The organism is Streptomyces sp. NPDC031466, from assembly GCF_055581265.1.
Genome location: NZ_JBVIJT010000001.1, coordinates 115,343 through 230,685 on the forward strand (window position 1 = coordinate 115,343; position 115,343 = coordinate 230,685).

The 115,343-nt window shown below is 72.5% G+C and carries 75 protein-coding genes and 3 pseudogenes (2 of these 78 running past the window's edge); 48 read left to right on the forward strand and 30 right to left on the reverse strand.

The features are described 5' to 3' along the window. Together ACZ5GP_RS00365 and ACZ5GP_RS00370 are read right to left on the reverse strand one after the other, a co-directional pair. Positions 1 to 6,949 carry the 5' portion of an SDR family NAD(P)-dependent oxidoreductase gene (locus ACZ5GP_RS00365; RefSeq protein WP_468748612.1) on the reverse strand. Its footprint begins 2,351 nt before the window's first position, so the window shows 6,949 of its 9,300 coding nt (coding positions 1-6,949); the start codon lies at positions 6,947 to 6,949; the stop codon falls past the left edge of the window. Beyond that, the gene (locus tag ACZ5GP_RS00370; RefSeq protein WP_468748613.1) at positions 6,946 to 30,171 is read right to left on the reverse strand and encodes an amino acid adenylation domain-containing protein; all 23,226 of its coding nucleotides are present in this window, start codon (positions 30,169 to 30,171) and stop codon (positions 6,946 to 6,948) included. The genes ACZ5GP_RS00365 and ACZ5GP_RS00370 overlap by 4 nt, the downstream gene beginning before the upstream one ends. A gap of 1,093 nt (positions 30,172 to 31,264) precedes the next feature. Here ACZ5GP_RS00370 and ACZ5GP_RS00375 point away from each other — a divergent pair. From ACZ5GP_RS00375 to ACZ5GP_RS00400, 6 genes are read left to right on the forward strand one after another with little or no spacing between them, the layout of a single operon-like run. Next, positions 31,265 to 32,143, forward strand: coding sequence for a 3-hydroxyacyl-CoA dehydrogenase family protein (locus ACZ5GP_RS00375; RefSeq protein WP_468748614.1), 879 nt, complete (start codon positions 31,265 to 31,267; stop codon positions 32,141 to 32,143). After that, positions 32,143 to 32,808 carry an O-methyltransferase gene (locus ACZ5GP_RS00380; RefSeq protein WP_358585794.1) on the forward strand — a complete coding sequence of 222 codons (666 nt, stop codon included), beginning with the start codon at positions 32,143 to 32,145 and terminating at the stop codon, positions 32,806 to 32,808. The genes ACZ5GP_RS00375 and ACZ5GP_RS00380 overlap by 1 nt, the downstream gene beginning before the upstream one ends. Before the next feature lie 14 nt (positions 32,809 to 32,822). After that, positions 32,823 to 33,104 carry an acyl carrier protein gene (locus ACZ5GP_RS00385; RefSeq protein WP_468748615.1) on the forward strand — a complete coding sequence of 94 codons (282 nt, stop codon included), beginning with the start codon at positions 32,823 to 32,825 and terminating at the stop codon, positions 33,102 to 33,104. Next, entirely contained in the window at positions 33,097 to 34,197 is a 1,101-nt protein-coding gene (locus ACZ5GP_RS00390) for an acyl-CoA dehydrogenase family protein (protein WP_468748616.1), read from the forward strand. The genes ACZ5GP_RS00385 and ACZ5GP_RS00390 overlap by 8 nt, the downstream gene beginning before the upstream one ends. Next, a complete protein-coding gene (locus ACZ5GP_RS00395) occupies positions 34,194 to 35,171 on the forward strand; it encodes a 3-oxoacyl-[acyl-carrier-protein] synthase III C-terminal domain-containing protein (protein WP_468748617.1) in 978 nt (325 codons plus the stop codon). Before ACZ5GP_RS00390 ends, ACZ5GP_RS00395 begins: the two co-directional genes overlap by 4 nt. A gap of 5 nt (positions 35,172 to 35,176) precedes the next feature. Continuing rightward, positions 35,177 to 36,295: an HAD-IIIC family phosphatase gene (locus ACZ5GP_RS00400; RefSeq protein WP_468748618.1), complete on the forward strand. Its 1,119-nt coding sequence runs from the start codon at positions 35,177 to 35,179 to the stop codon at positions 36,293 to 36,295. Positions 36,296 to 36,350: 55 nt separating this feature from the next. On the opposite strand, the gene ACZ5GP_RS00405 is transcribed toward ACZ5GP_RS00400, so the two are convergent. Continuing rightward, a complete protein-coding gene (locus ACZ5GP_RS00405) occupies positions 36,351 to 36,956 on the reverse strand; it encodes a dihydrofolate reductase family protein (RefSeq protein WP_468748619.1) in 606 nt (201 codons plus the stop codon). Between the two features lie 178 nt (positions 36,957 to 37,134). Here ACZ5GP_RS00405 and ACZ5GP_RS00410 point away from each other — a divergent pair, with 178 nt between their 5' ends. Then, positions 37,135 to 37,332, forward strand: a complete 198-nt coding sequence (locus ACZ5GP_RS00410; RefSeq protein ID WP_468748620.1) for a hypothetical protein — start codon at positions 37,135 to 37,137, stop codon at positions 37,330 to 37,332. Positions 37,333 to 37,349: 17 nt separating this feature from the next. Here the strand turns inward: ACZ5GP_RS00410 and ACZ5GP_RS00415 are convergent, their stop codons facing one another. Continuing rightward, the gene (locus ACZ5GP_RS00415; protein WP_468748621.1) at positions 37,350 to 37,484 is read right to left on the reverse strand and encodes a hypothetical protein; all 135 of its coding nucleotides are present in this window, start codon (positions 37,482 to 37,484) and stop codon (positions 37,350 to 37,352) included. 166 nt (positions 37,485 to 37,650) lie between these two features. Between ACZ5GP_RS00415 and ACZ5GP_RS00420 the strand changes: the two genes are divergently transcribed. Continuing rightward, positions 37,651 to 38,748 (forward strand): hypothetical protein, encoded by a 1,098-nt coding sequence (locus tag ACZ5GP_RS00420; protein WP_468748622.1) that lies wholly within the window; start codon positions 37,651 to 37,653, stop codon positions 38,746 to 38,748. Between the two features lie 6 nt (positions 38,749 to 38,754). Here the strand turns inward: ACZ5GP_RS00420 and ACZ5GP_RS00425 are convergent, their stop codons facing one another. Both ACZ5GP_RS00425 and ACZ5GP_RS00430 read right to left on the reverse strand, forming a co-directional pair. Then, the gene (locus ACZ5GP_RS00425) at positions 38,755 to 38,877 is read right to left on the reverse strand and encodes a hypothetical protein (protein ID WP_468748623.1); all 123 of its coding nucleotides are present in this window, start codon (positions 38,875 to 38,877) and stop codon (positions 38,755 to 38,757) included. 226 nt (positions 38,878 to 39,103) lie between these two features. After that, the gene (locus ACZ5GP_RS00430; RefSeq protein ID WP_468748624.1) at positions 39,104 to 39,841 is read right to left on the reverse strand and encodes a TetR/AcrR family transcriptional regulator C-terminal domain-containing protein; all 738 of its coding nucleotides are present in this window, start codon (positions 39,839 to 39,841) and stop codon (positions 39,104 to 39,106) included. A 214-nt stretch (positions 39,842 to 40,055) separates the two neighbouring features. Here ACZ5GP_RS00430 and ACZ5GP_RS00435 point away from each other — a divergent pair, with 214 nt between their 5' ends. After that, on the forward strand, positions 40,056 to 41,507 hold the full coding sequence (locus ACZ5GP_RS00435; protein WP_468748625.1) for a serine hydrolase domain-containing protein: 1,452 nt from the start codon (positions 40,056 to 40,058) through the stop codon (positions 41,505 to 41,507). 43 nt (positions 41,508 to 41,550) lie between these two features. On the opposite strand, the gene tpg is transcribed toward ACZ5GP_RS00435, so the two are convergent. After that, complete coding sequence (tpg, locus tag ACZ5GP_RS00440) at positions 41,551 to 42,108, reverse strand: telomere-protecting terminal protein Tpg (protein WP_468748626.1); 558 nt, start codon at positions 42,106 to 42,108, stop codon at positions 41,551 to 41,553. Between the two features lie 6 nt (positions 42,109 to 42,114). Next, positions 42,115 to 44,346 (reverse strand): telomere-associated protein Tap, encoded by a 2,232-nt coding sequence (gene tap / locus ACZ5GP_RS00445; protein WP_468748627.1) that lies wholly within the window; start codon positions 44,344 to 44,346, stop codon positions 42,115 to 42,117. 674 nt (positions 44,347 to 45,020) lie between these two features. Here tap and ACZ5GP_RS00450 point away from each other — a divergent pair. After that, entirely contained in the window at positions 45,021 to 48,197 is a 3,177-nt protein-coding gene (locus ACZ5GP_RS00450) for an RHS repeat-associated core domain-containing protein (RefSeq protein WP_468749061.1), read from the forward strand. A gap of 615 nt (positions 48,198 to 48,812) precedes the next feature. On the opposite strand, the gene ACZ5GP_RS00455 is transcribed toward ACZ5GP_RS00450, so the two are convergent. The 5 genes from ACZ5GP_RS00455 to ACZ5GP_RS00475 all read right to left on the reverse strand — a co-directional run bounded on the left by ACZ5GP_RS00455 (position 48,813) and on the right by ACZ5GP_RS00475 (position 54,858). Next, a complete protein-coding gene (locus ACZ5GP_RS00455) occupies positions 48,813 to 50,054 on the reverse strand; it encodes a glycosyltransferase (protein WP_468748628.1) in 1,242 nt (413 codons plus the stop codon). Between the two features lie 46 nt (positions 50,055 to 50,100). Beyond that, entirely contained in the window at positions 50,101 to 51,309 is a 1,209-nt protein-coding gene (locus ACZ5GP_RS00460) for a PucR-like N-terminal domain-containing protein (protein WP_468748629.1), read from the reverse strand. Between the two features lie 213 nt (positions 51,310 to 51,522). Then, entirely contained in the window at positions 51,523 to 52,470 is a 948-nt protein-coding gene (locus tag ACZ5GP_RS00465) for a hypothetical protein (RefSeq protein ID WP_468749062.1), read from the reverse strand. A 65-nt stretch (positions 52,471 to 52,535) separates the two neighbouring features. Next, a complete protein-coding gene (locus ACZ5GP_RS00470) occupies positions 52,536 to 54,125 on the reverse strand; it encodes a DUF6801 domain-containing protein (RefSeq protein WP_468748630.1) in 1,590 nt (529 codons plus the stop codon). 100 nt (positions 54,126 to 54,225) lie between these two features. Then, positions 54,226 to 54,858 (reverse strand): hypothetical protein, encoded by a 633-nt coding sequence (locus ACZ5GP_RS00475; RefSeq protein WP_468748631.1) that lies wholly within the window; start codon positions 54,856 to 54,858, stop codon positions 54,226 to 54,228. A gap of 558 nt (positions 54,859 to 55,416) precedes the next feature. On the opposite strand from ACZ5GP_RS00475, the gene ACZ5GP_RS00480 reads away from it, so the two are divergent. The 14 genes from ACZ5GP_RS00480 to ACZ5GP_RS00545 all read left to right on the forward strand — a co-directional run bounded on the left by ACZ5GP_RS00480 (position 55,417) and on the right by ACZ5GP_RS00545 (position 69,011). After that, positions 55,417 to 56,487 carry an ABC transporter ATP-binding protein gene (locus tag ACZ5GP_RS00480; RefSeq protein ID WP_468748632.1) on the forward strand — a complete coding sequence of 357 codons (1,071 nt, stop codon included), beginning with the start codon at positions 55,417 to 55,419 and terminating at the stop codon, positions 56,485 to 56,487. After that, positions 56,484 to 57,248 (forward strand): MlaE family ABC transporter permease, encoded by a 765-nt coding sequence (locus ACZ5GP_RS00485; RefSeq protein WP_468748633.1) that lies wholly within the window; start codon positions 56,484 to 56,486, stop codon positions 57,246 to 57,248. Before ACZ5GP_RS00480 ends, ACZ5GP_RS00485 begins: the two co-directional genes overlap by 4 nt. A 5-nt stretch (positions 57,249 to 57,253) precedes the next feature. After that, on the forward strand, positions 57,254 to 58,060 hold the full coding sequence (locus ACZ5GP_RS00490) for an MlaE family ABC transporter permease (protein WP_468748634.1): 807 nt from the start codon (positions 57,254 to 57,256) through the stop codon (positions 58,058 to 58,060). 1 nt (position 58,061) lies between these two features. Continuing rightward, a complete protein-coding gene (locus ACZ5GP_RS00495; protein WP_468748635.1) occupies positions 58,062 to 59,315 on the forward strand; it encodes an MCE family protein in 1,254 nt (417 codons plus the stop codon). Beyond that, positions 59,312 to 60,358, forward strand: coding sequence for an MCE family protein (locus ACZ5GP_RS00500; protein WP_468748636.1), 1,047 nt, complete (start codon positions 59,312 to 59,314; stop codon positions 60,356 to 60,358). Before ACZ5GP_RS00495 ends, ACZ5GP_RS00500 begins: the two co-directional genes overlap by 4 nt. Then, positions 60,355 to 61,458 carry an MCE family protein gene (locus ACZ5GP_RS00505; RefSeq protein ID WP_468748637.1) on the forward strand — a complete coding sequence of 368 codons (1,104 nt, stop codon included), beginning with the start codon at positions 60,355 to 60,357 and terminating at the stop codon, positions 61,456 to 61,458. The genes ACZ5GP_RS00500 and ACZ5GP_RS00505 overlap by 4 nt, the downstream gene beginning before the upstream one ends. After that, positions 61,455 to 62,564: an MCE family protein gene (locus ACZ5GP_RS00510; RefSeq protein WP_468748638.1), complete on the forward strand. Its 1,110-nt coding sequence runs from the start codon at positions 61,455 to 61,457 to the stop codon at positions 62,562 to 62,564. The genes ACZ5GP_RS00505 and ACZ5GP_RS00510 overlap by 4 nt, the downstream gene beginning before the upstream one ends. Before the next feature lie 119 nt (positions 62,565 to 62,683). After that, the gene (locus ACZ5GP_RS00515) at positions 62,684 to 63,880 is read left to right on the forward strand and encodes an MCE family protein (protein ID WP_468749063.1); all 1,197 of its coding nucleotides are present in this window, start codon (positions 62,684 to 62,686) and stop codon (positions 63,878 to 63,880) included. Then, the gene (locus tag ACZ5GP_RS00520; protein ID WP_468748639.1) at positions 63,877 to 65,172 is read left to right on the forward strand and encodes an MCE family protein; all 1,296 of its coding nucleotides are present in this window, start codon (positions 63,877 to 63,879) and stop codon (positions 65,170 to 65,172) included. The genes ACZ5GP_RS00515 and ACZ5GP_RS00520 overlap by 4 nt, the downstream gene beginning before the upstream one ends. After that, positions 65,169 to 65,687 carry a hypothetical protein gene (locus tag ACZ5GP_RS00525; RefSeq protein ID WP_468748640.1) on the forward strand — a complete coding sequence of 173 codons (519 nt, stop codon included), beginning with the start codon at positions 65,169 to 65,171 and terminating at the stop codon, positions 65,685 to 65,687. The genes ACZ5GP_RS00520 and ACZ5GP_RS00525 overlap by 4 nt, the downstream gene beginning before the upstream one ends. Further along, positions 65,684 to 66,388 (forward strand): hypothetical protein, encoded by a 705-nt coding sequence (locus ACZ5GP_RS00530; protein ID WP_468748641.1) that lies wholly within the window; start codon positions 65,684 to 65,686, stop codon positions 66,386 to 66,388. Before ACZ5GP_RS00525 ends, ACZ5GP_RS00530 begins: the two co-directional genes overlap by 4 nt. Positions 66,389 to 66,414: 26 nt before the next feature. Beyond that, positions 66,415 to 66,963, forward strand: a complete 549-nt coding sequence (locus ACZ5GP_RS00535) for a hypothetical protein (RefSeq protein ID WP_468748642.1) — start codon at positions 66,415 to 66,417, stop codon at positions 66,961 to 66,963. A 25-nt stretch (positions 66,964 to 66,988) separates the two neighbouring features. Beyond that, on the forward strand, positions 66,989 to 67,741 hold the full coding sequence (locus ACZ5GP_RS00540) for a hypothetical protein (protein WP_468748643.1): 753 nt from the start codon (positions 66,989 to 66,991) through the stop codon (positions 67,739 to 67,741). Positions 67,742 to 67,778: 37 nt separating this feature from the next. Next, complete coding sequence (locus ACZ5GP_RS00545) at positions 67,779 to 69,011, forward strand: lytic transglycosylase domain-containing protein (protein ID WP_468748644.1); 1,233 nt, start codon at positions 67,779 to 67,781, stop codon at positions 69,009 to 69,011. Between the two features lie 69 nt (positions 69,012 to 69,080). On the opposite strand, the gene ACZ5GP_RS00550 is transcribed toward ACZ5GP_RS00545, so the two are convergent. The 4 genes and pseudogenes from ACZ5GP_RS00550 to ACZ5GP_RS00565 all read right to left on the reverse strand — a co-directional run bounded on the left by ACZ5GP_RS00550 (position 69,081) and on the right by ACZ5GP_RS00565 (position 74,288). Beyond that, positions 69,081 to 69,884 (reverse strand): phosphatidate cytidylyltransferase, encoded by an 804-nt coding sequence (locus ACZ5GP_RS00550; protein ID WP_468748645.1) that lies wholly within the window; start codon positions 69,882 to 69,884, stop codon positions 69,081 to 69,083. After that, a pseudogene (locus ACZ5GP_RS00555) lies at positions 69,881 to 71,643 on the reverse strand (aminotransferase class I/II-fold pyridoxal phosphate-dependent enzyme). The gene ACZ5GP_RS00550 and the pseudogene ACZ5GP_RS00555 overlap by 4 nt, the downstream one beginning before the upstream one ends. Positions 71,644 to 71,775: 132 nt before the next feature. Next, complete coding sequence (locus ACZ5GP_RS00560; protein ID WP_468748646.1) at positions 71,776 to 73,167, reverse strand: uracil-xanthine permease family protein; 1,392 nt, start codon at positions 73,165 to 73,167, stop codon at positions 71,776 to 71,778. Beyond that, positions 73,164 to 74,288 (reverse strand): arylsulfotransferase family protein, encoded by a 1,125-nt coding sequence (locus ACZ5GP_RS00565; protein WP_468748647.1) that lies wholly within the window; start codon positions 74,286 to 74,288, stop codon positions 73,164 to 73,166. Before ACZ5GP_RS00565 ends, ACZ5GP_RS00560 begins: the two co-directional genes overlap by 4 nt. Before the next feature lie 183 nt (positions 74,289 to 74,471). Here ACZ5GP_RS00565 and ACZ5GP_RS00570 point away from each other — a divergent pair, with 183 nt between their 5' ends. The 3 genes from ACZ5GP_RS00570 (at position 74,472) to ACZ5GP_RS00580 (ending at position 77,875) form a co-directional block, all read left to right on the forward strand. Then, entirely contained in the window at positions 74,472 to 75,026 is a 555-nt protein-coding gene (locus tag ACZ5GP_RS00570; protein ID WP_468748648.1) for a helix-turn-helix domain-containing protein, read from the forward strand. Positions 75,027 to 75,307: 281 nt separating this feature from the next. Continuing rightward, a complete protein-coding gene (locus ACZ5GP_RS00575) occupies positions 75,308 to 77,527 on the forward strand; it encodes an acetoacetate decarboxylase family protein (protein ID WP_468748649.1) in 2,220 nt (739 codons plus the stop codon). A 51-nt stretch (positions 77,528 to 77,578) separates the two neighbouring features. Beyond that, a complete protein-coding gene (locus ACZ5GP_RS00580) occupies positions 77,579 to 77,875 on the forward strand; it encodes a hypothetical protein (protein WP_468748650.1) in 297 nt (98 codons plus the stop codon). A gap of 59 nt (positions 77,876 to 77,934) precedes the next feature. On the opposite strand, the gene ACZ5GP_RS00585 is transcribed toward ACZ5GP_RS00580, so the two are convergent. Both ACZ5GP_RS00585 and ACZ5GP_RS00590 read right to left on the reverse strand, forming a co-directional pair. After that, a complete protein-coding gene (locus tag ACZ5GP_RS00585; protein WP_468748651.1) occupies positions 77,935 to 79,170 on the reverse strand; it encodes a beta-ketoacyl-[acyl-carrier-protein] synthase family protein in 1,236 nt (411 codons plus the stop codon). 207 nt (positions 79,171 to 79,377) lie between these two features. Beyond that, on the reverse strand, positions 79,378 to 80,325 hold the full coding sequence (locus ACZ5GP_RS00590; RefSeq protein ID WP_468748652.1) for an acyl-CoA desaturase: 948 nt from the start codon (positions 80,323 to 80,325) through the stop codon (positions 79,378 to 79,380). Positions 80,326 to 80,627: 302 nt separating this feature from the next. Here ACZ5GP_RS00590 and ACZ5GP_RS00595 point away from each other — a divergent pair, with 302 nt between their 5' ends. Then, positions 80,628 to 81,935 (forward strand): cytochrome P450, encoded by a 1,308-nt coding sequence (locus ACZ5GP_RS00595; protein ID WP_468748653.1) that lies wholly within the window; start codon positions 80,628 to 80,630, stop codon positions 81,933 to 81,935. Positions 81,936 to 81,979: 44 nt separating this feature from the next. Further along, positions 81,980 to 83,584, forward strand: a complete 1,605-nt coding sequence (locus ACZ5GP_RS00600; protein WP_468748654.1) for a peroxidase family protein — start codon at positions 81,980 to 81,982, stop codon at positions 83,582 to 83,584. 135 nt (positions 83,585 to 83,719) lie between these two features. On the opposite strand, the gene ACZ5GP_RS00605 is transcribed toward ACZ5GP_RS00600, so the two are convergent. From ACZ5GP_RS00605 to ACZ5GP_RS00615, 3 genes are all read right to left on the reverse strand, one after another. Continuing rightward, a complete protein-coding gene (locus tag ACZ5GP_RS00605; RefSeq protein ID WP_468748655.1) occupies positions 83,720 to 84,643 on the reverse strand; it encodes an APH(6)-I family aminoglycoside O-phosphotransferase in 924 nt (307 codons plus the stop codon). 117 nt (positions 84,644 to 84,760) lie between these two features. Next, positions 84,761 to 85,300, reverse strand: a complete 540-nt coding sequence (locus ACZ5GP_RS00610) for a hypothetical protein (RefSeq protein WP_468748656.1) — start codon at positions 85,298 to 85,300, stop codon at positions 84,761 to 84,763. Positions 85,301 to 85,844: 544 nt separating this feature from the next. After that, on the reverse strand, positions 85,845 to 86,768 hold the full coding sequence (locus ACZ5GP_RS00615) for a LysR family transcriptional regulator (RefSeq protein ID WP_468748657.1): 924 nt from the start codon (positions 86,766 to 86,768) through the stop codon (positions 85,845 to 85,847). A gap of 130 nt (positions 86,769 to 86,898) precedes the next feature. On the opposite strand from ACZ5GP_RS00615, the gene ACZ5GP_RS00620 reads away from it, so the two are divergent. From ACZ5GP_RS00620 to ACZ5GP_RS00640, 5 genes are all read left to right on the forward strand, one after another. Continuing rightward, positions 86,899 to 87,789, forward strand: a complete 891-nt coding sequence (locus tag ACZ5GP_RS00620; protein ID WP_468748658.1) for a 3-hydroxyacyl-CoA dehydrogenase NAD-binding domain-containing protein — start codon at positions 86,899 to 86,901, stop codon at positions 87,787 to 87,789. A gap of 53 nt (positions 87,790 to 87,842) precedes the next feature. Further along, on the forward strand, positions 87,843 to 88,790 hold the full coding sequence (locus ACZ5GP_RS00625; protein ID WP_468748659.1) for a hypothetical protein: 948 nt from the start codon (positions 87,843 to 87,845) through the stop codon (positions 88,788 to 88,790). A gap of 94 nt (positions 88,791 to 88,884) precedes the next feature. Next, positions 88,885 to 89,532, forward strand: a complete 648-nt coding sequence (locus ACZ5GP_RS00630) for a hypothetical protein (RefSeq protein WP_468748660.1) — start codon at positions 88,885 to 88,887, stop codon at positions 89,530 to 89,532. A gap of 184 nt (positions 89,533 to 89,716) precedes the next feature. Further along, positions 89,717 to 90,487, forward strand: a complete 771-nt coding sequence (locus ACZ5GP_RS00635) for an SDR family oxidoreductase (protein WP_468748661.1) — start codon at positions 89,717 to 89,719, stop codon at positions 90,485 to 90,487. 255 nt (positions 90,488 to 90,742) lie between these two features. Then, positions 90,743 to 91,576, forward strand: a complete 834-nt coding sequence (locus ACZ5GP_RS00640) for an SAM-dependent methyltransferase (RefSeq protein WP_468748662.1) — start codon at positions 90,743 to 90,745, stop codon at positions 91,574 to 91,576. Positions 91,577 to 91,643: 67 nt separating this feature from the next. On the opposite strand, the gene ACZ5GP_RS00645 is transcribed toward ACZ5GP_RS00640, so the two are convergent. Further along, positions 91,644 to 92,558, reverse strand: a complete 915-nt coding sequence (locus ACZ5GP_RS00645; RefSeq protein WP_468748663.1) for a helix-turn-helix domain-containing protein — start codon at positions 92,556 to 92,558, stop codon at positions 91,644 to 91,646. A 90-nt stretch (positions 92,559 to 92,648) separates the two neighbouring features. Continuing rightward, entirely contained in the window at positions 92,649 to 92,891 is a 243-nt protein-coding gene (locus tag ACZ5GP_RS00650) for a DUF397 domain-containing protein (protein ID WP_468748664.1), read from the reverse strand. A gap of 194 nt (positions 92,892 to 93,085) precedes the next feature. Between ACZ5GP_RS00650 and ACZ5GP_RS00655 the strand changes: the two genes are divergently transcribed. Then, on the forward strand, positions 93,086 to 93,484 hold the full coding sequence (locus ACZ5GP_RS00655) for a DUF6415 family natural product biosynthesis protein (RefSeq protein WP_468748665.1): 399 nt from the start codon (positions 93,086 to 93,088) through the stop codon (positions 93,482 to 93,484). A gap of 299 nt (positions 93,485 to 93,783) precedes the next feature. Here the strand turns inward: ACZ5GP_RS00655 and ACZ5GP_RS00660 are convergent, their stop codons facing one another. Beyond that, positions 93,784 to 96,933, reverse strand: a complete 3,150-nt coding sequence (locus tag ACZ5GP_RS00660) for an amidohydrolase family protein (protein ID WP_468748666.1) — start codon at positions 96,931 to 96,933, stop codon at positions 93,784 to 93,786. A 480-nt stretch (positions 96,934 to 97,413) separates the two neighbouring features. On the opposite strand from ACZ5GP_RS00660, the gene ACZ5GP_RS00665 reads away from it, so the two are divergent. The 8 genes from ACZ5GP_RS00665 to ACZ5GP_RS00700 all read left to right on the forward strand — a co-directional run bounded on the left by ACZ5GP_RS00665 (position 97,414) and on the right by ACZ5GP_RS00700 (position 106,683). Continuing rightward, positions 97,414 to 99,303 carry an FAD/NAD(P)-binding protein gene (locus ACZ5GP_RS00665; protein WP_468748667.1) on the forward strand — a complete coding sequence of 630 codons (1,890 nt, stop codon included), beginning with the start codon at positions 97,414 to 97,416 and terminating at the stop codon, positions 99,301 to 99,303. Then, positions 99,294 to 100,007: a class I SAM-dependent methyltransferase gene (locus ACZ5GP_RS00670; RefSeq protein WP_468748668.1), complete on the forward strand. Its 714-nt coding sequence runs from the start codon at positions 99,294 to 99,296 to the stop codon at positions 100,005 to 100,007. The genes ACZ5GP_RS00665 and ACZ5GP_RS00670 overlap by 10 nt, the downstream gene beginning before the upstream one ends. Positions 100,008 to 100,011: 4 nt before the next feature. After that, entirely contained in the window at positions 100,012 to 101,496 is a 1,485-nt protein-coding gene (locus ACZ5GP_RS00675; RefSeq protein WP_468748669.1) for a lyase family protein, read from the forward strand. Positions 101,497 to 101,524: 28 nt separating this feature from the next. After that, positions 101,525 to 102,454, forward strand: coding sequence for a GHMP family kinase ATP-binding protein (locus ACZ5GP_RS00680; RefSeq protein ID WP_468748670.1), 930 nt, complete (start codon positions 101,525 to 101,527; stop codon positions 102,452 to 102,454). Further along, complete coding sequence (locus tag ACZ5GP_RS00685) at positions 102,444 to 104,744, forward strand: pyridoxal-phosphate dependent enzyme (RefSeq protein ID WP_468748671.1); 2,301 nt, start codon at positions 102,444 to 102,446, stop codon at positions 104,742 to 104,744. The genes ACZ5GP_RS00680 and ACZ5GP_RS00685 overlap by 11 nt, the downstream gene beginning before the upstream one ends. Further along, positions 104,744 to 105,508 carry an AzlC family ABC transporter permease gene (locus ACZ5GP_RS00690; protein WP_468748672.1) on the forward strand — a complete coding sequence of 255 codons (765 nt, stop codon included), beginning with the start codon at positions 104,744 to 104,746 and terminating at the stop codon, positions 105,506 to 105,508. Before ACZ5GP_RS00685 ends, ACZ5GP_RS00690 begins: the two co-directional genes overlap by 1 nt. After that, positions 105,508 to 105,807, forward strand: coding sequence for an AzlD domain-containing protein (locus tag ACZ5GP_RS00695; protein ID WP_468748673.1), 300 nt, complete (start codon positions 105,508 to 105,510; stop codon positions 105,805 to 105,807). Before ACZ5GP_RS00690 ends, ACZ5GP_RS00695 begins: the two co-directional genes overlap by 1 nt. Positions 105,808 to 105,939: 132 nt before the next feature. After that, complete coding sequence (locus ACZ5GP_RS00700; protein WP_358578380.1) at positions 105,940 to 106,683, forward strand: alanyl-tRNA editing protein; 744 nt, start codon at positions 105,940 to 105,942, stop codon at positions 106,681 to 106,683. A 95-nt stretch (positions 106,684 to 106,778) separates the two neighbouring features. Here ACZ5GP_RS00700 and ACZ5GP_RS00705 read toward each other — a convergent pair whose 3' ends face one another. Further along, complete coding sequence (locus ACZ5GP_RS00705) at positions 106,779 to 108,329, reverse strand: peptide ligase PGM1-related protein (protein ID WP_468748674.1); 1,551 nt, start codon at positions 108,327 to 108,329, stop codon at positions 106,779 to 106,781. 296 nt (positions 108,330 to 108,625) lie between these two features. Next, on the reverse strand, positions 108,626 to 109,591 hold the full coding sequence (locus ACZ5GP_RS00710) for an Lrp/AsnC family transcriptional regulator (protein WP_468748675.1): 966 nt from the start codon (positions 109,589 to 109,591) through the stop codon (positions 108,626 to 108,628). Between the two features lie 85 nt (positions 109,592 to 109,676). Here ACZ5GP_RS00710 and ACZ5GP_RS00715 point away from each other — a divergent pair, with 85 nt between their 5' ends. The 4 genes and pseudogenes from ACZ5GP_RS00715 to ACZ5GP_RS00730 form a co-directional block, all read left to right on the forward strand. Continuing rightward, a complete protein-coding gene (locus ACZ5GP_RS00715) occupies positions 109,677 to 110,552 on the forward strand; it encodes a VOC family protein (protein ID WP_468748676.1) in 876 nt (291 codons plus the stop codon). Positions 110,553 to 110,792: 240 nt separating this feature from the next. After that, positions 110,793 to 111,215: a DoxX family protein gene (locus tag ACZ5GP_RS00720; protein WP_468748677.1), complete on the forward strand. Its 423-nt coding sequence runs from the start codon at positions 110,793 to 110,795 to the stop codon at positions 111,213 to 111,215. A 170-nt stretch (positions 111,216 to 111,385) separates the two neighbouring features. After that, positions 111,386 to 111,491 (forward strand): annotated as a pseudogene (locus ACZ5GP_RS00725) (carboxymuconolactone decarboxylase family protein); the annotation flags it as partial. Continuing rightward, positions 111,490 to 111,909 (forward strand): annotated as a pseudogene (locus ACZ5GP_RS00730) (nuclear transport factor 2 family protein); the annotation flags it as partial. The pseudogenes ACZ5GP_RS00725 and ACZ5GP_RS00730, both read left to right, overlap by 2 nt. A gap of 166 nt (positions 111,910 to 112,075) precedes the next feature. Here the strand turns inward: ACZ5GP_RS00730 and ACZ5GP_RS00735 are convergent. Together ACZ5GP_RS00735 and ACZ5GP_RS00740 are read right to left on the reverse strand one after the other, a co-directional pair. Then, positions 112,076 to 112,399: a hypothetical protein gene (locus ACZ5GP_RS00735; RefSeq protein WP_468748678.1), complete on the reverse strand. Its 324-nt coding sequence runs from the start codon at positions 112,397 to 112,399 to the stop codon at positions 112,076 to 112,078. A gap of 77 nt (positions 112,400 to 112,476) precedes the next feature. Further along, complete coding sequence (locus ACZ5GP_RS00740) at positions 112,477 to 113,715, reverse strand: FUSC family protein (RefSeq protein ID WP_468749064.1); 1,239 nt, start codon at positions 113,713 to 113,715, stop codon at positions 112,477 to 112,479. Positions 113,716 to 113,938: 223 nt separating this feature from the next. On the opposite strand from ACZ5GP_RS00740, the gene ACZ5GP_RS00745 reads away from it, so the two are divergent. Further along, positions 113,939 to 115,132, forward strand: a complete 1,194-nt coding sequence (locus tag ACZ5GP_RS00745) for an amidohydrolase (protein ID WP_468748679.1) — start codon at positions 113,939 to 113,941, stop codon at positions 115,130 to 115,132. Between the two features lie 66 nt (positions 115,133 to 115,198). Here the strand turns inward: ACZ5GP_RS00745 and ACZ5GP_RS00750 are convergent, their stop codons facing one another. Next, on the reverse strand, positions 115,199 to 115,343 hold the final stretch of the coding sequence (locus ACZ5GP_RS00750; RefSeq protein ID WP_468748680.1) for an aminotransferase class I/II-fold pyridoxal phosphate-dependent enzyme. Its footprint extends 1,322 nt past the window's final position; the window shows 145 of its 1,467 coding nt (coding positions 1,323-1,467); the start codon falls outside the window, past its right edge — the gene reads right to left on this strand; it ends in the stop codon at positions 115,199 to 115,201.

The window sequence follows — 115,343 nt, forward strand, 5'->3', positions numbered from 1 at the left end:
CGAAGTGCTCGGTCGCGACCTGTGCCGCGTCCCGGATGTCGGTCTTGCCCATCTCCACGAACCGCCCGCCGCGCGGCAGCAGCCGCAGTGAGGCGTCGACGAACTCGCGGGCGAGCGAGTCGAGTACGACGTCCACGCCCCGCCCTCCGGTGACGGTGCGGAAGTGTTCCTCGAAGCCGAGGTCGCGCGAGGAGGCGAGGTGGTCCTCGGGTACGCCGAGGGCGCGTACGGCGTCCCACTTGCCCTCGCTCGCGGTGGCGAAGACCTCCGCGCCCAGATGGCGGGCGAGCTGCACGGCGGCCATGCCGACGCCGCCCGCGGCGGCGTGCACGAGCACCGACTCGCCGGAGCTGAGGCCCCCCATGTCGACCAGGCCGTAGTAGGCGGTGGCGAACGCCACGGGGACGGCCGCGGCCTGTTCGTAGGACCAGCCGTCGGGCATCGTCACGACCGTGTGCGCGTCGGCCACGCAGACCGGGCCGAGGCCGCTGGGGAAGAGACCCATCACGCGGTCGCCGACGGCGAGGTGACGCACGTCGGCGCCCACGTCGAGGACGATTCCGGCGCCCTCCGCGCCGAGCGTCAGCTCGCCGGGGTACATGCCGAGCGCGCCGAGCACGTCACGGAAGTTGAGGCCGGCCGCGCGCACCTCGATCCGCACCTGGCCGGGGCCGAGCGGGGCGTCGGCCGCGGGCCAGGGCAGCAGGGCGAGGTTCTCCAACGTGCCGGCGCCGCTGGTGTCCAGGCGCCACGCGGTGCCGTCGCCCGGCGGTACGAGCGTGCCGTCCGAGCCGAGCGGGACGAGGCGGGGCACCAGGGCCCGGCCCGCGCGCAGGGCGAGCTGGGACTCACCGGCGGCGACGGCCGACGCGACCGCGGCGGGCAGCGCGGCGGCGGACGTCTCGTCACCGTCCACGTCGACCAGGAGCAGCCGCTCGGGGTTCTCCGCCTGGGCGGCCCGCAGCAGGCCCCACACCGGGGCGTGTGCCAGGTCCTCGACGTCCTCGCCGACGTGGGTGGAGACGGCACGCCGGGTCGCGACGACGAGGCGTCCCGTGGCCCGGCTCTCGTCGTTCAGCCAGGTCCGCACGAGGTCGAGGGCGCGCGCGGTGGCGGCCGTCATCCCGGCCGCGAGGTCGGCCGCCGGTCCGGCGCCCAGGGAGAGCAGCGAGTTCTCCGCCTCGTCCGCCACGTCGACGCCCGCGTCCCGCAGGGCCTCGCGGAGCCCGAGGTCGTCCGGTCCCGCCACGGCCAAGGCGCCGTCGGCGGCGTCGGCCGGCGTGAGCGGCGTCCACTCTAGGCGGAGCAGTTCGTCGGGCAGGGCGGCGGCTCGTACGGGCTGGGGCTCGGGAGAGGCACCGTTGAACGGGCGCAGCACCAGCGAGTCCAGTACGGCGAGCGGCCTGCCCGCGGTGTCGGCGACCGCGGCCGAGACCGCGTCGGTACCGGCGCCGGTGAGCCGCACCCGTACCGAGGCCGCGCCGCCCGCGAACAACCGCATGCCGGTCCAGGAGAAGGGCAGCAGGCCGCCGCCGTCCCGGACGAAGCCGCCGAAGCCCATGGCGTGCAGGGCGGAGTCGAGCAGCGCGGGGTGCAGGCCGTAGCGGGCCGCGTCGGGGGCGTCGTCGAGCGTGGCTTCGGCGAAGACCTCGTCGCCGCGCCGCCAGACCGCGCGCAGCCCGCGGAACGCGGGCCCGTAGGCGTACCCGGCGTCGGCCATCACCTGGTAGTAGTCGTCCACCGGCATCGGCTCGGCGCCGGCCGGCGGCCACGCCTGACCCGCGAATCCCGCCTCGGTGTCGTCCGAGGTTCCGGCCTCGGTGTCGTCCGCGGCGAGCAGTCCGGCGGCGTGCCGCGTCCATGGCTGCTGCTGTGCCGCCCCGTCGTCGGTGCGAGGCCGCGAGTGCACCTCCACGTGCCGGCCGCCCGTGGCGTCGGGCGCCCCCACCACGAGCTGGAGACGGACGCCGCCCGGTTCCTGTTCCGTGAGGGTGAGCGGGGCCTCGAGGGTGAGTTCCTCAAGGCGCCCGCAGTCCAGCGTCCGGCCGGCGTGCAGCGCCATCTCGACGAAGCCGGTACCGGGGAAGAGCACCGTGCCGGAGACCGCGTGGTCCGCGATCCACGGGTGCGTGGTGAGCGACACCTCTCCGCTGAACACGGTGCTGCCGTCGGCCAGTTGGACGCGGGAGGTGACGAAGGGGTGTTCGGCGTCGGCGGCGGGGGCGGGGGTGTGCTCCTGGGCGGCGGGGGCGGGCTCGTCGACCCAGCAGATCCTGTGCTCGAACGGATACGTCGGCAGCCCCGGCACCCGTACGGGCTTGCCGCCCCCGTTTGCGGCCGCGTCGCCGTCCGTGTCCGCGCCTGCGTCCGCGTGGAGTGCGGCCCAGTCGACGACCGCGCCGCGCACCCACAGGTCCGCCACCCGGGCGAGGTCCCGTTCGCGCAGGGCGGCGTCGAGCCCGGACGCGTCCACCCGGGCGGCCGTGGCCGAGAACACCGCATCGCCGGGGCGGCCCCGGCGCCACCGGGTCAGGTGCCCGCGCAGTTCCTCGGCGCCGGAGGCGATGACGGCGACACGATGGGTCAGGTCCGTGCGGCCGACCTGGAGGGTGTACGCGATGTCGGCCAGGGCGGCCGCTGGCCGCTGCCCGAGGAAGTCGAGCCAGAGGTCGGCGTAGGCGTCGAGGCGTTCCCGCGTGTGTGCCGAGAGGACGAACAGGACGGGACCGCGCCCGGCGGGCCGGGGGCGGCGGGCCGGTTCGGGAGCCTCTTCCAGGACGACGTGCGCGTTGGTGCCGCCCCCGCCGAGGCCGGTGATCCCGGCGCGGCGCGGTACGGGGACCCCGTCGACCGTGACCTGCTCCCAGGGCACGGGGGTGCCGGACAGTTCGAAGGGGAGCCGGTCGATGTCGATGGCCGGGTTGTACTCGTCGGGCAGCCGGGTCGGCGGCAGCGTGCGGTGCCGCAGCGCGAGGACGACCTTGAAGAGCTGCGCCATGCCGGCGGACGCCTCACCGTGGCCGATGTTGGGCTTCAGCGAGCCGATGCGGTACGGCCCGCGCGCGTCCTGCCGGTCCTCGAAGACCTGGGTGAGGGAGGTCATCTCGACGGCGTCGCCGATCTCGGAGCCGTTCGCCGTGGCCTCCACGTAGGCGACGGTGCGCGGGTCCACGCGGGCGTCGCGCAGCGCCGCACGGATCACCTCGGCCTGCCGCTGGGAGCTGGGGCTGGTGAAACCGATGGTGCGGCCGTTGTGGTTGACGGCGCTGCCGCGGATGACCGCGTGCACCGGGTCGCCGTCGCGCAGCGCCTGGCGGAGCGGCTTGAGCAGCACCACGCCGACGCCCTCGCCGGGGACGATCCCGGCGGCCTGGGCGCCGAAGGACGCGCAGTCGTCCCGGTCGGACAGCAGCCCCACCGTGGCGAGTTCGACGTACGTGGACGGGTGCAGGTAGAGGTTCACCGCCCCGGCGAGCGCCAGGTCGCAGCGGCCGGAGCGGAGGCTCTCGACCGCCTCGTGCAGGGCCACGTGGGCCGAGGAGCAGGCGGTGTCCACGGCCTTGCTGGGGCCGCCGAGGTCGAACTGGAACGAGACCCTGTTGACCATGTCGCCGAACGACGTGCGGGGCATCTCCAGGCGCCCCTCGGCGCCGAGCTGCGTGAAGCCGTGCTTGGCGCCGCCCGCGAAGACGCCGATGCGGCCACGGACGTCGGCGGGGAGTTTCGACGGGGCATGGCCCGCGTCCTCCAGGGCCTTCCAGCACTCCTGGAGGAAGAGGCGCACCTGTGGGTCGGTGTTGCGGGCCTCCTGCTCGGTGAAGCCGAACAGAGCGGGGTCGAACGCGTCGAACCCGTCGAGGAAGGCGCCCCACTTGGAGTGGCTCTTGCGCACCACGTCGGCGCCCTCAGGCCGCGGGTCGTAGTGCTCGCGCCAGTCCCAGCGGCGCCCGGGTATCTCGGTGACGGCGCTCCTGCCCTCCATGAGCAGCTGCCAGAAGCTGTCCCGGTCGGGGGCGTCGGGGAAGGTGCCGCTCATGCCGATCACGGCGATGGCACCGTCGAAGTCGTCGAGGCCGAGATCGACGGCCGTCGCGGCGTCGGTGCCGGTGTCGGTGTCGGTGTCGGTGTCGGTGTCGGTGTCGGTGTCGGTGTCGGTGTCGGTGTCGGTGTCGGCGGCAGCGTCGGCGTGGGCGTCGGCGTCCTCCGCCGGGGCAGCGGCGGTGACCTCCTCGCACTCGACCGGCGCGGGCGCGGGCGCGTCGGCTTCGCCCGAGCCGGAAGCCGATACGGGCCCGGTCCCGCTCGCCGCTTCCGCGGGCGCCGACTCCCCGCTCCACCCCAGGAACGCCCTGCAAGCGTCCGGGAACCGCTCGACGAGGTGCCCGGCAACGCCCTCGACCTTGGCGAACTCGAAGAACAGGGTGCGGGAGGCGGCCGGGAACGCCTCGCTCAGGAGCTGGTTCAGGCGGGTGCGGGTGACGGAGTCGATGCCGTAGCGGTCGAGCTGCTCGCCCGGGTCGATCTCGCCGTCGCCCTCCGTGCCGCCCAGCAACTCCGTGGCCATCAGGGCGATCCGCTGCTCCACCGCCTCCGCCAGCCGCTCGGGACGCCACTCCGTCCGCCCGGCGGGCACCGGCTCCTCCACCGGCGCCGCCGCGACAGCCACCGGAGCGGCCACGGACACGGCAGCGGGCGCAGGAGCGGGACGGGGAGCGGGAACCACCGGGGTCACGGGAATGCCGTGGCGGGTCTCGGCGAAGGGGTAACCGGGCAGGGAGATCCTCGTCGGCGTGCCGTTCCGATGCAGTACGGCCCAGTCCACGGCGCCGCCGCGCACCCACAGTTCGGCGGCGCGGGTCAGCTTGCCGCGTTCGAGCCACTTGCCCACGGCCTCGCGCAGCTCGTCGTCGGCGAACAACCGGGCGACGTCGGAACGCCCGTCGCCCTCGCCCAGCCAGCAGTTGTCGGGCAGTTCGGCGCCCTCGGCCAGCGCGCGCAGGGCGGTGACGAGTTCGTCCAGGTCCCGTACGACGAGCGCCGCCCGCGACGCCAGTTCCGCGCGTCCGAGCTGCAAGGTGCGCGCCACATCGGCCAGTGAGGGCGGCGTGCCCTCGGGGCGGTCGTCCCGGGCGGTGTGCCGGCCCGTGTCGACCAGGCGCGCCAGTTCGGCCGCCGTGCTGCCCTCGTGCAGGGCGTCGCCGTCGATGTGGCCGCCGAACGCGGCGTCCAGTGCCTCGCCGATGCGGCCGAACTGCTCGGGCCGCACCCCGTAGGAGTCGAGGGGCTCTTCCGGGTCGATCTCCTCGGCGGCCACGCCCAGGACGTCGGCCACCACGGCGCACACCCGCGCCGGCTCCACCGCACGCGGGGCGGACGGACCGGCGACGGCAACGGCGGAGGTGGTGGCGTCCGCAAGGTACTCGGCGAGGTTCTCCGCGTACGCGCGCAGCCGCTCGGGTGTACGCGCCGACAACGGCACGACCTGCGGCGACATGTCCTCGCCAGGCCCCTGCCCCGCGACGGGCGCGGGCACGTACTGCTCGACGACGACATGCGCGTTGGTCCCGCTGTGGCCGAAGGAGTTCACCGCGGCCATCAGCGGGAGGCCGCCGGGGCGCTGCCACGGGCCGGCCGCCGCGTCGGCGACGAACGCGGAGTCCGCGAGGTCGATCAGCGGGTTGAGGTCACGCAGCGTCGGCATGCCGACCAGTCGCCCGTACCGCATCGAGAGCAGGACCTTGATCATGCCGACGACCCCGGCGGGGGCGCCCGTGTGGCCGATGTGCGCCTTGGCGCTGCCGAGGGCGGCGAACCCGCGCTCACCGGTGAGCCGCCGGAACGCCCGTACCAGCGCGTTGGCCTCCACCGGATCGCCGAGCGCGGTGCCGGTGCCGTGCGCCTCGACGTATCCGACGCGCTCCGCGGGGATGCCGAAGCGGCGGTACACGTCGAGGACCAGTTCCTCCTGGGCGGCGCCGTTCGGGGCCGTGATGCCGTTGCTCGCGCCGTCCTGGTTCATGCCGGTGGCCCGGATGACCCCGTGGACGTGGTCGCCGTCGGCCACCGCGTCGGAGAGCCGCTTCAGTACGAGGACGGCCACCGCCTCGGAGTAGACGGTGCCGTTGGCGTCGGCGTCGAAGGTGCGGCACTCGCCGCTCGGTGACATCGCGCCGCTCTCGACGAGCAGGTCGAGGCCGCGCGCGTCCAGACCCGCGTTCACGCCGCCGGCCAGCGCCAGGGACGACTCGCCCGACCGCAGGCTCTGGCAGGCCAGGTGCACGGCGGCCAGGGAGGAGGAGCAGGCCGTGTTGACCACGAGGGCGGCGCCGCGCAGGTCGAGGAAGTACGAGAGTCGGGAGGCCACCAGGGCGTCGGAGGCGCCGGTGAACGACTCGTGCGGGTAGCCGGTCGGCTCGGCGCCGATGAACAGGCCCGTACGGGAGCCGGCGAGGGACGTCGGGTCGATCGCGGCGTCCTCCAGAGCGTGCCAGCTCTCCTGGAGCAGCAGCCGCTGGTTGTGGCTCATCAGATCGGCCTCGTGCGCCCGGATGCCGAAGAACTCCGCGTCGAAGTGGTCGCGTTCGGCGAGGGCGCCGCCCCAGCGGTAGCCCGCCGGGTCGTCGGGGGCGAGGTAGTGGTCGGGCAGCTCGCCGTAGCCGACGCGGCCCTCGGTGAGGTTGCGCCAGAACGCGCGTACGTCCGACGCTCCCGGGAACTGCCCGGCCATGCCGACCACGGCGATGTCCAGCATCCGCGAACGGTCGGGGCGGTCGGTCGCGTCGGCCGTGGCCTCCGGCGCCCGGCCCCGCTCCTGGTGCCGGTCCCGGTCCCGGTCCTGGGCCTCGCCCTGGTCCTGGCGGCGCGCGTCGAGGAGACCGCGTGCCTGCTCCGCGCCGACCGCGCCCTTGACGTATCCGTCGAGGATGTCGCGGAAGTTAGCGCTGCTCATCGTTGCTCCCTCGTGGCCAGCTCTGCGTCGAGCAGGTCGAGCACTTCCGCGGCGGACAGCTCTCCTGCCGCGAACCGTGCCTCCAACTTCACGATCAGGTCGTCCGGCGCGGTCGCCGGCGGTTCCGGTGTCGCTGATGGTGCCGGTGGTTCCTGGGGCGCCGGTGGTTCCTGGGGTGCCGGGGCCAGCAGGTCGTTCAGGTGGTCGGCCAGCCGCTCCACGGAGGAGAACTCGTACAGGGCTGCCGCGTTGATCTCGATGCCCAGTTCCTCGGCGATGGCCGCGACGAAGGTGGATCCGGTGATCGAGTCGACCCCGAGGTCGGCGAAGGCCGTCGAGGGCGACAGGTCCTCCTTCGGCACCCGCAGCGTCCTCGCGAGGCGTGCCACGAGCAGGCCCCGCAGCTCCGGGCGCCGGTCGCGGGCGGCGGGAGCGCTCGGTCGCCGCCCGACGGCGGCCCCGCTTCGCTCCGCACCCCGAGCCGCGGCCGGCGCCGGGGCCCGCATCCCGATGACCTGCCGGTGGCGGCCCGCCCGCAGCAGCCGCACCGCCGTGTCGAAGCAGGCGGCCCCCTCGTCGTCGTCCAGGAAGCCGAGCGTCGGATAGTCCCGCGCGGCCTCGCCGAACGAGGCGCGCCAGGCTCCCCAGTTGACGATGCCGACCGGGAAGCCGGCGCCCGGGGCGACGGCCCTGGCGAAGGCGTCGGCCGAGGTGATGCCGGCCGCGTAGGCGGCGTGAGTGCCCGCGCCGCCGAAGGAGAAGGCCTGGGCCGAGGAGAAGTAGCAGAGGAAGTCGAGCGGTTCGTCCGCCACGGCCTCGTACACGTTCCGCGCGCCCGCCGCCTTGATCTCGTAGTGGGCGCGGAACTCCGCCTCGCCGAGGTCCGCGAGGGCGCCCGGCGCCCCGGTGATGCGGGTGGCGCCCGCGAACAGCACGCCGTGGATCTCGCCGAGCAGCCCCTTGGCCTCGGTGATCGCCCGTCGTGCCTGGCGCGGGTCGGTGACGTCGCCCTGCACGTAGCCGACGCGGTCGCCGTAGAGCGCCTCGCGCACCGCGGGGTCGCTCTGCGGGCGGCGTCCGACGCAGACCACCTTGGCGTCGTAGCGGTCGATGAGGTGGCGGCTGACGACGCGTCCGACGAAGCCGCTGCCGCCGACCACCACGTAGGTGCCGCCGGGCCGGATGCCGGGCAGTCCCGGTGCGGCGGCCTCGGCCGGGGGCACCGGCCCGGTCTGCTGCCGGTGGCGCCGCCCGCCGCGCAGTGCCACCAGGTCGGCGGCGGGGGAGGCGGGTTCGCCGGCCACCAGGGTGGCCACCGCGGCACGGCCCTCGGGCGTGCGCAGGTCGGCGCCGGCCACGTCGAGGTTGCGTACGGCGAAGCGGCCGGAGTCACGCGCCACGAAGTAGGCGAGACCGGCCAGGCCCGCGCCGTGCGCGGCGCTCGGCTCACCGGCGACCGACTGGGTGTCCTGGGTGACGACGCAGAGGTCCGTGCGTGCGCCGTCGAGCCGCTGGACGGCCTTGACCAGCCGCAGCAGGGCGAGTTCGGGCCCGGCCGAGGGGCCGCCGGCGCCCTGGCCGGGGCCGCTGACGAGGAGGACCCGGTCTGGTGCCGTCCCCGTCAGGGCGAAGGGGTCGTCGAGCGGCTGCTCGGTCACCTCGATGGCGCCGCCGCGCCGGTAGTGCGCGGCCAGTGCCCCCGCGAGCCCGGTCCCAGGATCGTCGGCGGCGATCAGGACCCTGCGGGGCGCGGGCCCCGCGGCGGGAGCGACGGGCGCCTCCGTCCAGCGCACCACGCTCAGCAGCCCGTTCGGCGGCACGACGGGCGCCTCGACGGGTGCCTCCACGGTCCGGGCGTCGGCGGCGGCCCCGCCCGTCGGAACCCAGTGCCACTCCCCCGCGAACGGATACGTCGGCAGCGCCACCCGGCGCGGCCGGTCCTCGCCGTAGCGGGCGTTCCAGTCCACCGTGGCACCGTCCGCCCACCGTCGCGCGACCTCGTGCGGTTCACCGTCGCCGAGCACCGGACGCACCCCGTGATTTGCGAATTCGCCGAGCTGGCGGGCCAGTTCGTCCGTGGAACGCACCACGAAGACGGCGCGCACGGGCCACTCGGCCCGGCCGACCTGGAGGGTGTACGCGATGTCGCGCAGCGGGTGACCGGCCGGGTCACCGGTGAGCGCGTCCCGCAGCCGCGCGGCGAGCTGCCGCAACTGCTCCTCGGTGCGTGCCGACAGCGGTACGGGGACGGGTCCTTCGGGGGTGCGGGACGGCACGGCGTCGGCGAGGGACACGTACTCCTCGAGGACGATGTGCGCACCCGCTCCGGTGGCCCCGAAGGAGCTGAGGCCCGCGCGGCGCGGCCCTTCGGGCGGCGCGGGCCACGCCTCGGTGGCGCGCTGGAGCCTGAAGGGTGTCTCGTCGAGGCCGAGCAACGGGTTCACGGTGTCCGCGTGCAGGGAGGGCACCAGGGTGCGGTGGTGCAGCTGCAGCACTGCCTTGGTGAGGCCCGCGACACCGGCGGCGGACTCCGCGTGCCCGATGTTGGACTTGACCGAGCCGAGGGCGCAGAAACCGCGGTCCTGGGTGTGCCGGCCGAAGGCGGTGGTCAGGCCGCGGATCTCGATGGGGTCGCCCAGGGAGGTGCCGGTGCCGTGCGCCTCCAGGTAGCCGATGGAGCGGGCGTCGACGCCCGCCGCGTCGAACGCCGCGGAGATGACGGCGGCCTGCCCGACGGGGCTCGGCACGCTGAACCCGCTCACGGAGCCGACGTGGTTGACGGCGGTCCCGGCGATGACGGCGTAGATGTGGTCGCCGTCGGCCTCGGCGGCGGCGAGCGGTTTGATGACGACCGCGCCGACGCCCTCGGCGGACACGTAGCCGTCCCCGCCCTCGCCGAAGGAGCGGCAGCGGCCGTCGGAGGAGTGCATGCCGACGGCGCCGTAGGTGCGGTACTTGCCGGGGTGCAGGGAGAGGTTGACGCCGCCCGCGAGGGCGACCTCGCATTCGCCGCGACGCAGTGACTCCACGGCGAGGTGCACCGCGGTGAGGGAGGACGAGCACAGGGTGTCCACCGTCATGCTCGGGCCGTGGAAGTCGCAGACGAAGGAGACGCGGTTGGCGATCTGCCCCTGGTTGAGGCTGAGCGGCACGGGTGCGTCCGCCTCGGCGGCGACCAGCGTGTAGTCCTTGTGCATGGCGCCGGCGAACACGCCGACCGCGCGCCGCCGGTCGGGGCCCTTGGGCTCGGCGAGTCCGGCGGGGGTGTAACCGGAGTCCTCGATCGCCTCCCAGCAGGTGCGCAGGAACCAGCGTTCCTGCGGGTCGGTGATCTCCGCCTCGGGGCGGGAGATCCTGAAGAAGTCGGCGTCGAAGCGGCCTACGTCGTCGAGGAAGCCGCCCCAGCGCGAGCCGTCCCCCTCCCCCGGCGTCCAGCGCCGCGCGGGCACCTCGCGGACGCTGTCCCTGCCGTCCTTGAGGTTCGTCCAGAACGCGGCGAGGTCTTCCGCGCCGGGGTAGTGCCCGGCCATGCCGATGATCGCGAAGCGCTCGGGGCCGGCGGCAGGCAGGCGGCGCCGCCTGAGGCGGGGGCGCTCCAGCGGCTCGCGGCGCCCGGTCCCCGTCGCCTCCCGGCCGGCCAGGACGGCGTGGGCGTTGGTGCCGCCGTCGGCGAAGCTGGAGACGGCGGCGACGAGCGGGGCGTCGGGCCAGGGGACGAGCGTGCGCTCGAAGCGCAGGGGCGTCGCGGCGAGGTCGAAGTGCTCCAGGGGCTGCTGCCCGCTGAGGAAGGGCACGATGGCGCGGTTGCGGAGCATCAGGACGGTCTTGATGACCCCGGCGATGCCCTCCGCGCACTGCGGGTGGCCGATGTTGGGCTTGACCGAGCCGAGCGAGCAGGGCGTGTCGGAACCGTCGCGGTAGACGGCCGCGATGGCCTTCAGCTCGATCAGGTCCGGGATCTGGGAGCCCGCCGCGTTGGTCTCGATGTACGTGACGTCGTCGGCGGCGACCCCGGACTTCGCGAGGGCGCGGGCCATGACGCCGCGCTGGGCGCCCGGGTTGGGGGTGGCGGGGCCCGCGGTCCTGCCGTCGTTGTTGACGGCCACCGCCTTGAGCACCGCGTGCACGCGGTCGCCGGCCGCCTCGGCCGCGGCGAGCGGCTTGAGCAGGAGGACGCCGACGCCCTCGGCGGGCGTGAAGCCGTGGGCCCGCCGGTCGAAGACGTGGAACTCCGTGCCGGTGTTGAGCAGCCCCCGCCGGTCGAACAGCCGGTGGCCGCCGGCGTCGGGCAGCAGCGTGATGCCGGCGACCACGGCGGCCTCGATGTCGCCGGAGCGCAGCGCCTGGGCGGCGTGGTGCAGGGCCACGAGCGCGGAGGAGCAGGCGGTGTCCACCACCGTGCTGGGGCCGCGCAGGTCGAAGTGGTGCGACAGGTTGGCGGCCAGGTAGTTCTGGCCGACGGCGACCACGGGGTTGCGGCTGCGGGCGAGGGTGGCCTCGTCCGGGGCGTGCCGGGTGCGCCCGCCCACGTACACGCCGATGTCGCGGCCCTTCAGCTCGTCGGGGGCGTAGCCCGCGTCGCAGAGCGCGAACAGCGTCTCTTCGAGGAGTAGCAGCGCCTGCGGGTCCATGGCGGCGGCATCGGCGTCGGAGAGGTGGAAGTGGCCGGGGTCGAACCCGTCGAGGTCGAGCAGGCCCGCGGTGTACCCGGTCGCGCTCCCCCAGCGCCCCGCGGGCACGGGGGCGATCGCCGAACGGCCCTCGCTGAGCAGCCGCCAGTAGGCGTCGAGGTCGGGGGCGCCGGGGAAGCGGCCGGACATGCCGACCACGGCGATGTCGTACGGGGTGTCGGCGGACGCCCGGTGGTTCTCCGCGGGCACGGTGACGGTGACCGGGGAGCGGTCCTGGGCGGCCGCGGGTGTCGTGCCGCCGAAGGCCGCGGGTGCCGGGTCGACGGCGGCCTCGGGTTCCGTGTCGCCGAAGGTCGCGGCGAGGGCCTGCCCGTGGTGGGCGGTGAGCCAGCCGACGAAGGACTCCACGGTGGGGTGGTCCACGAGGACCGAGGGGTCGAGGTCGACGTCCAGTTCGGCGCCGACCTTGCGCAGGATCTGGACCATCATGATCGAGTCGGTGCCGTAGTCGGAGATCGGCACGTCGGCGGCGAGGCGGGCCCGGTCGAAGCCGAGTTCGTCGGCCAGCAGGCCGATCAGCCACGCCTCGGCCTGCTCGGCGGCGGCGTCCGTACCACCGGCCGTGTGCGCCGTGCCGTGCGCGATGGACACGGCCGCGGGGGCCGGTGTCTTGGCCGCGCGGACCCGCAGTTCCCGCGGCGTCCACTCCGGGGCGACGATCGCGGGCAGGACGACGGGGCCGGCCCCGGTGGACAGCACGTGGTCGAGCAGCCGCAGCCCCTGCGCCTCGGAGAGTTCGCCGAGACCGGTGGCCCGGTAGCCGGGTCCGGGGCGTTCACCGCCCATGCCGACGCCCCGCCAGCTCGGCCAGGCCACGCTCACCACGGGCAGCCCGTGGGGCGCGCGGCGGGCGACGGCGTCCAGGTGGGCGTTGGCCATCGCGTAGTCGCTCTGTCCCACGGCCGCGGCGGGGACCATCGAGGCGACCGAGGAGAACAGCACGCAGAACCGCAGCGGGTCACCGGCCAGCGCGTCGAGAAGGGCGTCGACTCCGGCCGTCTTGGGGGCGAGCACCGCGCGCACGGCCTCGACCGGCTTGCGTACGAAGGCGAGGTTGTCCCGGTCCACGAGTCCGGCGGCGTGCAGCACCCCGCCGATCGGTCCGAACTCCGCGCGGATCTCGTCCAAGGCGGTGCGGACGGCGTTCGCGTCCTCGCCCAGCGGCAGCGAGAGGACCTTCAGGCGGACCCCGTCGCGCTCCAGGGCGCGCAGCCCGTCGAGCTTGCGGCCGAGCGCGGTGTCCGTGCCGTGCCGTTCCCACTCCGCTCGCGGCGGCAGCTGCTCGCGCCCGGCGAGGACGAGGGTCCTCGCGCCCCACTCCGCGACCGCGTGCCCGGCGAGGGCGAGGCCGATGCCGCGGGTGCCGCCGGTGATGAGCAGTGGCTCGTGCGCGGGGAAGCCGACCGGGGCGCCCATGGCGGCGGGCAGCGCTTCGAGGACGGCCCGCTGCCGGGTTCCCCGGCGGTAGGTGACCTCGGTGTCGTCGCCGCCTTCGGCCAGTTCGCGCGCCACGAGGTCCGCCAGGTCCGCGTCCGCGGGGTCGGCCTCCAGGTAGCGGGAGCGGACGCGCCCGTACTCGCTCTGCAGCATCCGGTACAGCCCGGCGCGGGCGTCGCCCCGGCCGACGCCGAGCAGCAGCGCCTCGCGTCCGGCCATGCGCTGGAGCACCGGCAGCCAGTCGTCGAGGCCGAGCCCGCCGAGGTCGACCAGCGCGTCGAAGCGGTCGTGCACGTCGGCCGCGGAGGCGATCAGGCGGGCGCCGGGCAGGGCGTCGGCGAGCCGGGCGGCGTGCGGCCCCGCCCCGAGGACGGCCACGGCGGTCGGCGTGCGGCCCGCGAGGGCCGGAGCGGGCTCCCACCGCCGTACGAGCAGCCGCGTGCCCTCGGGCGGTGCCACCTCGCCCCGGCCGCGCTGGGCGACGAAGACCTCGCCGAAGGCGTCCGGTTCGGCGACCGGCCGCCACACCTCGCCGTAGCCGGTGTCGCGCAGCACCTCCTGCCAGCGGGGTGCGGAGAGGAGCGGTGCGCCGGGGAGCCGTACGTCCTCGTCGTCGTAGAGCCACCAGCCGTCGAGGAGGCCGAAGGTGAGGGTGAGGACGGCGGACTTGCGGGTGACCTCGTTGACGACGAGGACGCCGCCGGGGCGCAGGGCCGCCGCGAGGTTGCGCAGGACGGCGCGGATGTCGCGGGTGGCGTGGAGCACGTTGGTCGCCACGATGACGTCGCAGTCGCCGCCGGTGAGCCGTTCGCCGGCGCCGGGCGCGGTGACGTCCCAACGGCCGTAGCGCAGATGGTCCCTGCCGGGTCCGAAGCGGCGTTCGGCCTGGTCGAGGAAGGCCGGGGAGAGGTCGGTGTACCAGTACTCCACGTGGTCGGCGTACGGGTCGAGGCGGGGCAGGACGGCGGCGGTGGTGCCTCCGGTGCCCGCGCCGACCTCGGCGACGCGGACGGTGGCCGAGGGGTCCCGCGCGAGGCGTTCGCGCACCGCCGTGGCGGTGACCTCGGCCACCACGTCGTTGAGCCGGTCGGCGACGGCGTTGCCCTGGTAGACCGCGGTGAGCCTGGCCATGGAGCCGCCGGGGAAGAGCACGTCGGTCGCGGGCAGCGCGCCGGACAGGATCTCGGGGAGGCGTTCCACGCACTCCTGGACGAGGGAGAGCTGTGCGTCCCAGTAGGGGTCGGTCGCGAAGCGCTCGCGCACGGCCGTCCACGCGGTGTCGTGTGCCGGGGGCCGTTCCTCGGCGAGTTCCAGGACGTCGCCGTGCCGTCGCGTCAGACCGGTGGCGGTCAGCAGCCGGGCGGCCTCGTCGAGCCAGCGCCGGTACTTGTCGACGACGCCGAGGTGCCGCGCGATCCCGTCCACGGACTCGGTGCGGGCGTCGGTGAAGAGCCCGGTCGCGCACAGGCGGAGCAGCACCTGGCGGGCGATCAGGCGGTCGAGTTCCTGGGCCGGGAGGGCGGCGGGCGCGGGTGCGGGCGGGATGACGGCGTCCTGCCGGACCCGGGCGAGGCCGGTGCCGGTGCCGGTCTCGGGGCTTGTGCCGGTCTCTGGGCCTGTACCGGCCTCCGCGCCTGTGCCGGGTCCGGTGTCGGCGGCCGTGCTCCGGGCGGCGGGTCCGACGGGGTTCCCGGCGGCGTCCCCGAAGGCGTCGGGGAAGCGTGCCGCGAGGTGGGCGGCCAGGTCGCGCACGGTGGTGTACTCGAAGAGCAGCGTGGGTTCCAGATCCTGCCCCACCACCTCCCGCACGGCCTCGACCAGGCCGAGCACCTGCGCGGACTCCAGCCCGAGTTCGTAGTAGCCGGCGGTCACGGGCACCGACCGCGCGTCCGTGCCGAGGCGTTCGGCGAGCAGCCGCCGCAGGAAGTCCTCGACGTGGCCCGCGCCGGGCGCGGCGGCCGGGGCGGGAGCGGCGGGCCGGGCCGGGGTGGACGCCCCTGACACGGCCTTGCTGGACAGCTCGGTCAACTCCGCCACCTGTCGCCCCTGGGGGTCGAAGAAGTCCACGGAGAACCGGGCGACCTCGCCCCTGCGGCTCACCGAGGCACGCCGCACCCGCGCCGTGCAGGCCCCGGTCAGCGGCCCCGCCGTGCGGAAGGAGCCGATGTGCAGCGGCAGGAACGCCTGGCCGTCGGTGTCGAGCAGCGATCCGGCCGCGACCGCGCCGGCCAGCAGCAGGGCGGGGTGGATCAGGAAGTCGCCGCCGGGAGCCCGCAGTTCCGCGGTCAACCGCTCCTGATCGGCGCGGACGGTGCCCTCGGCGCGCGCGGCACCGCTGTAGTGCTGGCCGTTGCCGCTGTCCCTGTCGTAGGTCTCGGCGAGCGGGGTCGGTGTGCCGAGCGGATGGCCGTCGAGCCGGTCGCGGAAGGCGGGGGCGTCGGTGAGGACCACCTCGGCGGTGGCGTAGGGCTCGCCGTCGGCCACCGTGACCTGCCAGCGGCCCTCGCCGGCCGGGGCGCAGCGGATCTCGGCCGTCACGGGCCCGTCGGTCACGTCGAGCGGGCGCAGCGCGGTGAGGTCGCGCACCGTCAGCCGTTCCACGGCGTACCCGTGGTCGCGGAGGACCTTGGCGATGAGGTCGGGGTAGGCGAGGGCGGGCAGCAGCGCGCGGCTCTGGACGCGGTGTCCGGCGATGACCGGCGTCTCGGTGGAGAGGACCACCTCGCCGCGGGGTTCGGCGACCGGCGGCCGGCGCACGGCGTCGGCGGCGGGCAGCCAGCAGCGCTCCCGGGCGAAGGGGTAGCCGGGCAGGGAGACGCGGGGTCCGCCGCCGGGCCAGTCGACGTGGGCGCCGCGCACCCAGGCCGCGGCGAGCTCGGGCGCGCTGTGGCCGGTGGCCGGTGCGGCCGAGCGGCTCGCGGTGCCGGTCATGACGCGCGGTGAGTCCGCCCCCGCGAGGTGTCCCTCCAGGGCGTCCGCGAGGTCGTCCACGCCGTCGAAGACCACGGCGAGGCGGTGCGCCATCGGCTCTCGGGTGCGCAGCGTCGCGGCGATCGCGGCCGGGTGGGTGTCCCGCCCCTCGCCGCGCAGGAACTCGGCCGTGCGCGTGATGTGTTCGCCGAGCCGCTCGGCGTCCCGCGCGGAGAGCACACACACGTACGGCGGCTCCTGCGCGGGCGGCTGCGTCGGGGACACGTACTCCTCCAGGATCACGTGGGCGTTGCCGCCGCCCGCGCCGAACGCGCTGATGCCGGCGGTACGGGGCAGGGGGCGGCCCGCGGCGTCGACGCGCGGCGTCCAGGGCGCCCGCTCGCGCTGGAGGCGGAAGGGGGTGGCGTCCAGGTCGAGGTGCGGGTTGAGGCGTTCGGCGTGCAGGGAGGGGACGAGTTCCTGGTGGCGCAGTTGCAGCAGCACCTTGGTGAGCGCGGCCATGCCCGCGGCCGACTCGGCGTGCCCGATGTTGGACTTCACCGAGCCGATGGGGATGCGTACGCCCGTCAGGTCGTGCCCCTGGAAGGCGCGGACCAGGCCGGTGATCTCCACCGGGTCGCCGAGCGAGGTGCCGGTGCCGTGCGCCTCCAGGTAGTCGAGCTCCGCCGGGGTGCGGCCCGCCCGGTCGAGTGCCTCGCCGATCAGCACGCCCTGCGCCTTGGGGTTGGGCACGCTGAAGCCCTTGCCCGCCCCGCCGTGGTTGACGGCCGTCGACCTGACCACGGCGAGGACGCGGTCGCCGTCGGCCTCGGCCGCCGAGCGGCGCTTGAGCAGCACGGCTCCCGAGCCCTCGGCGGGCACATAGCCGTCGCCGCCCTCGCCGAAGCTGCGGCAGCGGCCGTCGGTGGAGAGGAACCCGCCCTTGGCGAGCTGGAGGTATTTGAGCGGGTGGCTGGAGACGTTGACCCCGCCCGCCACGGCGACGTCGCAGTCGCCGTCCCTGATCGCCCGGCAGGCGAGGTGCAGGGCGGTGAGCGAGGACGAGCACATGGTGTCCAGGGCGATGCTCGGGCCGTCGAAGTCGAAGAAGTACGAGACGCGGTTGGCCACCGACGCGTACGAGGACGAGGTGGCCGCCCCGGTGCCGCGCAGCGCCTCGTCGACGCCGTAGAGCTGGTAGTGGCCGTACATCAGGCCGACGAAGACGCCGGTGCGGACCTTCGAGAGGGCGGCGCGCGAGGTGCCCGCGTCCTCCAGGAGGTGCCACACCGTCTGGAGGAAGATCCGCTCCTGCGGGTCGATGTGTTCCGCCTCCACCTGGGACATGCGGAAGAACATCGGGTCGAAGGAGGCGACGTCGGAGAGCCAGCCGCCCCACTTGGCGTACGTCTTGCCGGGAGTGGCGCGGTCGGGGTCGTAGAACCGGTCGTGGTCCCACCGGTCCGCGGGGACCTCCGCCACGCAGTCCCTGCCCTCCCGCAGGTTGCGCCAGAACTGCCCGAGGTCGTCGGCCCCGGGGTAACGGCCCGCCACACCGACGATCACGATGTCGTCGTCGTCCCCTGGGGGCAGCGGCGCGGGCGGGGCGGCGTGCGGGGCCGGCGCGGGGGTGAGGGCCGTTTCCGAGGCGCCGTCCCCGGCGGGCGCGGCGCCGTTGGCGGCGGGCGCGAGGAAGGCGCGCGCCTCGGCCGGGTGGTGGGCGACCAGGAAGTCGGCCAGTTCACCGATGGTCAGGTACTCGAAGAACAGCGTCTTGGAGAGCGGCCCGAAACGTTCCTCCAGTGACCGCGTGAGACTCAGGACGAGGAGCGAGTCGACCCCGTAGTGGTCGAAGGCCTCGTCCTCGGCGACATCCTCCAGGGCCATCTTCAGCTCTTCGGCGAGGAGTTCGCGGAGGTAGGTGACCATGGGCGCGCGCAGGTCGCCGCTGTCCGTGTCCTCGGCCCGGGGGCGCTCGGCCGCCGTCCGCCGCGGCCGCGCGGTGCCGCGCAGCGCCTCGCCGATCCGCGCGCGGTCGCCCGCGGTCAGCAGGAGGCGGGAGGCGCCGCCGCGCAGGGCGGCCTCCAGGGCGTCCAGCGATGCCTGCGCAGGCAGCGGCTCCATGCCGAACTCGCGGCGCATGGCCTCGCGCGCGTCGGCGCCGAGGGACATGCCGCCGTCGCGCCACAGCGACCAGTCGACGGTGAGGCCGCCGCCGGGGCGCCGCTCCAGGTAGTGGTCGAGGAAGCTGTTGGCGTACGCGTAATCGGTCTGGCCGACGTTGCCGAAGACCGCGGCCGTCGAGCCGAACGCCACGAAGTAGTCGGGGGCGTCCGCGCGAGTCGCCTCGTCGAGGTGGACCAGGCCGCGCACCTTGGGCGCGAGCACCGCGTCGGCGTCCGCACGGCTCTTGTGGAGGACGAGCCCGTCACGGAGCGCACCGGCCGCGTGCACCACGCCGGCGATCCGGCCGAACCGGCGCCTGGCCTCGGCCACCGCCCGCTCGACGTCCTCGCGCACACTCACGTCGGCCCGGACGTGCAGCCAGCCCTCGGGCAGCGGCTCGGCCGGGTCGGACCGGCCGATGAGGACGACTCCGGCGCCCGGGTGCCGGGCGATCCGCTCCGCGACCAGCATGCCGAGCTTTCCCGTGCCGCCCGTGACGAGGTGCGCCCCGTTCGCCGCCAGGGGTGAGGCCGCGTCGCCCGTCTCGGGGAGCGTGCTCTCGCGCCAGGCGCGCACGAGCCTGCGGTGCCCGTCGTGGCGTACCTCCGGCGCGTCGTCCGGGAGTTCGGCGAGCACCAGCTCGGCGAGCTCGCGGGCGGAGGGCGCGCCGGTGTGTGTGAGCACGCTCATCCGGATGTCCGGGTGTTCCTGGCCGATGCAGCGGGCAACCCCGTCAAGCGCGGCGTGCGCGGCGTGCGCCGCCCCTGCGGCCCCGGCCCGGTCCTCGTGGACGAACAGGTAGCGCAGCGGCCCTTCGTGCTCCGCGATCCGGGTCCGGCACACGTCGAGGGCGGTGTGGAAACCGGCGCGCAGCGCGTCGTCGAGGCCGCCGCCGGACCCGCCTGCGGTGAGGTGCACGAGGTGCGAGGCGCCCGAGCGGGCGCCGATCACGACGTCCAGCCGCGGTGCGAGCACGGCGAGTTCGTCGCGCAGCGCCTCGGCGCGGCCGTCGCCGGCGTCGATGACGGCCAGCGGCCCGGCCGGCTCGGCCTGCGCGGTGGTGGCCGGTGCTTCCTGCCAGTACGGCTCGAAGGCGAGTACGCCGCGCCCGGCGGCCCCGGGCAGGTCGCGCCCGGCGTCCGGCACGGCCCGCAGGGTGAACCGCTCGACCCGCGCGACGACCGTGCCGTCGGGCGCGGTCAGGCTGATGTCGAAGACCTGGGCGTCGGTCCTGCCCTCCACCGCGACGACATGGGCGAGGCAGTCGGCGGGCAGCTCGCCGAAGAGGCGTACGGAACCGATCGAGTACGGCAGGTGTGCCGTCGTGCCCCGCACCAGGTGGCCCGCGGCCTGCAGGGACCCGTCGAGCAGCGAGGGGTGGAAGCGGTGGTCACCGACCTCGGGACGGCGCAGCCGTGCCAGGGCCTCGCCGTCGCCGAGGGCCAGTTCCTCGATGACCTGGAAGGCGGGACCGTACCGGAAGCCGAGGTCCGCGAAGTAGGCGTAGCAGTCCTGGCGGGTCCTGCGCTCGCCGCACCGGGCGCGTACGGCGGCCGGATCGATCGGCGCGGGCGCCGCGTCCTGCCCGGTGCCGTCCTGGCCGAACACCAGGCGGCCTCTCGCGTGCGGACGCTCGCCCGTGATCTCGAAGGCGCCGGAGGGCGCGACCGCCACCCGGATGTCACGCGAGCGGCCGGGCGGGAGCGCGACGGGCGCGGCCCAGACGATCTCGTCGACGCGCCGCACGGGGGCGGTGCCGTGGGCGCGCTCGCCGGCGAGCCGCGCCATCTCCAGGTAGACCACGCCGGGGAGCACGAGTTCGTCGCCGACCCGGTGGTCGGCCAGGTAGAACTCCGCGCCGGTGAGGTGTTTGGCGAAGGCGGTCCCGCCGAAGGTCGAGACGTTCTCGTCGAGCAGCGCCGACGACGCGGGGCGTGCGGTGGCCGTGGCCGGGGCGCCGGGGACGGCGTCGACCCAGTGCCGGGTCGGCTCGAACGGATACGTCGGCAGCTCGATGCGGTGCCCTCGCGGCAGCCAGGACCAGTCCACGTCGGCGCCGTCGATCCAGAGCCGGGCCAGCGACTCGAGGTCGCCCTCGGCGGACAGCGCCCGGACGAACTCCCGCCAGGCGTTGCCGCGCGTGGCGGCGGCGCGGCGCTGCGCCGCGCCGACCCGGGCGCGCAGCGCGCCCTCGGGGTCGCGGCCCTCGGCGGAGGCGTCGAGGCAGGCGAGGAGTTCGGCGCGGCCGCGGGCCACGAAGGCCAGCCGCTCGTCCATGGCCTCGCGGCCGACGCGCAGGGTGTGGGCGACGTCGGCGGGCGCGGGCCGCGCGGCGCGTATGTGCGCGGCGAGCCGCCCGGCCTGCGACCGCAGGGCCCGCTCGGTCCTCGCCGACAGGATGAACAGCTCCGCGTCCGTGCTGTCGTCGGCGGGCGCGGCGTCCGCTCCCGCCGGGGCCTCCTCGATCACCACGTGGGCGTTGGCGCCGCCGAAGCCGAAGGAGCTGACGCCCGCGCGGCGGAGCGGCGCCGCGCCGTCCGCGGCGGGCGGCGCCGGCCACGGCCGGGTGGTGTCCACGATCTCGAAGGGGCCGCCGTCCAGGTCGAGGTACGGGTTGCGCTCGCGGAAGTGCAGGCTGGCCGGGATGGTCCGGTGGCGCAGCGCGAGGACCACCTTGAGCAGTCCGGCGATGCCCGCGGCGGCCTCCAGGTGGCCGATGTTGGTCTTCACCGAGCCGATGCCGCAGCGCACGCCCTCGGCTCCGGTCGCCGCGCCGTCCCCGGCGAGCCGTGCGAAGGCCTCGGTCAGGCCGCTGATCTCGATGGGGTCGCCGAGGGCCGTGCCGGTGCCGTGCGCCTCGATGTAGCCGACCGTGCGGGGATCGACGCCGGCCGCGCGGTAGGCCTCGACCAGCAGCTCCGCCTGCGCGTGCGGGCTGGGCGAGGTGAGGGAGGTGGTGCGGCCGCCGTGGTTGACGACGACGGCCTTGATCACCGCGGCCACGCGGTCGCCGTCGCGGCGGGCCCGCGCGTGGTCCTTGAGCACGACGACGCCCACGCCCTCGCCCCGCACATAGCCGTTGGCGGAGGCGTCGAAGGCCTTGCAGCGGCCGTCCTCGCTGAGCATCTCGTTGCGGCTCAGGGCGTCGTAGAGCCGGGGGTCGAGGATGAGGCTCACGCCGCCCGCGACGGCGAGGTCGCAGGTGCCCTCGTGCAGCGCGCCGACGGCCTGCTGGACGGCGGTGAGCGAGCTGGAGCAGGCGGTGTCGACCGCGACGCTCGGTCCGCGCAGGTCGAGGAGGTAGGAGACACGGTTGGGGATGACCGACAGCGCGGCGCCGGTGAGCGTGTGCGCCTCGGCGGACCTGCCGCCGGCGCGCTGCACTTCGGCGTAGTCGGAGTTGGTGGTGCCGATGAAGACGCCGACGCGTTTGCCCGCGAGGTCGCTCGGGCGGTACCCGGCGTCCTCGACCGCCGCCCACACCACTTCCAGGAGCAGCCGCTGCTGGGGGTCCATCAGCTCGGCCTCGCGCGGCGAGATGCCGAAGAAGGCGGCGTCGAAGCGGTCCACGCCGGGGAGGAAGCCGCCCCAGCGCGAACGGGACGTACCGGTGTGCGCCCGCCAGTCCCAGCGGTCGCCGGGGATCTCGGTGACGAGGTCCCTGCCCTGCTCCAGGTGGTCCCAGAACTCCGCGAGGTCGGCGGAGCCGGGGAACCGCCCGGCCATGCCGACGATGGCCACGTCGCCGCCGCGGGGGACGGGACGGCCGGCGTCGGGCACGGCCTCGGCCGGTTCGGTTGCGGCGGGGGTCTCCTCGGCGGGGGATCCGGCGGCACCGACGGCGTCCCCGAGGACCTCGCTCAGGTGCGCGGCGACCGCGACGACGGTCGGATGGCGGTAGAACAGCGTGGGCAGGACCTCGATCCCGTACCGCTCGCTGACGCGCGTGCTCAGGACGGTGAAGCTGATCGAGTTCATGCCGAGCCGACCGAGCGGTACGTCGGCGGGGATTTGCCCGGGGTCCGTGTCGAGGATGTCGGCGATGAGACCGGTCAGCTCGGGAATGCGGGCGGCGGCGGCGCGGACGGCGGCATCGGTTCCGCGCGCGGCCGCACTGCCCGTGTGTCCTCGCTCGGCCGTCGGCGCCCCGTCGCGCAGCTCCGGCAGAGTCACCTCGCCGTGCAGCTCCGCCAGCGGTGCCCGGCCCAGTCTGCCGCGGTCCACCTTTCCGTTGAGCGTGCGGGGCAGGGCGTCCAGCTCCACCAGGACGTCGGGGACCATGTGGGCGGGCAGCCGCTCGGCGAGCGCGTCGCGGGGCGGGGCGGTGGCTCCCGCGTCGAGGACGAGGAAGGCGTGCAGGACGTTCTCGCCGCCGACCGGCCGGGCGACCACGGCGGCCTCGCGGACGCCGTCCTGCGCGCGCAGCGCGGCCTCGACCTCGCCGGGCTCGATCCGGAAGCCGCGCACCTTCACCTGGGCGTCGAGCCTGCCCAGGTACTCGATGCGGCCGTCGGGCAGTTCGCGCACCAGGTCGCCGGTGCGGTACCGGCGCTCGCCGTCGAGGGTGACGAACCGTTCGGCGGTCAGTTCGGGGCGGCCCAGGTAGCCCGTGGCGAGGCCCGCGCCGCCGATGTACAGCTCGCCGGGCATCCCGGGCGGTACCGCCCTGCCCCGCGCGTCGAGGACGTACAGGCCGGTGTTGGCGATGGGGTGGCCGATGGTGACGCGCTCGCCGGGGGCGAGCCGGCACACGGCCGACCAGATGGTGGTCTCGGTGGGTCCGAACATGTTCCAGACCTGGCCCGCGCGGGCGAGCAACAGCTCCGCGGTGTCCTGGTCCAGCGCCTCTCCCCCGCACAGCACCTTCAGCCCCGGTGCTCCCGTCCAGCCGGCCGCGAGCAGCATCTTCCAGGTGGCGGGGGTCGCCTGGACGACGGTGGCGGGGCTGGACTCCAGAAGTTTGCGCAGGAGGACGCCGTCCCGCGCGATCTCCGCGGGCACGATCTCCACCCGGCCGCCGGTGATCAGCGGTAGGAACAGTTCGAGGGCGGCGATGTCGAAGCAGACGGTGGTGAGCGCGAGCAGATGGTCCTTGTCCGTCAGTCCCGGCTCCTCGGCCATGGACAGGAGCAGGTTGGCCAGCGCCCGGTGCGGCACCTGGACGCCCTTGGGGCGGCCGGTGGAGCCCGAGGTGTAGATCACGTACGCGGTGTCGTCCGGGCCGGGCGCGGGGAGTTCACCCGTCTCGGGGCCGCCCGTGGGCTCGTCCTCGGCCTCGATGACCAGGACCGGCGCGCCGAGGTCGACGCGGGCCCCCGGGCCGGTGATCAGCAGGTGCAGCCCGGCGTCCTCGGCCATGTACCGCAGCCGGTCGGCCGGGTAGCCGGGGTCGAGCGGCACGTAGGCGCCGCCCGCGGCGAGGACGCCGAGCAGGGCGACGAGCATGTCGGCGGACCGCTCGACGAGCACCCCGACGTTGCGTCCCGGTGCCACTCCTCGGCCCCGCAGGCGGGCCGCCAACGTGGTGACGCGCATGCTCAGTTCGCGGTAGGTCAGCGTCGTGCCGCGGTCGGCCACCGCCACGGCGTCGGGGGTGCGCAGGGCCTGTTCGGCGAGGAGGGTGGGCAGCACGCGGTCGGCGGGGAAGTCGCGGCGCGTGAGCCGCTGCCGCTCCTGGGCGCGGGCGGTGTCGGCGGGGCTGCGCAGGGACAGGGCGCCCAGCTCGCGGTCGGGGGTGGCGAGGGCGGAGTCGAGCAGCAGGCAGAAGTGCTCGCCGAGCCCGCGCACGGTGTCCTCGTCGAAGAGGTCCGGGTCGTACTTGAGGCAGTAGCGGGCGCCCTCGCGCTCCTCCACGACCTCCAGGGTGAGGTCGAACTCGCCCTCTTGATGGACACCGTGGAACACGCCGGCGACCGGGCGGACGTCGGTGTCGTCCTCGACCCAGTTCTGGAAGTAGAAGGCGGTGTCGAACAGGCGCGAGGCGCGCAGCTCCTCGGCGAGGCTCAGCAGCGGGTAGTCGCTGTGCTCCAGGGCCTCCAGGGTGGTGTCCCGCACCTGGCGCAGCAGGCCGCGGAAGTCCTGGCCGTCCGCGATGTCGTGCTTGAGGACGACCATGTTCATGAAGTAGCCGAGGACGTCGGTGTAGCGGGCGGAGGGCCGGCCGGCCACCGGGGTGCCGATGAGGACGCGGTCCTGCTGCGAGTAGCGGTGCAGGAGTGTCGTGTAGACGGTGAGGAGCACCGCGAAGAGGGAGGTCCGCTCGTCGCCCGCGAGGTCCCGTGCCGCCCGGACGCGGGCCGCGTCCAGGTGCCCTTCGACGGAGGCTCCCCGGTGGCCGGGCACCGCCGGGCGGGGCCGGTCGAAGGGGAGTTGCAGCGTGGGCAGGTCGCCGGAGAGCCGGCGCAGCCAGTACGAGCGCAGCTGCTCGCCGCGTGGTGAGCCGAGCAGGTCCCGCTGCCAGTCGACGAAGTCGGCGAAGGTGGCGGGCGGCTCGTCGGCGGGCGGCTGTCCCCGGTAGTACGCGGACAGCTCGCGCAGGAAGACGGCGATGGACAGGCCGTCGAAGACGATGTGGTGGAAGGTGAGCAGCAGCACCTGCCGGGCGTCGGCGAGGGTGAACAGCGTGACCCGCAGCAGGGGCCCGCGCCCCAGGTCGAAGGGCTCGCGGACGCACTCCCTGGCCGCCTCGCGCACGAGGTCCGCGGACGGGGTGTCCAACCGCCTCTCGGTGAAGGCCAGTTGCTGTCGCTCCTCCACGATCTGGTGGTCGCCGTCCAGGCGGGCGCGGAGCTGGGGATGGCGGTCCACCATGGTCTGTAGCGCCTCGCGGAGGGCGGTCGGGTCGGTCCCCGGTTCCAGCCAGAACGCGAGCGGCAGGTTGTAGGCGTACGTGCCGGGCGCTGTCTGCTCGATGACGCTCAGGGCGCGCTGGCCGGCCGACAGGGGGAAGCGGAGCGGCGGCGCCGGGGCGGCGCTGTCGGGCACCGCGCCGGTCAGCTCGCCGATGTGGTCGCTCAGCTCGCGCAGGGTGGCGTGCTCCAGGAGGTCGCTCAGCCGCAGCCGGACGCCCAGGTCCTCCTCGATGACGGCGGCGATCTTCATGCCGCTCAGTGAGTCGAAGCCGTAGTCCGCGAGGAGCCGGTCGGGGTCGACGGGCTCGTCCAGTTTGAGGGTGGCCGTGACGATGCGGCGGAGCGTGTCCAGCGGGCCGCGGCCGGAGGGGTTGGCCGTGGCGGGCGGCGCGGCCTCGCGGGGGGCGGTCACCGGTGCGCGGTGGCCGGCGCCCGCGTTCACACCGATGATCACGTGCTGGCCGAGGTGGGCGCCCCGGTCCAGGACCAGGGCGTCGGCGAAGCCCTCCTCCAGGAGGAGCCGTTGCCAGGTCTGCGCGGTGGCCAGGGGCGCGTCCTTGATGCGGAGTGCCTCGTCGGTGAAGGCCCACCAGCCGTCGAGGACCCCGCCGGTGACGGTGATGCTGCTGCGGATCGCGGTCAGTTCGTTGAGCACGAGCCTGCCGCCGGGACGCAGCAGCTCCCGGGCCTTGCGCAGGGTGGCACGCAGGTCGCCGGTGGCGTGCACGACGTTGGTGGCCACGACGATGTCGGCGCTGCCGGGGGTGTGGCCCTGTTCCGCCAGGTCGCGTTCGAGGTTGAGCGTACGGAACCGGGTGAACGGATGGCGTGTGCCGAACCGCTGCTCGGCGCTCTCCAGGAACTGCGGCGAGATGTCGGTGAAGACGTACTCCGCCCGGTCGGCCCAGCCGGCGAGGGCGGGCAGCACGCGCTCGGTGGTCGCTCCGGTGCCGGCGCCGAACTCGACGACGCGCAGCCGCTCGCCCGCGCCCAGCTCCTCGACGCGCTGCCGGGCGTGGTCGGTGACCGCTTCGGCGACGAGTTCGTTGAGGGAGTCGGTGAGCGGATTGCCCCGGTAGAAGTCCTGGACGAGGTCCATCGACGCGTTCGGGAACATGATCTCGGTCGCACCGGTCTCGCCGCGCAGCACCTGCGGATAGTGGCGCAGGAACAGCCGGGTCAGCTCCACCGTGGCCCGGATGTCCGGATGGTCGGCGGCGATCCGGTCCAGCTCGCGCTCGGCGTACTCGACGCTCGTGCCCGCGCCGTCGGCGCCGTCCGGGTCCGCGTCCGCCGCGAGGACCTCCACGGCGTCGCCGTGCACGGTCAGGTGCCCGGCGTCGGCGAGGATGTTGAGCAGGGCCGCGTGCAGCCGACGGTACTTGGGCACGATGCCCAGCCGGTCCGCGAGCGCCGTGACGCTGTCCCGCTCGCCCTGCCGCAGGAAGGCGCCCATCCGCCGGTAGACGCCGAGCAGCGCCGCTTCGCAGAGCGTGGAGAGGCGGTCGTAACCCTCGATGACGGCGTCGGCGCCGGGCCCGGCCGGTGCGGGCGCGGTGAACCGCTCGCCGAGCGGCGACGCGCGGTGGCCGAGGGCCGCGAGGGCCCGCGCGTCGGCGCGGATCGGCATGACCTGGACGGGGCCTTCGGCCAGCACCCGCTCCAGGCAGTCGAGGCCTTCGCGCACGGTGAACTCGGCGACGCCCGTCCTGCGGAACACCTCCTGGAGCCCTGGCTGCGCCCCGGAGCCGACCCGCCCCCAGTAGCCCCAGTTCACCACCCGTACGGGATACGGGAGCCGGGTCGAGAGGTGGCGTCCGTAGGAGTCGAGGAAGGAACTGGCCGCCACGTAGGCGGCGTTGCCCGCCGCGCTGACGAAGGAGCCGACCGAGCTGAAGAGGGCGAGGAAGTCCAGGGGCTCGTCGCCCAGCGCCGCCACGAGCGCGAGGGCTCCGTCGACCTTGGCGGCGAGGGCCGCGCGCAGCTCCGGTTCGGTCAGCTCGGCGATGGTGCTGGCGTTGAACGTCATGGCCGCGTGGAAGACGCCGTGCGGGGCGCCGAACCGCCCTCTGGCCTCGGCGACGGCGTCGCTCAGCGCCGCGGGGTCGGACGCGTCCGCCCGCAGGTGCAGCAGCCGCCCCCCGGCCTCGCGCACGCGGTCGGCGGTGGCGCGCTGTTCGGCGTCGAGTTCGCCTCGGCTGATCCACACGATGCGGGCCCGGTAGCGGTGCGCGAGCTCTTCGGACAGGGCCCGGCCGATGCCTCCGCTGCCGCCGACCATGAGGTAGGTGCCGCCGGGGCGGTAGGGCGGGCGCCTGGGCGCGGGTACGGGGGTGCGCACGAGTTGCCGTACGTGGCGGCGGCCGGCCCGCAGCAGGACGGCGCGGCCCGCCGGGTGCGGGGGTTCGGCCAGGAGCGCGGGCAGGGCGTCCGCCGTGTCGGTGCCCTCGATGTCGACGCAGGTGATGTCGAGGTGGGGGCATTCGGCGGCGAGGACCTGGGCGTATCCGAGGATGCCCGCCGCGTGGGGGTTGTCGTCGTGGGCGCCGGCCGTGACGACGGTGATCCGGGGGCCTGCGCCATGGCTGCGGAAGAGGGCGAGCACCCCGTCGCGCAGCGCGGCTTCGAGGCTGTCGGGGCGGTGCAGTCCGCCGAGGTGGTACAGGTGCCGCACGGGCCGGGCGAGCAGTGTGGCCGGGTCCTCGCGGTCGAGCCGCAGGAGGCGGGCTCCGGGGTGGTGGCGGAGTAACGCCTCGGCGAGCGGGCCGGGTTCACCGGCGGTGAGGACGGCCACCTCGTGGCCCTCGTAGGCAGCGGTTTCGGCGCTGGTGGTGCGGTGCGCGGGCCCGGGACGTTCCTGCGGGCACCAGACCGGCTGGTAGAAACCCAGCTCCGGGGCGTCCTCGCGCGCCTTCGACGCGGTCGGCGCGGCGTCGTCCGCCCCGGTGAGCCCCCGCACGGAGGCGCGTACGGCGTCGGCGGCCACCGGATCGGCGGGTATGAGATCGCCGGGTACGGCGTCGGCACGTATCTCCTGGCGCACCGTTGGCGCGGACGCGTCACGTAGGGGCTGCGCCGTCCGTGGGGGCTCGGGTATCCAGTAACGCTTGCGCGCGAAGGGGTACGTGGGCAGGCCGATGCGGCGGGCGCCGCTGTCCGGCCACCGGGCCTCGATGCCCTGGGTCCACAGCCGGGCGGCCTCGCTCAGGTCGCCGTCGGTCAGGGCGCGCGTCAGCCGGTCGGCAGCGTCGGTGGGGAGCGAGCGGCGGCCGCGAGCCGCGTCGTGCAGCGCGATGCCGCTCTCCACGCCGTCCGCGACATCCCGCAACACGGCCTGGACATCGGCCAGTTCACGCGCGGGGAAGGCGAGGCGCACGTCGAGCTGCTCCCTGCCGACTCGCAGCGTGTGGGCGAAGTCGGCGAGGGACGGCGCGGGGTCGGACCCGGCACGGGCCAGCTCTCGCAGGGTGGTCCTGTCGGAGACGGTCGTCGCGAGGCCGAGGCGTTCGCTGAGCACGGCCAGTTCGGCCGCGCCGAGCCCGTACTCGGCGAGTTCGAGATCGGCGTCGAGGTCCTGCGGCTGGACTCGCAAGATGTCGGCGGCCACCCGGACGCACTCGTCGAGCGGCTGCCCCGTGCCCGGCCGCCGGTCGAGGAAGTCGGCGAGCTCGCGCGCGTAGGCCCGCAGCCGCTCCTCGCTCAGCGCGGACAGGACGATCAGTTCCTCCGGCGAACCGCCGGGCGCGGACGCGCGGGGCCCGGCCGGCGGTGCCAGGTACTCCTCGACGATCAAGTGGGCGTTGGCCCCACCGCCGCCGAACGAGCTGATGCCGGCCCGGCGCGGCCCTTGTGTCTTTCGCCCGTCCTGGTCGCGCAGCACGGGACGGTGCCAGGGCGCGGCCTCCTGCTGTACGTGGAAGGGGGTGCCGGTCAGGTCGATGTCGGGGTTCAGCTCCGCCGAGTGCAGGGACGGCGGCAGGACACCGTGCTTGAACTGCATCAGCACCTTGGTCAGGCCCGCGATGCCCGCCGCCGACTCCAGGTGCCCGATGTTGGACTTGAGGGAGCCGATGGCGCAGCCGCCCGGGACGGCGTCGGCGCCGGCGCGAAAGGCCTCACGCAGTCCGGCGATCTCGATGGGGTCGCCGAGGGGTGTACCGGTGCCGTGTGCCTCGACGTAGCCGACGGTGTCCGGCGCGACGTCCGCCCGGCGCAGGGCCGCGGTGATCACCTCGGCCTGGGCGGTGGGGTTCGGCACGGTGTAACCGCTGGTCTTGCCACCGGCGTTGATCGCCGATCCCTTGAGCACCGCGTAGACGCGGTCGCCGTCGGCCTCGGCCGCCCGCAGCGGCTTGAGCAGGACGGCGCCGACCCCTTCGCCGTCGACGAAGCCGTCCGCGTGGGCGCCGAAGCTGCGGCACTCGTCACCGCGGGAGATCATCTGACGGTCGGCCAGCATCCGCAGGTGCATGGGGTGCAGGATGAGGTTGACCCCGCCGGCGAGCGCCATGGCGCACTCGCCGCGGCGCAGGCTCTCGCAGGCCAGGTGGATGGCGGTCAGCGACGCGGAGCAGGCGGTGTCGACGGTCAGGCTCGGCCCGCGCAGGTCGAGGACGTAGGAGACCCGGTTGGCGATCGACCAGTGGGCGGAGCGCGCGTGCGTGTGCTCGCCGAAGGCGCTGCTGTGCCCGGCGAGCCATTCGTAGTCGTTGTTCATCACCCCGGCGAACACACCCACCGCGCCGTGCTCGCCCAGCCCGCGCGGGCGGTACCCGGCGTCCTCGATGCCGGCCCAGGCGGTCTCCAGGAAGAGACGTTCCTGCGGGTCCATCTCCTCCGCGTCGGAGGGAGAGATCTGGAAGAGCAGCGGGTCGAACTTGTCGACGTCGTCGAGCCAGCCGCCCCACTTGCTGTAGGCGCGCCCGTCCTTGGCGTCCGGGTGGTAGTGCGCGTCCACGTCCCAGCGGTCCGTGGGCACCTCGCTGACGCAGTTGCGGCCCTCGACGACGTTGCGCCACAGCTCGTCCGGTGTCCGCGCACGGGGATAGCGCCCCGCGAGGCCGATGACCGCGATGTCCTCGGTGGGGCGTCGCGACGCGGTGGTGGGAGCAGCCTGTTGCCGCACGGATGCCAGCAGCTTCAGGAGAAGAGCACGCTTGTCGTCCATAGACCTTCGTCTCATCCGGGTGCCTTGCGGCTCGAATTAGGGCGGCCCACAGCACCGCGCCACAATGCGGCGCGGTCCAAGGTGAACAATTCGTCAATGAGGGCTGAAGATATTCAGCACCGATCAAGAGTGTCGGCTCGCGGTCGGCCTACATGAGACGGAACTCACGTGCGCGTGGAAAAGGTGCCTGCCGGTGCGGCGAGGCATCAGTCGAGGGATTGTCCGGACCAACTGTCACGAGACTGACCGGGCGAAGCGAAGAGCGACGGCCGTCAACTCCACTTGCGTCACTGTCCGTAGGCATGCTCAGCGGTCGACCCCCCGTCAGCTTCATCGGTCAACTGAAATCTAACACTTGATATCCAGAAGCGGCAACCATGTGATCATTTACGCGTCCACACCTGATCAGATATTCAACTAAACTGCGCCGAACCCTCGTTGGCCAGCCAAAACCACTTCTCCGGGGGCTTCCGTTCCGTCGCGTCGGGAGGCCTTCCGGGCGACGGTTTCCGGACAGGAACCCCCGCGGGGTCCGGCAGACCCGCGGTAACCCGGTCCGGTCGGTACGCCCACCCTCCGTAGTGCGCACCCGCCCGCCGATCCGTCCGATTGTGCCCAAGTGCGGGAGCTTGGACCGCTTTTGCCGCAGCCCCCTGCCGCTTGCTCCCCTTCCCCTCACGCGCGTCGACAGACGGACGGTCCGCACCGCCGCGAGGCGTGCGGACCGAACCGGGAAACCTATTCCCCACCTGCCCCCGACATATGCACCGAAGAATGAAGAAGCCGCAAAAAAGAGAGAAGCCGCAGGCCGTCCGGCATTCACGGCGGAGTCCTGGGGATTCAGGGGCCATTGGCCCCTGGCGCCACCGGGGAACAATCATGCTACGGTCGTCCGGCGTCGGATCGAGGGGAAGGAACGCGGCGTCGCATTGCGACCCTTCGAGCGTCTCGCCGACCGGTATCCGAGTTTCCGGAATGAAGAATTCCGCCGTGGTGGCGCCACACGACGATATCTTCGCGCGTTCTTCGCGTGCCGGGCGGACGTCCATACCCGCTTCCCGAGTGAACCATTCATGTATGTCAACCGCCTGGCATGGGGAGGTACGCGGTGACAGAGGAAGATCCCACCCCGCGGCTGGCCGTTCTCGGCGCCGGCGTCATGGGGGTCAGCATCACCACACTCGCCCTCGAACACGGTGTTCCGGTGGTTCTGGTGGAAACCGATCCGGCGAAGCGGGCGGACGCCCCGGCCAGGATCGAGCGCGAACTGCGCACCGCACAGCTCATGGGCGTCCGCTCCGGGAAGCCCCGCGCCGAACTGGTCACGGGTGCCTCTGCGGCCGACTGCGCGGATGCGGACGTGGTGATCGAGGCGATCACCGAAGAGGCCGGCCTGAAGATCGCGGCACTGACCGAAGTGAGCGGCACGGTCGGTGAGGACACCGCGCTGATCACCAACACCTCCTCCATCCCGGTGGACGAACTGGCCGCGAAGCTCCCGCGCCCCGAGGCCCTTCTCGGCGTCCACTTCATGAACCCCTCGTATCTGATCCGCACCGTCGAGGTGATCCGCGGCTCGCGCACCTCGCCCCGGGCCGCGGAGTCGGTCGGGCGACTTCTCACCGCGCTCGGCCGGCGAGGTGTGTTCGTCGGCGACGGCCCCGGCTTTGTGACCAGCCGCGTACTGCACCGCATGATCAACGACGCGGCCCGCGTCGTGCAGGAGGGCAGGGCGAGCGCCGAGGACGTCGACACCCTGATGCAGGACTGCCTCGGCCACCGCACCGGACCGCTGCGCACCGCCGACCTGATCGGCATCGACAACCTCGTGGACTCCCTGCGGGTACTGCACGAGCGCACCGGCGACGAAGGCTGCCGCCCGTGCGAGCTGCTGCTGCGGAAGGTCGCCGCGGGCGAGCACGGCCGCAAGAGCGGCAAGGGCTTCTACACCTATACGGGAGTGCTTTCCTGATGGCCGGTCAGCTCGCCGTCGACGAGACGCTTCTCGACTACGTACGGCAGATGTCGCTGCGCGACGACGACGTGCTGCGCGAGCTGCGCGCCGAGACCGCGGGCATGCCCATGCTCCAGGCGATGCTGGTCCTGCCGGAGGAGGCCCAGCTCCTCGCCCTCCTGGTACGGGTCACCGGGGCGCGCCGCGTCCTGGAGGTGGGCACCTTCACCGGCTACAGCAGCCTGTGCATGGCGCGCGCCCTGCCGCCCGGCGGCAAGGTCGTCACCTGCGACATCAGCGAACGCTGGACCGCCGTCGCCCGGCGCTACTGGGAGCGGGCCGGGGTCGGGGAACTGATCGACCTGCGGCTCGGCGACGCCGCGCGGACACTCGACGACTTGCGTGCGCAGCACGGCCCCGGCGGCTTCGACCTGGCCTTCCTCGACGCCGACAAGGCCAACTACGTCCGCTACTACGAGCAGGCGCTCACCCTGGTGCGCCCCGGCGGGCTGCTCGTCCTGGACAACACCCTCTTCTTCGGCAAGGTCGTCGACCCCGCCGCACAGGACCCGGACACCCTGGCCATCCGTGAACTCAACGCCCTGCTGCGGGACGACGAGCGCGTGGACATCTCCATGCTCGCCGTCGCCGACGGCCTGACCCTCGTCCACAAGAAGCCCTGAGAGGAAGCACGGAGATGAGCGAGCCCACCACCACCCCTCCCCTGTCGGCGGAGCACGTCAGGACCGAGCTGCGGCGGTTCCTGGAGGAGCGCACCAAGACCGACTGGGCGGTGGACACCGACCTCTTCGCGACCGGCGGGGTCTCCTCCCTGTTCGCCATGGAGCTGGTGGTCCACGTCGAGAAGACCTTCGGCATCGCCGTCGAGGGCCCCGACCTGCGCATCGACAACTTCCGTACGGTCAACGCCATGACGGACCTGGTGCTCCGGCTCGCCGAAGCGGGCTCCGGTGAGTGACGAACTCGCGGCCCTGATCGGTGCGGAGATCGCCGACCGGGCCGCGGAGTGGGACCTGGCGGGAGCGATCCCCCCGGAGGTGCTGCGCGGGCTCGGCGCCAAGGGCGCGCTGTGCGCCGAGGTGCCCGCCGAGTACGGCGGGCGCGGTCTGACGGGCCGGGCCAACGGTGAACTGACGGCACACGCGGGGGCGTTGTGCAGTTCGCTGCGGTCGGTGATGACCTCCCAGGGCATGGCCGCCTGGACCATCCAGCGCTTCGGCACCCGCCGCCAGCGCTCGGCGGAGCTCACCCGGCTCACCTCGGGCTCACTGGCCGCCGTGGCGTTCAGCGAACCGCAGGCCGGCAGCGACCTCTCCGCGATCGCCACCACGATCGCGGACGACGGCGACGAGGTGGTCCTGAACGGGCACAAGGTGTGGTCGACCGCCGCCGCCTACGCCGACGTCGTCGTCGTCTTCGGCCGCTACCAGGACGGCGCGGCGGCCGTCGTCGTCCCCACCGACACCCCCGGTGTCACGGTGAACCCCGTCGCCCAGCCCCTCGGCTGCCGCGCCGCGGGCCACGCGGACGTGGTCCTCGACGACGTACGCCTGCCCGCGACCCGCGTGCTCTCGGGCACGAGCCAGTCGCTCGGCCTGCTGACCACCATCGCCCTCACCTACGGCCGCCTCTCGGTGGCGTGGGGGTGCGTCGGCATCATCCGCGGCTGCCTGCGGGCCGCCGCCTCCCACGCCCGCCGCCGCGAGCAGTTCGGCAAGCCGCTGGCCGAGCACCAGCTCGTCGCCCGGCACCTGTCGGAGCTGCTCGTCGCCGAGCAGACCGCCACCCGGGTATGCGAGCACGCCTCCGACCGCTGGGACAGCGGCTCCCCCGAGCTGTCGGGCGAGGCGGTGCTCGCCAAGCACGTCGCCGCGGGCCACGCGGCACACGCCGCCGCCACCGCGGTGCAGGTACTCGCCTCGGCGGGGTCGGTGGACGGTGAACCGGTGGCCCGCGCCTACCGGGACGCCAAGCTGATGCAGATCATCGAGGGCAGCGACGAGATCTGCCAGCTGATCCTCGCCGAGCGCGCGCTGGAGGGTGTGGCATGACGACGGCCGGCGAAGACATAGGAATAGGCGCGATCCACTGCCTGCTGCCCGAGGAACGTGTGGCCGTCGAGGACCTGCCCGAACTGGCCAGGCTCACCGAAGAGGAACTGAGGTTCGCCGGACAGGCCGGCATCAAGTCGGTCGGCGTCTTCCCCGACACCGAACCGACCGAACTCGCCGCGCGGGCCTGCCGGGAACTGCTCGCCGCACATCCCGGCGACCCCGACCTGATGCTGCACATCGGTTCCCGCGCACCGGACGTACTGATCGGCTCGGACGCGGGCAAGATCGCCCATCTCGCGGGGCTCACCGGCATCTTCCCCTTCACCGTCGACGGCCTGGGCTGCGCCGGCTCGTCGGCGGCTTGGGCGCTCGGCAGGGACCTGCTCAACGGCGACCCGTCCCGGCAAAGCGTCCTGCTCACCTACGGCAGCCGGCCCACCGCCGCCGACCGGGTGCGCCGCCCCGTCACGGTGATCGGCGACGGCGCGTTCGCCATGACGCTGGTGCGCGGCGGCCGGCCGCTGCTCAAGGCGCACCGCATGGAGGCGGACAGCTCCTTCCACGACCTGTTCAAGGTCGAGTACAAGAACAACCCCTGGTCGCAGTGGCGCGAGGTGTGCGACGACAACGACCGCTACTCCTTCGAGCTGGCCATGCACAGCCGCACCAGGCTCGGCAGACTCGTCGACCAAGTGCTCGCGGACGCGGGGATCGGCAAGGACGACGTGGCCGCCACCCTGATGCAGAACGTCACCTCCAGCGCCTTCGACTTCTACAAGGCCACGCTGGGCCTCCAGATCCACCCCGTCTGCGCCACCCACCTGGCGGAGCTGGGCCACCTCGGCCCGATGGACGTGGTCCTGAACCTGGACCGCCTCCTCGCCTCCGGTGAGGTCGGCCCCGGGGGGCACGTCCTCGTCCTGAGCAACAGTCCGGTCGCCGCGTGGACGGTGACGTTGTGGGAGGTGTGAAGCCGGTGACGACCGAAGCGCGGCAGCCGAACGAGGCGCGGCCGACGATCAAATGCCTGGTCTGGGACCTGGACAACACTCTGTGGCGCGGCACGCTCGTGGAGGACGGCGAGGTCGTGCTCCACGAAGGCCTGCGCGAGGTGATCACCGAACTGGACTCGCGCGGCATCCTCCAGGCCGTCGCGAGCCGCAACGACCACGACCACGCCTGGGCCCGCCTGGAGAAGCTGGGCATCGCGGAGTACTTCGTGCTGCCGCACATCAACTGGGGCGCCAAGTCGGCTTCCGTACGGGCCATCGCCGAAGAGCTGAACTTCGCGCTGTCGACGATCGCCTTCATCGACGACCAGCCCGCCGAGCGCGCCGAGGTCGAGTTCCACCTGCCCGAGGTGCGCTGCTATCCGGCGGAGGATGCCCTCGGCCTGCCCGGCCGCCCCGAGTTCACCCCGGCCGTCGTCACCGGCGACGCCCGCAGGCGGCGGCAGATGTACCAGGCCGGTGTCCGACGGGAGGCCGAGCGGACCGAGCACACGGGCAATGACGAGGAGTTCCTGCGCTCGCTCGGCCTGGAGCTGCGCATCGAGCGGGCCGGCGACGAGGCGATCTCCCGGGTCGAGGAGCTGACCCTGCGCACCAGCCAGATGAACGCGACGGGCGTGCACTACTCCGATGAGGCCCTGCGCGCCCTGGTGGCCGACGAGGAGCACGAGGTGCTCGTCGCCTCGCTCGTCGACCGCTTCGGCCCGCACGGCGCGATCGGGGTGATCCTGCTGGAGCGGCGCCCTGCTTCCTGGCACATCAAGCTGCTCGCGACCTCCTGCCGTGTGGTGTCCTTCGGCGTGGGGGCGGCGCTGCTGCGCTGGCTCTCCGACGAGGCCGCCCGTGCCGGGGTCCTGCTGACCGCCGGGTTCCGGCGCACCGAACGCAACCGCATGATGGAGGTCGCCTACCGTTTCGCGGGCTTCCGCGAGCACACCGACGACGCCGTTGCGGCGGAGCAGGACGGCGTACAGACTCTCGCCCTCGAACCGGCCAGGCAGGACGCCCCCGCGCATCTGACCGTACGGGCACCACGTCTGTTCGGTGACTCGCCCGACCTGGTCCCGTGGGCGCACGCGGAATGACGTCGGGGGCCCGCGCGCCGGCCCGGCGGCCGTCCGGACCGGCGGGCCGGGCGCCTCACGCGGGGACGCCGAGCGGCGGGTGGTCGAGTACGCGGGGCCTGTACTCGACCAGTTGGATGCGGCCGTCGAAGGTGCGGTGCTCGGTCATCTCGAGGGCGACGTCCGGATAGCCGTCGTAGATGCGTTCTTCACCCGTCGCACCGGTGATCACCGGGAACATCACGACCCGGAAGCGGTCGACGAGTCCGGCCCGCAGCAGGGACCGGCACAGACTGAGGCTGCCGATGGTGCTGAGGAGCCCCGGACCGCTCGACTTCATCGCGCGGACCGCCTCGACGGCGTCGTCGCGGACGAGCGTGGAGTTGGCCCACGTCAGTGGCTCCGCGAGCGAGGAGGAGAACACCACTTTGGACGCTTGCGTGAGTTCGTCGACGGACGCCTCTTCTTCGGGCCTGAACTCGTCTTGGCCGTTCGGGACCCCGCCTGCGGCGAAGCCCGACATCAGGCGGTAGGTGTTCGATCCCATCAGGTAGGTGGCCTCGGGCTGCTCGCCGAGCCATGCGAGGTACTCCGGGCCTTCAAAACCCCAGAACCCGGGCCACCCCTCTCCCGACGCGTGGCCGTCGAGGGAGGTGATGAAGTCGACGAGAAGTTCAGACATGACGGTGTCCTTTCCTGGGCTGTCACATGCTTGGACCGGTCGGGAACCACAAACTCATCGGTCGCGCCGGATGCGGCCGCCGTGACCGCGTAGTCCTCCGCCGGCCGCCCTCGACTGTGTCGGGCGGTGACGGGCCGGGCATGCTGCAAGCGAGAGAGCTGTGATCAGAGGGGGGCCGATGACGAAGCTCGGGGCAGGGGCACTGTTCCTCTTCTGCTACATCGACGTTGTCACGTGTCTCGCCATCGGGGACTGGATGACCGATGTGGGTCCTCCTTTGCTCTATGGCAGCCCGGTCGCCTTCGTCGCCGGGATCGTCACCTCTGCAACGCAAGACATCTATCGACGGAAGGCGGAGCGCGAGGCACGCCAGTAGGGACAGCCCGGGAGAGGTCAGCCCTCTGCCTGGAGGGCGTCGAGCCCGACCTGCCACGGGTAGGCCTCGACGTTGCCCTGCTCGGGCTTGTGGGCCCGCCGTCGTCCCTTCGCGACGGTGTTGTGGGCGAGCGGGGCGACAACGGGGCCCACGCCGAGGGAGCCACCACGCAAGGCACCGGCGCGGCCAACGGCTGCCTCGGAGGGGGCGCACCCACACCAGTCACCCAGCCGGCTTCGCTGGCCGCGCTCCGTGTCATCATGCGGACGCGTCCCCGATGAGTGGGCCGCGGTCTACGCATGGTCAGAGGGATAGGGGATGGGCGCGGGTACGGAGCCGGACGGCTCGTCGAGGTCCGACGAGGAGTGGGAGCGGTTCCTGCGTGAGTCGGTGGCGGGTGTGGCCGACGCGCCCAAGGAGCCGTCGTCGCGGGCCCGCGACGTGGCAAAGCGGCTGCGCGCTGAGCCCAGCCGCGACCTGAAGGGCTGGCGCACCCATGCGCCCGCTCGGCCCAAGCGGCGCACTGGCTGGTACGTGGCCGGGCTACTGGGGTCGCTGGTGGTGGTGCTGGTGGTGGCGCTCGCGCCGGGGCGGACAGTGGACCTGTTCGCCGGCGCCGACTCCCCGCAGGTGGAGGCCGAGACCGCCCGTCCGACCGAGGCACCTCCGGCCGAGGCGGCCCAACGCCCCACCGTGCGGGAGCCGTTCCGCGGTTCACCGGCGGCGCGCTGGGCGAGTGGAGCGGCGGGGATCAGCGTGCCGAAGGCCGAGGCGGTCGGCTGGATGAGCGCGGCCGAGGTCGAGCGGGCCCTCGCCCGCAGCCGGGCCTTCCTCGTCGCGTCGGGCCTGGACCGCGGGGTGTTGCGGGGCGAGCGCCCCGAGAAGGCCATCTCACTGATCAACCCGCACCAAGAAGACGTGCAGCGCCTGCTGAGAACCGCTTTCCGAACCCCGAGCGAGAAGGGCGACCCTCTCTTCCTGTTCAGCCGCTTCCAGCCCTCCCGCACCCGGCTGGTCGGTGACGTCGTGAAGACCCGGGGCCGACTCACTTACCGGGAGGGCGAGCGCGGCGCGCTCCAGGTGACCGCCGACGTCACCTTCGTCTACCCGGTGATGCGCGCGGAGGCGGGTGGCGACGACGAGATCGTACGCACGATCGTCCGGCGCGAGCTGGTCCTGAGCTGGGACGACCCTGACAAGGTCAGCACCGAGCCCGGCACGTTCTCGATCGTCTCGTACAAGTACGACATGACCAACGGCGGCTGCGGTGCCCCCACGGGCTACTTGGTCCCGCCCTTCGGCAAGGACCGCCGGGCGGACGAGTCCGGTGCGGAGGTCGACCCGTACGACCGCAGCGCGCCGGTCGGGCGGGTCCAGCCCTCCGGGGACGCGTGCGCGAGAGCGACGCGGTCGTAGCCGGCGCTACTCGGCGGTGGGCCCCGGCCCAGAAGTGATGAGCATCCGGCCGCCGATCCGCTCCGTGTTCCGGCAGACCAGCGGTGCAGTTGGCAGCACCACACTCCAGGCCTGCCCAAGCCATGCCATGCTCCACCTCCCCCGAACCGGCTCTCCCTCCCCCTTCGCGCCGGGGCTACCAAGGGCGGCTCGAAGAAGCAGATGCACCCGCCGCGTGTATCGACGCGCGGGGGCGGCAAGCCGCGAGTGATTACATCGAGGCCGCCCTGACGACGGCCGCAGGTGTATGCGCCGTCGCGGGCCTGGCAGGAAGCGGCGACGGGGAGGGGCCGGTCCGCCGCAGGGTCGCGGAGCGTCAGGCGGACCTGTTGTGGGCGAGGCGGGCCTCCAGCCCGTCGAGGGCGCACTGGAGTCCGTAGGCGAAGGTCTCGTCGCGCACCTTCGCGGGGTCCTTGTCCCGCTGGGCCGCGTGGCCTTCCGCCAGGCGCGGGTGTTCGCGGGTGGCTTCTTCGAGGGCCGGGCGCAGGCTCTCCACCCACTCCCGCTCGGTGCTGCCGCTGCGGGCGATCATCGACAGGTACGCGGCCTCGGAGGTGGCCATGCCGATGACGTAGGAGACGAGGGTGCTCATGGCCCGGTCGGTCTCGCGCGAGGGGAAGCCGGCGGTCTCGAAGAGGGCGAGCAGCTGGTCCGCCATCCGCATCGCGTTGGGGCCGAGGTGGGACAGGCCGACCTGACCGAGTACGGAGGCGACCCAGGGGTGACGCAGCGCCATGGCCCGCAGGCTGTGGGCGGCGTCCACGGCGGCGTCCCGCCACTCGGTCTCGTCCCTGGCCGCCGGGATGCGCAGTTCGCCGTAGACCTCGTCGACGACCAGCTCGATCAGCTCGTCGCGGTTGGCCACGTGGCGGTAGAGCGAGGTGGCCCCGGCGTTCAGCCGGTTGCCGAGGCCGCGCATGCTGAGCGCTTCGATTCCTTCGGCGTCCAGCAGCTGCACGGCTTCTGCCACGATGCGCTCGCGGGTCAGCGGTTCCCGCCGACGGCGCGGGCGGGTCCATACGGAGGGGATCGGCTGCTGGCCGGCCTGCTGCATGCGGGTCCACGCCCTTCTTCTCGTTTTCCCGTCACCCTAGCTCATGACGTACGCAAAGGGGTACGCCGTACGCACTGCGCGTAACGCTGCACCGCGCGGGTCGGCGCGCACTCCGGAAGCCCACGCATACAACCCCCACCATTGTGAACGCTGCGCCCTTATGCGTACAGTGTTCGCAACGGGAGAACGTCATTCGCATACCGAGGGAGCAGTCATGCCGAAGAGCCTGAGCTGGGACGCGCAGGGAACCTGGTCGGCCAAGGGCGACTGGGGGACCCGGGACTCCGAGGGCCACAAGCTGTACCTGGGTCACTGGCAGGCACGGCTCGACCAGCTCCGCATCGCCCACCACGTTCCGGGTGCCACGCTGGCCGTCCTCGTCGACGGGGAGGTCCAGGAACTGGCGAGCGGCGTCCTGCACCGCGGCACCGGAGTGGACGCGACCCCCGACTCGGTGTTCCAGCTCGGTTCCCTCGCCAAGATCTACACCGCCACCCTGATCATGCAGCTCGTGGACTCGGGCGCGCTCGACCTCGACGCCCCGGTACGAGACGTGCTGCCGGACTTCGTCGTCGCCGACGAGGAGGCCACCCGCACCATCACCACGCGGCAACTGCTCTCCCACACCAGCGGACTCACCTGCGACTTCACCTACGACTCGGGCCGGGGCGACGACTGCCTGGCCCGCTATGTGGAGGCCGCCAGGGACGTGGGCCTCGACTGCCCGCCCGGCACCGCCGTCTCCTACAGCAGCCTCGGCTACAACGTGCTCGGCCGTATCGTCGAGGTCCTCACGGGCCGGACCTGGGACCAGGCGCTCAAGGAACGGCTCCTGGCCCCGCTCGGCCTCACGCACACCATGACGCTCCCCGAGGAGGCGCTCGCCCACCGCACCGCGATGGGTCACCTGGGGGAGCTGGGCGAGGAACCCACCCCCGCCCCCACGTGGGACCTCATGCCGCGCTCCGCCGGCCCCTACGGCCGGGTGCTCGCCACCGCCGGTGACGTGGCCCGGCTGGCCAGGATGCACCTGGAGAACGGCAAGAGCCCCGAAGGCGTCCGGGTACTGAGCCCGCACAGTGTCGCCGCGATGCGGCGGCGCGAGGTGGGCGTCCCCGACAAGTGGACGGTCAGCGCCGACGGCTGGGGCCTCGGGTGGACGCTGTACGACTGGTCGGGCATCCCGGGCTTCGGGCACGACGGCGCCTCCATCGGCCAGTACGGCTTCCTGCGCGTGGTGCCCTCGGCGGGCGTGGCGCTCGTCCTGCTCACCAACGGCGGCGACGCCCGCCAGCTCTACGCGGACCTCTTCGACGAGTTGCTCGGTGAGCTCGCCGGGGTGCGCATGCCCGCCCCCTTCGCGCCGCCCGCCGAGCCGCCCGTGGTGGACCTCGCCCCGCTGTGCGGCACGTACAAGCGCGAGGGCGTCGAGATCACCGTCACCGAACAGGGCGGCACGGCCCACCTGGTGTACACGTTCGTCGACGGCATGAAGGACTTCTCGCCGCCGCTGGAGATGGACCTCGCCCCGGTCTCCCCGACGGTCTTCGCCGGGCCCGGCAGCGGCGCCTACAGCGCCGACTGGATGCCGGTCGTCTTCTCCACCCTGGCCGACGGCACGGCGTGCGTGTACATCGGGATGAGGGCGGCCCCGAAGGTCGCCTGACGACCGCGCGCCGCGTGGCGGTGCAGGTCAGGTGCCGCCAGGGTCACAGCTCGATGTCGAGCTGCTCCACGTCGCTGAACTCCACTCCGAGCCCGTGGGCCCGGGAGTCGTTCGCGCGGAAGTACATCTGCGCGAGGCCGTCGGCGGCGATCTGCTGGAGCTGCCGTTCGCTCGCGCCCTGCTCGCGGGCGGTGAAAAGACGGTCGGCCCACTGCGGCGGCAGGGCCTGGGTGATGTCGCGGATCCGGGCGTCGTCGGTCGTGCCCGCGGCGGCCTCGAAGCCGAAGCGGGCCCGGGTGGAGAGCACCAGGCCGTCCGTGGTCGCCGCCTTCTTCCTGGCCCTCGCGCGGATCTGCGGCTGCCAGCGCTTCTTGACCTCGTGTTCCAGGCGGGCGCGCAGCTCCTGGCGGGGCCGTTTGAACTGGCCCGCGACGTACCGCTCGACCGTGCGCTGGGAGATCCCGAGCGTCTGGGCGGCGGCCTTGGTGCCCTTGAGCTGCTTGACGAGGTACTTCATCTGCGCCTGGGCGCTCTGGGGGACGCGGCGGGTGAACGCCGACTCCAGCGCGCGGTCCAGACTGTCCCCGACGGAGTCGGCCATGACCTGCTACTCCCCTTCTCCGGCGCTCTGGTCGGTCTTGATGAGGTTGGCGATGTTGAACACCCCGCCGTGTTCCTCGAACTGCTGCTCCGCCCACAGGACGGTCTGGGTGCCCTGGTGCTTGACCATCCCGGGCGAGACCCCGAGCCGGAACGTGCCCGGTACGGGCTTGCCCTCCGGGGTGAGCGGCAGGATGTCCAGCGGCCACGGACCGGGCGAGGGGTAGACGATCGCGTCGGTGCCGATCGCCACCGGGTACAGGTCGGCGGCGGCCGCCGTCTTCATCAGCTTGCGGTGCAGGCCCACCCGCTGGTTCGCGAGCACGGCGGCCCGGATGTCGGGCCGCCACGTCTCCCGCTTGAGCGCCGGGTACTCCTCGTAGTACGGCACCTGACCCCGGCTGCGCTGCCGGAGCTTGCCGATGCCACCCTTCGCCGTCGCCTTGATCGCGGTCTCCAGCAACGCCATCGTCGGATCGACCTGCTTGCGCCGCGCCATCGCCGCCAGGAACTCCTCGCCCCCCAGGCCGCCGGTGACGCCCATGTCCGCCATGGTCTCGAGGTAGGCGTCACGCAGCCGCTTGTACCAGGCGTCCAGATAGCGGCCCGTCCGCGTACGGACGTACGCCTCGATCGGCGCGACGTCGAAACCCAGCTCCACCGCGTAGGCGACGCTCGGGGTGGCGTACCAGGCCGGCCCCTGGGGCCGGTCGCCCTTGGGCGTGAAGGGGCTGGGGAGGCGGTCTCCGTCGACGGTACGTCCGTTCACGGAGACGCGGGACAGGTCGACGTGGGAGAGGTCGACCAGCCACGAGCCGGGCAGCGAGGCGTCGAACGCCGGGTCGTTCTTCAGGTGGGTCGGCCCGTTGAGCCCGACGGTGAGCCCGTTCGCGGCGGCGGCGAACGACATGTTGATGTCGATGGCGACCAGGAACTGGTTCGCGCACTCCTCATCGGTCAGTGGCCGGCACCAGTCGTAGGGCTCCTCCATCAGCATCTCCGCCGGAGTGCGCAGGTGGTGCCGGGCGAACCTGCCCCTGAGCACGGGGTGTTCGTCGGGGACCTCGCACTCCACCACGTCGTACCGGGCGGTGAGGGCGTCGTCGTTGAAGGCCCGCTTGAACTCACCGGTGGCCGGGTCCTTCTCCGCCCGGGTCGGCGGGCGCAGCGCGACCATCAGCTCCAGGCCGGTCGTCGCGGTGCTGCCGCGCGGTGTCATCACCCGCGCCGCGTACAGGCCGAGGTAGCGGGCGAGGTCGGCCGGGTGCATCGTCAGCAGCAGCTGCGGGTCGTCCTTCCTGCCCCACTCCCGGGTGTCCAGCGCGTTCCACGGCAGGACGCACAGCTGGACGCAGCGCCGCTGTGCCCCCTCGGGTTCGCGGAAGACGCGGGCCCACGGCCCGAGCCCGCGCTGCGTGAGCCGGAGACCGGCCCTGGCGATCTGCTTGACCACCTTGTGGCCGTCCGCGAGCCGTCCGTGGCGGCGCTCCTGCTCCGACAGCTCCGCGGGCAGGCCGTAGCGCTCCAGCGCGGACGCGGTCAGGACGAGGATCGGGTCGGCGTCACGGCCGTTGCGGTGCAGCCGGGCCTGCCCGAGCCGCGCCTCGGCCAGCGTCCAGTCGACCAGTGCCGGGAGGGACTTCGCGGGCACGTCCAGGACCAGGCCACCGACGCAGTACGCCGACACCTGCCCGTCCTCGCAGTCGATCACGGCGAGCGGCCCGTTCTCGAAGCGGGGATCGGCGGGGGCGCCCGCCGTGGTCTTCTTCGCCACCGCCGACTGTGCACCCGGGCGCCGCGACGACGCGGTCGGCGGCTTGGCGGAGCGGCCAGGTGCCGGGCGCGCCGCCGCCCCGTCGGCGCGCGCCGGGCCCGGCTCTGGTCCGACTCCCGTAGCGGTGAACGCCTCCGGGACCGCCGGGACAGGGTGCGGCGAGGCCGCGTCCGTCGACGCCCCGGCCCCGGCGGGCGCGTCGTCATCCGGAGCGGGGAAGCGCTGGGCGAGGCCCTCCAGGAGCCGGGCGTATGCGGCTCGCTTCGGCGGCCGGGGCTCGGTGACCCCCGCTTCCCAGTTCCCGACGGTCTCCCGCCGGCTCTTCAGGGCCTTCGCGATCTGTTCCTGGCTTATCCCGGCGGCCTCGCGCAGACGCTTGCGCTCTTCCGGCGAGGGAAGGTCGTCCTGGGCGACCTCCTCCAGCAGCGCGTCCACGGCGCTGAACAGCTCGTCCTCGGTAGGCACAGAGCTCACCTCCACCCCGCACCCTATCCCCATCACACATTGAAACCAGCATTGGATTTAACGTGGATTGCTCACAAGGCGGGGGCGGGAGCGGTCTGCGGGGGCGTTCGCCTCGCACCGGATTCAACTCTCTTGCCTCCCACGCGGAACGGCACCAACGGGACGGAGGGGCTCCCGGCGGCCCGGGTCAAGCGGCTGGTGTGGGGACGAGACAAGGCCCCATCCCTGTACCGCACGCACGGGGGGGGTGTCCGCCGCGTGACCGACACGATCAATTCCGGCCACGTTCTGGGCGAGCAGAGGGCAATAACGGCATGAAGTCGAAGCTGAACAGCGGCTTTTGTAGGGCTATTACCGCTGACAGAAGCGGCCGGTTCCCTCCCGTGTAGTACGTGTGTTCGCGGGAAGTGAGGGGCCGGTTGTGGGGGGCCTGTGAAAGGTTGTGGGCCTCTCGTGACCACTGGGGTTGGCGAGACGTGTTTTCCCGTGGGGGGAAATCCTTGACGCAACGCACCATGGGTGCGCGTGTTTCGCGTGCCCGGAAGAGAACCAGCCTCACCACCGCCGCCGTGTTGGCCACCGGCGCCCTGACGCTGTCCCTGCTGCCGGCCGCGGGCGCCGCCGCGGCCGATGAGCCGGGTTCGGCGTGGGGCAAGGACGCCCCGTCGTTCTCGATGCCCGCGGTGAAGGCCGGTTCGAACAAGCCTGTCGCGCCGAAAGCCGAGCGCGCGCCCTCGCGCACGGTGGCCGCCTGGCGGGCCCAGCAGAAGGAGCGCGCCGAGGGCAAGGCGGCGCGCTCCCTTCAGGCGACCCCCGCCCATGTGCCCGAGGGCCAGGGCGACGTGCCGTGGCACAAGATCAGCGACTTCGCCGTCACGGACGCGTTGACGGCCCGGATCAACTTCTCCACCGGCAACCTGATGCTGGCGGCCACCGACTTCTCCGTCGCGGGTGTCGGCCAGCAGTTGACCCTGGCCCGCACCTACAACTCGCTGGAGGCGCCGTGGGGGAAGGTCTCCCAGCGCTGGTGGCAGCAGTACGAGCGCTACCTCCAGGTCCTCAGTGACGAGGTGGTCCTCTACGACTCCTCGGGCGGCGCCCTGCGCTTCAAGAAGGCGACGGACGGCTCCTTCACCACGCCCAAGGGCCACTCGAAGGAACTGAGGAAGAACACCGACGGCACCTACACGCTCACCAGTTGGAAGTCCGGCTCGAAGGACACCTACGACGAGCACGGCACGCTGACCAAGGTCACCGACAAGAACAAGGGCGCCATCACCGTCACCCAGCACGACGAGGGCGAGGAGCACAAGGGCTTCAAGCTGACCGAGACCCGCTCGGGCCGCTGGATCGACCTGCTCAAGACCGACGCCTCCCAGTGGCAGGCCAAGGACAACTCCGGCCGCACCGCCGTCTTCGACCTCGACCCCGACGGCAACCTGCACAAGACCACCGACGCCGAGGGCAAGACCACCACCTTCGGCTACGACACCTCCGACCGCCTCACCAAAATCACCACCGCCGAAGGCCGGGTCACCGTCTTCACCTACGACGACGCCAACCGGGTCACCTCCATGCTGCGCGCCACCGAGCTCAACGGCTCCGGCCACACGGGCCCCACCTGGACCTACACCTACGACACCACCTCGCCGACGGCGGCCGGCACGACCACGGTCACCGACCCGGAGAAGCACGCGACGAAGTACAAGCACGACGGCGACGGCCAGGTCACCGACGTCACCGACGCCCTCACCCGTAGCCGTTCCACCAAGTTCGACGCGAACCACAACATCGACACGGCCACCGACGCCATGGGCACCGGCACCGCCCTCGGCAACGTGAGGGACTACGGGTTCAACACGCGCAACAACCTGGAGAGCGTGCAGTCCCCGACCGGCGGCAAGGCGGTCGCGAGCTGGCAGACGATCGCCGGCGGGGATGTGCCGAAGGACTCCACCAACGCCGACGGCGAGAAGACGTCCTTCACCTACGACACGGCGGGCAACACCAAGTCGGTCGCGCAGACGGGCACGGGCGGCGGCAGCGTCTCCTACACCTACAACCCGGCCACCCCCACCTGCGGCGGCTTCGAGGGCCAGCGGTGTGCGGCGGAGACGAAGATGTCGTCGACGAAGACGGTCAAGACGTCCTTCACCTACGACGCCAAGGGCAACCTCATCAAGGTCACGCCCCCCAAGCCGCTGGGCGAGACCACTTTCACGTACGACGGTCTCGGGCGGACCGAGACCCTGACCGACGGCCGGGGCATCAAGAAGGTCTTCGTCTACGACAACCTCGACCGGGTCAAGACCGTCTCGACCACCAACGACACCGTCCGCTACTTCTACGACGGTGACGGCAACCTCGCCCAGCGCACCGACTCCACCGGCACCATCAAGTACGCCTTCGACCCGCTCCAGCGCGAAACCGTCCGCACCCTCCAGGACGGCTCACAGACCCTGCTCGCCTACACCCCCGCGGGCAACGTCGACTTCTACCAGGACCCGGCCGGCAAGGTCGACTACACCTGGAACGAGGTCAACAAACTGGAGAAGCTGACCGACGCCTCGGGCAAGGTCACCTCCTACAAGTACAACCGCAACGACGTCCGCACCGAGACCGCCTACCCCGGCGGCACCGTGCAGACCGTCGATGTGGACAACTCCAGCCGCCCCAAGAAGATCACGGCAAAATCCGCCAAGGGCATCCTGGTCGACCTGGCCTACACCTACGGCTACGGCACCGACGCCAAGACTGACGGCGACAAGATCCGCACCAAGACCGACACCATCGCGGGCACGCAGACCTCCTACACCTATGACGGTGCCGGCCGCTTCTCCTACGCCGCCGAGAACAAGGGCACCACCCTCAACGCGTCCTGGCAGTACTGCTATGACCTCGCCGGCAACCTCACCAGCGAGGGCACTGACAAGGGCTGCCCGCGCGGTACGACGTACAGCATCAACGACGCCCAGCAGATCACGGAAAAGAACGGCTCGTCGACGAACTGGTCCTACGATCTCGAAGGCAACGAGACCGCCGGCGCCTCCACCCCGGAAGGGACCCGGACCGGCGAGAAGTGGTCGGATCACAGCCAGCTCACCTCGCTGACCGTCGCCGGCAAGACATACGCGGGCCAGTACGGCTCCACCGACCAGAGCGAGCGCGTCAAGCTCGGCGACACCTACTTCCACAACGGCCCGCTCAGCCTCTCCGCCACCTCCACCGGCGGCGTGGACACCGGCTTCAACCGCGAACCCGGGGGCACACTCAACTCCATGACCCGGGACGGGAAGACCTACTTTTACCTCACCGACGCGCTCGGCTCCGTCGTCGCAGTCGCCGACGAGTCCGGTACGAAGGTCAACACATACTCGTACAGCCCCCGAGGCGTTGCCCAATCAACGAGCGAAAAGGTCACCCAGCCCTACCGGTTCACCGCCGGCTATCAGGACCCCACCGGCCTCTACCACTTCCAGGCGCGCTACTACGACCCCAACATCGGCCGCTTCAACAGCCCCGACCCCTCGGGTCAGGAGGAGAACCCCTACCTCTACGCCGAGGGCGACCCCGTCAACCGCATCGACCCCGAAGGCCTCAAGTCGATTGGGGACTACGGGAAGACTTGCGCCCAAGGCGCGGTGCAAGGGGTCGTGGTCGGCGCCTACACGGGCGTGTCGGAGACGGGAGTGGGCGCTCTTGGAGCCGCCGCTTCGGGGTGCGCCACTGATGTGGGCATCGAGCTCGTCACGGACTACGTGAGCGAAGGTCTCGGCGAGAAACTCGATCAGGGGAGCAAGCTGAAGGACGCCTACGACGTAGGAAAGGGACTCGTCAAGGGTCTTCTGTAGGACATCACCTGACATCGGGCGGCGGGGAGACTGCTTCACGAGCCTCTCCCCGCCGCACTCGGAGGGGAAAACGGTTGTGAGCACTCCAGCTCAGGCAATTCTGGTCGTCGTTGTCGTCGCCGTGGTGATCCTCGGCGGCTGGATGCAGTCGGCGAGCTTCCGGGACTACCTGCGCCGTCGCAGAGGCCAGTGACAAGCGAGGAGCCACCCATGACTTCGACCTCGGAATCGTTGCTCTTGGCAGGGCCGAAAGGCGAGCCCTGGCACATGTGGCTTGCGGCTGCAGCCGCAATCTTCTTCATCGCCGTACTCACCGCGTACGTCCGTCGGGACCGCCGACGACATGGTAAGTAGGCCCGTCGACGAATCCTCCGGACGGTCCCCCGATGCCGGGGCGGCTTCGCTCCCGGCATCCGCCGTCTGTCATGGGCGAGTCGCCTCCTGCTGACGGGAGTTGTGGCGTGTCCGGTGGTCACCGGTTCGGCGCTCTGGTCATGGGCCCACACCGGCTGACCCTGAACGGCTCGGGACGGCGTACTTGTCCGCGGTTGATTCCCAGCGGGAGACACGCGGCGGGAGACACGCGCGGTGAGCCGGATCGCGCGGCGCGCGTCTTCACCCGAACCGCTCGACCGCGTCGAGAACCTCCTGCGCGCCGTCCTCCTCGGCGATGGACTCGGCCAGGCGGCGGGCGCGGCCGCGCGGCGCGGGGTCGTGGACGGCGCTGGTGATCGCGTCGGACAACCGCCGTGCGGTCAGGTGCTGGTAGCGCAGCGGGCGCGGGGAGACGCCGAGGGCGTGGAGGCGCGCGGCCCAGAAGTGCTGATCCAGTTGTACCGGGACGGGCACGGCGGGTACCCCGGCCCGGATGCCCGCCGCGGTGGTGCCGGCGCCGGCGTGGTGGACGACGGCGGCGGTCCGGGGGAAGAGCCAGGCGTGCGGGACTTCCCCCACGGTGATCAGGTCATCGCTTTCGGCGTGCAGACCGCTCCAGCCCGCCTGGAGGACCCCGCGCACCTTGGCCCGGCGCATCGCCTGGGCGACCAGGGCGCTCAGCCGTTCGGCGTCCGCGGTGACGAAGCTGCCGAAGCCCGCGAAGACGGGCGGCGGGCCCGCGGAGAGGAAGTCCAGCAGCCGGGGCTCGGGCTGCCAGCCGGGCGGGGTCTCGGGCCACCAGTACCCGCAGACCCGGTGTCCTTCGGGCCAGTCCCCCGGGCGTGGGACGACCTGAGGACTGAAGCCGTGCAGGACACCGCGCCCGCGGGGCAGGCCCAGCGGCCCGGCGAACCTGCCGGGCGGCAGCCCGAGTTCGCGCCGCAGGTCAGGGACGGCCGGGGCGAACATCCGATCGGTGGCCGCCCAGAGGGCATGGGCGCTCAGGCGGTTGCCGTACGAACCGAACGAGCGGGCCCCGACGACCAGGGGCGTGAAGGCCGCCGTGGGCTGGATCGGCTGCAGGTAGGCGCTCAGGTTCGGCAGCCGCAGCGCCTCGCCCAGCACCGCGCAGATCGGGTCGGTGACCGTGGAACTCACCAGCACGTCGGCGCCCTGCCGCACGGCGTCGTGCACGCCCGCCGCGAGCCTCGGCATGAACGCCCTCGCCATCCGCATCAGCCGCGCGATCGCCACGGGCGCGCTGATCGCCCTGGCCAGGCCCTGCCCGCCCGCGGAGGCCAGTTCCGCCCGCGGGTCCACGGGCAGGGGCCGGAACCCGAGCCCATGGGCCCGCACCCCTGGCCGGAACCGTTCATGGGTGGCGAGCACCACGTCATGACCCGCGGCCCGCAGCCGCACCCCCAAGCCAGTGTACGGAGCGACGTCGCCCCAACTCCCCGCCGTGACGATCAGTACGCGCATGACAGCACTATGTCAGCCCGAAAGAGCCGCGGCCGATGCCCCGCCGCTACTTCTCGGCGTTGCGGGAGAGCAGGTGCACGGCGCGCAGGGCGGCCTCCAGGGCGAAGCGGTGGTCGGGGTCGGTGAGGCGCTCGCCCAGCAGGACGTCCAGGTTCCGGAGGCGGTAGCGGACGGTCTGGGCGTGCACGCCCAGCATCTCGCCGACCTGCTCCGCCGGCGCACGCGTGGAGACGTGCACGCGCAGGGTCTCCACGAGCCGGTCACGGCGACTGGCCGGCACATGCTCGAGCGGGGCCAGCTCCGCGGCCGCCAGATGGGTCACGAGGGCCGGGTCCGACAGCAGCCACAGCGTCACCAGATGGTCGTCGCAGCGGACCAGGGGGGCATCGGCCACGACGCCTTCGTCGATCAGGTGCAGCATGCGGCGGGCCCAGCGGATGGAGTCGGCGGCCTGGGCCGGCGGCACGGTCGGCCCGACCACGGCGTGTGCGCCTTCCAGGGTCGCGTCGAGCATCGCCCGGCGCTCCGGGGTGAGGGGGCCGGGCACCAGCAGGTGTGGCTGCGGGACGTCCAGGTCGAAGAGGATGTCGTCGGCCAGCCCCGCCTCCAGGTGTACGGGGACCGGTGGGCGCAGGGCGACCATGGTGACGTCGGCGGGCAGGTGCCAGGCAGCGCTCTCGCAGAGCCCGGGGAGCGCCTGGGGCAGCGGAGGGGCGGCGAGGATGAGGTGGAGCAGCCGTCGGCGCCGTGCCGGCACCTCGGAGAAGGCCCGGGACTGCACCTCGGCGTAGCCCTCGCGGGATATCTGCTCCAGTTCGTCGACGTAGGCGAACAGGGCGTCGGCGAAGGTGAGGATGAGGGAAGGGGAGAGCCGGTACTGCCGGCCCAGCGCCTTGGCGCGGCGCAGTGCGATGCGGGCCCCGAGCCGGTACGCCCCCTGCAGGGTCTCCAGCGCGCGCCCCTCGTAGGCTTCCACCCGGCCGAACTTGCGCAGCAGCTGGTCGCGGAGCACGGCGTTCTTGCCGGGGTCGGCGACGCGGTCCACGAACGCGTACAGGGCCTGTTCCAGGCCCTGTCGGATGGGTTCGGCGTTGGGGCCGTTGAGGAGCCGGCCGTACACGGGGTAGGCCCGGGTGACCTCGGCGCCGATCTCCTTCATGAGGCCGGGTAACTCCGGTCTCATGAAGGCCGCGAATTCCTTGGGGAGGGGTTCCAGCGGCTCACCGACTTCGGGTGGTCGCGTGGTTGAAGGCATGAGTGCCGTCCCTTGCTCTTCGGTGCCCACGGTGCACCGGTCGTGTGCTCCGATCCTTCGCAGGAGGGGCACGCGACCGGACTTGAGGAGACGTGTGTCTGGGCTGTTGAAGCTAAATCAAGTTCGGTGGGACGTACACAGTTCGTGCACACATCGGTGCGGTGGGGCGGGACATGGTTGCCGGGACGACTGAGAATCGCCGTCACGCGGCCATTAGTCGACGGCGGAATGCCAGTTCTTCGCGAGGCGCTTGCCGGCGTCGGGGGCGAAGGTGCCGGGGGCGTTCAGGCCGGCGAGGTGGGTCTGGGTGTTGTTGAGCGTCACGCTGTTCTTTCCGGCGGCGGAGGGCAGGCCGGTCTTGGCGTTGACCGCCGCGTCGACCAGCCCGAGCAGGCCGAGACCGCAGCCGTCGGCGCCTGGCACGGCGAAGGTGCTGTCGTTCTGCTGGGCCCCGGTGAGGTTGACGCGGCTCATCTCGCCGTCCTCGGCGACGGTGCCGTCACCGTGGAAGAACGACATGCCGAACTCGGGGAACTGGAGGTTCTTTGGACGCAGGACGATGGGCTTGGCGGCGGTGCCGATGTAGCACTTGCTGCCGAGGAAGGGGTTTTCCAGGTGGATGCGGACCGGGAGGGCGACGATCGGCTTGTCGGTGACGATGCCGGCGGTCTGGTCGAAGTCGTAGGGGGCGCCGACGGACTCCACCGTTGCCGTGATCTTGTTCAGGGAGCTGTTGTCGAGCTGCACGCAGATGGCCGTGATCACGGGGACGTCGCTCGGGCACATCAGTCCCAGCAGCCCTCCGGGGACGGTGGCCGGGTCGGCGACGAGGGCGCCGCCGGGCGGGGCCACCACGGTGCTGGTGCCGTCGGAGTTCTGGACGACACCCATCTGGAGGTTGGTCTTGCCCGTGGGCACGGTGGTCCTGCCCAGTTTGATGGAGCCGTTGGGCGAGGTGGAGACCACGCACTGCGGGGTGCGGTCCAGGCCGTCGGCGGCGAGCATCGCCGGGGCGTCCACGGGGCAGCGGGTGAAGGGCGCCCACTCACCGTTCGGCACGGCGGCGGCCGCGGTGGCGGTGCCCATGGAGGAGAAGACGCCGAGCGCGGTGCCGAGTGCCGTGGCGGTGGTGGCGACTCTGGCGCCGAGGGATGTCCGCATCATGTGGCCTTTCGGGTCGGGGGTGGAGGGGGCGGGGAGCACGCAGGCAGGGGTATGGGGGGGAATCACCGTTCGGCTACGGGGATCTTGCGGGGTTGCGCGTCGTCGGTGCACTCGTCGGGGTTGAGCACATCGGCCGAGACGAAGCAGGTCTGTCCCTGGATCTGCTTGACGTAGTTGGCCGGACCGGAGACCGCGGCCGTGAGCAGACGGTCGAGGTTCTCACCGTCGGCGGTGCCGCAGCCCGTGAAGGCGGGGATGGTGACCTTGCCGGTCAGCGGGCCGCCGGACAGCAGCAGATAGCCGGTCGCGGGTTGGCCGGTGATCTGTTCGCCCCGGCCGTGCAGGACCAGGTGGTCGCCGGGGAACTTCGCCGGTTCCGGGTCCGGGGAGGCGAGGGAGGCCTTGGTCCGGCACTTCTTTCCCACGTCCAGCGGGGTGCCGTTGACCTTCAACGACGTCACCCGCAGCACGAGCGGCGCCCGGACGTAGGTGTCCGTGCTGGTGAACACGAAGTCGGTGGTGCCGTGCGAGTCGATGGTCATCGGGCCTGTCTGCTCCAGCACCATCGTGGCCGTCGTGGGGGTGAAGTCGAAGGTCAGGAAGGTCGCCTCGAAGGGCTGGGTCTGCTTGCGCTGCTGGTGGTAGAGGTCGGCGGTGGAGTGCTGGGTGATGGTGGCGCCGCTGTAGTCGGGGAAGAACACGAACTGCGGCTCGCCTTGGGTGATGAGTGTGCAGAACGGCGGGATCAGCGCGGCGCCGTCGAGCTTGTTCACGTTGGAGTAGCCGGTGATGTAGGCGTTCAACGACATCGGTCCGGCCGGGTACTTCTCGTCGTACTTGCAGGTGGGCGCGGGGCGGTCGGCGGCGGCTCCGCGTCGGCCCGGCTCGCTGACCTTCGGGGCGTGCTCGCCCGGCCGGTCCGTCGGCTCCTCGCCCGGCTGCCCGGGTGTGCCGGAGGCGGACGGTGTGCCCGAGGGAGAGCCGGACGGCGATCCGCTCGGCGTGCCCGGGTCACCCGACTCGTCCGTGCCGACCTGCACGTCGGCTAGTTCCCCCCCGTCCGGGGCGTCCCCGGCGAGCGTGCAGTCGACGGTCACCGAGGCGGGGTCGGGGGCGCCGCCGTCCGCGGTGGTCAGGGTGAGGTCCAGCGCGAAGTCGCGGGCGGTCATGGTTAGTTCGCCGGTGCTCTGTCCGGTCACCGTGGGGACGTCGCCCGTCGCGGTCAGCGTCAGCGGCCCGGTCGCGGGCAGGGCCGTGGGTTCCGTGCTGCCGCGCCAGGTCGCCTCGGCGGTGGCCTCGCCCTGGGTGACACCGACCGTGAGCCCGGTCGCCGCCCGTACACCGGCCGCGTGCAGCGCCGAAAGGTCCGCCACCGCGGGCTCCGGCAGGACGACGGTCGTGGTCACGTCCGCGGGTTCGATCGGCTCCCCGGCAGCCACCCGCTCGGGCAGGACCGCCGAGATCCGTACCGTCGCGGAATGCTTGCCGGAGGGGAACAGGCATACGTAGGGCAGTGCGGCGTCGATCTGCTGGGTCCCGGACGCCCCGGCCGCCGCGGGCACGGTGGCGGCCAGCACGACGAACGCGGCGATCGCCGCGCCGCGGGCGCGACCGCGGGCCGTCCGTCGGACGGCGGTCGGTGGGCCTGTCATGTGTCACTCCGCTCGGGTCGTCCCACGGTCCGAAACGGCCGACGGCGGCCCGCACGCCCGGCCGAGGTCACCGGCCGGGCGGCGGCGAGCCATGCGTCGGCTACGGGTTGGAGCCGACGATCTTCGGGATGGTCGTCGTGCCGGCGACCTTGACCGCGTAGTTGCCCTTGAAGGTGGGCTTGGTGGCGGTGGTGACCACGGTGCCGCAGCCGGAGGCCGAGGTGACGGCCAGGTCGCCGCTGACGCTGGCGACCGCGAGGATGCCGGTGGAGTTGGTGTAGGTGGCGGTGGCCTTGCCCTGCACGTTGAACACGCAGGCACCGGCGGTCACTTTGGCCTTGACGTTGCCGATGTAGCCCTTGGTCACGCCGGTCGACGCGGTGTAGTCCTGGGCGACGACGGTCCAGGGAGTGGTCGCGGTGGTCGTGACGTTGCCCAGCACGCTGGTGCAGGGCGAGCCGCTGGTGCCGAAGTTGATGGCGTTGATGCTGGCCACGGTCGCCGGGTTGCCGGTGGCGCTGGCCATGGTGCCCGAGGCGCTGGAGGTCGTACACGTCATCGGGATGTTCGCGGTCAGGACGATGTTCCCGCTGTTGGCCGCGGCGAAGTTGGACGGCGAGGGGGTGACGGTCCAGACCGTGGAGGGCACGGCCGAGGCGGGGGCGACGGCCATGACGAACGCGGCGGTGCCCGCGCCCGCCGCGACGGCGATTCTTGCCAGGGGTTTGTTCATGACTGGGGACTCCCTTGTGGATTGACCGGCAGAGGGGGACCGCGCCCATGCTGGTGAAGCGGAGGAAGAGGCGGTCCGCGGCTCGGAAATCCTCGACCGCGAGCCATGACGTTACTTGCGGGAAACTTAGCCGAACAATGCTGTTGACCATGATTCTTTCGAGAAGGGGAAATGCCTGTTCCCCAGGTGAGCAGTCCGGACCCCCGCTTAGTCATCCGCTGCTAAGAAAGGCACGGTGGCCGGAATCAGCGGACGCACCCGGGGAGCAGTTGATGTTGCTCCCCCTCCCCCACCGGAGCCGCTACTGCTCACCGAGTGACAAGAAGGGGCCGGGTCTTTGTCGCCGCGCTGACAAAGACCGCGGTGGGTCGACTCAAACCTCGGGGAATTCGGATCCCTCTCTTGCCCGCTCAGGTTACTCAGCCGTAGCGTGCCGGGTCAGGCGCTGATCTCCAGGCCGTGCGGTGCTCCACCCCCAGCGAGCCGCGCACGGCCCCTGTCCCGCACCCCGCGCCTCCGCTCACGAGCTTCGCCGCCGTCCGCCGCTTTGGAGGTGATATGGGAATCGAAGTGGTGGTCGAAGGCCTCACCAAATCCTTCGGCACGCAGAAGATCTGGCAGGACGTGAGCCTTACGCTGCCGGCCGGAGAGGTCAGTGTCATGCTCGGCCCTTCCGGTACGGGAAAGACGGTGTTCCTCAAGTCGCTCATCGGGCTGCTGAAGCCGGAGCACGGCCGCGTCCTCATCGATGGTGTCGACATGGTGAACAGCCCGGAACGGGATATCTATGAGACCCGGAAAAAGTTCGGCCTCATGTTCCAGGACGGCGCTCTTTTCGGTTCCATGTCCCTCTTCGACAACATCGCCTTTCCGTTGCGCGAGCACACCAGGAAGAAGGAATCGGAGATCCGCCGCATCGTCATGGAGCGGATCGACGTGGTGGGACTGCTGGGCGCCGAGGGCAAACTGCCGGGTGAGATCAGTGGCGGCATGCGCAAGCGGGCCGGGCTCGCCCGCGCGCTCGTGCTCGACCCGCAGATCATCCTGTGCGACGAACCCGACTCCGGGCTCGACCCCGTCCGCACCGCCTACCTCTCCCAGTTGCTGATCGACCTGAACGCGCAGATCGACGCGACGATGCTGATCGTCACCCACAACCTCGACATCGCCGCCACGGTCCCCGACAACATGGGCATGCTCTTCCGGCGCGAACTGGTCACCTTCGGCCCGCGCGAAGTCCTGCTCACCAGCGAGGAGCCGGTCGTGGCGCAGTTCTTGTCCGGCCGCCGCGAAGGCCCGATCGGGATGTCCGAGGAGAAGGACGCCGCGACCCTCGCGGCCGAGGCCGCCGGAACGCGGGGCACGGGCGGTCCCCGGAAGATCGTCCCCCAGTTGGAGCCCTCCCCCGGCCTTCCGCCACGCAGCGCCGTCACCCGCCGCCGGGAGCGGGTCCTCGGCATGCTCGACCGGCTGCCGCCCGCCGCCCGCACCGCCATCGAGCGCACGTACGCCGCCTCCCCCACGGGTGGTGCGACCGGCACCCAGGCCTCCCCCACCGGTGGTGTGCCCGACACCCACGGCTCCCCCGCCCCGACACTGCCCATGCCCGCCGCCGGGAGCGGCGCATGATCACCGGCGCCCTGCGGCAGACCGGCCGGCTCTTCGCACTCGCCGCGGAAGTGGCCCGGGCCATCTTCCGACGGCCGTTCCAGTTCCGCGAGTTCGTGGAGCAGTTCTGGTTCATCGCCGGCGTGACCATCCTGCCCGCCGCCCTGGTCTCGATCCCGTTCGGCGCCGTGATCGCCCTCCAGGTCGGCTCGCTCACCCAGCAGCTCGGCGCCCAGTCCTTCACCGGCGGCGCCAGCGTGCTGGCCGTCGTACAGCAGGCCAGCCCGCTGATCGTCGCCCTGCTGATCGCGGGCGCGGCCGGCTCCGCCATCTGCGCCGACCTCGGCTCGCGCACCATCCGCGAGGAGCTGGACGCCATGGAGGTCATGGGCGTCTCACCCGTGCAGCGCCTGGTGGTGCCCCGCGTCCTCGCGACCATGGGGGTCGCGGTCCTGCTCAACGGCCTGGTGTCCGTGGTCGGCGTCCTCGGTGGCTACGCCTTCAACGTCTACCTCCAGGACGGCACCCCCGGCGCCTACCTCTCCAGCTTCTCCGCCCTCGCCCAGCTGTCCGACCTCTACATCAGCGAACTCAAGGCGCTGGTCTTCGGGTTCATCGCGGGCGTCGTCGCCGCCTACCGGGGCCTCAACCCGCGCGGCGGCCCCAAGGGCGTCGGTGACGCCGTCAACCAGTCCGTGGTCATCACCTTCCTGCTCCTCTTCTTCGTGAACATGGTGATGACCGGCGTCTACCTCCAGCTCGTACCGCCGAAGGGAGGTTGAGGACCGTGGCCTCCCCGTTCGTCTGGCTGGACCGTTCCGGCGACCAACTCCTGTTCTACGTGCGCTCCCTGCTCTGGATCCCGCGCACCCTGCGCCGCTACCTCAAGGAGGTGCAGCGCCTCCTCGCCGAGGTCGCCTTCGGCACCGGCGGCCTCGGCGTCATCGGCGGCACCATCGGCGTGATGATCGCGATGACCCTGTTCACCGGGACCGTCGTGGGACTCCAGGGGTACGCGGCGCTTGACCAGATCGGCACCGCGGCCTTCACCGGGTTCGTCTCCGCGTACTTCAACACCCGCGAGATCGCCCCTCTGGTCGCGGGTCTCGCCCTCTCCGCGACCGTCGGCGCCGGCTTCACCGCCCAGCTCGGCGCCATGCGCATCAACGAGGAGGTCGACGCCCTCGAAGGCATGGGCATCCGCTCCCTGCCGTACCTGGTCACCACCCGCATCATCGCCGGTGTCGTCGCCATCATCCCCCTCTACGCGATCGGGCTGCTCTCCTCCTACCTGGCCTCCCGCTACGTGACGGTCCTCTTCAACGGCCAGTCCCGGGGGACGTACGACCACTACTTCAACCTCTTCCTCTCCCCCACGGACGTGCTGCTCTCCGTCCTGAAGGTGCTGATCTTCAGCGTGATGGTGATCCTCGCCCACTGCTACTACGGCTACCGCGCCTCCGGCGGCCCGGCCGGGGTCGGTGTCGCCGTCGGGCGGTCGGTGCGCAATGCCATCGTGCTGATCAGCGTCACCGACTTCTTCCTGTCGCTGGCCCTGTGGGGCGCCACCACGACCGTGAAGGTGGCGGGCTGACATGAGCGCAGCGCGAGGCGCGACGGCGCGCCGCCGGCTCGCCGGAGTGGTCTTCCTGGTGGTCCCGGCCCTGCTGGTGTGGCTCTCGGTCGCCGTCTACGACAAGCGGTTCACCGACTCCGACCCGGTGGTCGTGGAGACGGGCGGTGTCGGCAACGAGATGCACCTGGGCGCCGAGGTGAAGCTGCGCGGCGTCGTCGTCGGCGAGGTCCGCGAGATCGACGCCACCGACGACGGTGCCCGGCTCACCCTCGCCCTGCGCCCGGGGGCCCGCACCCGGATCCCGGCCGACGTGCGCGCCCAGATGCTGCCCACCACCCTGTTCGGCGAGCGCTTCGTCGCCCTCGTCCCGCCCGCCTCGCCCGCCGCGCGGCCGCTGGCCACCGGCGCCGTCATCCCGCAGGACCGCTCCACGAGCGCCGTGGAACTCCAGCAGGTCCTCGACGACGTGCTGCCCATGCTCACCGCCGTCCAGCCGCAGAAGCTCTCCGCCACCCTCTCCGCCGTCTCCCGCGCCCTGGAGGGGCGCGGCGGCCGGCTGGGCGACACCCTCACCCTCCTCGACTCCCACCTGCGCGAGTTCAACCCCCAACTGCCGACCCTCAACCGCGACTTGAAGCACCTGGTGAAGGTCAGCCACGTCTACGCCGATACCGCACCGGACATCCTCACGGCCCTGACCGACTTCACCACCACCACCGGCACCCTGGCCGAGAAGGAGAGCGAGCTGTCCGCCACCCTGGGCGCCACCACCAGGACGGCCGAGGACCTGACCGCCTTCCTGCGGCAGAACGAGGACAACATCATCCGGCTCTCCGCCTCCTCCCGGCCCACCCTGGAACTGCTCGCCGAGTACTCCTCGGCCTTCCCCTGCACCCTGCGCACCCTCGCCGACTTCGTCCCGGCCATGGACAAGGCCCTCGGCAAGGGCACCGACCGGCCCGGCCTGCGCGTCGACGTCACCACCGTGCCCTCCCGCGGCGCCTACCGCCCCGGCCGCGACACCCCCTCGTACGACGCGGACGGCGGCCCCCGCTGCTACCCCGTGCCCTACCTCGGCCTCGCCGGGAAGCCGACCGTGCAGGTCCCCGCGGCGGCCGGGCAGGACCTCGGGCCCGCCAACTCCCCGCAGGAGAACGACCTCGTCAACGAACTCCTCGCACCGGCCGCCGGCAAGGCCCCCACCGAGCTGCCCGAGTGGAGCAGTCTGCTGGCAGGTCCCGCCCTGCGCGGCACGGAGGTGACCCTGCGATGACGTCCCCCACCCGGCGCCGTCCGCTGACCGGCCCGGTCCTGAAGTCCCTGGCCTTCCTGGTGGTCACCGCGCTGGCCACGGCCGTCCTCGGGCTGAGCGTCGCCGGCAGCGGAGTCGGTGACGACAGCCTCACCTACAAGGCGCTGTTCACCGACGCCACCGGGGTCACCGACGGCGACAGCGTCCGCATCTCCGGGGTCGAGGTCGGCGAGGTCACCGACGTCCGCGTCGTCGACCGGCGCACCGCGCAGGTCACCTTCACCGTGCGCGACGACCGCACCCTGCCCGCGTCGGCCACCGCCGCCGTGAAGTACCTCAACATGGTCGGACAGCGCTACATCGCCCTGGAGCGGGGCAGCGGCGACCTCACCGGCGCGCTCGACGCCGGCGACACCATCCCGCTGGACAGGACCACCCCCGCGCTCGACCTGACCCTGCTCTTCAACGGCTTCAAGCCGCTCTTCGAGGGACTGTCCCCGAAGGACGTCAACGAACTCGCCGGCTCCATCGTGCAGGTGCTCCAGGGCGAGGGCGGCACCGTCGACAGCCTCATCCGGCACGTCGGCTCCCTCAGTACGACGCTCGCCGCCAAGGACCAGGTCGTCGGCAAGGTGGTGAAGAACCTCAACACCGTCCTGACCACCCTCAACGACCGGGAGAGCGACTTCGACGACCTCGTCGACACCCTCCGCAAGCTCGTCACCGGTTTCAACGACGACCGCAAGCCCCTGGGCAAGGCCGTCACCGCCATGGGCGACCTGACCACCGTGACCGCCGACCTCCTCCACGAGGGACGCGCCCCGCTGAAGAAGGACCTCCGCGAACTGGGCCGGCTCTCGGACAACCTCGGCGACGCCACCCCGCAGATCGAGGACTTCCTCGACCGCACCCCCGCCAAGCTGACCGCGCTGGGCCGGCTGTCCTCCTACGGCTCCTGGTTCAACCTCTATCTCTGCGAGGCCCGCGTGGACGGCGTCACCACCTCCACCGGCGCGAAGCCGCCGACCGGTGTCGCCGTCACCGAGGCCAGGTGCGGCGCATGACCCTGCTGCTGCGGCCCGGACGCCGCGACACCCCCGCTTCCGCGCCCCGCCGCTCCCGCCCGCCGCGCCTCAAGCCGGTCAAGGACCGCGACCCCGTCGCCGTGGCCGTCGTCGGCCTGCTCCTGCTGGCGCTGCTCACCGTCTTCGCCTACAACGCCGACCGGCTCTCCCTCACCGGCGGCGGCACCGCCTACAGCGCCGACTTCACCGAGGCGGCGGGCCTGGACGAGGGCGACGAGGTGCGGATCGCGGGCGTCAAGGTCGGCGAGGTCACCGGCGTGGCCCTCGACGGCGACCGGGTGCAGGTCACCTTCGAGGTCGAGGACGCCTGGCTCGGCGACCGCACCACCGCCGCCATCGCCATCAAGACACTGCTGGGCGACAAGTACCTGGCCCTGGATCCGCTCGGCGGCGCGGCACAGGACCCCGGCAGCCGCATCCCGCGGGCCCGGACCACCTCTCCGTACGACGTCACCCAGGCGTTCCAGGACCTCGGCTCCACCGCCGACGCCCTCGACACCCGGCAGCTCGCCAAGAGCTTCGAGACCATCTCGCAGACCTTCGAGAAGTCGCCGCCCCACGTCCGCAAGGCCGCGACCGGTCTGTCCGACCTGTCGCGTTCCGTCTCCAAGCGCGACCGCGAACTCGCCGAACTCCTCAAGGGCAGCGCCAAGTTCAGCAAGACGCTGAAGGACAACAAGTCCAGCTTCGAGACCCTCATCGAGGACGCCGGGCCCCTGCTCGGCGAACTCCGGGACCGGCGCAAGGCCATCACCGCCCTGCTCAAGGGCAGCCGCGCCCTCGGCACCGAACTGTCCGGCCTCGTGGACGACAACGACAAGCAGCTCGGCCCCACCCTGAAGGCGCTGGGCCGGGTCACCACCGTCCTGGAGAAGAACAGCAGCCGGCTGGACGAGACGCTCGCCCTGGTCGGCCCCTACTACCGGCTCGTCGGCAACACCCTCGGCAACGGCCGCTGGTTCGACAGCTACCTGTGCGGGGTGGTGCCGCGCGACTACCTGCCCGCGCGGTCCCGGCCCAAGACGTCGTGCATGCCGCCCGAGCAGTCGGCGGCGGCCCGGAGGAGCGGTGAGCGATGAGCAGACACGGAACACTCCTCGCCGCGCGCGGCGAACTCCTCGCGGCGCGCCGGAAACTCCTTGCGGCCGTGGTCGCCCTCGCCGTGGTCGCCGCCGGCCTCGTCGCGGTGCGCGCCCTCGACTCCGCCGGCACCCGCATCACCGCCTACTTCGACCGTGCCGTCGGCATCTACGCCGGTTCCGACCTGCGCATCCTCGGCGTCCGGGTCGGTGAGGTGGAGTCGGTCCACCCTCAGGGCACCCGGGTGCGGGTCGAGCTCGCGATGGACGACGGCGTACGCGTGCCGAAGTCGGCGCGCGCCCTGGTGGTCGCGCCCAGCGTGGTCGCCGACCGCTACGTCCAGCTCACCCCCGCCTACCGCGCCGGCCCCGCCCTCGCGGACGGCGCCGTACTGCCCGCCTCCCGCAACCGCACCCCCGTCGAGATCGACCAGCTCTACGCGTCGATCACCGACCTCAGCAAGGCACTCGGGCCAAACGGGGCCAACTCCGCGGGCGCCCTGTCGGGCCTGCTGAGGACCGGCGCCGCCAACCTCGACGGCAACGGCGCGGCCATCGGCAAGAGCATCGAGGAGTTCGGCAAGGCCACCAAGACGCTCGACGGCTCCAGCGACGACCTGTTCGCCACCCTCCGCAACCTCCAGACGTTCACCACCATGCTGAAGGGCAAGGACACCGACGTACGCACGGCACAGAAGCGGCTGGACACCGTCGTCGGCTACTTCGCCGACAACAAGGACGACCTCGCGGGCGCCCTGAAGGAACTCGGCACCGCCCTGCGCCGGGTGAAGACCTTCATCAAGGACAACCGGGGAGAGCTGAAGGAGAACGTCGAGCGGCTCGTGCCGATCACCCGGGCCCTGGTCCGCCGGCGCGCCTCGCTGGCCGAGGCCCTGGACGTCGCGCCGCTTGCCGCAGGCAACCTCGTCGGCGCCTACGACACCGACACCGGCAGGATCGACGGCCGGGCCGACCTCAACGAGATCAGCATGGGCGGCCCCCTGCTGCCCCTGCCGGCGACCGGCGGCTCCTCGAAGCCGCCCTCGCCCTCGGCCTCTGTCTCGGCTTCGGCGTCTGCTTCGGCCTCGGGGGAGGGAGAGCGGTGAAGCGCGTCGTACGGCGCCGGGGACGGGCGTCGGGACCGGTGGACGCCGCCGGCGCGGACCAGGTGGAGACCGCCGAGGCGGACCGCGTCGAGCCCCCGCACCGCACGGCAGGGCGCCGGGTGCTGACCGGCGGGGCCGCCGCCGGCGCGGGACTCGGCGGCCTCCTCGCCCTCGGCCTCGGCTTCGCGCTCGCCCTCGGCGCGTTCACCGTCACCGCTCCACGCTTCGACGGCATCGAGGACCTGCCTCTGCCGGGCGGCGCCGACCTCGGCTCGCACCCCTACACGGTCACCGCCGAACTGGCCGACGCCCTCAGCCTGGTGCCGCACGCCGCGGTCAAGGTCAACGACGTCGCCGTCGGCCGGGTCACCGCCATCCGCCTCGACGACGACCGCTGGTCGGCCCGCGTCACCATGGAGATCAACGGCGACGTCCGGCTGCCGCGCGACGCGGGCGCCCGCCTGGAACAGTCCAGTCTGCTCGGCGAGGAGTACGTCAGTCTCGTCGCGCCGGCCAAGTCGTCCGCCGGGGGAAACCTCGGCGACGGCGGTGTCATCCCCCTCTCCCGCACCGGCCGCAACACCGAGGTCGAGGAGGTGTTCGGCGCCCTGTCCCTGCTGCTCAACGGCGGTGGCGTCAACCAGCTCAAGACCATCACGCGGGAGCTCAACAAGGCCCTCGGCGGACGCGAACCCGAGGTCCGCTCCATGCTGAAGCGGGTCGACGAGCTCGTGGGAAACCTCGACGACCACCGCGGTGACATCACCGACGCCCTCGACGGCGTCAACCGGCTCGCCACCACCCTCGCCGGCCGCAAGGACGACGTGAGCACCGTCCTGACCGACCTCTCCCCCGGCCTGAAGACCCTGCACGAACAGCGCGGCTCACTGCTGACCATGCTGCGCTCCCTGGACCGGCTGTCCGGCGTCGCCGTCTCCACCGTCAAGGCGAGCAAGAACGACATGGTCGCCGACCTCAAGGCGCTCGCCCCCACCCTCAAGGCCCTCGCCGACGCGGGCAGCGACCTGCCCGACTCCCTCCAGGTGCTGCTCACCTACCCGTTCACCGACGAGGTGCTCAACGGGGTCAAGGGCGACTACCTCAACGTGTACCTGCACATGACCGCCGTCCCCGGCACCCAGGTCATCCCGCCCCTCGTGCCGCGGAGCACCCCCTCGCCCACCGGCACGCCCCGGGGCGCCGCGCCCGGGAAGCGGCCCGGCGGCGGGGCATCGCCCTCGCCCTCGGCGCCGCTGCCCCTGCCGTCCGTACCGACGCCCACCCGGGACCCCGGGGATGGAGGCGCACCCAGATGATCACCCTCGCCATACGTCTGAAGAATCTCGCCTTCCTGCTCATCGCCGTCCTCGTCCTCGGCTTCCTCGGCATCCGCTACGCCGACCTCGGCCGGTACGTGGGCGTCGCCGACTACTACACGGTGCGGGTCGAACTCCCGCGCACCGGGGGCCTCTTCACCCACTCCGACGTCACCTACCGGGGCGTGTCGGTGGGCCGGGTCGGTCCGATCGACCTGACCGCGGACGGGGTGGTCGCCCAGCTGCGCATCAAGAAGTCCGCCCCCCGCATCCCGGCCGACACGCGGGCCGTGGTGGCCGGACTCTCTGCGGTCGGCGAGCAGTACATCGACCTGCGGCCCGAGAGCGACTCCGGCCCCCACCTCGCCGACGGCACCCGGATCGCCCGGTCCGAGACCGAGGTGCCCGCGCCCGTCACCGACGTACTCACCAGTGTGGACGGCCTCGTCCGGTCCGTGCCGCTGGAGGAACTGCGCACGGTCGTCGACGAGTTCGGCAAGACCTTCGAGGGGCGCGGCGACGACCTGCGGGTGCTCCTCGACAACGGCAGCGCCTTCATCGAGGCCGCCGACCGGAACCTGCCCACCACCAGCCGCCTCCTCACCGACGGCGAGACCGTGCTGCGCACCCAGGCCGAGGAGGCGGGGGCGATCCGCGGCTTCGCCGAGGGCGCCACGGAACTCGCCCGCACCCTCAAGGGCTCCGACGCCGACCTGCGCCGTCTGCTCACCGTCACACCGGACGCCGCCACGCAGGTCAGCGGGCTGCTCAGGGATCTCGACCCCAGTTTGGGCGTCGTCCTCGCCAACCTGCTCACCACCTCCGAGGTCGCCGTCACCCGGCAGCGCGGCATCGAGGAACTCCTCGTGAGATATCCGGCGGCCGTCTCGGCGGGCGCCACCGCCGTCGACGGAGGAAAGATGAGACTCGGTCTGGCCGTCACCTTCTTCAAGCCCCTGCCCTGCACCGACGGCTACGGCGGCACCCGCTACCGTACCGGCCTCGACCTCGGCACCGCCCCCGCCCTCAACACCGGCGCGTCCTGCACGGCTCCGGCCGGCAGCGGCGTCAACGTACGGGGGTCCGCCCACGCACCACGGGGCGGCGCGGTGCCTGATCCGGCCAGGGCGGGCTCCCTGCCGTCGGGTGGGTCGCCCGGGGCGGGCGGTACGAGGGGTGAGGCGCCGTCGCGGTCGGGCGCGGGCCTACCGGGCGCGCTGGCCCTGCCGGACACGGGCGGCGCCGGAGCGACCGGGCTGTCGGGGCTGCTCGGCGCGGAGCCGGGCCGATGAGGCGGGCGCGGGCCGTCACCGGGGCGGGACTTGCGCTGGCGCTGGCGTTCTGCGGTGCCGGGGCGTGGACGTACGCGCAGGCACGGGGGGACGACTCGCTCGCGTACGGCCGTGCACGCGACGAGGCGCTGGCCGACGGGCGCGAGCGGCTCGCCGTGCTCAACACCCTCGACGCCTCGTCCCGGCAGCGGGCCGGGGCGGGCATCGAGGACTGGCGTGCCGCCTCGACCGGTCCGCTGCGGGAGGAACTGGGCGCCACCGCCCCCAGGAAGGGGGCCTCCGCGCGGGGCACGGTCACCGAGGCCGCGCTCACCACCCTCGACACGCGCGCGGGCACCGCCAAACTCGTCGCCACCGTGCGCGTCGAGGTCACACCCGGCGCGGGCAAACGGCCGACCACCGACCGCAAGCGCCTGGAGGCGGTGCTGGTCCGCACGGGCGGCGGCGAGTGGAAGGTCAAGGCACTGAGCGCGGTACCGCTCGCACGGACGGCGAAGGAGGACAAAGGCCGATGACACGGCTGCCGCACCTCGGACGGTCCCGGGACCACCGGGGCCCGGGCGACGGACCGACCGCCGAGCGGACCGGGCAGGACGTGGACCCCGGCGGGCAAGAGGAGGCGACCACGGACGCCGCCCCGGCCCCCGGCACCGAACCCGGCCGGGCCGCCTCGCCCGAGGAGCCCGCGGGAGTGCGCGGCGGCGGAGCGCGCCGGCGTGGCTCCGGCGGACGGCTCGTCCCCGCGGTGTGCGCCGCGCTGCTCGTCCCCGCCGGCTGCGGCTTCTTCTACGGCGCCCATCAGGCGAGGTCCACCCCGTCCGCCGCGAACCGCGCGCTGACCGACGCCGAGGAGACGACCCGGGTCGCCGGTGACGTCGGCAACGCCCTCGCCCGTGTCTTCTCGTACACGCCGGACGGTCTGGAGGCCACCGAGCGCGCGGCGCGGTCCGTCCTCGCGGGGCGGGCGCAGCGCCAGTACACGGAACTGATGGAGCGGATCCGCGCGGACGTCGCCGCGCGGCGCGTCACCCTGAGCACCCAGGCGGTCCGCACCGGGGTGATCGAACTCGACGGCGACAGCGCGCGGTTGCTGGTCTTCCTCGATCAGATCTCGCACCGCGGCAAGGCCGGGACCACCTCCGCGGCGGCCCAGCTCACGGTGACCGCGCGACGGGAGGACGACCAGTGGCGAATCGTCGACATCAAGACGCGCTGAGCGAGCGCGGGGAGAGGGGAGCACGGATGAGACGCTGCATCAGCGGCCCGGCCCGACCGGGGGCGCTGCCGGTCACGGGGCTCGCCCTCGTGCTCACCCTGCTCGCGGGCGGCTTCGCCGCGTGGGCGGGCCGGGACTGGTACGACGCGGCCCACGCCGACTCCGCGGGGTACGCCGAGCAGCGCGACGCGGCCCTTGCCGCGGGTGAACAGGCCGTGCAGAACCTCAACACCCTCGACCACCGCAGCCTCGACCGCGGCCTGGACCTCTGGGAGTCCTCCACCACCGGAGAACTGCGCGAGCAACTTGCCGGTGGGCGCGCTGAGTTCGCCGGTCGGGTCAAGGAAGCGAAGACCGTGACCACGGCGAAGGTGCTCTCCGGCGCCCTCACCGAACTCGACGACCGGGCCGGCCGGGCCCGGGTGCTGGTCGCGCTGCGCGTGACGGTGAAGGCGCCCGGCGCGCGGAGCACCGACAAGGACAGCCGCATGCTCGGCGAACTGACCCGCACCGACGGCACCTGGAAGCTGAGCGCCCTGGGCCAGGCCCCGGTCGGCGGCACGCCGGCCGGCTGACCGGCCGAGGAGAGGACGACACACGATGCCGACGACCCGCCACCACCTGAACAACGCGCGCCGCCGCCAGACCCGCGAGGCCCGCCGGCCGCCGACCCCCACCACCGCCTCGCAGTCCCGCGAACGCACTCCGACCGCCCCGGGCGCCACCGACGCCGCCAAGGGGAACGGGGAACGGCACGACAAGGCACGGGCCGCCCGCCCCCGGCAAACAACGCGCGGTGAAACGGCGTCCCTCCGCGATTCCGCGCCCCCGCCCCGTCGCACGCTCGTGATCCTCTGCCTGCTGACCCTGCTCCTCGGCGGCTTCGCCGGCTGGGCTCACGCCCGCGCGCAGGCGCTCCGCGACGACCCGGCCGCCCGCAACACGGCCCTGTCCGACACCGCGCGCACCAGCGAGATCAAGGGCCAGTCGGCCAAGGCCGTCGCGGCGCTCTTCTCGTACGACCACGCCCATCCCGGCGCCTTCGACAAGGCCGCGAAGGAATGGCTGACGGGAGGCGCCGTCGCCCAGCACCGGGAACTGCTCGGCGCCATCCGCGCCCGCGCCGACAAGCAGAAGGCGGTGATCACCACCACGGTCACCGACAGCGCGGTCGAACGCATCGACGGCGACCGGGCCCGCGTCCTGGTCTACGCCGATCAGAGCAGCGTCAGCACGGCCGGCGACAAGAAGGCGCGGGAAGACGGCGCCTACGCCGGGGCGATGTTCGCCGTCGACGTCCAGCGGCGCGACGGCCGTTGGCTCGTCTCACGCATCGACACCTTCCGCCGCTGAACCCCGCCCGCGTCCCACCACCAGGGAGTGAGTGCCCATGCCCGAACACCGCGCCCGACGCCTGCCCGTGCGGACCCGCCGGGGCCTGCGGACCACCGCCATCGCCGTGAGCGCGGTGGCGGCGCTCACCGCCTCCCAGGCCCCCGGACTCCCGCAGCACGTGAGCGCCCGTCCGGCCGCCGACGACCGGCCCGCCCCGGCGCCTGACCCGCCGTACGCGGAACTCGCCCCGCCCGCTGACGGTTCGTACCACACCGAACTCCCGCCGCAGGTCACGCCGGACGCCCCGCCGCGCACCGAGCGGAAGGCCCTGGAGCGTGCCGCGGCCGGCATCCCCGGGACGGTGCTGCGCGCCTACCGGGCCGCGGAGAGGTCCGTGGCCCGGACCGAACCCGGTTGCGCGCTGCCCTGGGAACTGCTCGCCGCCATCGGCAAAGTGGAGTCCGGGCAGGCACGCGGCGGCGCGGTCGACCGGCACGGCACCACGCTCGGCCGGATCACGGGCCCGGCACTGGACGGCCGGAACTTCGCCCTGATCCGGGACAGCGACGGCGGCGTCCACGACGGCGACACGGTGTACGACCGCGCGGTGGGGCCGATGCAGTTCCTGCCGTCGACGTGGGCGCGGTGGGGGGCGGACGGCAACGGGGACGGCCGCGGTGACCCCAACAACGTCTTCGACGCGGCCCTGGCCGCCGGGCACTACCTGTGCGCCGGGAACCGCGACCTGAGCCAGGCCGCCGACCTCGACCGCGCGGTCCTCAGCTACAACCAGTCGCGTCCCTATCTCGAACTGGTCCGCTCCTGGCTGGAGTTCTACCGCAGGGGCACGCACGCCGTGCCCGACGGCAAGGGCGTCATCCCGACGTCACCCGGGGCCGGCGGCGGCACTCCGGCCACCGCCCCGGCCGACAAGGGCGGCCGCGGGGGCAAGGGCGGCCGCGGGGACGACGGCAAGGGTGGCGACGGCGGCGTCATCATCGGCCCGGACCCCGGCACGCCCACCCCGGCCCCCACTCCCTCGCACCCGGCACCGTCCTCACCCTCGCCCCGGCCGTCCCCGTCCCCGACGGAACCGGGCCCCACCCGGCCGCCGGAGCCCTCCCCGTCCGACTCCCCGACACCGGACCCCTCCCCCACGCCGACCCCCACCGACCCGTCGCCCCCGCAGCCCTGCCCCTCCGACTCGACGAGCCCCTCGCCGGACCCCGGCAGATCACCCGCCCCCGCCCCGGAGGCCCCGGAACAGGAGCCGCCCTGCCCGAACTGAGGAGGCGGTGCCTGCCCCCTCTGATCGGCGCCGACGGGCAGGACCTCTGAGCGCACCCCGCCCCACGGCTCACCCCAGGACCAACAGCACCGCCAGAGCGACGAGGAGGGAGTCGATCCGGTCGAGCAGACCGCCGGAACCGGGCAGCCACCGGCCGGCGTCCTTGGCGCGGGCGCCCCGCTTGACCATCGACTCCAGCAGGTCCCCGAGGGGACCGCCGACCGCCACGGCCAGCGCCGTCCGCCATGTCAGGCAGGACAGCACGGCCAACGCGAGGAGACCGGCCGCGGCCCCGGCCAGCGTGCCGCTCCACCGCTTGGCGGGCGACAACGGGGAGAGCCGGGGGCCGCCGAGACGGCGACCCGCCGCGTACGCGACGATGTCGGCGATCGACACGGCCACGAACAGCACGAGGCCAAGGGCCCCGGCGGGTACGAGTCCGGCCAGGGCACCCAGCCACACCAGGCCCAACAGGCCCGCCCCCAGGCGGCGAAGCCCGTGCTCCGCGTCGCCGGAGAGCAACGGCACCCCGGCGATCGCAAGTGCCCCCGCCGCCGCCACCCGGAGCACCTGCGCGGGGGCCAGCCAGGCGGTCAGGACAAGTCCGACGACCGCCACGGAAAGGACCGCCCGGTCCACCGGACCCAGCCGCAGCAGCCCGGCGAACTCCGCCACCGCGACCACACCGACCAAGGCGGCGAGCACCGAGATCCCCGGTGGCCCCAGCCAGAACGCGGCGGTCACCAAGGGCACTCCGAGCGCCCATACACACCAGCGGACCATCAGCTCACGGCGCCGGGTCGCCGCCACCGCGACGCCCCCCACCCCCAGCGCCCCGCACAGGTACGGCACGAGAGCGGCGACCGTCGTCACCGGGAGGCCGGCCCCGGCGCGCCCGCCGGCACGGCGGCCGGCGCGTCCAGCGCGTCCAGGGCGCTTCGGCACGCCGCCACGATCCGCGCGTTCTCCGCCGTGTCGCGGACGGCGATCCGGACGGTCCGTCCCTGGTACGCCGGGGACATCGGCGACAGGTCACGCAGGAAGACGTCGTGCCCACGGCACTCGCGCACCAGTTGCGCCGCGCTCGGTCCCCGCGGCGGCAGGGTCACCGTGAGAAAGTTCGCCACCCCTTCGTCGACCGAGTCGAACCGTCCCAAGTCCTGAAGGCCGTATGCCAGTTCCTGCCGCAGGACGTGGGTGCGGGCCCAGCGCTCCGCGTAGTACGCGGGGTCGCGCAGTGCCGTCACGGCGGCCAGCTGGGCCGGCAGGCTCACGGCCCACGGCGGCGTCCAGCGTCGAAGCTCCCCGGCCGTCCGGGGGTCGGCCACCAGGTACGCGGCCCGCATCCCCGACAGGGCGTACATCTTCGACAGCGAGGTGCAGACCACGACCCGGGGGTCGGCCGACGCGAGCTCGGCAAGCGAGTCCGCCGGGTCGACGTAGCCCAGGTACGTCTCGTCGATCCACCACCGGGTCCGCGCGGGCGAGGCCTCGATCACCGTGCGCAGCGCATCGGCCGGGGCGTGGCGGCCGGTCGGGTTGTTCGGGTTGACCACCACCACGAGGTCGTACCGTCCGTCAGCGGTCGCTGCGGCGAGCCGGGCCGGGTCGAGCAGCCAGCCGTCCTCCCGGCGCAGCTGGAGCCGGTCGACCTGGCAGCCGATCACCCGCTCGGTGACATGGGCGTACTCGCCGTAACCCGGATCGAGGAGAAGCACCCGGCTCCCCGGCGTCAGCCACCGGCCGAACGCCCGGAAGATGAGATCCGACGAGCCCGCCCCGACGACCAGCGACTCCACCGGCAGCCCGCGGACCCCGGCGATCTCAGCGAGCAGCCCCTCCGCGCCGGTCGGCGGCGACGTCCGGGCCGCCCACCCCGGATCCTCCGAAAGGACCGCGCGGACCCCCGGCGAGGGCGGGAACCAGGCGTCCAGCACATCCGCCGCGACCACCTCGTGACGGCGGGTCAGCGTGCGGAAGTCGGTGCCGATCGCCGAGAAGAACGCCCCGCCGTGCTCACAGCCGTCGGCACGCGGCGCGAAGGGCACGTCGAGCCGCCAGTCCAGGCCCGTCCGCAGCCGCTCCAGGGTCCGGCCGTGGCGCTCGGCGACCGTCCTCGTCAGTTCGGCCACGGAGGCGCTGAGGACCTCGAACGAGACCGCTCCCGAACGGACCGTGCGCCCGACCGGCCGCAGCCCGACGGCGAGGTACATGTCGAGCAGCTCCGTGCGTCCCATCGCCACCACCCGGCGGCCGCCCCGCGCCGCGACCCAGCGCAGCGCCGCGTACATGAGGAGCGGCGCCGCCGCCGTGGACCGCCAGCGCTCCTCGACGGTCAGGACGCGGACCTCGAACGGTGCCTCCTCGGTCAGGACCGGCAGCTCCTCGCGCGTCAGGTACTTGTCGAGGGAGTACCGGCCGACCCACGGCGGGGTGAGGCTGACGAAGCCGATCCGCGTCCGGCCGCGCGCGGCCACGAGACAGACGTTGCGCCGTCGAGTCCGTCGCTCAGCCGTCCCGACGGGTCCACCGGATGCTGGCCCAGTTCCTCCGCGTACACCCGGTGACGCAGTTCGTGGATCCACTCGTGATCCCGAGGTGTGGCAGTGCGCAACTGCAGCGCGTGGCCCATATGTGTTTTCCCCCTGCGACGGTCCGGTGTTCGCGCCCAGCTTGGTGGAGTCCGGCGGGCGGCACCTGAGTACGCGTACTCAGGCATGGGGAAGGGCGGGGCGGTCCAGGTCCGGTGCTGGGTCGGTGTGCGTCAAGTACCCGACGGCCTGGCGTCGAGCGGTGTTCGCACGCCCCCGCTCGGAAGCGGAACGGCCGGTCTTCCGGGGCGGAAGCGGCCGAGCAGTCCGGAGAGGAGGACCGCCGTCAGTGTGCCGGCGACGACGCCGTTGCCCAGGACCGTACGGGCCCAGGCGGGGAATCCGGCGTACAGATCCGGGCTGAGCAGTGGCAGCAGTCCCGCGGTGAGCGCGAGCGCGGCCGTCATGGTGCCGGTGCCCGTGCCGGACAGGTCGGCGCGACGGAGCATCTCGATGCCCAGCACGGCGATCACGGCGTAGACGACGAGGGCGGAGCCGCCCACGACGGCTGCCGGGATGCCGGCCAGCGCCCGGGAGAGGGGTGTCGCCAGGCCGAGGGCGACCAGGAGGACTCCGGCCCCGGCGGTCACGAAGCGGCTGCGGACCCCGGTGAGCCGGCCGATGCCGATGTTCTCGGCGCTGGTGACCATGAGGGACGTGCCGAACAGCCCCCCGGCCAGGGAGATCAGGGCGTCCGCGCGGGCGACGCGCGGAACGTCCCGCTCGGGGGCCGGGGTCCGGCCCGCCGTCTCGCTGTTGAGCACGGTCTGTCCGGTGATCTCGGCCAGCGTGGTGAGGCTGAACACGAGCAGCGGCAGGGCGGCCACCAGGTCGAACCGCGGCGTCCCGAAGGGCAGGAACGCGGGCGGTGCGAAGCCGCTTTGGGCCGCGGGGGCGAAGGTTCCGAGTCCGGTGGTCACCGCCACGACGGCTCCCGCCGCCATCCCGATGAGGACGGAGGTCTGACGCCAGACACCGCGCAGGAGGACGTACGCGGCGAGGGTGGCCGCGACCGTGAGCGCGGCGAGGAGTACCGCGCGCGGCTCGCCGGTGCCGTCCGGTCCGGTGACGAGGCCGGCGGCGACCCGGATCATCGCGATGCCGATCAGCAGCACGGTCACGCCCATGACCAGCGGCGGGAAGAGCCTTACGACACGGGCGTACAGCGGCAGCACGGTCAGGAGCAGGGCAGCTGCCAGGAGGACGGCGCCGACGGCGGTGGGGGCACCGTGTTCCTGCGCGATCTGGAGGAACAGCGCGGTCGCGGCGCCGCCGGGCAGCATGACGAACGGGAGGCGGCCGCCGATCCGCCACACGCCGAGGGACTGGAGCAGGGTGCCCGCGCCGCACAGCAGCAGGACGGCGCTGAGCAGCGAGGCGGTCGCTCCGGGCGGCATCTTCAGGGTGCCGGCGACGAGGAACACGGTGGATATCGGAGCAGCGATCATCGCCAGGACGTGCTGGACCGACAGCGGCACCAGCCGCCGCAACGGCACCCTCGCGTCGACCGCGTCGGCCGACCGGGCGGCGGTGGCGTCAGTGGCGGAGGTGGGCGTGGCCGTCATGCTGTCGCCCCCAGCCAGGGGATGTCGGCCGCGGCGTAGCGGTAGGCGCGGAAGACGGCGTTGGGCTCGGACGGGAACAGGCCCCGGACCTCGCTCTCGGTGTAGCCGGCGAAGTGCGGGACGACGTACTCCCAGCACAGGTAGCCGTCCTTCGTCACCTCGAACAGCCGCCCGGAGGGAGAGTCGGTGATGAGGGTGTTTCCGTTCGGCAGGCGCTGGGCGGAGCCCATGAAGGGCGCGAAGAAGAACTCGCGGGCCGGGTCGTGGTACTCCCACGCGATGTCGCCGCCGGCCCGGTCGATCTCGATGACGCGGGAGTGGGGGACGTCGTGGCCGGGCCGGAAGACGCCGTTGTCGAAGACCAGCAGCCGGCCGTCGTCCAGTTCGGTGGGGGCGTGCTGCTGGCTGACCGTGCCGGGGCGGCTCCTCCAGAGGATCTCGCCGGTGTCGCGGCTGATGACGACGACGGCCGAGACACTGCGCAGACTGACGAGGATGTTGCCGTCCCGCAGTGGGGTGACGCTGTTGATCAGGGGCCAGTGTTCGCGGGCGTAGGCCTCGTGCAGCGGGAACTCCTCGCGGTCCAGGTGCTCGGCCGCCCGCCAGGACCATCGGAGTTCACCGTCCGGACCGGTCTCCTTGATGGTGTCGGCCCAGACGATGCCGCCCGTGGCCTCGGAGCCGGGCACTCCCCCTCTCACCGCTGCCGCCTCGGCTCCGGTCAGGGGTTCCAGGGCGGTGTAGAGGATGCGGCCGTCGTCGAGGTGGTGGGCGTCGTGGTGCTGGAGGGGGTCGCGGTGTTCCCTGAGCACGGTTCCGTCGGGGTCGGCATGGACCATGACGCCTCCCCGGTACTTGTGCCACATGGGGAAGAGTGCCCTCTCGCCCGGCAGCACGCCGTTGTAGGCCAGTGTTCCGTCGGTGAGGAGCCGGGCGTGGCGACCGGGGCGCCAGGGGAGGTTCCACCGGTGGGCGGTTCGTCCGTGGAGGTCGATGAGGTAGACCTCCCCGGTGCCGGTGAGCGGCGCGTAGAGGGTGTATCCGTCGTACGCGGCCGTCTCGTCGAGGGCGATGAGGCCGGTGGGGCGGCGGCGGCGGGAATTCTGGTCGACGGGCGGCACGTCCAACTCCTCGTGTCAAAGTTTCTTTGATGAGAACAACTGACTTTGACGATAGAGACGGGGTGTGACGGGCATGTGTCGGCAGTGCGAAACCCCCTCCGGGTTGTGGCCGCGGGCCGCGTAGTGTGCGGTTACGCGTCGTCGACCGGGCAGAACGGCGCCGCACGGGGAGGACGGGAGACCATGGAGGCCGCGAACACACCGCGGGTGGGCGCCGCTGTACGCCGTCGGCGGCGGGCGCTCGACCTGACGCTCGCCGAGGTGGCGGGGCGCAGCGGGCTCTCCTCCCCGTTCCTCAGTCAGATCGAGAACGACCGGGCGCGTCCCAGCATGCGTTCCCTGCAACGGATCGCGGACGCGCTGGGCACCACGGCGGTACAGCTGCTCGCGGCCTCCGACGAGACCCGCACGGTCGACGTCGTGCGTGCTGCCGAGGACAGCGGCCTCGACCGGGAGGCGCGGGTCCGCCCGGTGGTGCGCGGCCGCCATCAGCTGCACGCGCTGGAGTTCGTCGGCGAGCACGAGGCCGACCGGGAGTTTCGACACCGCAACGACGAACTGATGTACGTGGCGGACGGCTCGGTGGAGGTGGAGGCCGACGGCCGGCTCCACCGGCTGGGGCGCGGGGACACGCTGCTGCTGTCCGGGGGTGTCCGGCACCGCTGGCGCTCCACCGGAGCGGACTCGCGGGTCCTGGTGGTCGCGGTCGGCGACCATGTGGACGTACTGGAGTCCTGACGGGGCGAGGCCGCGCGCCTGCCGCACCGGCGGACGCCGCCGCGGAAACCAGGGGCCCGGCGCACGCGAAATGCCGCGCGAGAGCAGGCACCCCGACAGGTCGACGTCAGCGAGGGCCAGGGGCACCGCGTTTCCACGGCCCGCCCGGACCAGCCGTGGGCGCGGCGATCAAGCGGGGGCGCGGGGTCGCCCGGATGCGCGGGGGTGGGGAAGGCACGATCATCGTCCCCAGGACAGGGTCGAGCCGGTCGGCCCGTTTTCACGTTTCTGCGAGGGCCGTCATGGCGACTCACCACCACGCCGGTGCGGCGCGCCCCGGCGGGTCCGAGGCCGTCGCCACCGCGCGTCTGCTGCGCGAGGCGGCCCTGGAGGTGTCGCGGAGCGCCACGGACATCCGGGGCGCCGCCGCCGAGGCCTGCGCCGTGCTCGCCGATCCCGGGCTCACCCGGTCGAGCGCGCGGCGTCCGCGCAGTGGCCTCGCGGCGCAAGGTGCGCTCGTACGGGCACTGACCCGGCCCTCGGGCCTGGGGTTCGCGCTGGGAGCTGCGGGCGGGTGGCTGAAACGGATGGGCCAGGTCGGCGAGGTGTGCGGAGGGGAGAGCCTCGCGAACCGGGTCGCCGTGACGTCGCTGCGGCTGCGTGCCGCCGCGGTGCTGGAGGAGCATCCGGAGCTCGGTCGGGACCCGGGGATGCGGCGCCTGATGGACGCCGTCACGGGCGACCGGGACGTGGAGGCGCTGCGCGCCCTGCGGGCGCTGATGAAGGACAAGGGCGCGGAGCGGGCGATGTCGACGATCGCGCCGCTGTTCGCGGAGTTGTCGGCGATCCGGGCGCTGCTCGACGAGAACCCTCTCAACGACGACGTCGGCTGGCAGATCGCGACCGGCGAGGCGCTGCACGCGGACCCGTGGTTCGGGATCTCCGCGCGTCATCTGGCGGCCTTCGACGCCGGTGAGGGCGCGGCGGTGCCGGTGGAGCTGGACGAGGAGGACCGCCGGTCGCTCGCCGAGGAGGGCTCCTTCATGGGATTCCTCCGCAACATCGATCTGCTCCGCACCGATGGCCGGGTCCTGATCCAGGACGTGCGGGGCCCGGACGGTGTGGTGCGGCACGTGCTGCATGCCCCGGGCATGGCGCCGGGCAAGCCGCGCAACGACTCCCCCCAGGACTTCGTGGGCGCCTGGAGCAACCTCTTCGACCCCGAGTCGCCCTATACGCGCGGCATTTTGCTGGCCGTGGAGGAGTACGGGCTGCCCGCGGGCGCCGAGCTCGCTCTCATCGGCCACAGCGAGGGCGGCATCGCCCTGATGAACCTGGCGCAGAACAGCGCTTTCTGCCGGCGGTTCCGGGTGACGCACATGGTGGCGGTGGGCTCCCCCATCGACAACAAGAAGCCCGCGGACCCTCGTACGTGGGTGGCGAGCGTCACCAACCAGCACGACCTCGTGCCCACGCTCGACGGCCGGGGCGCGGGCTCCGGCGCGGTGTTCACACCGCATCCGGACTGGTACGAGGTGGACTACGTCGACGCCAGCCACGAGTTCCCGCTGTGTCATTCGCTGGGCAGGTACATGGCCAACCTGGAGGAGGACCTGCCGGACGCCCGCCGGGACATCGACGAGGCGTTGTCGCCCTACCAGGGGCCGGTGGTGCGTTCGCAGGTCTTCCATCTCACGGACCGGGCCAACCCGCCGCAGGGCTATCCCCTGATGGCGGTGCCGGTGACCCGGACCGTTACCGCCGCGGGCCCGGTCGAGACCCCGGTGCTGTACTACGACTCAACGAGCGTGGTGGCCTTCTTCGCCGTGGAGCCCGACAGGACGGCGCGGCTGCTGGCCGACACCTCCTGGATGAGTCCGAGCCGGGTCGGCCGGCGTGTGCTGGTGGCGCTCTCCGCGTACGAGCACCGCTGCGTGAGTCTGGGCGCGTACAACGAACTGAGCCTGGCGGTACTGGTGAACGACCTGTGGCGGCCACGGAGTCACGAGGTGCTGGCCGAGTTGCTGCGCCGGGCGGACACCCGGCGCACGGGGCGGCAGGTGACGGCGCTGGCCGTCACCACCGAGGAGGCCGAGGCGGCGAGCCGGGAGCTGTGGGGCCAGCCGGTCACGCGCGCCCAGATCGATGTCCGGCTGACCGGCAACCGGCTGCACGTCACCCTGGACGAGACGGCGCGGCCCGGCGGGGCCACGGCGGAGCCACCGGTCCGGCTGACCGGCAACCTCGGGCCGCACGTGCCGGCTCCGCACATGGACTCGGTGCTCTACGGGCGCACGGCGGAGGCGACCTTGCGGTCGCTGGTGCACTGCGTCGGACGCCAGCGCTTCCACGCGGCCCCCCGGGTGCGGCTGCGCTGCGCGCCGGACGTGGACGGTCAGCAGGAGCCGCCGCTGCTGCGCCAGTTGCGGTCCCTGGGGCTGGACGGGGCGCGCCCGCTGTGCGTACTGAGTACGCCGCAGTACCAGGCGCGGCGCGGTTCCGGAGCGCCTCTGCCGCGCTGAGGCCGAGGGATCGGGCCGGGTCGGAGAGGGACGAGGAGAGCGAGGGAACCCATGGCCGTGCACGCCGTGCGCCACGAGGACGAACCCACCCCGTACGAGTCCCGGTTGCGGGCCGAGGCCGAGAGGCTGGCCGGCGCCGGGGCGCGCCTGCTGGAGCAGGCGGCTCTGCTGGAGGGGCACTCCGGTGTGCCCGACTGGTGCGTGCCCACCCTCCACCGGCAGGCGGCGTGCTGCCGGCAGGCCGCCGATGACCTGTCGGCGGCCGCGGTGCTGGTGGGCAGGCACACCGCCCGGTCCGCGGACGCCCGGGCCGGTGCCGGACCCGGGGCGCGCCTTCGCCCGAGGTGACGGGTGCCGTTGCGCCTGTTCGCCCACCGGTCACGGCCGGCCCCCTCCGGGTGCCTCGCTCAGGGCGCGCGCAGCACGAGCGCGGTGTTCTGGCCTCCGAAGCCGAACGACGTGCTCACCGCCGTGCGCATGCGTACCGGCCGGGGCACGCCCGAGACGACGTCCAGTTCGGCCTCCGCGTCCTGGCGGCGCAGGTTGGCCGTCGGCGGGACGAGACCGTGCTGGAGGGTCAGTACGGTCACCGCCGCCTCGATGGCGCCCGCGGCGCCGAGGGCATGGCCGATGACGCTCTTGTTCGCCGTCACCGGCGGGTCGTGGCGGAAGAGCCGCCGCAGCATGCGTGCCTCGGTCAGGTCGTTGAGCGGGGTGGAGGTGGCGTGCGCGTTGACGTGGTCGATGTCGCCGGACGCGCAGTCCGCGTCCCGCAACGCCGCGTGCACCGCCTCCTCCGCGCCCCTGGCCTCGGGGTGTGGCGCGGCCGGGTGGTGGGCGTCGGCGGTGGCGCCGTAGCCCGCGAGATAGCCGCGCACGCGGGCGCCCCGCCGGTGGGCGTCCTCGGGGCGTTCGAGGATCAGCACGGCGGCCCCTTCCCCGGGCACGAACCCGTCGCGTTCGACGTCGAAGGGGCGGGAGGCGGTGCCGGGATCGGACCGGCGGGACGACATGGCCCGCATCTGGCCGAAGCAGGTGGTCGTCATCCGGCTGCGGGCGGACTCGCTGCCGCCGGCCAACACGATGTCGCAGCGCCCCGCCCGCAGCAGGTCCAGCGCTGTGCCCAGGGCCGTCGCCCCGGACGCGCAGGCGCTGCTGGTGGTGAAGTTGACGCCGTGCGCCCCGAGGTCCAGGGCGACCTCGGCCGCCGCCATGCTGGGCACGCTGCGGGTGACCTGGTAGGGCGAGACGCGGTCGGCGCGGTCCTCGTGGAGCAGCCGGAAGGGCTTCTCGTACGAGTGCAGGCTGTTGCTGCCCACGCCGAGGACGACGGCGACGCGCTCGCGGTGCCACTCCTGTGGATCCAGGCCGGCGTCGCCCACCGCCTGGCGTGCGGCGACCACCGCCATCTGGGCGTACGGATCCAGGCGCCGGGCCGTGGCGTGGCCGAGTCGTGCGCGGGCCCCGAAGTCGGGGACGGCGCAGGAGAAGTCGGTCCGCAGCCCGGCGAGGACGGGGTCGGTACGGGCCACCGACACACCGCGCACCAGGGTGGCCCAAGAGCTCTCGGCGCAGGTTCCGGCGGGTGACAGCAGGCCGATGCCGGTGACGGCGACGTCACGCGTGCGCGCGTACGCGTGCAACGGAAGACCTCCGGAGCGTAAGGGGGCACGGCCCCACGCGGTGCGAGCGCGCGCCCACCGGTCCCCCGGGGCGGGGGCGGCCGGACGGCGCGTGGACGCGGCGCGTGGCGGTGCGGGACGGGTCCTTGCCTACCACCCCACCGTGCCGCCGGAGTCGCCCCGTGATCACGACACGCCCGCGGGGCCCGCCGTTCACTCCATCGTGGGTCACAGCCGGCGAGCGGCGAGCCGCTCCTTGTCGGGCCACCGCACGTCGTGGGCCCATCCGTTGCGCTCGAACAGCCGGATGAGGGCCGCTGTCGCGTCGAACTGTCCGCGCAGCGCGCCGTGGCGGGCGCTGGTCGGGTCGGCGTGGTGGAGGTTGTGCCAGCCCTCACCGAAGGTCAGCAGCGCCACCCAGCGGACGTCGCGCGACTGGTCCCTGCTGCGGTAGTGCTGTCGTCCGAAGGCGTGGGCGACGGAGTTGACCGACCAGGTGACGTGGTGGACGACCGCGTAGCGCACCAGACTGCCCCAGAAGAAGGCGGTGGCGGCGCCGGACCAGGACATGGTCCACAGGCCGCCGATCAGCGGTGGGAGCGTGAACGAGACGGTGACGGTGACCCAGTACCAGCGGTCCAGCCGGCTGATGTCGGGGTCGTTCAGGATGTCCGGCGCGTAGTGGGCGAGATCCGCGCGCCTGCGCCGGGCGAACCAGCCGATCTGCGCGTGCCACAGGCCCTTCAGCAGGGCACGGCGTCCGGTGCCGAACGCCCACGGCGAGTGCGGGTCGCCCGGCCGGTCGGAGAACTGGTGGTGGCGGCGGTGCTCGGCCACCCAGAGGGCGACCGGTCCCTGCATCGCCATGCCGCCGGCCAGCGCGAGGGCGATGCGCAGCGGCCGTTCGGCCTTGAAGGACTGGTGGGTGAAGTGCCGGTGGTAGCCGGTCGAGATGCCCGCGATGGAGATGACGTACATGACGGCCGCGAGCGTCAGGTCGAGGGCGCCCGCTCCCCGTCCCCAGGCGACGGGGAGGGCCGCGGCGAGCACCACGAAGGGCAGCACGATGATGCCCAGCAGATATCCGGTGTACTCCGCCCCGGAGACCGCGACGGTGCCGGCCGCGGGCCCCGGGTGCGCCGGCCCGTCCGCCTCGGCGGCGTGGAAGGCCGTCACCGCGGTGCTCCGGTGCTCCGGCGGGTGCGGGCGACACGCGTCGCCGGCATGGGGCACGTCCCCGGTGGTTGCCCTGGTCCCAGCATGCGTGCGGCCTCCTGGCGTCGCGGGGTTCGGTCCTGGTCCATGCTGGGGCGCGGTCGGGGACGGAGGGCGGCGGCACGCGGCGCGGCCCGGCAGGCGCCGGGCATATTCACACCGGTGACCCGGTCGTGGTGCGGGCTCGGGGACTCCGTGCCGTAATGAGAGCGAATCCGCCGGCGACCGCGGTCCGCGGCGCCCCGCCACGTCTGGGTGCACCCATGGAGTTTCTAGCGGCGTACGACACCATCCCGCAGAGCGACGCCGCGCGGCGCGTGGCCCTCCTGCGGGAGCGCATGAAGTCCGACGGCCCGGCCGTGCTGCGCGAGCTGCGCGCGGCGCGCCCGGTGTTCGCCACGCCCGTGGGTGTCTTCGTCACCCGGATGACCGATGTGGTGGAGGTCTTGTCGACGCCGGACGTCTTCACCGTGGGTGTGTACGGCCCGCTCCTGGAGGAGGCGCTGCACGGACCGTTCATGCTGGCCCGGGACGGCGCCGACATCCACTGGCACGACCGCGCGCACGCCCAGCTCATGCTGCCCGCGCGGGACTTCCTCCCGGTGCGCCGGATCACGGCACGTCTGGCCGACGACGCCCTGGACCGGGCGATCGCGACGGCCCGTGCCGCGGGGCGGGAGACGTTCGACTACATCCAGGAGTTCTCCGCGCCGGTCGCGGCCCGGGTGGCCCAGGAGTACCTGGGCTTCACCGGCGTGGCCGAGGAGTCCCTGCACCTGCTTTCGCAGCGAGTGCAGCGCGCGGTGTTCGTCAACCCCGACCGGGACCCCGAGGTGCACGCCGCCGGCGTGGCGGCCGGCAAGGAACTGCACGAGCTGGTGGCCGAGGTGATCCGCCGCCGGGTCGCCGCGCTGTCGGCGGACCCCGGCCACGACGTGCCGGACGACGTCCTCGGCCGGATGCTGCGCACGGTTCTGCCGCCGGGAGCGGACCGGCCGATGGACGAGGAACGGATCAACCACCAGCTCGTCGGCTACCTGATCGGCTACCAGCAGAACGCCACCCAGTGCGCGGCGACCGCGCTCAAGGAACTGGCGATCCGTCCGGAAGAGCTGGCCGGCGCCGAGCGGTCGGCTGCCGCGGACGACACCACCGTCTTCGACGGCTACGTCTGGGAGGCGCTGCGCTTCCACCCCTTCGTCCCGTCGACGCCGCGGCTCTGTGTGCGCGAGCACGTGCTGGCCGCCGGCACACCGCGCGAGACCCGCCTCGCCCCCGGCACCGTGGTGCACGCGCACCTGGCGTCGGCGATGTTCGACGAGACGGTCGTCGAGGATCCGTACGCCTTCCGGCCCGACCGGACGCCCGTGCACAACCTGGTGCTCGGCCACGGGGCGCACGCGTGCGTGGGTCGGTATCCGGCCCGGGCGATCGTCCCCGAGATGGTGCGGCGGGTGCTCCTGCGCCCCGGTGTCCGGCCGCTGCCGGGCGCCGAACGCGCCTTGGACTACGGGGACACGCCCTATCCGCAGCACTACACCGTGACGGCGGGCACGGGGGCACCGTCCTGACCGTGCGGGCGTCCCCCAGCCGCCGACCGGAGAGCAGGCACCAGATGACGACCATCCCGCGCCGGAGCAGAACACCGGGTGAAGACGACCGTGATCCCTCCCGGGACGGCCTGCGCAACCGCGTCGAGGCCCACGTCCTCACCCATTACGCGCCGTTGTGGCGGGCGGTGCAGGGCAACCGGTGGCTGCACCTCAAGACCAACGCCCTGCTGACCGACGTCGCCGTCCTGAAGGCCCCGCCCCGGCCCAACCCGCTCAGCACCATGGCGCCGTACACGTCGTGGCCCTCGCTGACGGACCGCTCGTACGTCGGCCGGCACCTGCCCCCGGACACCTCCGCGCACCCCGGGCGCCCCGCGCCGCAGCGGGCGGCCGAACTCTTCCGCCGGGCAGGGGCAGGACAGCTGTGCTCCCGGTCGACCGCGCTGCTGCCCGCCTTCGCCCAGTGGTTCACGGACGGCTTCCTGCGGGGGCACGGTCTGGGCGGTGATCCTCGGCGCACCGACTCGCCGCACACCATCGACCTGGTGCAGCTGTACGGCGCGTCCGAGGAGGTGACGGCGTGCCTGCGGGAGTTCGAGGGCGGCCGGCTGAAGAGCCGCACGGTCGGCGGCGGCGAGTTCCCTCCGCTGCTGTGCGACCAGGGACGCATCAAGAAGGAGTTCGAGCGCCTCAAGCCGGTGCGTTGGGAGGACGTGCCGGAGCCGCTGCGCGACACCGTCTTCGCGACCGGTGGGGACCGGGCGCACGCCCACATCGGCCCGATGCTCGTCAACGTGCTGTTCCTGCGCGAGCACAACAGGATCGCGGGTCTGCTGTCGCGCGCGTACCCGGCCTGGGACGACGAGCGGGTCTTCCAGACCACCCGCAACATCCTGGTGGTGATGACGATCCGGCTGGTCCTGGAGGAGTACATCAACCACCTGACCCCGTTCCACTTCCGCTTCGTCCTGGACCCGACACGGACGGTCCGCTCGAGCTGGCACCGGGAGAACTGGTCGACCATCGAGTTCAGCCTGGTGTACCGCTGGCACAGCCTGATCCCGTCGACGTACCGCATCGCCGGCCGGGACGTCCCCCTGCTCCACACGCTCGCCAACGGCCGGATCGTCGAGGAGCGGGGCATGGGCCCCCTGTTCGACGACCTCTCCCGACAGCCGGCCGGGCGCATGAGTCTGTTCAACACCGACCCGCTGCTGCTGCCGGTCGAGGCCCGCAGCGTCGAGGTCGGCCGCGAGCTGGACGTGGCCTCGTACAACGACTACCGCGAGCACTTCGGTTTTCCCCGCGTGAGCGACCTGCGGCAAGTATCGGGCGACCCGGTGGTGCGCGAGGCGCTGCACGAGCTGTACGGCGGTGTCGACGAGCTGGACCTGTATGTCGGCCTCTTCGCCGAGGACGCCCGGCACGGCAGCCTCTTCGGCAATCTGCTCGGGCGGATCATCGGCATCGACTCGTTCTCCGAGGCCCTGACGAACCCGCTGCTGTCACCGCGGCTCTTCACCGCGCAGACCTTCTCCGCGGAAGGACTGGCGATCCTGCGCGCCACCCGCTCGCTCTCCGACGTCGTCCACCGCAACCTGCCGGAGGACGACGGGCGGTACCTGGTGTCCCTCGGCACGAAGCGGGCGCCGCGCGTCAGCGGGTAGGAGCGGTCCGACCACGGCCCTGACTGCAGCCCTGACGGCGGCCCTCCCAGGCCGTCGGGGTGAGGACCGGCCCGGCGGGGGCAGGCCGCTGACACGCCAGTTCCCCCGAGGTGCACGGCCCGGGCGTGGCCGGGGTCAGTGGTTCCGCAGCGTCTCCGAGAGGATGACGGCGGCCGGATCGAGGGCGGTGCGGCCGTCTTCGATGTCCCACAGGGCGTTCTGCAACAGCCTGCCGTACGTCCAGCCGGCCGCGCGCGCCCGGTCCAGACCGAGGGCTTCGGTCAGCAGGTCGAAGCGGCGGCGCACGACGCGGGCGATGTCCCCCTGTGCCGCGATGTCGTCCCACCGGCTGTCCAGGGCGGGCCACAGGTCGAAGCCGGGGTCGCCGGCGAGCGGTTCCGGGTCGATGGCGAGCCAGGGCTCACGCTCAGCGGCGAGGACGTTGCCGTAGTGCAGATCCCAGTGCAGCAGCCGGTCGCCGGGGTCGCCAGCCAGTTCGGCCACCGCCGACGCCCAGTGGTTCAAGAGCCGTCGCTCGGTCGGGTCCGCCAGCACCGCCGTCGCGCGCGGTACCTCTTCCAGCATGGCCTCGGCGATGTCACCGAGGCCTCGCAGCCCCCGCGGCGCGGGGACGGACACTAGCCGGGCCAGCAGCCCGGCGAGTACGCCCATGGCGGCGTCGTCGTCCTCGACCGAGGCCAGCGAACGGGACGCGTCCAGCCGCTCCAGGAGCATGGCGCTGCTCTGCGGGTCGTGGTCGAGCAGCCGCACGATTCCGTGCCCGTTCCAGGTGCGCAGCCCGGTGAGGGCGGCGGAAGTCTCCTCGCGGGGCGTTTGCAGCTTGAGGACGGCGCGGGCGCCGTCGGCGCGCAGCACCGGGAGCACCAGCGAGGCCTCCCCCGACGCGGGTGCGCCGTCCGTCGTCAGCTCCCAGCGGTCCAGTAAGTCCGCCACCAGCGCGGGCAGGGCGGCGATCCAGGCCTGTCCCTCCTCGCCGAAGGCGCGGGCGTACGACGACGCCAGGGCTTCCGGGATCTCCACCGGTCTTGACGTGCTCATCTCGAAGTCCTCGGCAGGGTGCGGGTGTTTCCCGCGCAACCTATCGAAGATCCGTACAGGCCGTGCCGTCCGGGGCTGTGACGGTGTCAAGCGTGGCCTGCGAGGCGCCCTGCGTGGCTACCGGGAGGGGACGCGTACGGCCTCCTCCAGCGCCAGTCTGCGGACCGAGGCTTGGAGGGCCTCCCCGAGCAGTGCGGCCATCGCCGCCCGTTCCGCCCGTTGCCGCGGGTCGCGGCCCCCGGCTATGTACCGGGCCTCCACGCGGGCGGTCCGCTCACCGGCGTCCGCGTACGCGTTCAGGGCCGCCGTCACCAGGTCCGCGTGCCCCAGACTCCGTGCGGCAAGGACAGCGGTGGTCAGCTTCCGTACGTCGGAGGATTCCGGGGAGATCTGCCATCCGCGGCGGGTCAGGGTCTCCAGGACTGCCGTCCGGGCCTGGTCGGGGCAGGCCTCGGGGTCGGGGCCTGCCTCGGGGGCGAGGCCTGCCTCGGGGGCGGTGTGCCGGCTCTCGTCCGAGGCCGACCGAGGTCCCCGCTTCGGCTCGGGCTCGGCCTCCGGGTGAAGCGCCGGACCAGGCTTCTGCTCCCGGCCCGGCTCGCCGTCCTGCTCCTGTAGCACGCGAAGCAGCCCGAGCGGCGTCGGGTCCGGCTCCGTCATCGCTTTGAGGACCACCCGTACCCGGGCCAGCGGGACACCACCCAGCTCGCTCAGCGCGCGTACGAGCCGGAGCCGTACTTGATCGTCGGAATCGGCACGCCGACCCGTCTGTTGAATTCGCCGATGCGCAATGACCCACCCCTGCCCGTCCGCGGCTCCGATCCCACTCCACACATCCCGCACCACAGATCGCCCGCCACGTGCCCTGGATACATCCGGACGCCGGTGTATCCGCGGTGTCCCGGCCCGGATCTCTCAAGGGCAGTGCCGGAACGGAACAGCTGACGGGGGATGGGTGGCGTGGCGACACGGATCGCGGTCGGGGTGGATCTGGTCGAAGTGGACCGGATCCGCAGGCTGCTGGCGGACAATCCCGCCGCGGAAGAGGACAGGGGCTCATCGCCCATGCCGACGAAGCTCCTGTCGGCTGGACGTCGTCGCATCAGTGGTGGCGGCGACCGGAGAGCTGCCGGGCATCCCGCCAACCGGGTTCTCGGCCTCACCACCGAGGCTCCCGGGACTGCCCGGGGAAGGGGAGGACGGATCACTGCCCTTGGGGATGGACCCGTTGGGCCACATCCAGGAGGCGGGTCACCGCCGGGTCGACGTCGGCCCGGTGGACGGCGTGGACGACGGTGTCGAGGTGACCGGACCGTCCCCGGAGGGGCACGAGATGCACCCCGGCGAACGTGAGGTGACGCAGGCCCTCGGGGGCGAGGCTGACGCACAGGCCTGCGTCGACGTAGCTGAACAGGCCGCTGAGATCGTCGGCGACCGCCACGCCACGTGGGGTGAACCCCGCCTCGCGGCAGGCCACATGGACCTGCTCGGCCAGTGCGGGAAGAGCGGTCGGGTCGGGCAGGACGAAGTCGTCGTCCGCGAGTTCCGCGAGGTAGATCCCGTCCGCCCCGGCGAGGCGGTGGCCGCGGGGCACCGCGGCGGCGATCCGCTCGGTGGCGATGACGGTGCTGACCAGGTCATCGGAGAGCCGGGCCGGATCGCGGACGAATCCGAGGTCGAGTGTCCCGCCACGTACTTGGTCGACGATGCCCGCCGAGGAATCGTGCTGCAGGTGAATCCGCAGTTCGGGCAGTTGCGCCGCCGCGGCCCGCAGCATCGCGGGGAGGTAGAGGTAGCTCAGGAGGCTCACGTAACCGACCCGCACCTCTCCCCCGAGGCCCGAGGCCACGCGCCGGGCCCTGGCGACCGCGGCGCTCTGCAGGTCGAGCAGCCGCCGCGCGTCGGTGGCGAATCCCTCACCGGCCGAGGTCAGCCGCACGCCGCCGGGGCCGCGGTCGAGCAGGCGCGCTCCCACGGTCCGCTCCAGGCGCTGGATGGACTGGCTGAGAGGCGGTTGGCTCATGCCGAGCCGTTCGGCGGCCCTGCCGAAGTGCTTCTCCTGGACGACCACCAAGAACTGTTCGAGCAGTCGGCGGGACAGGTTGATATTGCTGGGGATATCGCTCACCACCAGATCATATATTGGACAGACCTTCGCGGTGAGGTGTCCACTGGACAGCGGATCCGCCCACCGGGATGCGTGCCGCGGGGCGGGGTCCGAGTCCGTTCTTCTCCGCCGTTCTTCTGGGGTGTTGTGCATGTCGGTCGTGACGATCGTCGGCGCTGGTGTCATCGGTATCTCCTGGGCCCGTCTGTTCGACGCGGCCGGCTGGGAGGTACGTATCAGCGATCCTCGGCCCGACCTGGGCGAGCTGGTGGAGCGCGAGTTGGCCGGGAGGCCGGTCACGGCGACCGCCGACCTGGCGGCCGCGGCGAGCGGCGCGGACTTCGTGCAGGAGGCCGGCCCGGAGCGGGAGGAGGTCAAGAGGGAGATCTTCGCGACGCTGGCCGCGCACACGCGTGACGACGTGGTGCTGGCCTCCTCGACCTCGTCCCTGCTGCCCTCGGTCATCGCCCGGGGCAATGCGGCGGCCGGCCGGATCGTCATCGGGCACCCGTTCAACCCGCCGGAGCTGATGCCGCTGGTGGAGGTGGTGCCCGGACCGCAGACGGCCGTGACGACCGTCGACCGGGCACTGGAGGTCTACCGCGGCCTCGGCAAGTCACCGATCCGCCTGAAGAAGGAGATCCCCGGCTTCGTCGGGAATCGACTGCAGAAGGTCTTCAACGAGCAGGCGGCCCACCTGGTGCAGCAGGGCGTGATCGACGTACCGGACCTCGACGACCTGGTCCGCGCCTCACTCGGTCTGCGCTGGGCCGTGACGGGCCCGTTCGAGAGCGGTGTCCTGGGCGGTGGGCCGGGGGGCATGCGCCATCTGGTGGAGCACGTCGGTTCGCAGCTGACCTTCGAGGCCGGCCACCCGGACCCGGCCCGGACCGGTGAGGTCCTCGACGCCGTCGAACAGGCCTACGGCACCGGCGAGACAGCCTACGCACACCTCGCGGCCCGGCGGGACGACCGCACCCGTGCTGTCCTGGAGCGGCTGGGCTGGCCGGGCCTCCCGTCCCAGGACATCCAGGGGCGATGAATTCGCCCTTGGAGCGAGGGCTGGACACGAGCGACGGAACAAGGACAACCATCATGCCGAAAGCACTGCTCGCGCTGCAGATCGTCCCCGGGAAAGTGCTCCGGGTGACTGTTCCGGACGGCCGGGTGCACACCCTCTGCGAGGATGCCGGCCCGGCTCCGGACGGCATCGTCGTGGACGCGGCCACCGTCTACTGGACCACTATGGGCACACCCCTGACCGATCCCGACGTCCCCGGCGAAGCCGGTCAGGACTTCTCCCGCCCCGACGGCGGCGTCCACGCGATGGACCTGGCCGGCGGGCCGCGACGGGACATCGTCCCGCCCGGGGCACTGACGACCGGCAAACAGCTGACTTCCGACGGTGCCGGCACGCTGTACTGGAGCGACCGTGAGGGGCACCGGGTCAGCCGCGTCCGGGTCGACGGCACCGGCCTGACCGACCTCGTGGTCAACCCCGCCGAGGACGGAATCATGGGCGAATGTGTCGGCGTGGCGGTGGACCCCGCGCGAGGGCACCTGTACTGGACGCAGAAGGGCCCGGCCAAGGGCGGCAAGGGGCGCATCCTCCGCGCCGGGCTGGAGATCCCCGCCGGGCAGAGCGCGGGGAGCCGGACCGACATCGAGGTGCTGTGGGACGACCTGCCCGAACCGATCGACCTGCACCTGTTCGGCGACCGGCTCTACTGGACCGACCGCGGAGCCGCGCCCGCCGGCAACACCCTCAACCGCGCCCCCGTGCCGGCGCCCCAGAGCACGGGGGAAGCTCCTGAGATCCTCGCCGACGGGTTCGAGGAGGCGATCGGCCTCGCCGTCGACGCCGAGGCCGGCATCGCCTACGTCGCCGATCTCCACGGCCACATCCGGGCCGTTCCCCTGCCCGACGGACCTGCCGCCGGGCAAGAGCCCCGCGACATCGTGGCTCTGCCCCACCCGCTGACCGGACTGTGCCTCCACAGAGGCGACCAGGGGGTCCCGGGTACTCCCGCTGCCGCCGCGTGACGGCGCGGCCACCGTCTTTCGGTGGCACGATTCCATCGGGAAGCGTGTCCCGCAGGGCATCCGGCGTGGCACCGGGAGAGTGAGGACGGAACCGATGAGCACGGCACGGCGCATGCGGTTCGACGGGTGGATCGCGGGGCTGGGCACGGCCTCGGGCGTGCGCCTGGTCGTCGGGTACTGGCCGCTGTCCCCCATGGGACCGTTCGCCGACGTCATGGTGGAGAGGGCCGACGGCCGGCGCTTGCTGCTGGCGCCGTCCGAGCGCGTGGCGCGGTTCGTCGCCGCCACCTACCGGTTCGACGAGGTGATCGTGTGCCCCGTCGCGGTGGGACCGGCGCACGAGCAGTGGACCGTGACAGCCGGACCACTGCGGGCCACGTTCACGCCCGGGCGCTCCACCGCGCTGGGCCGAGTGCTGAGGCTGGTCCCGGGCCCTCTGGCGGTCCGCCCCGGCTGGGCCGCGCTCTGCGATCTTCCGGCGCGTCTGCTGATGCCGGGGGTCCGGACACGCGGCAGCGCGGGGGCGGGGCGCCGCGAGTGGTACGCCGCGCGGGACCTGCGCACCATCGTGTCGGCGCGAGCGGAGTGGAACGGTCAGGACCTCGGCGGGCTGAGGGCCGTGCACCCCCCGGTCCGGTTCGGTTTCGGCTCGGCCCCTCGGCGGCCGTCCCTGACCCGCGTGGTCACGACGGTGGAACTCCCGGGCGACGAGGCACTCACATCGGATGAGGGGTCGGCGTAGGCCCGCCGCCGAGCAGCGGGAAGCGTGAGCGCGACCGGCTCGGGCGGGCCCGTGGCGTGCGCCGGCCCGGCGGTTCGAGGGGTCTCTCCCCGGCATGTCCCCGACGGACTTCGTCCGGCCCGTCACATTCTGGCCGTCCGGTCCGTCATGGCAGTACACACGGTCACTCGCCTGGGAGACAACGATGAACAACACGCCTTCCCCCATCCTCGTCACCGGAGGTACGGGCACACTCGGCAGCCACGTCGTACCGTTGCTGCGCGCGGCGGGCCACCCCGTCCGCGTCCTCGCCCGCAGCAGCCGCGCATCCGCGCCCGGCATCGAGTACCGCAGCTGCGACCTGCTGCGGGGGGACGGACTGGACGACGCGCTGAAAGGCGTCGAGACGGTGCTGCACCTCGCCGGCGGCCCCAAGGGCGACGACGAGGCCACCGGAAATCTGGTGCGCGCCGCGCGCTCGGTCGGGGTGCGGCATCTGGTGTACATATCGGTGGTCGGCGCGGACCGGATCCCGCTGGCCTACTTCCGCGCGAAGCTGGGCGCGGAGCGTGCCGTCGCCGAGTCGGGCATTCCCTGGACGACGCTGCGGGCGGCGCAGTTCCACGACCTGGCGCTGACGGTGGCGGAGAAGATGGGGAAGCTGCCCGTCGTCCCGGCACCGAGCGGGATGCGCTGGCAGCCGGTGGACGCCCGCGATGTCGCGGCCCGGCTGGTCGAGTTGGCGCTGGACCAGCCGGCAGGCAGGGTGGCCGACCTCTCGGGTCCCCAGGTGTACGGGTTGGGCGACCTGGTCCGTGACTACCTGAAGTCGGCAGGCAAGCGGCGCCCGCTGCTGCCGGTGCGCCTGCCCGGGAAGGTCGGCCGTGCGTACCGCGCCGGGGAGAACCTGGCCGCTGACGGCGGCATGTCGGGCACCCGCACCTGGGAAGCGTTTCTGGCCGAGCGGGTGGGCTGAACACCTTCGCGTACGCCGGACAGAGACACGCCGCACTGAGCGAGGATGCGTCGCCCGCGACGCGTATCCCAAGAGTCTCCAGGCGGGACGGTCACGGCGGCCGGGCCCGGCCGCGCGTACCGACTTATGGGGTGCGGGCTGCAACTGGTGCGGTGAGTAGGTATGTTGAGGCCCAGCCTGCCCATCCGGCACGGTCACATGGCGTGAACGGCCGGTTCGTGGCACCCCGCCGGGGGCCGGGTATGGAGTGAACGAATGACGGGAGAGCGGAAATTGGGCCAGGACATGCGACCACAGGCCGGCACCGTCGACGTCAGCATCCCGAGCGTGGCGCGTATGTACGACTACTACCTCGGCGGCAAGGACAACTACGCCGTGGACCGTGCGGCGTGCGAGGAACTGAACAAGGTCGTACCGAGCACGCAGGTCCTGGCGATCAACAATCGCCGCTTCCTGCAGCGGGCGGTGCGCTGGCTTGCGCAGGAGCAAGGCATACGGCAGTTCCTCGATCACGGCTCGGGTCTGCCGACACAGGACAACGTCCACCAGGTCGCCCAGGCGGTCGACCCGGACTCCCGTGTGGTGTACGTCGACAACGATCCCATCGTGCTGGCCCACGGCCGCGCGCTGCTGGAGGAGAACGAGAACACCGCGGTCATCCAGGCCGACATGCGTGACACCGACGCCATCATGAGCCACCCCGAGGTCGAGCGGCTGATCGACTTCACTCAGCCGGTGGCCGCGCTCTTCGTGTCCGTGCTCCACTGCATTCCGGATGAGGACGACCCCGCCGGCCTGATCCGACGGGTAGCGGACCGGTTGGCCCCCGGCAGCTTCCTGGTCGTGTGCCAGCTCGTGAGCGAGGACCAGCAGACCCGCGACTTCGTCACCGAGTTCATGCGGGTCAGCACCCAGGGTCAGTGGGGGCGGGTGCGCACGGCGGCCGAACTCGGCTCAATCTTGGAGGGCTTGGAGATTCTGGAGCCCGGCCTGGTGGAGGTCTCGACGTGGAAGCCCGACGGAGATGTCGGGCCCAAGCAGCTCACCATGGAGTGGATCGAGTACGGCGGGATCGCCCGCAAGCAGTAGCCGGATCTGCTCAACGGGACGCTCCCCCGTCCCCGCCGCGTCTCTCACACGCCTGTTGCCGCGTCCTTCACGCGTTCTCCGCCGCCTTGATCAGGTCTTCCAGCATGGCCTGGGAGTCGCGCGGGGACGCGGCCTGAGCGCTGAGCTGGTCGGTGACGGCGAGATAATGGTCGACGTCGTCGCGCTTGTCCAAGTAGAGCGCGCTGGTGAGCTGTTCCAGGTAGACGATGTCGGGCAGGTCCGGCTCCAGGAAGCGCAGGATCGTGATCGGTCCGCCCGCCGCCGCGTGTCCGCCGAGGCTGAACGGGGCGATCTGCACGGTGACGTTGGGCAGCCGCGCCATCTCCAGCAGGTGCCGCAGCTGGGCCGCCATGGCGCCGGAGCCGCCGAGCGGGCGCCGCAGACATGCCTCGTCGAGCACCGCCCACAGCCGGGGCGGACGGGGTGCGGTGAGCAGTGCCTGCCGCCGCATACGCAACTCCACCCGGAGTTCGATCTCCGCCTCGGACGCTTGCGGGTTGCCGAGCCGGCACACCGCACGCGCGTACTCCGCCGTCTGCAACAGACCGGGGATGAACTGCACCTCGTAGGTGCGGATGACGGAGGCCGCTTCCTCCAGCCCGATGAGTGTCTCGAACCAGCCGGGCAGTACGTCATTGTAGCGATGCCACCACCCGGGCGTGCTGGTCCCGCGGGCCAACGACAGGAACTCGGCGCGCTGCTTGTCGTCCGTGACGCGGTAGAGCGTCAGGAGGTCGACCACGTCGCGTTCCTTGCAGCCGACGCGGCCGAGTTCCAGGCGGCAGATCTTGGCGTGTGAGCCCCGGATGGCGTCCGCGGCGGCTTCCCGGCTGACGCCGGCGGCCTCCCTCAGCCGGCGGAGCTGCGTGCCGAGAACTATCCGCAGAACTGTCGGGCCGCCCCGGGGGTGCTCGATGTGACGGCGCGGGGGCGGGACACGCCCCGGCTGCGCGGCTGCCATGCTGGCTCCCGTGTTGGTCGGATGAGCACTCAGTTTCCCACCGCCACCACCGTCCGTACAGTGATGGTGACTATCCGGCCGACATATGCGTCAAGCAGGCCCGGCCAGGTCGTCGAAGTCGCCGTCCTTCGCGCCTTGGACGAAGGCCGCGATCTCCGCCCGGGTGTAGAGCAATGCCGGCCCGTCCGTATGCCGGGAGTTGCGGACCGCCACCTCGCCGTCGGCAAGAACGGCCAGCTCAACGCAGTTTCCGTTGGGGTTGCTACGGCGGCTCTTACGCCACACCGCGCCTTCGAGGGCGCTGGCGCGTATGCCGTTGGACGGTGCGTTCACCTGATCTTCTCCTTGCTGGGTGATCGGCCTCGGCCCGGAACGACCCCCTCCCTCGCCGTGGCGCGAATCGGCCGCCACGCGACCGTTATTGCCGATGCAATTGCAGATGTACTTGCAGCAGAAGGGGGCCGACGGCATATTAGCTCTTCCGAACTGCGCGGCCCAGACCCCGAAATGCCTGCGGGAAGATTGCGATGACCCCACACTCGGCACCGACCGTGCCTGACGTCTTCCATGAAGCATCGCCACTCGACCGGGAGCCGTACTTGTCGCTCGTCCAGGCCGTGCTGGCCTGGTCCGCGCCCCAGGCGGCGCCCGCGCCCCGTGACTGCGAGCAGATCACGCTGCTGCTGGCGGACCATGCCCGCGTCCTCGCCCAGGACCTGCGGCAGCGCTGCACGCGCCTGCCGAAGAGCGGCGCCCCGCGGACCCTGACCGAGACCCTGCTCGGCGAAGCCGAGCGGCGCCTGTCCCCACGGCGCCGGACCACGGTGGCCGGGGCGCAGAATCTCGCCCGTCTCGTACGCGCCCTCTACGAACGCCTGGACCACCTTCCGGCCCACCTCGGCCGCGCCGCCGAGGCCGCCGGGTAGCCCGCCCGTCCGCCGGAGGGCTCCGACACGCAGTCCGGTCCACGGGCGGACCCGCACCAGCCACGGCGACAGCACCGACGAGGGACGGTACAGGAGACAGATGTTCAGCACGCCGGCAGTCAAGCGCAGTTACGAGGCCTACACCGAGCACGTGCGGCGCTGTTCGCACTGCCACCGCAACGTACGCTGTGCTGCCGGCGCGGCTCTGGTGCGCGCCTACTTGCGTGAGACCAAGCTGGATCTGATCCGGTAGAAGCTCCGGCCACATCTCCTCAGAGCCCTGTTCATGGGCACCCCCGTCACTCGCAGCACCCGTCTCTGCGCATCTGCTCCCCCACCGCCCTCCAGTCCGTGGCGCCCGGCGCCTGATCCCTCGGCGCCTTCGTCTTCTTGTACGGCGCCGCCAGCCCGGCGCGATCATGGAGCCGGCCGCCGACCAGGACCTGGCTGACCCGTACGAGTGCGGCGAAGTCGGTGAACGGGTCGCCGTCGACGATCGTGAGGTCGCCCAGCTTCCCCACTGTCACCGAGCCCAGGTCCCGTTCGGCGCCGAAGACCCGCGCGGGCGCCGCGGTCACGCTCAGCAGGGCTTCGGTCGGGCTGAAACCGTGGGCCACCAGCTCACGCAGGGACAGATGCAGATGGAGGCCGACCGGGGTCAGCGGGGTGTCCGTGCCGATGGCCATCAGACCACCCTCCTTCACCACCGTTCGGTAGGACGCCAACTCCCGCCGAAGGATAAGCCGTTCCGCGTCCGAGGGGACCTGGGCCGCCTGCGCGCGGATGGTGGCCAGATCCCAGGGCGGCATCATCTCGCTCACGCGGGGGTCGTCGACCAGGTCCGGGTGGTCGTGGATCGTCGGGAGGGCGCTGAACGGCGTCGCCACCAGGTGGAAGCGGCCGTGGGTGTAGTTCTCCCTGGTGTCCTGGTGGGTGCGGTTCCCCGGGGTGGCACCGTGCCCGTACTCGGTCCGTTCCGTGGCGGACAGATGGGTCGTCAGATCCTGTCCGCTCTGCACCCCTTGGGAGCACAGGTGGGAGCCGGAGCGCACCCCGAGCCGGTCATGGCCGAAGCGGGCCGCGGCCGCCATGTACGCGAACGGCGCCCGGACGTACGTCTTCACGAAGTCCCAGTCCAGCGCGGCCCCTCGGGCGAAGGAGCGGCGCAAGCCTTCGGGGGTGCGGTGCGCGCGGCCCATGGAGTACGCGACGCGCGGCCCGTCGAGCAGTTCGCCGGTGGTGAGCAGACGCGGTCCGGCGAGCCTTCCGGCGATGACGTCCTCCCTCAACCGGGCCTGTTCGTAGGAGAATCCGGCGAGCGAGACGGTGGTGGTGACGCCGTACGCGAGTTCCAGCGCGGACTGGCGGGCTCCGTAGGTGTACTGCCAGGGGTGGGTGTGCGCGTCCCAGAGCCCGGGCAGGACCGTACGGTCCGACGCGTCGACGACGCGGGTGGCGCGGCGGCCGGCGCGGTGCGGTTCGACGGCGGTGACGCGGCCGTCACGGATGAGGATGTCGATGTCCTCGCGGGGCCTGGAGCCGGTGCCGTCCCAGAGCTGTCCGGCGTGCACAAGGGTGTCGACGGGCGTGGCGCGCCGATAGCTGACGCGCACGGGCACGGTGCGTCCGCCGCTCCCGTCGATCGGAGTCAACTTCACCTTGCCGTCCGCGAGATGGAGCAGGGATGTGGAGTCGGCGGACCATGAGGGGTGGTCGGCGCCCTCGTCGCCGAGGCGGCGGGGTTCGCCGTGCGGGGTGCCGTCGGGACGCACGGGCAGCACCCAGAGGGCGGACTCGCTGACGCAGGCGAACCACTTGCCGTCCGGTGACCAGGCGGGCCCCGACGCGTACCGGTCGGAGAGCGAGGCGAAGGGGGCCGGCGGGTGGAGCCGAAAGGCTCCGGTCGTGACGTCGACGACCCTGATGAGGTTGTAGCCCTCGCGGAAGCGGAGGTTGAGGCGGTTGCGGTCGCAGTACGCCACGTACCGCCCGTCCGGGGACCAGCTGGGCGGCCCCGGCAGCCCGCCGCCGCCCATCGGCGCGGCGAGCACCTTCTCCGTACCGCTGCCGAGGTCGCGTACGAGCAGATTGCCGGCCATGTCGAGGCAGGCGAGCCGGGTTCCGTCCGGGGAGAGCGCGCCGTGGACGCGGCCGCCGGGCGCGAGGACGGTGTCCTTGCCGGTGGCGAGGTCGTGGCGGCGCACGGCATTGAGCCCGTCGCGGTCGTCCACGTACAGCAGCGAGCGCCCGTCCCGGCTCCAGGTGGGCCCCTGCACATAGGAACCGACCGGCGCCCTGACGACTTTTCGGGGCTTTCCGCTGCTCGAAATCGGCTGGATCCAGAGGGTGTTCAGCGAAACGAAGGCGAAGGAGCGTCCGTCGGGGGCGAGGGCCGGCTGCTGGATGCCGCGCACCTTTCGGGTGCCGCGCGGCTCGAAGTCGTACTTCTTGACGCGGTAGGAGGGCCGCTCGACGGGAAGTGTCGCGTCGAACGGCAGCACGTGCCCGCTGCCGCCCGTTCGGGTGCGCACGATCCGGAACTGTCCGTCGACGGTGAGCAGGACCCGCTCCTCGTCGAGCCAGCGGGGCGGGGCGACGGCGATCTCCCCGTCGACGGGGACCGGTTTCCCGTCCACGACCAGGTTGACCTGCTCGAACTTCCCGACCAGCTGCACGGTGCGCAGCCAGGCGCTGCGGCCCGCGGGCGAGAAGACCGGGACCTGGAGGTTGCCCGGCTCACTCTCGGCGTGCCAGACGGTGACGGGCCCGCCGTCCGCGGGCACGGCGGCCAGCGTCCTGGACCTGAGCACCGTCTGGTCGAGTCTCCCCCGCACGAAGACGATCCGGCTGCCGTCGGCGGACCAGGTGGGGTCGAAGTCCTCGTACGGCACATCCTGTCCGGGCCCCGACTGCCCTTTCAAGCCGGTGAGTTGGGTCAGTTTTCCGCCGCGCGGATCGACGGTCCAGATGCGGTACGGGCTGCCCTTGACGGGGTCGCCGCCGCGCTCGGAGGAGAACACGATCCTCGAGCCGTCCGGGGACCAGGCGGGGCCCCGGTCGTCCCAGGGCCCTTCGGTCAACCGCCGCAGTCCCGTCCCGTCCACGGCCATGACCCAGATGTGGAACTGGCCGCCCTTGAAGCAGGCCATGGCCACCTGGCGGCCGTCGGGCGAGACGGCGGGGCGGGTGGGTTCGAGGTCGGGCGGGGTGAGGGCGGTGGCGGGTCTGCCGTCGTCGGCGAACGACCAGAGGACGTTCTGCACCTCGGCGAGGAAGTGCTTGCGGGCCGGGGCGGCGGCGCCGTTGGTGGTGGCGGTGAAGTGCAACCGGACGGTCCCTCCCGCGGCGTCCTGGGGGGTGGTGGCCGCGACGGCCGCCGGGGCGGCGGGCACGGCCACTCCCGCGATCGCCGTGCCCGCGGCGCTCTGGAGGAAATGTCTGCGTGGCATCGATGGCAACGTTGCTCCCGGGGTCTCGTGTGGTGCGTTACTGCCCACTGGCGCGGGGACACGTCGGGAGGGTAGGGGGAGCGCCACGAACGGCGGAACCCGCGCGCCGCCCCTGGGCCCCCTCGGCCCGGGTATGGCCGGATTCTTCTGCGGGTGGGTGACCGGAGGAAGACCCGTGCATTCCGCGATGACCTCGCGGAAGAGACCGCTGGGTCCTGCCGGAGCGGGGTGGGGAGCCACTCTGGCCGAATCCGAGTACTTGCTTTCGGCGGGCAGGACCGGAAGTATCCGCTGACTGTGTCGGCTTTACGGTGACGGCATAGATCATTTACCGGCCGAGGGCGCCGAATGCGCCTAAGTTCGATCGCGTCATTGAACGCCGTCGAGGCCGGTGTGTACGGTGGGGCAACCAGGTTCTCGATATTCGGTTACTTCTCGGTATTCCAGATTACGGGGGTTTGAGTGGCGGCCGAGTTAAGGGTGTGCATTGTCGGATTGGGGTCCCGAGGGTGCAGTGTCTTGGAACGGATCGTCGCTCTGGCGCAGAATTCCACCTCCCTCTCCGCCGTGTGTGTGGACGTCGTCGATCCCGTCTCCTCGGGACAGGGGCTGCACGCGACCGACCAGCCTGACTATCTCCTCCTCAATACTCTCTGCGGCGAGATATCCATGTTCCCCGGGGAAGAGTCCGTGGGCGCGGAGACCGGCAAGGACGGTCCGGGGCTGTACGAGTGGGTCACGGAGCGCGGCCTGAGACTGGGCCCGGACGGCCGTACGGTGAGCACGACGGGCCGCGCCATCGCGCCGGACGACTTCCTGCCCCGCCGCGTGCTCGGCGAGTACCTGCGGTGGTTCTTCGAGCGGACCTGCCGCCTGGCCCCTGACAACGTACGCATACGACTGCACCGTTCCGCGGCGGTCGACCTGGAACCGGGTGAGGGGACCGACACCACGAGGATCACTCTCGCGGACGGGACGCTCATCGAGACGGACTTCGCGTTTCTCACCCTCGGCCATGTCGGCAATGAACGGCCGGGAAAGTTGCGGGGAAATGCGGGGACCGTACTGCGCCGCGTGACCGATCCTTATCCGCTGCCGGAGAGCGTGGCGGCCGTGGAACCGGGCAGTTCGGTGGCTGTCGCCGGATTCGGCCTTTCGGCCATGGACACGGTCGCCGCGTTGACGGTCGGGCGAGGCGGAACATTCTCACGGGAATCCGGCCGGGTCCGCTATCTGGCCGGTGGAACAGAGCCTCGCATTGTGCTGTACTCCCGGTCCGGTATGCCTTTCCGGGTGCGTCCCAGGCGCCCGGAGATGACCAGCCGCTTCCAGCCCGTCGCCCTCACCCGTGAGGTCGTGGCGTCGCTGCGCTCGGAGGGCCCGCTGGACTTCGACGAGCGGCTCCAGCCGCTGCTGATGAGCGAGATGCGGATCGCCTACCACCGCTGCCGGACCCTGGTCGAGGAGGGGTCCGCCGCCGAGGAGGCGGTGGCCGCCGACCTCGTTCAGGCGACCGCTTCGGGCAAACTGACCGCGGCGCTCGACCTGCTCGACCAAGTGCACGGCGCATTCGACCCCACCGCCCTCTGGGACCCCTCCGCGACCATGGACCGGCGGGACAGCGCCTCGTACCAGCGCTGGCTCACCGACACCGTGCGCGACGATCTCGCCGAGGCCGACAAGGGGCTGACCCTCAGTCCGGTCAAGGCGGCCCTGGAAGCCGTCCGCGAGGTACGTGACATCCTGCGCGACGCGGTCAACTTCCGTGGCCTGACCGGCTCTTCACTCGAAGAGTTCCTGTGCCGCACGGTGCCGTTGATGAACCGCGCGGTGGTCGGCCCCCAGAAGGACCGTTACGCCGAACTCCTCGCGCTCGCCGACGCCGGAATCGTCCGCTTCCCCCTGGGGCCGGCCCCTCTCGTGGCCCCGGGACAAGGCGAGGACACCGGCCGCTGGACCCTCGCCTCGACCCGCCTCGAAGACCCGCACCACGAGAGCGTGGACTGGCTGTGCGCGGGCAACGCGCCCTGGCCCGCCCTGGCCGCATCGGCGAGCCCGCTGGTGCGCTCGCTGCACCGGCGCCGCGTGCTCAGCCCGCTCCTGCCCGGCAGCGACCGGGTCGCCACCGCCGACGTCGACGAGGCACTGCACCCCGTGGGCCCGGACGGCACAAGCCACCGGCGGCTCTGGCTGATCGGCCCGCTGACCGAGGGGGCCACGTTCTACAACCACCTCATCCCGACCCCGGGTTACTCCCGGGCCTTCGTTGACGCCCATCGCTGCGTCACGGACATGTTCGGCCAGTTCACCCGAGAACAGCGTGCGGCCAACCCCGTACGCCCCGCGTCCAAGGAGACATCGTGCCTGTGAATTCCGCGTCCGCCGCCGACGAGCTGGCCAAGGGGCAGTGGAACGACGCCTATCGCCTCGACGGGCACGCCAACCTCTGGGGCGACCCGCCGGTTCCCTACGTGGTGAACGCCGCCAAGCTCTTCGCCGATCACTCGGCCTTCGTCGTCCTCGACCTGCCCTGCGGCGACGGGCGCAACCTGCCGCCGCTGGCACAGGCCGCCACGGTGGTGCTCGGCGGCGACACCTCCCTCAACGCCATGGGCATCGCCCGTACGGTCGTCGCCAAGGCCGCCGCCGACAACGTCGTCTTCCACGAGACCGACGTCTTCGCCACCGGGCTGCCTGACGACTCCGTCGACGGCATCTTCTGCTGGGACCTGCTGGGACACCTCACCGAACCGGAGAAGGCGCTGCAGGAGCTGCACCGTATCTGCCGGCCCGGCGGCCACATCGTGGCCAACATGTGGACCATGGGGGACTGCCAGGTCGCCGACCCCGGCATGGTCGCCATCGGCCCCAAGGAGTACCGCGACCACGCCGACTTCTACTGCAAGTTCTACGACCGCCCCGACCTGGACGCCTACCTCGCCGCGTGCGGGCTGAGCGACGAGGTGAGCGCGGTGGAGCAACTGCGCTGGATGGAGCCCCCGCACGCCGGGTACCGCCCCTACTTCCACGAGCACGAGAGCCTCGCCTTCACCCTCCGCAAGAGGAGCCGGTAGTCCCTTGGACACACCACTCACCGGACGGATCGCTTCCGGGCCCCACCGGCTGCTCCACGACGAGGTGCTCGCCCCGCAGTTCGCCTTCGAGGTCGAACACCTCCTGCCGTGGTACGTGGCCATCGAGAAGGTCCTCGCCGTCGAGTACCGGCGCATGGGCATCCTCACGCCGGACCAGGCCCGCCGCATCGGCGTGGCCCTCCAGGGGGTGAGCGCCGACACGCTCACCGCCGACCCCGAGCGCAACATGTCCGACATCGCCTTCGCCATCGAGCGCCAGGTGGACACCCACCTGGCCTCCCCGGTCCCCGTCTGGCACGTGGACCGCAGCCGCAACGACCTCCAGGCCTGCGCGCAGGTCATGTTCGCCCGCCACCAACTGGCCCTGACCGCGCGGTCCCTGCTGACCTTCGGGCAGGCCGTGCACCGGGTGGCCGAGCAGCACACCGAGACGGTGATGCCCGGCTACACCCACGGCCAGGCGGCCCAGATCATCACCGCCGGCTACTACCTGGCGGCCCTGTCCGAAGAGGTGGTGGCAGCCTCCCGGCGGCTGCTGGCGACCTACGACGAGATCAACCGCTGCCCGCTGGGAGCCGGCGCGATGGCGGGCCAGGAGCTGGACTGGGACCGGGAGGGCGCCGCCGAACTGCTCGGCTTCGAGGGGCCGCAGCCGCACGCCCTGGTCTCGGTGGCCTCACGGGGCTGGGCACTGCGGATCACCGGCGAACTCTGCCAGTTCGGCACGGTGTTGAGCCGCTTCACCACCGACCTCATCGCCTGGGGCGGCAGTGAGTACGGCTTCATCGACCTGCCCGACGCCTACGCGGGCATCTCCTCCGCGATGCCGCAGAAGAAGAACTTTCCCCTCCTCGAACGCATCCGGGGCAGGACCGGGCACCTGACGGCGTTCCACGTCGACGCCCTCACCGGGCAGCGGAACACGGCGTACTCGAATTCGGTCGAGGTGTCCAAGGAGGCGGGCTCCCACATCCTGCCCGCCTTCCTGACCGCACGCTCCACCCTGGCCCTGGCCACCGCCGTCATGGAGCAACTGCGCTTCCGCACCGACCGGATGTCCGCGGCCTGCGCCCGCGACTACTACGGCGGCTTCACCCTGGCCAACCGGCTGACACTCGACGAGGGGGTGCCCTGGCGCACGGCGCAGGTGGTGGCGGGCGCGTACATCCTCGCCGCGCTCGAACAGGGGGCGGCACCCCAGGACCTCCGCCCCGACCTGCTCCAGCGGGTCGCCAAGGAGCACGGCCATGAACTGAGCGCACCCGAACAGGCGCTCGCGCAGGCGTTCGACGTCCCCGCGAGCATCCGGCACAAGCGCTCCTCCGGTTCGACCCGGCCCGCCGCGGTCCGCGAACTCCTCGCGGCCCAGGCGGACTTCTGGCGGGACACGGCAACGGCATGGGACACGAGGCAAGGGCGCGTACAGGACTCCATGACCGAGACGGACCGCCGGCTGGGCATCGCCTGAGCACGGTGGACGGGGGGAGGGCACAGCAGTGTTGAAAGACGCGGGCTTCGGCGCCGCCAACGGGACCTTCGGCGAGCTGCTCCAGGGGATGCTGCCGGACGCGCAGCGCTTCTTGGTGACCTTTCCCCTCGACACCTGGTCGACCGCCGTCTTCAGGCCGGCCGCGGGAGGCGGCGGCGTCTCGGTGCACCCACCGGGCAAGGTCAAGTCGCGGCTGCTGGCCACCCGCATGCTGCGCGCCTACGGGCATGACGTCGGCGGCACCCTCGAACTGAGCGGCGGTCTCGCGGAGGGCAAGGGCCTCGCCAGTTCCTCGGCGGACCTGGTCGCCACCGCGCGGGCCGTCGCCGACGCCCTCGACGTGGACCTGGACGAGGAGACGACGGAGGAGTTCCTGCGCGGCATCGAACCGTCCGACGGCGTCATGTACGCCGGGATCGTCAGCTACCACCACCGTGAAGTGCGCCTGCGGGAGCGCCTCGGCTTCCTCCCGCCGCTGACCGTGATCGCCCACGACGCGGGCGGCATGGTCGACACGGTCCGCTTCAACCGTGCGGCGCCGACGCCCGACCGGCGTACACGACACAGGTACGCGTCCCTGCTCGACGGGCTGTCCGCGGCGATCCGCTCCCGCGACCTGCCCACCGTGGGACGGATCACGACCCTCGGCGCCAAACTGCACCTGGGGCCCCAGCCCGACTTCCGCTTCGACCGCATGCGGAAGATCTGCCGTGAGGTCGGCGGCCTCGGCCTGGTGATCGCGCACAGCGGCACCTACCTCGGCATCCTGCTCGGCGAGTCCCGCGACGAGGACCCGGCGCGCATCGAGCGGGCCCGCGCCTGGTGCGCCGAACTGCCGGGCACCGTCAGTGTCTTCCGCTCGCTGGGCGCGGACGCGACCGCACCCTCATCCGCCCTGCACCCCGCCGGCCACGCTGGAGACGAACATGCTCTTTGAGAGCGTCACGGACGCCATAGGACACACCCCGCTGGTTCGGGCCGCCGTCAACGCGGCGGACGGCGTGCAGGTGTACTTCAAGCTGGAGTTCCAGAACCTGTACGGGATGAAGGACCGCGTCGCCCGCAACATCATCATGCGGGCCCGCGAGCGCGGCGTCCTCACCGAGGGCGCGCCCATCATCGAAAGCTCCTCCGGCACCATGGCCCTGGGCGTCGCCCTGGTCGGCGCGTCGCTGGGACACCACGTCCACATCGTCACCGACCCCCGGATCGACCGGATCACCCTGGCCAAGCTCCGCGCCCTCGGCTGCGAGGTGCACATCGTGAAGGCGATGACGGGCGGCGGCTGGCAGAGTGCCCGACTCGAACTCCTGCACCAGCTGCGTGCCGACCTTCCCGGCGCGTTCTGGCCCGACCAGTACGAGAACCCCGACAACCCCGCCGCGTACCGCGCGCTGGCCGCCGAACTGCGCCAGGACCTGGGCGACTTCGACGTCCTCGTCGGGTCCGTGGGCAGCGGCGGGTCGCTCTGCGGCACAGCACGGGCGCTGGCCAGGACGATGCCCGGTCTCAAGGTGGTCGGCGTGGACAGCGTCGGGAGCGTCCTGTTCGGCCAGCCCGACCGGCCGGGGCGGCGGCAGAGCGGGCTCGGCAACAGCCTGCTGCCCGGTAATCTCGACCGGCGGCTCATCCACGAGGTGCACTGGCTCAACGACCGGGAGGCACTCACCGCCACCCGTGAACTCGCCCGGGAACAACAGATCTTCGCGGGCAACACCTCGGGCTCCGTCTACCACATCGTGCGGCACGTCGCCGCGCACGCCGAGCCCGGCACCCGGATCGTGGGCATCCTCCCGGACCGCGGCGACCGGTACGTCGACACCATCTACGACGACGAGTACTGGGCCGCGCAGGAACTCGACGCGCTGCCCAGGTCGTCGTCCCCCGCACCGATCTCGGCGCGGGCCGGGGACGTCAGCGAGACCTGGTCCCGCGCCGCGGACATCGAACGCTCGGACGACAGGCAGCGGTTGCTGTTCATCGAGTCGAACACCACGGGCACCGGGATGCTCGCCCTCGAACTCGCCCAGGAGTTCGCCCTGCGCCCCACCCTGCTCACCAACGACCCCGCGCGGTACCGGGGCCTGCCGGACACCGGCGCCGAGGTGATCACCTGCGACACCAACTCCCTGGCCGAGCTGCGGCGCACGATCCTGCGGGAGTTCCGCCGGGAGCAGATCGCCGGGATCACCACCACGAGCGACTTCTACCTCTCCCCCACCGCCGAGGTCGCCGACTGGCTGGGGCTGCCCGGCAGTCCGGCCGACGCGGTGGCCGTCTGCCGGGACAAGTCCCGCACCAGGCGGCGGCTGGCCGACGCGGGCATCCGCCAGCCCCGCTTCGCCGTGGTGACCGCCGGCGAACAGCTGGAGAGGGCGGTCACCGAGGCCGTGGCCCGCACCGGTCTGCCCTGTGTCGTGAAGCCCGTCGACGACAGCGGTTCGAACCATGTGCTGCTCTGTACGCAGGTGTCGCAGGCCCTTTCCCAGGCCCGGGCCGTCCTGGCCGAGGAGAGGAACGTACGCGGCCAGCGCACCGCGGGTGCCGTACTGGTGGAGGAGTACCTCGACGGGCCCGAGTTCAGCGTCGAGACCATCGGCCGGCACGGCGAGACCCACTGCCTGGGCATCGTGGAGAAGCACCTCGCCGGCCCCCCGTACTTCGTCGAACGCGGCCATGTCTTCCCCGCCCCGCTCCCCCGGGCCACGGCGGAGCACCTGACCGGTGCCGCTCTGCGCGCCCTGGAGGCGGTCGGTCTCACCGACGGCGCCGCGCACACCGAGATACGGCTCACCGCCGATGGGCCCGTCGTGATCGAGATCAACGCGCGTCCCGCGGGCGGCATGATCCCCGAACTGGTCCGGCTGACGACCGGGCTGCGGATGCAGGAGCAGCAGCTGCGGATCGCTCTCGGGCGGGAGCCGCACCCCGTGCCCGAACCGGACGGCGTCGCGGCGATCCAGTTCCTTCTCACGGACAAGTCCGGCGTTCTGGCCCGGGTGGACGGAGTCGAGGCGGCACGGGCGGTCGAGGGCGTCCAGCAGGTGACGGTGACCGCCTCGCCGGAACAGCGGGTGGGGCCCGCGCGCAACGCCTACCATCGGCTGGGGTTCGTGATCGCCCGGGCCGAGACCGCCGAGGAGGCCGTGGCGGCTTGTGCGAAGGCGCAGACCGAACTCGAAGTGGTGGTGGAGGCCCCGAGCGCGGTGCAGGACAGGGATACGTGATGCTGGTGAGCAACACCGAGGTCGACTCCCCAGGGGAGACCGAAGCCGACTGGCCCCGGCAGCGGAGCGCGCTGCTGCGGGACTCGGTCGGCGTCGGGCTGGCGGTCGGCGCCCTCGGGCTCTCGTTCGGCGCGCTCGCGGTGACGGCCGGGTTCACCGTCGCGCAGTCCTGCGTACTGTCGCTGCTGATGTTCTCCGGAGCGTCGCAGTTCGCGGTGATCGGGGTCCTGGGCGCGGGCGGCAGCGCACTCACCGGCGCCGCCACGGCGACGCTGCTCGGGGTGCGCAACAGTCTGTACGGGTTGTCGCTGTCCCGGCTGCTGCGGGTCCGGGGGGCGCGACGGGTGCTCGCCGCGCACCTGGTCCTCGACGAGAGCGCCGGCATGGCGATGGGCCGGCCGACGGAGCGCGCGTCGCGGCTGGCGTTCTACGGCACGGGCGTGGCGGTCTTCGTCTTCTGGAACCTGGCCACCCTCGCGGGGGCGATCGGTGCCGAGGCGCTGCCCGACCCGGCGGTCCTCGGCCTCGACGTGGCGTCGCCGGCCGCGTTCATCGCGCTCCTGATGCCCCGGCTGCGGGGGCCGCGCCTGTGGGCGGTGGCCGTGGGCGCGGCGGTGACGGCCGTCGCCACCACGCTCGTCCTGCCCGCCGGGGTGCCGGTGCTGGTGGCGGGGCTGGTCGCGTGCGTCACGGGGCTGCTGATGAGGCGGCGCCGCGCGGATGCGGCGGAGACGGGTGCCGGCGAGCAGGGGCGTGAGAACTGATGTGGACCGCGATCGTCCTCGGGGTGGCCGGGGTGTACCTCCTCAAGCTCGCCGGACTGTACGTACCGGCTTCGGTCCTGGAGAGGCGGCAGGTTCAGGCGATCTCCGCACTGCTTCCCGTGGGGCTGCTCGCCGCTCTCGTCGCGGTGCAGACCTTCACCACCGACCAGCGTCTCGTACTGGACGCCCGTGCGCTCGGCTTCGGTGTCGCCTTCGTCGCGGCCCTGCTGCGGGCGCCTTTCCTGCTGGTGGTGGCGTTGGGTGCGGGGAGCGCCGCGCTCGTCAGGCTCTGGTGGTGACCTGCGAGGCGTAACCACGGCGGGGTCTTCTCGGTATGCAGCGTGCGCATCTCGCGCAGGTGGATCAGCACAGGAGCACGGAAAGGAGAGGGGGGCGGGCTCGCGCGACGGGCGCCGCGCCTCCGATCATCGATGGGGATCAGTCATCACGGCCGCACACATCGTCTGGACTGGGAAGACGCCACACTCAGGGAATGGGAGTGCACCGTCCTGTGGTCCGACCCGGCCGATCCGGAAGCGGGGGTCGTCCTGGACCGCTCCGCGTTCTACCCGGGCGGCGGGGGCCAGCCGCCGGACCACGGCGTACTGATCTGGCAGGGCGTCCAGACCCGCGTCGTCGGCACCCGCAAGGGCGACGACCTCTACCTGCTGCCCGCCCCCGGAGATCCCGTGCCCCCGGTGGGCACCCAGGTCACCGGCGCGCTCGACGACGGACGCAGGAGCTCTCTCATGCGGACGCACTCGGGCCTTCATGTGCTCTGCGGCACCGTGTTCCGGGACTTCGGAGCGCTGGTGACCGGCGGCAACATGCAGCCCGGCGAGGCCCGGATGGACTTCAACCTGCCCGAGGTGCCGCCCGGCTTCAAGCAGAGCCTGGAGGACGCGGTGAACGCGGAGATCGAGGCCGACCGGCAGATCGTGGTCCGGGTCCTGTCCAGGGATGAGGCGCAGGTGATCCCGGATCTGGTCCGCACCCAGTTCGTGGCGCCGCCGGACCTGCCGGAGGTCCGCGTGGTCGACGTGGTCGGCCTGGACGTCCAGGCCGACGGCGGCACCCATGTGGCGTCCACCCGTCAGGTGGGGCACGTCACCGTCACCAAGGTGGAGAGCAAGGGCCGCCAGAACCGTAGGGTGCGGATTCGGCTCGACGCTTGAGGGGGCGGGGGGGGCTCGGGAGCGGCCCGTGCGGGCGGGCGGCTGTGTCCCGGCGCCCCGTCCAGGGGACGTTTCCCGCCCCCGTCCGGCAGCCGCTACCGGCGGGAACGTCCGACCGGCATTTCCTGACGGGGCTCTGCGGCGAGGGTGTCCGCCAGTTCGCGCAGCTTCCGCATGAGCGATGCGGCCTCGGTCTGGTCGGCTCCGATGCACACGGCGCCGAACTTCCCCACCTCGGCGGTGGGGCTCATCATGTGCAGCACCACGCCTGTCGCGCGCTCGGGGTCGTAACCCAGGGGCGAGCGGGTGACGGCGCGGATGAGCTGGGCCGGCCGCAGCCCTGTGTAACGCGGGTCCATGATGTTGTCCGATGCCTCGTAGACACGCTCATGCTCCCCGGGTCCGCCGTCGTTCGCGGGGCCGCTGACGACCAGTCGGCCGTCCGGTGTGGCGCGTGTCCCGAGGAGCCCCGTGACCATGCCGAAGGCGTGTTTGGTTCCGGTGGACCTCAGGTTGATCTCACATCCGAGGAGCTGCCAGGAGTCGCCGGTCCGCCTGGCCAGGAAGTCGACCCCGTAGTCGCCCCTTTCCACTCCCCGGTCCCACAACGCCCGGCCGATGCGCAACCCGTAGTCGATGAGCGTGTGTCGGTACTCGGCGCTCGCCGGGAATCGGCAACCCACGTAACTCTGGCCGTGGTTGGCGAGTACCTGGTCATGCGTGGAGACCGCTTCGGCCTCGGCCGTGTCGGTGATCCTGCCCTGAAAGCTGGGGCTGCGCAGTGTGTCGTCCTGGATCCACTCCTCCACGACGGCGCCGGTTCGCTCCAGGGTGCGTACGTAGTCGCCCCAGGTGATCTTGGTGTCCACCAGGGTGGCCCGGGGCAGGACGTCGAGCAGGCGTCGGACCAGCGTGCCGTCATCCACGTCGGCGCCGAGTGAGGGTTCCACGTCATCGAGGTCGAGGAGCGCGTTGCCGAGGCCGGCTCCGGAGGCGGGGTCGTCGAGTTTGACGACTACCGCACGGTGTCCGGCCCGTACCATCCGCGCCACCTCCTCGGCGAGGCCGTGCAGGGTGTCGCACGGTGCGGGGGAACCGTCGGGGACGGGCACGCCGGCCTCGGCGAAGAGCCGGCGGCCGGAGTGTTTGGAGCCCAGCGGGATGCGGGACGAGTGCGGCTGGTCGCCCGGCACTCCCAGCTCCCGGGCGTAGCGCTCCAGCGGTGCCGAGGGTTCGAAGTAGCACAGCCGGACGTCGGCACCGGCGCGCTGCCGGTCGTTCACGAAAGCACGGATGGCCGCACGGACCTGTGCGGCCTGGGGGTTCTCCGCATCGAGGACCTTCTCGCTCAGCCACCGGGAACCCGCGTCGTCCAGGCTCACGATCCGCACCCGGCCCCGCGCCTCGCCGCAGTCGGCGCCCAACAGCCCCAGGTAGTAGCCCACCTGTTCGTCGGCGTCCAGCACTCTCGGGGCGGCGACGTACAGGAGGTCGCCGTCGGACCGGCACACCGTGTCGATGATCGCCGAACCGAGCAGCCGCTCCGGGAAGTACGCGGCACCGGTCAGCCGTTTCAAGATCTCCGGGTCGCACTCCCGGCTCTGGATGTGGACATGGGCCGGGCGAGGGCGCGAGGCCGCCGTCATGCGGCCGCGCCGACGGACGGGTCGTTGACCGGCAGAGAGTGCTGGGCTTCCACGATCTTCTCCTCCACAAGGCCGCTCCGTCACAGGAGAGAATGCGCGCCGCGATGCCGAAGGGACGGAAAGGCAGTAGCAGTTGGCAACTTTCTGTTACGGCGCAAACGCAGAGCGTACGCTACCAGGAGTGATTGTCGTGACGGGTGAGAGGAGCGGGCTGCCCGAACGGCTGACCTCGCCCGGCGGCCTCAGGGCGTGACGCTGCGGAGCGGGCGCCCTCGACGGCGTGCGGCCGACAGGCGCTACCGACCCGTCCCATAAGGCGCTGGGGCGGCTCGTTTGGTGTAGGAGGTGATCAGGACCGTTTCCATGCGGTCGACGCCGTCGAGTGAGCCGATGCGGTCGGCCAGGTAGGTGTGGAGGGCGTCGGCGTCGCGACAGACCGCGACGGCGATCAGGTTGTGCGGGCCGGTCGTGCTGCCGACGAATGCTGATTCAGGATCGCCGGCCAGTGTCCCGGCGACGCTGCTGAGCCGGGCAGGCGTGACGGTCAACCAGAGCAGGCATTGCACGGGGAAGCCGAACAGACCCGAGTCGACTTCGACGTCGAACTGGAGAACGCCTGACCGGCGGAGTTCATCCAGGCGGCGGCGGACGGCGGATTCCGACCAGCCGACCTGCCGGGCGAGATCAGGGTAGGCGGCACGGCCGTCCGCGGCGAGGGCCGGCAGCAGGCGGCGGTCGAGATCGGTCAGGGCGACCGGAGCAGTCTCCGCGGCGGCGGTCGGCCGCAGCGCGGCGATCTGCTCGTCGGTGAGAGCCGAGGTCCGGCCGATCCAGCGCCGGTCCATCACGGGGCGCAGCAGCCGTTGCGCGTCGACCTGTGTGACCTGCGGAAGGCGGCCCAGCGCGTCCAGGGGCGCCGGTCCTTCCCCGGTGACACGGAAGATGCAGACGATCTCGGTGCCGCTCGAAGCAACGGTCACCCAGGCGGTGTCGGGGCGCCCGGCCAGCGCGCGGGCGAGCGGAGCGATGCCGGGAGGCAGGACGCGCAGGCGCACCAGCCATTCGGCACGGCCGGTGCGGTGGCAGTCGGTCACGCCGGCCACGCGGGCGACCTCTTGGGCGCGGAGCCTGCTGAAGCGGCGCGTCACGGTGCGGTCGGAAACACCCAGGACGTCGGCGATCTTACTGAAGGCGGCGCGACCGTCGAGTTGGAGGGCGTGCAGGAGCCGCAGGTCGAGTTGGTCCAGCGTGACCGAATCCACCGGCCCAGTGTAGGACGGTGTCGGATAGCGGCGTGGGCGCGGCAGTTGGGGAGGAAAGGCCGGTGCTTGTTGCAGCATCGGTCCCATGACAGGCGACATCCTCGGCATCCATCACACCGGCCTCCTGACCCGCGACCTGGACGGACTGGAGCAGACTTACGCCTCCTTCGGCTTCACCCTCAGCCCCCGCTCACGGCACCTGTTGGGCGGGCGGCCGGGCGAGACGCCGGTGCCCGGTTGCACCGCCAACCGCTGTGCGCTGTTCGGCGGGTCCTACATCGAACTGCTCGGCATCGTCGACGAATCGGCGCCCGACCCCTGGCACACCAAGGCGATGGCCGACGAATACGAGGGATTCCGGCTGCTCAACCTCGACACCGACGACGCCGCGGCCGCGCATCGTCGCCTGGCCGACGCCGGGTTGCGCAGCTCCGGCGTACTGGAGCTGGAGCGCGACGTCGATACCGAGGAGGGGCCGCGCACCGTTCTCGCCCGCGCCGTTCACCTCGATCCCCGCTCGACCCCGGAGGGCCATGTGGGGATCGCCCAGCACCTCACCCGCCGGTATGTCCATCAGCCGCGCCATCTCGACCACCCGAACGGTGCCCGCGCCATCGGCGCTGTACTGATCGTGGCCGATGACGCCGAATTCGACGCGGTCACGGACCGGTACACCCGCGTGCTGCGAACGGCCCCCAGGTGTGAAGGTCCTGTCACCATGCTCGACGCGGTGGCCGCGCGGTTGCAGATCGTCCGCGCTTCGGACGCCGAAGAGGTGCTGCCCGGCGAACCGCGCCCGGCCGCCTCGTACCTGGCGGCCATGACCATCCTGGTCGACGACGTCGATGACGCCCGCAGGATCGTCGAAAGCAGCGGCACGACAACCCGGCCGACCGGTGACGGGTTCTTCGTCTCCGCGCTCCAAGCCTACGGAGCCGGTCTGTTCTTCACCGCCGGCTGAACGGTACGGCGGGCGCTGCCACGCACTGAACACATCACCATCACCCCGCAGAAATGCTGAGCCGTTTCGCCGGGCCTCTCCTGCTCGCCTCTCCTGTTCGTCCAGATCTTTCGGAGGACACTCATGTTCGGAACTCTCCTGCTTCTCACCGGCCCGGCGGTGGGATGTCGGCTCCTCGGCCGGCTGGGCATCGGCCGGTTCGCGACCTGGCGAGCCGCCTTCGTCCATGGTCTTGCCGTCATGCTCCTCGCCACCGCGACCGCGCACTTCGTTCCGCCGAGCATCAGCGTGATGCCCGGCCACGACGACTTGGCCGCCATGGTCCCGCCTTTCGTCCCGTTTCCCCACGCGATGGTCTACTTGACCGGCGTACTGGAACTCCTCGGCGCTGCCGGACTCGTGCGGGCAGCCACACGTCGGACGGCCGGGATCGGGCTGGCGGTGCTCTTCGTGCTGATGCTCCCGGCCAATATCCACGCCGCCGTCGAGGACATCCCGCTCAGCGGCGACCCCGCCACACCGTTGTGGTTCCGGATTCCCGAACAGTTGCTCTTCATCGCCATCGCGCTGTGGGCAGCCGCACCTGCCCACGGCAACCCGTATCGGCACCGGCCGGCCGCGAGCCGACCCGACCCCGACGACACGGCTGCGGCTTGCCGATGACATGGCCGGCTCGGCGAAGCCGTCGCCGTTTGGTCCGTCAGCTGCTCGACCGGGATTCCCGAACTGTGACACCTCCGACGACCCGAGTTCGCGGAGACGTAGAGCACACGCGTCCGTGTCAACGGAACTACTTCGCCGGCCCGACCGCCGCCAAAGCCCTCAAGCACCTCATGGCGGCGGGCAAGACGCTCAAGGACTCGCCCCTGGCGGCCGCGACGCAGGAGCTCGTGGCCCTGCGCGTGAGCCAGATCAACGGGCTGCGCCGTCTGCATCGACCCGGCAGGAGCCGGCGGCTCGGTTCTTCGACGCGCTGCGCGAAGGTGATGTCGCCGGCCTGCGGGATCTGCTGGCCGCCGACGTACAGATGGTCGGGGACGGCGGTGGCAAGGCCCCGCAGCTGGCCAGGGCCGTCGTCGGCGCCGAGAACGTGGCCCGGCTGCGGGCCTCCGTTTTCCCGCTGCTGGCCCGGATCGACGTGACGTTCGAGCCGCACGAGGTCAACGGCCGGCCTGGCGCCATTTTCCGGGACCGGGACGGCCAGGTGCTCCATGCCCTGGCCCTCGACGTGCTCGACGGGCAGATCCAGACGATCCGCTCGGTCATCAACCCCGACAAGCTCGGCCACCTCGGACCGGTCGCCGACGCCTGGGCCATCGACGGCGAGGTGAAACGAGCGCGTCGGCAGACGAAGTGACCTGGGACCGGCCCTGGGCCTTCGGTCCGAGGTGGTCGATGGCCCGGTCCTCCGCCGACTCTCGCGCCCAACGGCGCCGACTGCCTCAGCGTCAGGTTGGGGCGCCAGTCAGCGGCCACCAGCAGCGTCCGGTCCTGAGGCGGGGCCGACGCAAAGCCTGGAGAAGTCAGCGCTGCTCCTCTGCGTCGAGGCGCGCCAGCCCCTGTTCCCAGCGTTGGCGGCGTTCGTCTTGCGACTGCTCCCACCAGGGGGTGGCCCGTTCCCCCAGGGCGACTTTGGCCTGGTTCACGCGGGCGCGCGCGGCCCGCTCCGCCTGGGTATCGCCCGCCGTCGTCGCGGAGCGTACCGCGCGGCGGGCCGCCATGAGGTGGTGGCGAAGGCGAGCGGCGGTCTCCTCTGGGATCAGCGGGTCGGTCGCCCGCCATTTCCTTCCCTTGATGACGACGAAGTGCCCGTCGGGGGTTTTCTCCGGTGCCTGATGTGCTTCCACGTGCACGATTCTGCCCACTCGCGGCCGCTGCGGCATGAAGCTGCTGCGGTGCGTACGGCTCCTCCTTCGTCGGAGGCTCAGGGTTCCACGGCCGGTCGCCGCTCCGTGCCGCTCTCGCCGCGCAGTCGCCGACGCAGTGCCGCGAGCCGCGGATGGCGCTCGCTGAGCTCCGCCGAGCGGCGGTCCAGCTCCTGCATGAGGCGCTCGGTGCGCTTGTCGAGGTCCAGCTCGTCGAGGATCCGGTCGATCTCGGCGAGCAGCGCGCCGTGCAACTGCCACTGCCTGGGGTGCTCCTGCACGTCCTCCAGCAGCAGGTCGGCGACCCGGTCCCGGGTGGCCCGGCTCGCGGCCAGGGCGGCGGTCAGCCGTTCCTCGGCCTTCTCCGCGTTGGCCGCCACCTGAGTGGTGATCAGCCGGGCGAAGCTCTCGATGGCCTCGGCCATCTGCTCGAACAGCTGCTGGAGATCGGCCGACACGTCCGGGGGGAACAGCGCCTCCTTTGTCCGGAACTTCGCCAGGTCGGTCAGGCTTCGCGTCAGCACCCGCAACACCACCGCGCAGATCTCCAGGGTGTCCAACCCCGTCCGCAGCACCACCCGGGACAGCAGCCCTTCCCGTACGCGCGGGTTCATCCGCAGGCTCTCCTCCGCCTGCCGCAGCGAGGCGTCGACCTCCACGATGTCGTGGTCCAGTTGCCGCGCCTCGTGCAGCCGGGCGGCCGCGTGCGGGAAAGGCAGGTGGCCCCCGGCGATCTCCGCGCCCATGGTGCGGAGCATCTGGCCCATCTCGCGCGCCAGCCCGTCGATGGACGTCCCCGCCGACTGCGTCCACACCGGGGGCGCGAACAGCAGGTTGAACAGCAGGCCCACGCCGGCGCCGATCAGCGTCTCCAGGATCCGGTGCCAGGCCGCCGACGCGGCCTGGGAGACGCCGAGGACCAGCATCGCGCTGATCGCCACCTCGGGCACGAACTCGTTCACCCGCACGAAACGGCCGATGATCAGCGAGGTGAAGATCGTCAGGCCGAGGCTCCACCAGGTCAGCCCGACCAGGGCGGTGAACCCGATGGCGATGAGGACCCCGACGACGACGGAGTTCACACGCCGGATGCCGGTGGTGAGCGTCGCGTACAGGGTGACCTGGACGACCAGGAGAGCGGTCAAGGGGGCCGTGAGAGGAGCGGGTTGCGCGGGCAGGAACTTCAACGCGACACCGAAGGAGATGACGGCGGCCGCCGTGGACCGCAGCGTCTGTGCCGCGACGGGTTCGGTGGTCCGCCGCACCAGTTTGATCACGGGTGCTGATACATCCGGCATCTCCTTCACGTGCCCGATCATGATCGCTTCAGCACGCTTCGGCACCAGGAACCCCCCGGACGCCTTCCCGCACCGCCCGCCGCGCGGTGCCGCCGAGAGCCTGATTCCCGGTCCCGTGTGGGCTGCGGGCATCCGTGGAACACGTCCCGTGTCGTTGCCGGGGAACCGCGCAGGTTCGGTTCGAGGAGGTCATGTGTCACACCCCCCGCACAGGGATATGGACATGGATGCCGTCTACGCCCGCATCGAGCGGGAGGTCGCCGCCCGCGCCGACCGGCTCTGGGAGGTCAGCCTCGCGCTGCACGGCGAACCGGAGACCGCCTACGAGGAGCACCGCGCCGCCCGGCTCCTGGCGGACGAGCTGGCGCGGGAGGGATTCCGGGTGGAGCGGGGCACCGCGGGGCTGCCGACCGCCTTCGTCGCCCGTACGGGCGCAGCGGCCACCGCTGAAGGGCGCCCGCGCGTCGCCCTGCTGCTGGAGTACGACGCGCTGCCGGAGCTGGGGCATGCCTGTGGGCACAATCTGATCGCGGCGGCGGGCCTCGGGGCGGCCCTCGCCGCGCGGGCCGCTCTCGGTGACGCCGGGGAGACCTTGCTGGCCGTCGGGACGCCGGCGGAGGAACGCGGCGGCGGCAAGGTCGCGGAGGTGGCGGCGGGCCTGTTCGACGGGGTGGACGCGGCGCTGATGTTCCACCCGGGTGTGTACGACTGGTCGTGGGCGCCCCTGACGGCGAGCGCGCAGGTGCGGATCGGCTTCCACGGCAGGGCCGCGCACCCGACGGGCAACCCCACGGAAGGCATCGACGCGTTGGGGGCACTGATCCAGCTGTTCAACACGCTCGGCGTCCTGGACCGGCGGCTGCCCGCGGGCTCGCACGTCCAGGGCATCGTCACCGAGGGGGGCCGGGCGACGAACATCGTTCCCGAGTACGCGGAAGGGCTGTTCGGTCTGCGCGGCGCGACCGCCTCCGCGCTGGAGGACCTGGTGGAGGAGCTGCGCTCATGCGCCCAGGGCGTCGCGCTGGCCACGGGGACGAAGGCGGAGGTCGCCGAAGTGGCCGCCCGCTACGAGCACTTCCGCGACAACGACGTGCTCTCCGGGCTGTTCGCGGGGCACCTGGCGAGGGCGGGCATCCGGCTGACGGAGCCCGAGGCCGGGGTCTATCTGGGGTCCTCGGACATCGGCAACGTCAGCACCCGGGTGCCCGCGATCCATCCGTTCGTGGCCATCATGGGGCCGGACGGCTCGGACCACACCCCCGAGTTCGCCGCGGCGGCCGCCGGACCGCGCGGTCGCGAGGTCATGCTGGCGGCGGCGTACGCGCTGGCGGGCACCGCGGCCGACGTCCTGCTCCGTCCGGATGTGCCCGAGCGGGCCTGGGCCCGCCACCGCCGGAAGGCGGCGGCCGGACGGTGACGGAGGACCGGCGTCCCCGCAGGTGCCGCCGGTCGTCGCAGCACGGTGCCGGGCCGCCGCCGCGGTTCAGTCCTCGACGGCCACCCGTACGCTCTTGACCTCGGTGTCGGCGGCGTCCGGCACGACCATGCCGGCGTCGACGCCGGTGCGCAGATAGCGGACGACCTCGGCGTTGAGACGCTCCCCGGGCAGCGCCGCGGGAATGCCGGGC

Excerpts from the sequence above, each read along its gene's own strand:
- ACZ5GP_RS00370 (WP_468748613.1), bottom strand. The coding sequence starts at position 30,171 with ATGGACGACAAGCGTGCTCTTCTCCTGAAGCTGCTGGCATCCGTGCGG.
- ACZ5GP_RS00375 (WP_468748614.1), top strand. The coding sequence starts at position 31,265 with ATGGGGAGGTACGCGGTGACAGAGGAAGATCCCACCCCGCGGCTGGCC.
- ACZ5GP_RS00380 (WP_358585794.1), top strand. The coding sequence starts at position 32,143 with ATGGCCGGTCAGCTCGCCGTCGACGAGACGCTTCTCGACTACGTACGG.
- ACZ5GP_RS00385 (WP_468748615.1), top strand. The coding sequence starts at position 32,823 with ATGAGCGAGCCCACCACCACCCCTCCCCTGTCGGCGGAGCACGTCAGG.
- ACZ5GP_RS00395 (WP_468748617.1), top strand. The coding sequence starts at position 34,194 with ATGACGACGGCCGGCGAAGACATAGGAATAGGCGCGATCCACTGCCTG.
- ACZ5GP_RS00405 (WP_468748619.1), bottom strand. The coding sequence starts at position 36,956 with ATGTCTGAACTTCTCGTCGACTTCATCACCTCCCTCGACGGCCACGCG.
- ACZ5GP_RS00410 (WP_468748620.1), top strand. The coding sequence starts at position 37,135 with ATGACGAAGCTCGGGGCAGGGGCACTGTTCCTCTTCTGCTACATCGAC.
- ACZ5GP_RS00420 (WP_468748622.1), top strand. The coding sequence starts at position 37,651 with ATGGGCGCGGGTACGGAGCCGGACGGCTCGTCGAGGTCCGACGAGGAG.
- ACZ5GP_RS00425 (WP_468748623.1), bottom strand. The coding sequence starts at position 38,877 with ATGGCATGGCTTGGGCAGGCCTGGAGTGTGGTGCTGCCAACTGCACCG.
- ACZ5GP_RS00430 (WP_468748624.1), bottom strand. The coding sequence starts at position 39,841 with ATGCAGCAGGCCGGCCAGCAGCCGATCCCCTCCGTATGGACCCGCCCG.
- ACZ5GP_RS00435 (WP_468748625.1), top strand. The coding sequence starts at position 40,056 with ATGCCGAAGAGCCTGAGCTGGGACGCGCAGGGAACCTGGTCGGCCAAG.
- tpg (WP_468748626.1), bottom strand. The coding sequence starts at position 42,108 with ATGGCCGACTCCGTCGGGGACAGTCTGGACCGCGCGCTGGAGTCGGCG.
- ACZ5GP_RS00450 (WP_468749061.1), top strand. The coding sequence starts at position 45,021 with ATGCCCGCGGTGAAGGCCGGTTCGAACAAGCCTGTCGCGCCGAAAGCC.
- ACZ5GP_RS00455 (WP_468748628.1), bottom strand. The coding sequence starts at position 50,054 with ATGCGCGTACTGATCGTCACGGCGGGGAGTTGGGGCGACGTCGCTCCG.
- ACZ5GP_RS00460 (WP_468748629.1), bottom strand. The coding sequence starts at position 51,309 with ATGCCTTCAACCACGCGACCACCCGAAGTCGGTGAGCCGCTGGAACCC.
- ACZ5GP_RS00465 (WP_468749062.1), bottom strand. The coding sequence starts at position 52,470 with ATGCGGACATCCCTCGGCGCCAGAGTCGCCACCACCGCCACGGCACTC.
- ACZ5GP_RS00470 (WP_468748630.1), bottom strand. The coding sequence starts at position 54,125 with ATGACAGGCCCACCGACCGCCGTCCGACGGACGGCCCGCGGTCGCGCC.
- ACZ5GP_RS00475 (WP_468748631.1), bottom strand. The coding sequence starts at position 54,858 with ATGAACAAACCCCTGGCAAGAATCGCCGTCGCGGCGGGCGCGGGCACC.
- ACZ5GP_RS00480 (WP_468748632.1), top strand. The coding sequence starts at position 55,417 with ATGGGAATCGAAGTGGTGGTCGAAGGCCTCACCAAATCCTTCGGCACG.
- ACZ5GP_RS00485 (WP_468748633.1), top strand. The coding sequence starts at position 56,484 with ATGATCACCGGCGCCCTGCGGCAGACCGGCCGGCTCTTCGCACTCGCC.
- ACZ5GP_RS00495 (WP_468748635.1), top strand. The coding sequence starts at position 58,062 with ATGAGCGCAGCGCGAGGCGCGACGGCGCGCCGCCGGCTCGCCGGAGTG.
- ACZ5GP_RS00500 (WP_468748636.1), top strand. The coding sequence starts at position 59,312 with ATGACGTCCCCCACCCGGCGCCGTCCGCTGACCGGCCCGGTCCTGAAG.
- ACZ5GP_RS00505 (WP_468748637.1), top strand. The coding sequence starts at position 60,355 with ATGACCCTGCTGCTGCGGCCCGGACGCCGCGACACCCCCGCTTCCGCG.
- ACZ5GP_RS00510 (WP_468748638.1), top strand. The coding sequence starts at position 61,455 with ATGAGCAGACACGGAACACTCCTCGCCGCGCGCGGCGAACTCCTCGCG.
- ACZ5GP_RS00520 (WP_468748639.1), top strand. The coding sequence starts at position 63,877 with ATGATCACCCTCGCCATACGTCTGAAGAATCTCGCCTTCCTGCTCATC.
- ACZ5GP_RS00525 (WP_468748640.1), top strand. The coding sequence starts at position 65,169 with ATGAGGCGGGCGCGGGCCGTCACCGGGGCGGGACTTGCGCTGGCGCTG.
- ACZ5GP_RS00530 (WP_468748641.1), top strand. The coding sequence starts at position 65,684 with ATGACACGGCTGCCGCACCTCGGACGGTCCCGGGACCACCGGGGCCCG.
- ACZ5GP_RS00535 (WP_468748642.1), top strand. The coding sequence starts at position 66,415 with ATGAGACGCTGCATCAGCGGCCCGGCCCGACCGGGGGCGCTGCCGGTC.
- ACZ5GP_RS00540 (WP_468748643.1), top strand. The coding sequence starts at position 66,989 with ATGCCGACGACCCGCCACCACCTGAACAACGCGCGCCGCCGCCAGACC.
- ACZ5GP_RS00545 (WP_468748644.1), top strand. The coding sequence starts at position 67,779 with ATGCCCGAACACCGCGCCCGACGCCTGCCCGTGCGGACCCGCCGGGGC.
- ACZ5GP_RS00560 (WP_468748646.1), bottom strand. The coding sequence starts at position 73,167 with ATGACGGCCACGCCCACCTCCGCCACTGACGCCACCGCCGCCCGGTCG.
- ACZ5GP_RS00570 (WP_468748648.1), top strand. The coding sequence starts at position 74,472 with ATGGAGGCCGCGAACACACCGCGGGTGGGCGCCGCTGTACGCCGTCGG.
- ACZ5GP_RS00575 (WP_468748649.1), top strand. The coding sequence starts at position 75,308 with ATGGCGACTCACCACCACGCCGGTGCGGCGCGCCCCGGCGGGTCCGAG.
- ACZ5GP_RS00580 (WP_468748650.1), top strand. The coding sequence starts at position 77,579 with ATGGCCGTGCACGCCGTGCGCCACGAGGACGAACCCACCCCGTACGAG.
- ACZ5GP_RS00595 (WP_468748653.1), top strand. The coding sequence starts at position 80,628 with ATGGAGTTTCTAGCGGCGTACGACACCATCCCGCAGAGCGACGCCGCG.
- ACZ5GP_RS00600 (WP_468748654.1), top strand. The coding sequence starts at position 81,980 with ATGACGACCATCCCGCGCCGGAGCAGAACACCGGGTGAAGACGACCGT.
- ACZ5GP_RS00605 (WP_468748655.1), bottom strand. The coding sequence starts at position 84,643 with ATGAGCACGTCAAGACCGGTGGAGATCCCGGAAGCCCTGGCGTCGTCG.
- ACZ5GP_RS00610 (WP_468748656.1), bottom strand. The coding sequence starts at position 85,300 with ATGACGGAGCCGGACCCGACGCCGCTCGGGCTGCTTCGCGTGCTACAG.
- ACZ5GP_RS00620 (WP_468748658.1), top strand. The coding sequence starts at position 86,899 with ATGTCGGTCGTGACGATCGTCGGCGCTGGTGTCATCGGTATCTCCTGG.
- ACZ5GP_RS00625 (WP_468748659.1), top strand. The coding sequence starts at position 87,843 with ATGCCGAAAGCACTGCTCGCGCTGCAGATCGTCCCCGGGAAAGTGCTC.
- ACZ5GP_RS00630 (WP_468748660.1), top strand. The coding sequence starts at position 88,885 with ATGAGCACGGCACGGCGCATGCGGTTCGACGGGTGGATCGCGGGGCTG.
- ACZ5GP_RS00635 (WP_468748661.1), top strand. The coding sequence starts at position 89,717 with ATGAACAACACGCCTTCCCCCATCCTCGTCACCGGAGGTACGGGCACA.
- ACZ5GP_RS00640 (WP_468748662.1), top strand. The coding sequence starts at position 90,743 with ATGACGGGAGAGCGGAAATTGGGCCAGGACATGCGACCACAGGCCGGC.
- ACZ5GP_RS00645 (WP_468748663.1), bottom strand. The coding sequence starts at position 92,558 with ATGGCAGCCGCGCAGCCGGGGCGTGTCCCGCCCCCGCGCCGTCACATC.
- ACZ5GP_RS00655 (WP_468748665.1), top strand. The coding sequence starts at position 93,086 with ATGACCCCACACTCGGCACCGACCGTGCCTGACGTCTTCCATGAAGCA.
- ACZ5GP_RS00660 (WP_468748666.1), bottom strand. The coding sequence starts at position 96,933 with ATGCCACGCAGACATTTCCTCCAGAGCGCCGCGGGCACGGCGATCGCG.
- ACZ5GP_RS00685 (WP_468748671.1), top strand. The coding sequence starts at position 102,444 with ATGCTCTTTGAGAGCGTCACGGACGCCATAGGACACACCCCGCTGGTT.
- ACZ5GP_RS00690 (WP_468748672.1), top strand. The coding sequence starts at position 104,744 with ATGCTGGTGAGCAACACCGAGGTCGACTCCCCAGGGGAGACCGAAGCC.
- ACZ5GP_RS00695 (WP_468748673.1), top strand. The coding sequence starts at position 105,508 with ATGTGGACCGCGATCGTCCTCGGGGTGGCCGGGGTGTACCTCCTCAAG.
- ACZ5GP_RS00700 (WP_358578380.1), top strand. The coding sequence starts at position 105,940 with ATGGGGATCAGTCATCACGGCCGCACACATCGTCTGGACTGGGAAGAC.
- ACZ5GP_RS00705 (WP_468748674.1), bottom strand. The coding sequence starts at position 108,329 with ATGACGGCGGCCTCGCGCCCTCGCCCGGCCCATGTCCACATCCAGAGC.
- ACZ5GP_RS00715 (WP_468748676.1), top strand. The coding sequence starts at position 109,677 with ATGACAGGCGACATCCTCGGCATCCATCACACCGGCCTCCTGACCCGC.
- ACZ5GP_RS00720 (WP_468748677.1), top strand. The coding sequence starts at position 110,793 with ATGCTCCTCGCCACCGCGACCGCGCACTTCGTTCCGCCGAGCATCAGC.
- ACZ5GP_RS00740 (WP_468749064.1), bottom strand. The coding sequence starts at position 113,715 with ATGCCGGATGTATCAGCACCCGTGATCAAACTGGTGCGGCGGACCACC.
- ACZ5GP_RS00745 (WP_468748679.1), top strand. The coding sequence starts at position 113,939 with ATGGATGCCGTCTACGCCCGCATCGAGCGGGAGGTCGCCGCCCGCGCC.